Here is a 113,352-nt window from a genome sequence, read left to right on the forward strand (position 1 = left end):
CGGCCTATTGCGCATCCAAGTCCGGCGTGCTCGGCCTTTCCCGCGCCGTGGCGCTCGAGGGCGCCCCCCACGGCGTCACCTGCACCACGGTCAGCCCCACCTGGGTCGAAACCGAAATGCTGCGCGAGTCCGCCGCCACCATCGCCACCCAGAATGGCACCACGCAGGCCGACGAGATCGCGGCCCTGGCCCGCGCCAACCCCCAGAACCGCCTGGTTCAGCCCGACGAGGTCGCCGCCATCATCGCGTTCCTGTGTTCCGACGCCGCACCGGGTCTGACCATGGAAGACATCCAGATCAACGCCGGCGCGCACTGGTAATCAGGCCAGCCGCCGCGCCCGCCACGCCATCACGGCAGGCTCGATCAGCCCCGCCGACAGGATCAGCGGCAGGCCCACCGCCTCGCGCAGGCCGAACCGTTCCCCGGCCCAGATCGCCGCCGTCACCGTGGCCACCGCCACCTCGGTCATGAACAACAGACCCACCAGTCCGGGGTTCAGCCGCGACGGCGCATAGATCGTGGCGAACGAACTGGGCAGGATCAGGATCACCGCCACCGGCACGAACCACCACATCAGGCCCCTGACCTCTGGCCACTCCGGCACGGTCGCGATCTCCTGCACCGTGGCAATCCCCGCCACCAGCAGCGCCACGACCGCCCCCACCAGCAGGAAATTCACCGCATGGGTCAGGATCCGCACCCGCCGTTCCGTCAGGATCAGCGTACAGCCCACGGCCCAGAACATCCCCGAGATCAGCCCGAACCAGTCGCCCGCGTTGCGCGGCAGCGGCAGCCCGGTGTCATCGGCAAAGATCACCACCAGCCCGACCAGACCCACGAAGATCGACAGCCACCGGAACCACGTCATCCGGTCGCCCAGGAAGATCCAGCCCAGCAGAAACCCCCAGATCGGCGTCATGTAGAACAACAGCACCGCGCGCACCACGTCGGTGTAAAGCAGCCCCGCCGCGTAAAGCGCAAAGGCCACACCGGCGAGAATCCCTCCCAGGAGCGGCCGCAGCCCTTGCGCATAGTCCGCGCGCAGCACCCAGACCGCCGGCAGGCTCAGCAGCGCAGGCAACGTCAGGAACACCACCATCGCCCACGGCGCATCCAGCCCCGCCTGTTCGATCATCCGCAGCGGCAGCCAGAAAATGCCCCAGCACAGCCCCGCAAATAGTCCAGTCAGGACAGCCCTGTTGTTGCCCTCGGCCAAGGCGCGCCTCCTCTTCTCGTGTCTCAGTCGCCAGTCAGGCACCTGCAAGGCACAAAGGCAAGGCATCGCTGCCCTGCCTTCGCATTCGTGCCGCCCCCTGCCGCGAATGCCGCGTCAGGCTGCCCGGTCCGGGATATCCACCAACTTTCCGCGCGGTATCTCGCAGGCCTTGTCGTAAAGCGGCGTCTCGGCCAGCGTCGCAGCATACATCTGCCCGTCATTGCCCTCGACCAACAGCTCCGTGCCCGGCCCGGCCTCGGCACTGTCCATCAGCGCATAGCCAATCCCGTGCCCAAGATAGGGCGAGGTCGCCCCTGCCGTCACCCGCCCCGCGACCTTGCCGTTCCACTCGACCCGGCCATTCACCCGAGGCTCACCATCCGGGCAGACGATCCCGTGCAGGCGCTGGCCCTTGTCGGCTTTCTCCAGCGCGGCTTTGCCGATGAAATCATCCTTGTCCATGGCCACGAACCCGCCCAGACCCACGTCATAGGGCGTGGTCGTTTCGTCGAAATCCGAATTGGCGTTCAGGATACCCGCCTCGATCCGCCGGATATTCATCGAATCCAGCCCGAACATCCGCATTCCATAAGGCGCGCCCGCCTTTTCCAGATGCGCCCACAAGGCGGCGGCATCGTGATGCGGCTCGGTATAGAATTCCCAGCCCAGCTCGTTGGTATATCCCGTTCGGGTGATCAGCACCGTTTGCCCGCCGACATCCACCCACGCGCTGCCGAAATAGCCGAACGGCTCGGGGATGCCGTCCTTTGCGGCGTCCTTCAGGATCTCCATCGCCAAAGGCCCCTGGATCTGGCTCACGTTCACCTCCGGGTCGGTGATCTCCACATCCATCCCCTTCGCATGCGCCCGCGCCCAGTTGACGAAATCCCCGTCCGCCTGCGCGTACCAGAACCGGTCCTCGGCCAGCCGAACGAACACCCCGTCCACGATCAGGCCACCGTGGTCGAAACAGGCAATCCCGTACCCGCACCGCCCGACCTTCACCTTGGAAATATTGTTGACGAATAAAAGATTCATCAACTTTTCCGCATCCGGCCCCCTGAACTCGATCGGCCACTCGCCGGTATGCAGGCACGCCGCCTTCGTGCGCAGCAGCCAATAGCCTTCGTCGGTCGGCAGGTCGTCCATGTAGACGCACATGAACCGCCGGTTATAGACGCAGTAATGCGGGCCATGTTTCGCCTCGATCGCGTGATACGCATGGCGGCGCAGGTTGAAATCCCACCCCGCGCCGGGCCGCGTGGTGATCAGGTCGCGGGTCTGTCCGTCGCTCGAAGTCATCATTGCTCCGCCTCCGGGTCCAGCCGCGCGCCCAGCGCTCCGGCCACCAGTTTCTGAAAATGGTGCACCGCGTGCTCGCTCAACTCGGTCAGCCCCTCGTCCACGACGAAACGCCCCTGATTGTACCCGCTCGATTTCAGCCCCTTCTGCACGCTCTCGCACAACCCGATATCCTCCGGCTGCAGCACGTCCTTCTGGTAATTGATCGCATCGCGCAGCTGCTGCGTGACCTCGCCATCCTTCACGAACCAGTCCTGGTACTCGACGCACTTTTCCGGCGCCGTCGGGTTCATCTGCAACACCGACAGGTTCGCCTCGCCCGGATAGGCCCAGATGGTGAAGTTCGGCCACACGAACCAGCCCGCGTACCCGAAATCCACGTCGCCCGCCTCGAACTTGTAGGCGCGCGCGTTCATCGTCCGCGGCTGCCCGGCGCATTGGCTGGAATACAGCCCGCAGGTGATCGTGCGATAGCTGTCCATGTCCACCAGATCGACGAAATCGTGGTGCGCGGGCGCGCAGTGATAGCACTCCAGGAAGTTGTCCATCAGCACTTTCCAGTTCGCCTCGACCTCGTAGGTGTCGCGCTGCGCAAACTGCAAATCGTCGACCGACGGGACATAATGTCGGATCTCGGACTCCAATTCGCCCATTTGTTCGGCGAAAGGTATCGCGTTTTCATCCAGATTGACGAGAACAAGTCCACAGAACACTTCCACCTTAACCGGTTTCAGCGAAAACTCCTCTTTCCGGAACCCCTCGACATTCTCGGTATTCCGCGCCGAGCGCAGGTTGCCGTCAAAGTCGAACGCCCAGGCGTGATAGGGGCAGGTGATGATGTTCTTCTTGCCGGTTCCGCTCACCAGTTCATGCCCCCGATGCGGGCACACGTTGAAAAACGCGTTCAGCTCGCCGGTCCGGCTGCGCGCGACGAACACGTTCTGCTCGTGGATCTTCACGGTCAGAAACTTCCCCGGCTCCGCCACCTGGCTCACGTGCCCGGCATAATACCAGGTCTTGTAGAAAATCGCGTCCTTCTCCGCCGCCCAGATTTCGGCGTCATGGTAGAACCGCGCGGGCAAGGTATAGGAATTCTTGGGGTCGGCCCGGAACGGCTTGTCCCCGGGCATCAGGTTCAACGTCTGCAAGGTCATGGCGCACTCCAATCTGGCTGTTGACAGTGTCACCCATTACCAAGGATCATGACAAACGCTCTTTTCTGATGAATTTGCCCAAGCTACACTTATGTCAAAACCGCACCTCCCCCCGCTCGACCTGATGGAACCGTTCGAGGCCGCCGCCCGCCTCGGCAGCTTCACCCGCGCCGCGGACGAGTTGTCCGTCACCCAATCCGCCATCTCGCAGCGCGTGCGCAAGCTCGAGGCGCTGCTCGACACGCAACTCTTCACGCGCGGCCACCGCGCCATCACGCTCACCCCCGAGGGCCGCGAACTGCTGATCGGCGTGCGCGCCGCGCTTCAGCACATGACGGCGGCCACCCGCGCCTTGCGCCAACGCGACGACCGCCCCCGCGTGCGCCTCGCCGCCGACACCTCCATGGCCCAGCTCTGGCTCACCCCGCGCCTGCCCGCCGCCCTCGCGGACAGCCCGCCACTGATGCTGGACTTGCTGGCCTCCGACACCGAATCCGAGCTTCTGACCGCCGATATCGCCCTCCTGCATGGCGCTGGTGACTGGCCCGGCTTCACCGCCAAGCGGCTCTTCGCCGACGCGGTCTTCCCGGTCTGCACCCCGGATTTCCTTGCCAGAACGCCGCTCCAAACCCCCGAAGACCTGCTGTCTGCCCCCCTCATCGACCTCGACTACACTCACTGGAACTGGATGAACTGGGGCATCTGGCTGACCGAGGCGGGGCTCGACCCCACCCGCGCCACCACGCTCATGCGCACCAACAGCTACATGGCCCAACTCGATGCCGCCCGCGCGGGCCTTGGCGTCGCGCTCGCATGGGAGGGCCAGCTTGCCGAAGACCTGACGACGCGCCGCCTGGTGCGCCCCATCGACCACGCCGTCACCACGCCGTTCGGCTATTACCTCATCCTGCGCGACGGGGCCGAACCCGCAGCACGGCAACTGGCCCAAAGCCTGCTTCACGCCGATACGTGACGCAGCCTGTGCAATTTTCTCCCGCATCCCCGGCCTTTTCATGAGATAAATTCGCAAATCCGACCGCGCGGACCGCACCACCTTGGCAAGCCCCGCGCCGCCTGATTTACTGTGCCGCGACAACCAGACTCACCCAAGCCAAGAGGTTTTCCCATGCGCTACCTCGCGCCAACCACGCTGGATGACGCCATCCAGCTCCTCAGCGGCGATCCCGGCGACTGCCGCGTGCTCGCCGGCGGCACCGACCTGCTCGTCCGCCTGCGCTCCGGCGATGCCGAGCCCGACAGCATCCTCGACATCAAGCGCATCGAAGACCTGCGCCAGATCACCAAGGAAGACGGCGGCTGGCTTATCGGTGCAGCCGTCTCCTCGGCGGAGATGAACGAACACGCCGAGCTCAAGGCCGCCTACCCCGGCGTGTGCGAGGCCGCCGACCTGATCGGCTCCACCCAGATCCAGGGCCGCTGCACGCTGGCTGGCAATCTCTGCAACGCCTCTCCGGCGGCAGATTCAGTGCCAGCCATGGTCGCCGTCCGCGCCGTGGCCCGCGTGGCCGGCCCCAACGGCACCCGCGACGTCGCGGTCGAGGATATCCCCACCGGCCCCGGCAAGACCTCGCTGGAAAAGGGCGAATTCGTCGCCTCCATCTTCCTGCCCGCCAAGCCGGATCGCTCGGGCGACGCCTACCTGCGCTTCATCCCGCGCACCGAAATGGACATAGCCGTGGTGGGCTGCGGCCTGTCGCTCACCCTCGACAATGACGGCACCTGCACCGACGCCCGCGTCGCGCTCGGCGCGGTGGGCCCCAAAGTCATGCTGGTCGACGCCGCCGCCGAGGCCCTCATCGGCACGAAACTCGACGACGCCGCGATGCAGGCCCTCTCCAAGGCCTGCTCGGACGCCGCCACCCCCATCGCCGACAAGCGCGGCACAGTCGAGTTCCGCACGCACGTGGCCGGCGTACTCGCCCGCCGCGCCGCCGCCATCGCCAAGACCCGCGCAGAAGGATAACCGGACATGAGCAACATTCACGTCACCACCAAGATCAACGGCGACCCGACGGAATACCTATGCGCGCCCGATGAAACCCTGCTCGACGTCCTGCGCGACCGTCTCGGCATGACTGGCTCCAAGGAAGGCTGCGGCACCGGCGATTGCGGCGCCTGCTCGGTCACAATTAACGGCCGCCTCGTCTGTTCCTGCCTCGTGCTGGGGGCCGAGGCCGAAGGGGCCGAGATCGAGACCATCGAGGGCATGGCCGACGGCGACCAACTGCACCCGCTGCAACAGAAGTTCATCGAACACGCCGCCCTGCAATGTGGCATCTGCACCCCGGGCATCCTCGTCGCGGCCAAGTCGCTGTTGGAGAAAAACCCCGACCCGACCGAGGAAGAAGCCCGCTACTGGCTCGCCGGCAATCTCTGCCGCTGCACGGGCTATGACAAGATCATCCGCGCCGTGCTCGACACGGCCGCCGACCTCAGAAAGGCATCGTGATGGCACTCGACAGCAAACAGGTTCTGGACACCCAGCAATTCAAGATCGTCGGCACAAGGCCCCTGCGCCCCGACGGCATCGACAAGGTCACCGGCAAGGCCCGCTTCGGCGCCGACATCACCGCGCCGGGAATGCTGATCGGCAAGGTGCTGCGCAGCCCGCACGCCCATGCCCGGATCAAATCCATCGACACGTCGGCGGCCGAGGCGATCGAGGGCGTCCACGCCGTCGTCACCCGCGCCGATTTCGCCGAAATCACCGATGACGACGCCACCGCCGACGTGCTCGACAACTGCATGGCCGGCGAAAAGGCGCTCTATGACGGTCACGCCGTCGCCGCCGTCGCCGCCAGTTCGGGCCACATCGCCAAGAAGGCGCTTAAGGCGATCAAGATCGACTACGAGGTGCTCGACCACGTGACCGACGTCGACCGCGCCATCGCCGATGGCGCCCCCGTCCTGCACGAGGGCCGCGCCGACGAATCCGTGCCCGAGGGATCCTCGCCCAACATCATGGCCCGCTACGAGTTCGGCCATGGCGATATCGACGCCGGGCTGGCCCAGGCCGATCAGGTCATCGAACGCAGCTACCGGACCGAGGCCACGCATCAGGGCTATATCGAACCCCACGCCTGCCTTGCGCAAATGAGCCAGGACGGACAGGCCGACCTCTGGTGCTGCACCCAAGGCCACTACATGGTCCGCAACACCTGCGCCGCGATCCTCGGGCTGGACCAGGGCCAGCTGCGTGTCACCGCCTCGGAAATCGGTGGCGGTTTCGGCGGCAAGACCACCGTTTTCCTCGAACCCGTGGCCCTGATGCTGGCAAAAAAATCCAGCCGCCCGGTCAAGATGGTCATGACCCGCTCCGAGGTGCTGCGCGCCACCGGTCCCACGGCCTCGTCCTCGGTCGATATCCGCATCGGCATGACCAAGGACGGCCGCATCACCGCCGGTTTCGCCGAACTGCGTTACCAGGGCGGCGCCTACCCCGGCTCGCCGGTGGAAATGGGCTCCATGTCCGCCTTCGCGCCCTATGACCTGGAAAACGTGAAAACCGTCGGCTGGGACGTGGTTACGAACCGCCCCAAACAGGCCGCCTACCGCGCCCCCGGCGCGCCCATGGCCGCCTTCGCGGTGGAATCCGCCATCGACGAACTGGCAAAGGGCCTCGGCCTCGACCCCTTGGAAGTGCGCCTGAAAAACGCCGCCCGCGAAGGCACCAAGGCGTCCTACGGCCCCACCTACCCCGCCATCGGGCTCGAGGCTACGTTGCGCACCGCCAAGGACCACCCGCACTGGACAGCCCCCTTGGGCCCCAACCAGGGACGCGGCGTCGCCTGCGGCTTCTGGTTCAACTTCGGCGGTGACACCTGCGTCACGCTCAACATCACGCCCGACGGCACCGTCACGGTGTCCGAGGGCAACCCTGACATCGGCGGCTCCCGCGCCTCCATGTCGATGATGGCGGCCGAGGAACTGGGCATCCCCTACAACAAGGTCCGCACCATCGTGGCCGACACCGGCAGCCTCGGTCAGAACGAGGTCACCGACGGCTCCCGCGTGACCTTCGCCGTGGGCCTCGCAACCATCGAGGCCGCCCGCGCCGCCAAGCGCGAGATGTGCCGCCGCGTGGCAAAGGTCTGGGGCATCGACGAAGACGCGGTGGAATGGCGCGACGGTGCCGTGCACCCCACCGGCCACAATGCGGGCAGCCATGATCCCATGACCCTCGCCGAGATCGCCGCCATCGCCTCAAACACCGGCGGGCCGATTGCGGGCCACCACGAAGCCAACCCCGAAGGCGCCGGCGTCAGCTTCGCCACTCACATGGTGGATACCGAAGTCGACCCCGACACCGGCGCGGTGAAGATCCTGCGCTACACGGTCTTTCAGGACGCGGGCAAGGCCGTGCACCCGGCCTATGTCGAAGGCCAGTTCCAGGGCGGCGCCACCCAGGGCATCGGCTGGGCCCTGAACGAGGAATACATCTATGGCGAGGACGGCACGCTCCAGAATGCGGGCTTCCTCGACTACCGTATCCCCGTGGCCTCGGACCTGCCGATGATCGACACGGTCATCCTGGAAATCCCCAACCCCGGCCACCCCTACGGCGTGCGCGGCGTGGGCGAAACCTCCATCGTTCCGCCCCTCGCGGCCATCGCCAACGCGGTCTCCGAAGCGGCAGGCGTGCGCATGACCGACCTGCCCATGTCGCCCCCCAAAGTGCTCAAGGCGATGCAGGACAAGTAAGCACGCAACCGGCCCCGGTTCCAATCCGGGGCCGGTTCCACGACCGCTCAGGCAGGACCCGTAGGGTGGGTGAAAACCCACGCGGCTCCGTCCGCTCCCGCTCAGCCAAGCCATCCCCCCGTCCCGGGGTTGACCCGGAACCTCCCCGCCCCAAGATATCCGGCATGGTACAAGTCACGATATGGGGCTCGCTCGCCCGCTTCACCGACGACGCCCGCGAGGTCGAGGTCGAGGCCGAGAACCTACGCCAACTGCTCGACGGGCTGGCGCAGAAATATCCCGGCCTGAAACCCCAGCTCGACCGCGGCGTCTCGGTCTCCATCGACGGCAAGGTCTATAACGACAGCTGGTTCCAGCCGATCCAGCCCGACAGCGAGGTCGTCCTGCTGGCCCGCCTCAAAGGCGGTTAATCCGACGACAACGCCTTCAACGGCGCCCGCAGCTTGAACGCAAGACCCTCGGTGTCGTACGCCACCTCGGTTTTGGCCCCCAAAGACGCCTGCGTCAGCTTGGTCAAAACCTGCGTGCCAAAGCCCGGCTTGGCCGTCACTGTCACCTTCGGCCCGCCCCGCTCGACCCAGGACAGCGTGAAGTCCGGGCGCTCCTCTCCCTCGACCGACCATGTCATCTCAACTTTGCCGCTGCCGTCCGACAGGGCGCCGTATTTCGCCGCGTTCGTGGCCAGCTCGTGGGTCACCATGCCCAAGATCTGCGCCGCGTTACTGGAAATCATCAGGTCCGGTCCGTTCAGCACCACCCGCTCCCGCGCCGCTCCCGCAAAGGGCTTGACCTGCTCGGTGAAAATCTGGCGCAGGCCGAACCGGCTACCGGCATCGTGCATCATCGCTTCCTGGTTGCGGCTCAGCGCCGCCAGCCGCGCCAGCAGGCGGTCGGCAACCTCTTCCGGTGGCGAATGCCGCGCCAGCTGCCGGACGATCCCCGACACCACCGTGATCAGGTTCTTCGCCCTGTGGCCCAACTCGCCGATCAGGAATTTCGCGCGCTGCTCGGCCACCTCACGCGCCGTGATGTCGACGATGGCGAACACCCCCTCCACAGGCACGCCTTCGGCGTCATAGGTCACCTGCTTGCGCGCGTTGACCCAGCGCAGCGGGCCATCCGGCAGCAGGATGCGGTGGGTCATGTCCAGCACCTGCAACGGATGCTCGGGCGACAACAGGCAGGTCAGCCCCTCCTCGACCTGCGGCCAGTCCTCGGGATGGATCCGCGCATGCAATTCCGCGCGCGGCAACTCCACGCCCGCATCCAGCCCGAAGAATTCCGCCGCCAGCGCATCGCAGCGCAACGTGTCGGCACGGTAATCGACCTTCCCCAATCCGACACGGGCGACCTTGAGGCCAAGTTCCATGTCTTCGAATGTCAGGGGGATGTTCAGCGGCGTCTTGAAGTCTTTCGTCATGGCATTTGTTTCGGGCGGGTCAACAGGACCGTCAATGTCACAGTTTAAACGGGTCGGGGATTTTCACTCACAGGCAAAACTTCGCCACTCACTGGCACCAGACAAGCCTAGCACATCCGCGCAGCGGTCGCTGCACGAGCGATACCCTGGCGCAAGGCGTAGGGTGGGTGAAAACCCACGCGCCTGACGCCCACATGAAAATACGAACCCGAAGCGAACCGCCCTAGCGACAGACCCGACAGACCGTATCCCACTCCTTCAGCCGCTCCGCCACCGGGGCGGGCACCGGCCGGTCGGTAAAGAACATGTCCACCTCGCCCAGCGACGCGATCCGCGCCGGCGCCATGCGGTGAAACTTGGAATGATCCGCCACAAGGTAGGTCCGCCGCGCCCGCGCGATGATCGACTGGCTGACATGCACCTCCTCAACGTCGAAATCCAGCAAATCGCCCTCGTCGTCCAGCGCGGAACAGCCGATGACGGCGTAATCGAACTTGAACTGCTCGATCACCCGCGTCGTCAGGTTGCCGATCAGCCCCCCGTCCGAGCGGCGCAACACGCCCCCCGCCACCACGATCTCGCATTCCGCGTTTGCCACCAAGATGTTGGCAACATTCATGTTATTGGTGATTACCATCAGGTCGCGGTGGGCCAGAAGCGCCCGTGCCACGGCCTCGGTCGAGGTTCCGATATTCAGAAATACCGACGCGCCGTCCGGGATATGCTGCGCACAGACCTGCGCCATCGCCTGCTTGGCCGCCTCGTTCAGGCCGCGCCGTTCCTCGTAGCCGATATTCGACACGCCCGACGGCATCACCGCGCCGCCATGCACCCGCTCCAGCCGCCCCGCCTCGGCCAGATCCGTCAGGTCGCGCCGGATCGTCTGCACCGTCACGCCGAACCGACAGGCCAGGTCCTCGACGGTGACCTTGCCTTCGGTGCGGGCGATCTCCAGGATCTCGGGATGGCGGAACGTCTGTGACATGCCCCTCGACTGCGCTTTCGGGTTTTTTCGTTTTCGCGGAAATTTCGCCCATGTCAAAGCAAAATACCGGCTCAAGCTCCATTTCGCAGCCGCAGAATACCCGCCGCGGCCGCATGGTAACGCGGTAAATTACTGTAACTTATAGGTTTTTCAAAAAGCGAACAAAAACGAAAGAAGCGTTTGACTCGTACAACCTGAACATGCTCATTTAGCCTTCACGGATTTCGGCCGCATCTGGGGGAGGATGGATGCACCCAACCCACGAAAATATAAGCGATATTTTCGTCATCGGGGGCGGAATCAACGGCTGTGGCATCGCCCGCGACGCCGCCGGTCGCGGCCTGTCCGTGACACTGGCCGAAATGAACGATCTCGCCTCCGCCACCTCCTCGGCCTCGACCAAGCTTTTTCACGGCGGTCTCCGGTATCTCGAGTATTTCGAATTCCGCCTCGTCCGCGAAGCCCTGATCGAGCGTGAAGTCCTCTTGCGCAACATGCCGCATATCAGCTGGCCGATGCGCTTCGTGCTGCCCTACCACCGCGACATGCGCTTCGAGGGCGGCACGCCCACCTCGCGCCTGCTGGAACGGATCATGCCCTGGATGCGCGGCCGCCGTCCGGCGTGGCTGATCCGCCTTGGCCTTTTTCTTTACGACAGCCTCGGGGGCCGCAAGATCCTGCCCGCCGCCCGCTCCCTGTCGCTCGATGGCACGCCCGAAGGCGCGCCGTTGAAGCCGCATTTCAAGAAAGCTTTCGAATATTCCGACTGCTGGGTCGAGGATGCCCGCCTCGTTTCGCTCAACGCCCGCGACGCCGCCCAACGCGGCGCCGAGATCCTCACCCGCACCCGCGTCACCGCCGCGCGCCGCGAGGGCGAGCTGTGGACGATCGAGCTGGAAGACACCGCCACCGGCGCCCTGCTGACCCGCCGCGCCCGCGCATTGGTGAATGCCGGCGGGCCGTGGGTCGGCAACATCATCTCGGACGTCACCCATATCGACAGCCGCGAAGGCGTCCGCCTCGTGCGCGGCAGCCATATCGTCACGCGCAAGCTCTTCGACCACCCCAAGTGCTATTTCTTCCAGGGCCGCGATGGCCGCATCATCTTCGCCATCCCCTACGAGCAGGATTTCACCCTGATCGGCACCACCGACGCCGATCACCCCGATCCCGGCACGCGCCCCGTCTGCACCCCTGCCGAACAGGAATACCTCTGCAATTTCGCCTCGGAGTATTTCGCCACGCCCGTCACCCGCGACGACATCGTCTGGACCTATTCGGGCGTCCGCCCGCTCTATGACGACGGCGCCAAGTCGGCCACCGCCGCCACCCGCGACTACGTGCTGAAGCTCGACACCGATGGCCCGCCGCTGCTGAACATCTTCGGCGGCAAGATCACGACCTACCGCCGCCTCGCCCAGGCTGCGGTGGCCAAGCTCGCCGCCCATTTCCCGACCGCCAAGGGCGACTGGACCGCCGACGCCGCCCTGCCCGGCGGCGATTTCGCGGTCGAACAGCGCAACGAAATGGCCGACCAGCTTCAAGCCGATTACCCCTTCCTGACCCAAGCCTGGGCCTACCGCCTGCTCCGCGCCTACGGCACCGAGGCCCGCACCCTTCTGGGCGACGCGACGGACACCGCCGACCTGGGCCGCAGCTTCGGCGCGACATTGACAGAGCGCGAAGTCTCGTGGCTCATGACCCACGAATTCGCGCGCAGCGCCGAAGATATCGTCTGGCGCCGCAGCAAGCTGGGCCTGCGCATGTCGGACAGTGAAATCAACGACTTGCAGGACTGGATGCAGGCCAACCCCGCAGGCGACAGCATCGTCGCCGCGGCGGCAGAATAAGGACGCGACCGATGACGCTGGTTCTGGACAACGTGTCGAAAAAAGTGGGGGCGGACACGCATATCCACCCCACCGACCTCACGCTGGAAAAAGGCACGATGAACGTCCTTCTGGGCCCCACGCTGGCGGGCAAGACCACACTGATGCGCCTGATGGCGGGCTTGGACGCCCCCACCACGGGCCGCATCCTCTGGGACGGCGCGGATGTCACCGGAATGCGCGTACAGGATCGCGGCGTCGCCATGGTCTACCAGCAGTTCATCAACTACCCGTCCATGTCCGTCTACGACAACATCGCCAGCCCCATGCGCCTGTCGGGCAAGCCCAAGGACGAAATCGACCGCGCCGTGCGCGACACCGCCGAGATGCTGCAACTGACCCCCATGCTCGACCGCAAGCCGCTCGAACTCTCGGGCGGTCAGCAACAGCGCTGCGCCCTCGCCCGCGCCCTCGTCAAGAACGCCGGTCTCGTGCTGCTGGACGAGCCGCTCGCCAACCTCGACTACAAGCTGCGCGAGGAACTGCGCATCGAGATCCCCCGCATCTTCGAGGAGTCCGGCGCGATCTTCGTCTACGCCACCACCGAACCCGAAGAGGCGCTTTTGCTGGGCGGCCACACCGCCACGCTCTGGGAAGGCAGCGTCACGCAATTCGGCCCCACGCCGAAGGTCTATCGCCAGCCCGCCGATGCCACCACCGCGCGTGTCTTTTCCGACCCGCCGATGAACTTCCTGCAAATCTCGAAAACCGGCGGCAAGCTGATGTTCGGCGAAGGGCAATCCCTGCCCGCCACGGGCAAGATGGCCGACCTGCCCGAGGGCCGCTACACCGCCGGCTTCCGCCCCAATCACCTGGAAATCGAACAGCACACCGACGCCGCCATGCGCTTCACCACAAAGCTCAGCGTGACCGAGCTTACCGGCTCGGAAACCTTCATCCACCTCGACCACGGCGGCACCCGCTGGGTCGGCGTCATCCACGGCATCCATGACCTTCAGCCGGGCCGCGACCTGCCGGTCTATCTCGACCCGGCCCATATCTACATCTTCAGCGACGACGGCGATCTGGTCTCACCCGCCGCCTACGCGCTGGCCGCCTGAGGGGCTGACGAACATGGCAAAAATCACGCTCGACAACCTGGCGCACAGCTACCTCGCCAACCCCACCTCCGAGGACGATTTCGCCCTCAAGGAGCTGAACCACGACTGGACCGACAGCGAGGCCTATGCCCTCTTGGGCGCATCCGGCTGCGGCAAGACCACGCTCCTGAACATCATCTCCGGTCTCCTGCAGCCCAGCCGGGGCCGCATCCTCTTCAACGACGTAGACGTCACGCACGAACCAACGACCGAGCGCAACATCGCGCAGGTCTTCCAGTTCCCGGTCGTCTACGACACCATGACCGTGCGCGAAAACCTCGCCTTCCCGCTCAAGAACCGTGGTGCCGACAAGGCCTATGTCGCCCAACGGGTTCAGGAAATCGCCACCATGATCGGGCTCGAGGACACTCTGAACCGCAAGGCGCGCGGGCTCACAGCCGACGCCAAGCAGAAGATCAGCCTGGGCCGCGGCATGGTGCGAGAGGACGTCAACGCGCTCTTGTTCGACGAGCCGCTGACCGTCATCGACCCCCACATGAAGTGGGAGCTGCGCACGCAACTCAAGCAACTGCATCAGCAGTTCGGCCATACCATGATCTATGTCACCCACGACCAGACCGAGGCGCTGACCTTCGCCGACAAGGTCGTGGTCATGCATGACGGACGCGTGGTGCAGATCGGCACGCCGGAGGATCTCTTCAAGACGCCCGAACACACCTTCGTGGGCTACTTCATCGGCTCGCCCGGCATGAACGTCATCCCCGCGAAGGTCGAAGGAAACCAAGCCTATATCAACGGCGCCGAACTGTCGCTGGCCAACACCTACGCCCCCCTCGACGGCCGGGTCGAAATCGGCGTCCGCCCCGAATTCGCCCGCCTCTCCGACAGCGAGGGCCTGCCCGTGAAAATCCGCCGCATCGAGGATGTGGGCCGCCACAAGATCATCCGCGCCGACTGTTTCGGCACACCAATCAACATCATCGCGGATGAGGCCGAGGAAGTCCGCGCCGACGCCACCCGCGTCGCCTTCGACCCCGCCCATGTCAACGTCTACGCCAACGACTGGCGCGTGACGCCCCAAGGGAGGGCCGCCTGATGATCTCGCACACGGCCGTCCCGGACTTGATCCGGGACCTCCCAGCCATCCCGCACAACGCCGTCCCGGGCCTGACCCGGGACCTCCCCGCCGCCCGCTCCACAACCAACGAGGCCGCCTGATGGACAAGACCCCCAATCAAAAGGCCTGGTTTCTCGTCCTGCCGGTGCTGATTCTCGTGGCCTTCTCCGCGGTCATCCCGCTGATGACCGTGGTGAACTACTCCGTGCAGGACACCTTCGGGAACAACGAATTCTTCTGGGCCGGGCTCGAATGGTTCCGCGAACTGCTCGAAGATGACCGCATGTGGGACGCGTTGGGGCGCCAGATGATTTTCTCCTCCATCATCCTGGCCATCGAGGTGCCCCTGGGCATTCTCGTCGCCCTCAACATGCCCAAGAAAGGCGTCTGGGTCTCGGTCTGCCTCGTCCTGATGTCCCTGCCACTCCTGATCCCGTGGAACGTGGTCGGCACCATCTGGCAGATCTTCGGCCGCGTCGACATCGGCCTTCTGGGCCACACGCTGGCCGCCCTGGGCATCGACTACAACTATACACAGGATCCCTTTGCCGCCTGGGTCACCGTCATCGTCATGGATGTCTGGCACTGGACGTCGCTCGTGGCGCTCCTGGCCTATGCCGGCCTGCAATCCATCCCCGACGCCTATTACCAGGCTGCCAAGATCGACCAGGCCTCGCGCTGGAAGGTCTTCCGCTACATCGAGTTGCCCAAGATGGCCGGCGTTCTGATGATCGCCGTGCTCCTGCGCTTCATGGATAGCTTCATGATCTATACCGAGCCTTTCGTCGTCACCGGCGGCGGCCCCGGCAGCACCACGACGTTCCTGTCGATCGACCTGGTGAAGATGGCCCTGGGCCAGTTCGACCTCGGCCCAGCCGCCGCCTTCTCGCTGATGTATTTCCTCGTGATCCTGCTGATTTCGTGGGTGTTCTACACCGTCATGGTCAATCTCGATAAGCGGGGGACATGAGCCGATGACCGACGCCACCACAGACCAGATCCCCGGCAAGCTCGCCCCCAGCGGCAAGAACCGCCGCGCCCGCGCGGGCATCAACACGCGCGCCATCGTAATGGGGCTCTACCTGATCTTCCTGCTGCTGCCGATTTACTGGCTGCTGAACATGAGCCTGAAGACCAATACCGAGATTCTCAACAGCTTCACGCTCTGGCCGCGCAACCTGACTCTGGAAAACTACGCCACCATCCTGACCGACCCGGCGTGGTACTCGGGCTACATCAACTCGCTGATCTACGTGGTGATGAACACCGTCATCTCTCTCGCCGTGGCCCTGCCGGCCGCCTACGCCTTTTCGCGCTACACGTTCCTGGGCGACAAGCATCTGTTCTTCTGGCTGCTGACGAACCGCATGGCGCCCCCGGCGGTGTTCGCCCTGCCCTTCTTTCAGCTCTACAGTTCCGTGGGCCTCTTCGACACCCACATCGCCGTGGCGCTGGCGCATTGCCTCTTCAACGTGCCGCTGGCCGTGTGGATCCTCGAGGGCTTCATGCGAGGAGTCCCGAAGGAAATCGACGAGACCGCCTATATCGACGGCTACTCCTTCCCGCGCTTCTTCGTGAAGATCTTCATGCCGCTGATCGCGTCGGGTATCGGCGTCGCCGCCTTCTTCTGCTTCATGTTCTCTTGGGTGGAACTGCTCCTCAGCCGCACGCTCACCACTGTCGACGCCAAGCCGATCGCCGCCATCATGACCCGCACCCAAGGGGCGGCCGGCATCGACTGGGGCGTACTGGCCGCCGCCGGTGTGCTGACCATCGTGCCCGGCGCGCTCGTCATCTATTTTGTCCGCAACTACATCGCCAAGGGCTTTGCCCTGGGAAGGGTTTGATGAACTTGTTCAGCCAATACCTTGTACTACTCGGCGGTCTTGCTGTCGCCGCCCTCGCACCTGCCGACGCACAGGCCCAAGCCGCCGAACCGTGGGAAGCCGCCTGCATCATGCGGCACCTCGATCCAAACGGCGACGGCTTCCTGTCGATCCGCTCCGGCCCCGGCTCCAACCACCCCGAGATCCTGCGCGTGCGCAACGGCGACTCGATGCCCATCGACACCCGCAAGTGCCAGGGCAAGTGGTGCTTCGCCGAAAGTATCAGCAAAAATGGCCAGCGCCTGAACCAAACGGGCTGGTTCCACACCGGCTGGTGCGAAATGATCCCATGAAACATAGCAAATTGTCATATGCAGCCCTCGCGCTGACGCTCCTGCCGGCCCTTCCGGCATCGGCGCAGGACTATGACCAGGACTGCAACGCCAACGGGTACGTCATCACGGCAGCGCGCGGCACGTTCGCGGGGTCGCCGGTCTACCTCGGCAAGTCCTGCGACGCCTTTCACAAAGGCCATGGCGAAGGCACGTGGTGCTGGCAGAACAACGGCATCAACGTCAAGCTGCCCACAGGCAACTGGCTCCTCGCCAAGGTCGAACTCACCTGCCAGAACGCGGGCCTCGACGGAATGGCGTGCAGTTGCATCGACTTTTCGAACGGAGGCACCTGAACATGGACTGGATGGCATGGACATGGCCCACCGCCGCCTTCTTCGGCGTCATCGCCCTGCTCCTCGTAACCTTCACGATCCTCGCGCTGAAATACCCCGAAACGCCCCGAACCGGCATCCTGCGCATCGAGACGACGCGCGGCGACCGGCTCTTTATCACGCTTCTGGGCAGCGCCTTCATCAATCTCGCGTGGCTGGGCCTTGTCGGTGAAAACCAGCCCTACGCGCTGATCGTCTGCGCGATCTATGCCGCCGCGGTGTTCCGCTGGGTCTAGACGCGCGCCAACCCCCGGCGATCCGCCCCAGCGGGCCGCCACACAAACGAAAGTTCAGAAAGACCAATGGGAGGAACCAAATGACCCTGAACCTGAAATCAACCACCGCGCTGGCGGCGGCCATTGCCCTGACGGGCAGTACCGCATGGGCCGGCATGGAAGAAGCGATGGAGTTCCTCGAGAACGAAATCGCCGGCATGTCCACGCTCTCTCAGGAAGAGCAGGAAGCCGAGATGCAATGGTTCGTCGACGCCGCCGCGCCCTTTGAAGGCATGGAAATCAAGGTCGTCTCCGAAACCATCGCCACCCACGAATACGAAAGCCAGGTGCTGGCACCTGCATTCAGCGCCATCACAGGCATCCAGGTCACCCATGACCTCATCGGCGAAGGCGACGTGGTCGAGAAACTGCAAACCCAGATGCAGTCGGGCGAGAACATCTACGACGCCTATGTCAACGATTCCGACCTGATCGGCACCCACTGGCGCTATCAGCAGGTGCGCAACCTGACCGACTGGATGGACGGCGAAGGGTCGGACGTCACCAACCCCAACCTCGACCTCGACGACTTCATCGGCACGTCCTTCACCACCGGCCCCGACGGTAAGCTCTACCAACTGCCCGACCAGCAATTCGCGAACCTCTACTGGTTCCGCTACGACTGGTTCAACGACGAAAAGAACAAGGCCGACTTCCAGCAGGAGTACGGCTACGAGCTTGGCGTTCCGGTCAACTGGTCCGCGTATGAGGACATCGCCGAATTCTTCACCGGCCGCGACCTCAGCCACCTCGGAGTCGAGGGCGAGGTCTTCGGCAACATGGACTACGGCAAGAAGGACCCGTCCCTCGGCTGGCGCTACACCGACGCATGGATGTCCATGGCCGGGATGGGCGACGTGGGCGAACCCAACGGTCTGCCGGTCGATGAATGGGGCATCCGGGTGAACGAGAATTCCCAGCCCGTCGGCTCCTGCGTCGCGCGCGGCGGGGCCACCAACGCGCCCGCGGCCGTCTATGCCGTGACCAAGGCGATCGAGTGGCTGCAGAAATACTCGCCCCCCGCCGCCGCCGGCATGACCTTCTCCGAGGCCGGGCCCATTCCCGCGCAAGGCAACATCGCCCAGCAGATGTTCTGGTACACCGCCTTCACGGCAGCCACGGTCGAACCCGGCCTGCCCGTGATGAACGAGGACGGCACGCCCAAATGGCGCATGGCCCCCTCGCCCCACGGCGTCTACTGGAAAGAAGGCCAGAAGATCGGCTACCAGGACGCGGGCTCCTGGACGCTGATGCAGTCGACCCCCGTCGACCGCGCCAAGGCGGCCTGGCTCTATGCCCAGTTCGTCACGTCGAAAACCGTGGACGTCAAGAAATCGGATGTGGGCCTGACCTTCATCCGCGAGTCCACCATCGACAGCGACCACTTCACCGAACGCGCGGACAAGCTCGGCGGGTTGATCGAGTTCTACCGCTCGCCCGCACGCACCGCATGGTCGCCCACGGGCACCAACGTGCCGGACTACCCGAAACTGGCCCAGCTCTGGTGGCAGAATATCGGTGACGCCATGTCGGGCGCCAAGACCCCGCAAGAGGCGCTCGATGCCCTCTGCGCGGACCAGGAGCGCGTGCTGGAACGTCTCGAGCGTGCCGGCGTGCAGGGCGATCTCGGCCCCGTCATGAACGAGGAACAGGATCCGCAATACTGGTACGACCAGGAAGGCGCGCCCTATCCCAAGCTCGAAAACGAGGACGAAGAGCCCAAGACCGTCTCCTATGACGAGCTGATCGCCAGCTGGCAGTAACGGCGGCCCCGGGCCGGGGAAATCCCCGGCCTTCACCGTGAAAAAACCGTAGGGCGGGGGTTTCCCCGCCCTCTTTCCATCCCCGTCCCGGGCTTGACCCGGGACCTCTCCCCTTGGACACTCACACAACGCAGTTCAGGCAAGGCCCCCGACATGACCCACATCCTCGCCATCGACCAGGGCACCACCTCCTCCCGCGCCATCCTCTTCAACGAAGGGCTCAGCCCCATCGCCACCGCGCAAGAGGAGTTCGCCCAGCACTTCCCACAATCGGGCTGGGTCGAACATGACGTGGACGATATCTGGGCCACCACCGCCGGCACCTGCCGCGCCGCCATCGAACGCGCGGGGCTGACCCCCTCGGACATCGCCGCCATCGGCATCACCAACCAGCGCGAGACGACCATCGTCTGGGACCGCACCACCGGCAAGCCCGTGCACCGCGCCATCGTCTGGCAGGATCGCCGCACCGCCCAGACCTGCCGCGCCCTGCGTGACGCCGGCCACGAGGACATGATCACCGACCGCACCGGCCTCCTGCTCGACCCCTATTTCTCCGGCACGAAACTGGCCTGGATCCTCGACAACGTCGACGGCGCCCGGGCCAAGGCCGAAAACGGCGAGCTCCTTTTCGGCACCGTCGACTGCTACCTCATCTGGAAGCTCACCGGCGGCAAGACCCACGCCACCGACGCCACCAACGCCGCCCGCACGCTGCTTTACGACATCCGCAAGGGCCGGTGGAGCCAGACCATCTGCGACCTGCTGAACGTGCCCATGTCCATGCTCCCCGAGGTCCGCGACTGCGCCGCAGACTTCGGCACCACCCGCACCGACCTTTTCGGGCGCGAAATCCCGATCCTGGGCGTCGCGGGCGACCAGCAGGCCGCCACCGTCGGCCAAGCATGCTTTGCGCCCGGCATGATGAAATCCACCTACGGCACCGGCTGCTTTGCCCTGCTCAATACCGGCGACGAGCCCGTCCGCTCGCAAAATCGCCTCCTGACCACCATCGCCTACCAGTTCGATGGCAAGCCCACCTACGCGCTCGAAGGCTCGATCTTCATCGCCGGCGCCGTCGTCCAGTGGCTCCGCGACGGCCTCAAGATCATCCGCGAGGCCAGCGAGACCCAAACGCTTTCCGACCGCGCCGACCCTCACCAGAACGTCATCCTCGTCCCCGCCTTCACCGGCCTCGGCGCGCCCTATTGGCAGCCCGACTGCCGCGGCGCGATCTACGGCCTCACCCGCAATTCCGGCCCCGCCGAGTTCGCCCGCGCCGCGCTGGAAAGCGTCGGCTTCCAGACCCGCGACCTGTTGGAGGCGATGACCGCCGACTGGGCCTCCGCCGACGCCCGCCAGGTCCTGCGCGTCGATGGCGGCATGTCCGCCTCCGCCTGGGCGATGCAGTTTCTCGCCGACATCATCGGCGCGCCCGTCGACCGGCCCAAGGTGCTGGAAACCACCGCCCTCGGGGCCGCCTGGCTGGCCGGAATGCAAGCCGGGATCTACCCCGACCAGGCCGGGTTCGCCGAGGGCTGGGCGCTCGACCAGCGGTTCGAGCCCGCGATGGACGCCACCGCACGAGACGAAAAATACGCCGCCTGGAAACGCGCCGTCGAGGCGACGATGTCCGTATGATCACGCCCTTCGGCCTGACGGCCCCCGCCCGCATCCTCTTTGGTCGTGGCGAGTTCGCCAAGGCGGCTGACCTCGCCGCCTCCCTCGGCGCGCACGCCTTCGTCGTGCACGGCGCCACCCCCCGCCACGCGACGGCCCTGCTCGACGCCTCAAATCTCGAAACAACCGCCTTCGCCTGCCCCCGCGAACCCGATCTCGCCCTGCTGGAAACCGCACTCGACACCGCCCGCCACGCTGGGGCGACCCACGTGGTCGCCGTCGGCGGCGGCGCGTCCCTCGACCTCGGTAAGGCCGTCGCAGGGCTTCTCAAGGCCACCACCACGCCTCTGGATCACCTCGAAGTCGTGGGCCGTGGCCAGCCGCTCACCACGCCGCCCGCGCCTTTCATGGCCATCCCCACCACGGCGGGCACCGGCGCCGAGGCCACGAAGAACGCCGTCATCGGCGTGCCCGACCATGCCCGCAAGGTCTCGCTCCGCGACCCGGCCATGCTGGCCGACATCGCCCTCGTCGACCCCGCGCTGACAGACGGCACGCCCAAACCCGTCACCCTCGCCTCGGGCCTCGACGCCATCACCCAAGTCATCGAGCCCTACATCTCCTCGCGCGCCAACCCGCTCACCGACGCGCTCTGCCGCGCCGCCATCCCGCGCGGCCTCCGCGCCCTGCGCAAACTGATGGAAGGCGACACCCAAGACGCCCGCGACGACATGGCCTTCGTCAGCCTCACCGGCGGGCTGGCCCTCGCCAACGCCGGCCTCGGCGCCGTCCATGGCCTCGCCGGCGTCATCGGCGGCCGCGTGCCGACCGCGCCGCACGGCGCCGTCTGCGGCGCGCTACTGCCCGCCACGCTTGCCGCCAACTTCGCCGCCCTGCCAAAGGACAGCCCGCACGCCCGCCGCATCGCCGAAATCCGCGTCAGAGCCTCCGAGGCGCTCGGCACGGCAAACATCTCCGCCTGGTCCCGCCACCACGGCCTGCCGTCCCTCGCGCAGATGGGCATCGCCCCCGCCGACCACGCCGCCATCGCGGCAGAGGCACAATCCTCCAGTTCCATGGCCGCCAACCCGGTCAAGCTCCCGGTCGAGGTCCTGCACCGCATCCTGGCCGCCAGCTAGAGAGTGTCCTGGTCAGTCTGAAACATTCATCGCTTTTTGCGTCTCAAGAGGCCGTGAAAAGCAAGTCACTGTGTCCCGGAAACGCTCTTGCGCGTCCTCAGACGTTCAGATCAACGCGCGATCGCTGCCTGCCCTCCCCCGCCACCGTACGGCTCGCGTGAAATGCGTGCGCCTTCAGGCGCACACCCCCGCTTTCTCTTGGCAAAACATACTCAATCGTCCAACGCCCGCCCCCGCAGGTGCCGCCCGACAAGACGCACCCCGCACCTTTCACTGTTCCAAAAATACTCAAAAAACCGACGCCAGCCACGCGCGCGCCGTTACGCCTCCCAGGTGACCCGCCCGCCACACAGCGTCAACACCGCCCGCGCGGTGCCCAGCGCCGACGGCTCCATGCCTTCCAGATCATGCGACATCACCGCGATATCCGCCATGAACCCCTCGGCCAACCGCCCCTTGCGGTCCTCGGAAAACTCCACCCAGGCATTGCCCGCCGTGTAGCTCTCCAGCGTCTCCAGCAGATCCTGCGACTGGTCCGGCCAGCCCTCGCCCAAATCCATCGGGTCCACCGCCGCCCGCACGTTGGGCATCACGTCCACCGGCATCACCGGCCAGTCGGTGGAAAACACCATCCGCGCCGCGTGCTCGCGCTGCGCCCGCCAGGCATAGGCATAAGGCCACTGGTCGGCCCGCAGCACCTCGCGGATACCATGCGGCGGGAAGAAATGCCCGAACGCCGCGTGCCCCGGCTGGATCGAGGCGACCACGTCCAGCTCTCCCAGCCGCGGCAGGTCATCGGGATGGATGATCTCGATATGCTCCATCCGGTGCCGCGCATCGCGCACGCCATTGGCCTCCCGCGCCTTGGCATAGCCATCCAGCGTCCGCCGCACCGCAAGGTCCCCGATGGCGTGGGTGGAAATCTGGAACCCCTTCGCGTCCGCCGCCACGCAGGCGGCATTGAACTCTTCGGGCGTGAACACCGCGTCGCCGTTGGTGTCGGTGCCGGGATAATTCTCCAGCATCAGCCCCGTGCGGCTTTCCATCACCCCGTCCATGAACATCTTCACCCGGTTGCACCACAGATACTCGCTGGCATACCGCGCCCGCATCTCTTCGGCCTCCTCCAGCCGGTCGATCGGATCGTGGCTTTTCATGTGAAACGGTACCTCGACGCGGCAGATCAGCTCGCCCTCTTTCTCCAGCTCGGCCAGCAGTTCCATCTGGTAGAAATTGCCGTCCATGTTGTGCAGCCCCGTGATACCGTGGCTGGCGCAATGTTTCAGCCCGGCGATCAGCGCCGCCTTGTCCTTCGACCGTTCGTCCGGCCCCGGGGCGGGCACCGGATCGGCCCCGGTGATCAGCCCCGCCATGTCGCGCCCACCATTGCGCGTCAGGCGCAGGACATGCGCATAGGCCGACGGCTCCAACAGCGCGCCCGTCGCGGTGCCATCCTCGGCCATGACGATCTCCGCGCCCGCCTCCACCGGCCCGCCATGCAGGATCCCCGCCAGCTCCAGCGCGGCGGTATTGGCCCAGATCGTGTGGTGATCCGCGGCATACAATGCCAAAGGCCGATCCGGCAGTACCCGGTCCAGATCCTGCCGCGTGGTCTCGCGCCCCGGCCCCATCAGCTCATAGGCCGCCTGCACCGCGAACACGACTTGGTCCTCGGGGCAGTCGTCGGCATAAGCCCGCACCGCCTTTGCCACCGCCTCCTCGCCCTGCACGCCATAAAGGTCCAGGTATCCCATCTCCACCGACCCGGCGAAGAGATGCACATGGCTGTCGATGAACCCCGGCAGCACCGTCGCACCACCCGCATCCACCTGTTTGGTGTCCGGCCCCGCCATGGCCCCGATCTCGGCGCTCGTGCCCACCGCCACGATCCGCCCCGACGCCACCGCCACGGCCTCCGCCCTTCGCCGCTCGGGGTCCATCGTCAGGACCTTGCCGTTCAGAATCACGATATCCGGTGCCATGCCTGCCTCCTCGTCATGTTTCGGGCATGGAAGCCGCAGCCGCCCGCGCCGTCAAGCTGGACAGCACGCCCGCCCTGCGCTTTCTTGAGCAAAGCCGCAATGCCGCCCGCCCATTCAACGAAAGCTGAAGCCGATGGCCATCAAGATCGACATGCTCCGCTGCTTTCTCACCGTGGCCGAGCGCGGCAACCTCGCCGACGCGGCCGAGGCTCTGGGCCGCACCCCCTCCGCCGTCTCCATGATGCTCCGCCAGTTCGAGGATCACATCGGAGCGCCCCTCTTCGAGGCCGGGCGCAAATCCCGCCTCACCCGCCTCGGCGAACTCATCCGCGTCGAGGCGGGCCGCGAACTGACCCATTTCGACAGCACCGTCGCCGCCATCGAAGGGCTGTCGCGGGCCGAGGCCGGCCATGTCCGCCTTGCCGTCACGCCCTCTGTCGCGCAGATGCTCATGCCCGCGATCCTGCACCGCTTCGCCGAAAACCACCCGCTGGTGCGCATCAACATGCGCGACACCGACAGCGCCGCCATCGGCCACGAGCTTGCCGCCGGCCGCGCCGATATCGCGCTCGCGTCGCTCGGCCCCCAGGCCGGGTTCGAACGCGCATTGCTCTTTTCCGACCGCTTCGGCGTGGTCTGCCCCTCGGATCATCCCCTCGCCGCCGATTGGGAGGCCCTCACCTGGGCCGACCTCGTGGATATTCCCTTCATCGCCAACGGCCTATGCCACTATATCAGCGACCCCGATTTCCGTCCCATCCTCGACCGCGCCACGCTCAACGTCTCTGGCACCGCCGCCCTCCTCAGCCTCGTGCGCGCCGGCATGGGCGTCACGCTCCTGCCCGAACTCACCATGCAGGACGCCGACGCCGACATCACCTTCCTGCCCCTCGTCGATGCCTCGATCCGGCGCGAGGTCTGGATGTTCACGCCGACGGAGTCCGGGATGACCCCCGCCGCTGCCGCCCTCGCCCGCACCATCCGGGCACAGGAAATCCCCCTGACCCATTAACCCAAAATTTCAGATTTACTGAAATTTTCTACAGAACTTTGCGTTTGCCTTGAATCGCTGCATTGGCAAGACTTCGCCAATCAATTTCCAGGGATGCGCAATGACCGACCTCAAGCTGAACTACATCGCGGGCCAATGGGCCGAAGGACCGTCCTCCATCGAGAACCGCAACCCCTCGGACCTCTCCGACCTGGTCGGTCACTTCACCCAGGCCAGCGCCGCGCAGCTGGACGAGGCCATCGCCGCCGCCCGCGCCGCACAGGCCGAGTGGGCCAGCTATGGCCTCGAACGCCGCCAGGCCGTGCTCATGGCCATCGGCACCGAACTCATGGCCCGCGCCGAGCAGCTGGGCACGCTACTGTCCCGCGAAGAGGGCAAACCCCTCGCCGAGGGCAAGGGCGAGGTCTACCGCGCCGGGCAATTCTTCACCTACTATGCCCACGAAATCCTCCGCCAGCTTGGCGAAAACGCCGACTCCGTCCGCCCGGGCGTCGAGGTCGACGTGCGCCGCGAGCCTGTCGGCACCGTCGCCGTCATTTCCCCCTGGAACTTCCCCACCGCCACCGCGTCGTGGAAGATCGCGCCGGCGCTCGCCTATGGCAACGCCGTCATCTGGAAACCCGCGAACCTCACACCCGCCTCCGCCGTGGCGCTTACCGAGATCATCGCGAGACAGGACATTCCCCCGGGCCTCTTCCAGCTTGTCATGGGACCCGGTGGCGAGGTCGGCCAGCGCCTGGTCGAAAGCCCCGACATCGACGCCATCTCCTTCACCGGCTCCGTCCCGGTGGGCCGTCACATCGCCGCCTCCGCGGTGGGCAACTTCACCCGCCTGCAAATGGAGATGGGATCGAAGAACGCGCTCGCCGTCATGGATGACGCGGATCTCGATCTCGCCGTCACGCTGGCCTTGGGCGGCGCGTTCGGCGGCACAGGGCAGAAATGCACCGCCTCCTCGCGCCTTGTCGTGCATACCGGCATCCACGACGCCTTCGTCGACAAACTCGTCGCCGGTGCCAAGGCGATGAAGGTCGGCCACGCGCTGGCGGACGGCACGCAGATGGGCCCCGTCGTGTCCGAATCCCAACTCAACGAAAACCTCGCATATGTCGAAAAAGGCCAGTCCGAAGGCGCCGAACTTGCCTGCGGCGGCACCCGCCTGACACTCGACCACGACGGCTATTACATGTCGCCCGGCGTGTTTCTGAACACCAGCAACGACATGACCATCAACCGCGAGGAAATGTTCGCGCCGCTCACCTCCGTCATCAAGGTCGGCAGCTATGACGAGGCGCTCCACGTCGTCAACGACACCAGGTTCGGCCTCACCTCGGGCATCGTCACGCGCTCCCTCGCCCGCGCCAGCCATTTCCGCCGCAACGCCCGCACCGGCGTGGTCACCGTAAACCTGCCCACGGCAGGCACGGATTACCACGTCCCCTTCGGCGGCCGCGGCGACAGCTCTTTCGGGCCCCGCGAGCAAGGCATCCACGCCCGCGACTTCTACACGATCATGAAAACCGCCTACATAGCGGCAGGCTCGCCCGAATGAAGCACGCCGCTGCCCCGTCCGATCACCGTCGCTCGGCCCCGCCGAGCCGCGCCCGCCCCTCCCCACGGGCGGGCGCCCGGCCAACGTGCCGCGTAACATTGATCGCACGCACAATCCGGCCCTCGTGCAAAGCTCCGATGTTGCAGCGCCCCCCCAGGGGCGGCCACGCCCCGGCGTGTGCTCCAATGTCCAAGAGGCTCGCATGACCTACCGCATCGACGGACTGCAATACGCCAATTGGTCCGAAAAGATCTTCCGCCAGATGCGGCAAGGCGGCCTCGACGCCGTGCACGTCACCATCGCCTACCACGAGACCTTCCGCGAAACCGTCCTCAACGTCGAACGCTGGAACCGCTGGTTCGAGCAGTTTCCCGACCTCATCATGAAGGGGCGGTGGGCGGGCGATGTGCGCACCGCGCACGAGACCGGTCGCACCGCCATCTTCTTCGGCTTCCAGAACCCCTCGCCCATCGAGGACGATATCGGCCTTGTCGAGGTGTGGCACGACCTCGGCGCGCGCTTCATGCAATTGACCTACAACAACCAAAGCCTTCTCGCCACGGGCTGTTACGAGGCCGAGGATTCGGGCCTCACCCGCATGGGCCGCGAGGTCATTCGTGAAATGAACCGCGTCGGCCTCGTGGTCGACATGTCCCACTCCGCCGACCGCTCCACGATTGAAGCGGCGGACCACTCGCAGCGCCCCATCGCCATCACCCACGCCAATCTGCACAGCTGGCAACCGGCGCTGCGCAACAAGTGTGACGACGTTGTGCGCGCGGTCACCGAGAACGGCGGCATGATGGGCTTTTCGATCTACCCGCATCACCTCAAGGACAAGTCCGACTGCACCCTGCAAAGCTTCTGCGAGATGATCGCCATGGCCGCCGAGCGTTTCGGCGTTCGGCATTTCGGCATCGGCTCCGACCTCTGCCAGGACCAGCCCGACAGCATCGTCGAATGGATGCGCACCGGCCGCTGGACCAAGAGCATCGACTACGGCGAAGGCTCTGCCCAGAACCCCGGCTTCCCGCCGCAGCCTTCTTGGTTCACCGACAACACCGACTTCCCGAACCTCGTCGACGGCCTCAAACAAGTCGGCTTCAACGACATCGAAATCGCCGGCCTCATGGGCGACAACTGGCTGCGCTTTTTCGACGAAAACTTCACCCCGGACCAAAAAGAACCGGAGTCCTGAGGGCGCAAACCGCCCATTCATGGATATTCCACAGGGAGACAAGAATGTCCGACACCACCCACACCCAAGACGCCCGGGCCGCACACGGCTCCGGTCGCACGCATCACATCAACAAGCCGCTCTTCGCCATCACCGGCGGCTTCATCGCGCTGTTCTGCCTCGTGGCCCTCTATGACCTCGACCTGCTGTCCAGCATGGTCGACGCCAGCTTCGCGGTCTCGGCAAAATATTTCGGCCTCTACTGGCAGCTCCTGCTGCTGGCCACCTTCCTCATCGGCCTCGTCCTGATCGTGCTGCCCGGCAGCAAGGCCTTGATGGGCAACCTCAGCACGCCCGAATTCCCCGTCTTCCAATGGGGCGCCATGATCATGTGCACGCTCCTCGCCGGCGGCGGCGTCTTCTGGGCGGCGGGCGAGCCCATGGCGCATTTCCTGTCGACACCCCCCTATTTCGGCGCCGAAAGCGCCACGGCAGAGGTCGTCGCTCCGGCATTGGCGCAAAGCTTCATGCACTGGGGCTTTCTCGCCTGGGCCATCCTGGGTGCGCTGACCACGGTTATGCTGATGCATTACCACTATGAAAAGGGCCTGCCCATGGCCCCGCGCACCCTGCTCTACCCGCTCTTCGGCGATGCCGCCATCAAGGGCCCCATCGGCCTCATCGCCGACGCATCGTGCATCATCGCCGTGGTGGCGGGCACCGTCGGCCCCATCGGCTTTCTCGGGCTGCAGGTCAGCTACGGCCTCAACGCGCTCTTCGGCCTGCCCGACACCTTCGGCACGCAGGCCGCCGTCATCCTCGGCCTTGTCGCGATCTACACCCTCTCGGCGGCCACGGGTCTGTCGAAAGGCATCCAGATCCTCAGCCGCTTCAACGTGATCCTCGCAGCTCTCCTCCTGCTCTTCATCCTGGTCGCCGGCCCCACCGGCTTCATCTTTCAAAGCTTCTTCAGCGGCATGACCACCTACATCACCGATTTCTTCGGCATGGCGCTCTATCGCGGCGAGGCCGGCGTCTTCGGCGATCCGGGCTGGCTCGGCTGGTGGACCGTGTTCTTCTGGGGCTGGTTCCTGGGCTACGGCCCGCTCATGGCCATGTTCATCGCCCGCATCAGCCGCGGCCGCTCGATCCGCTCGATCGTCATCATGCTGTCGATCATCGCCCCCATCGTGACCTGCTTCTGGTTCACCATCGTCGGCGGCACCGGCATCAGCGCCGAACTCTCGAACCAGGGCGCAATCTCCTCGGCGTTCGAGGGCTTCAACCTGCCCGCCGCCCTGCTGGCGATCACACAGTCGCTGCCTGCGGGCTTCCTCGTCTCGGTGCTCTTCCTGATCCTGACGACGGTCTTCGTGGCCACCACGGGCGACTCGATGACCTACGTGATCTCGGTCGCCATGTCGAACGAGGATATCCCCTCGCTGCCGGTCCGCATCTTCTGGGGCATCTCCATGGGCGTGATGGCCCTGATCCTGATCTACACCGGCTCGGGCGGCATCTCTAAACTGCAAAGCTTCATCGTCGTCACCGCCGTGCCGGTGTCGCTGGTGCTGCTGCCGTCGCTCTGGGACGCGCTGCGCATCACGCTCGCCAAGGGCCGCGAGGCGAACTGACACCAACACACGGGGCGATCCTTGGACGGATCGCCCCTTTGCCCCTATCCTTGGCTAGGAGGAGCCGGAATGGAACAAGTGGCACAGCAAAGCGTCCCGCCCCGTGACCCCAACACGGTCATGACGCTGGCCCGTCTCGGCGCCGCCCACCAGACCCGGCTCTCCTTTATGCGCCAGCTTCTGCGCCGCCTCGTGCGCGACGACTGGACCATCACCCAAACGGTGTTCGACATCGATGCGAATGGCGTCGGCCACGCAGTCTATACCGCCCAAGGCCCCGCGCACGCCTATTCGCTGGTGGCCTTCGCCCATGACCTGCCGGCCGACAAACGCTCGGACCGCGTCATCGCCACCGCCTGGGACGCCACCTTCACGCTGTTCGACGGCATCCCGACCGACGCCGACATCGCCCGCCTGCGCGACAACGTACCAAAGCAGGAAGCGGGCCGAGTCTCGGACCGCGAGCTGTCGCTCTCCCGCGCCAACCGCTCGGTCCGCCTCTGGGATCACGTGGTCGACGCGCTCAGCGCGGGCCACCAACCGGACGAGGAGCAAGTCCGCGCCGTCGGCTACCTGATGCGCACCACGGCGGTCTACGGCTCGGGCAAGTTCGGCGCGGCCGACCGCGAACAGACGCGCCACCGCCCCGAATGCGCCGGGCCGTTTCAGATCGAGATGCTGTCGGTCTACCTCACCCGCTGCTTCGTCATGGACCTTGTCGAACACATGGCCCGCGCCCGCGCGCCTGAGTCCGCCGTGCCGCTAGACCCCACCCTGCGCCGCCGCTTCGGCATCGGCAATTCCACCGGCCTCGGCATGGCGCCCTTCCTGGTGAACCACCCCGCCCTCCTCAACGCCTGGGTCGCCGCGCGGGAAGAGGCGCTGGCCCGCGTCCGCTCGGAACCCACCGCGCCAAAGGCCACCGCGCAGGGGTTCCACCGCTTCGCCGCCCGCGCGCAGATCCATGCCGAGGGCTGGCACTCCGCCCACCCCATGCAGATCCAGAAATGCACCGACCTGCGCTCGGACATGAAAGCGCTCATGGCGCACCTCGACACGGCAGACCTGACGACCGACCAGCCCTGGAACCGCCTCTGGCTCTGGGGCGAGGCGCACCTGTCCCTCGAAGGCCAGGAACAACTCGCCTCGCTGCTGATGGAACCCTACGGCGACCTCGTCGACGACTTCACCCATTGCATGGCCGCCGACGAACAGGCCAGCTTCCCCATCGACGGCACCATGCCGCTTGCCCACCTCAAGTCCATCATCGAAGACATCTACGGCTGGGCGCTGGCCACCGACTGGACCGCCCCCAAGGCGCAGGCCCGCGTCTGGTACACCTCTCAAGCCAAGCTCGAACCGCGCTTGGGCGAACGCGCGCTGGAACCCATCGAACCCTACGAGCAACCCCTCGGCCCCGGCCGCGACGCCGTGCTGGCCCATCGCGCCCTCACAGACGCGCCGCAGACCACCGTCGCTGAATTCCTTCTGGCCCACCCCCAGCATCGCCACATCGCCCGCCGCGCCCAGATCGCCGCCCGCCTGCCCTATGCCGAGATCCGCGACAACACGCTCAGCGCCGACATGCTGCCCGTCGACATGCTGCGCCTCAAGCTCAGCTTCTTCGGCGCCTGCCATTTCGACCCCCGCTCGGACCGCTGGCTCAGGATCAACATGTTCCAGCACGCCCCCTTCCCCCACGAACTGGCGGATGCGGGCGACGACTGGACCCTGCCGCCCCTGCCGACGGGCGCGACATGACGTGGTCCCTGAATGAAATCGAGGCCCTCGCCCGCAAGGCCACCCGCGGCGCCGGCTACCCCTGGGGCCTGGCCGAGGAAGCAGGCCGCGCCGCCCGCTGGACCTGCGCGGCGGGCTGGCCCGGGGCTCTGGCCCTTTCCGATGTTCTGACCCGCAACGACGGCGCCCCCGCCGACACGCTTGGCCCGCAGTCCCTGGGCGAGGCATGGAGCGCCTCGGGCGGCCTCCTGTGCCCCATCGTCACCGGCGCCACCCTCTGTGATCTGGCCGCCGACTGGGCCGCAGGCCGCAGCGTGACGCTCGGCCCCGTCGCCTGGCCGCTCCTGCTGGTTCCCTACATGGTCTGGGCCGCCGACCGCACCGCCGCGCCCCTGTCTCTGGGCTGGCAAGACTGCACCGTGACGCGCGCGGACGGCAAGACGCTGCTCCACGATCCCGGCGCCGCGCTCGACTGCACCGAAACCGACACCGTGCATCTCTCCACCACCGACGCCCGCCCCGGCACCGTGCTCACCCGGCTCTACCGCGCGGCCCCCATGCCGCAGGCGGTCGCCCTCCTCGACACCTTCGCCCAGCGCACCTACGCTCCGGAAACCGAGGCCAGCCGCCTCACCGGCGCCGGTGCCGGTCTTAGCGACAACGACTGACCGCCAGAAAATTCTGCGAATTTTCAAAGGCACTCCGCTTAGCCATCCGCGCCAGAAAATTCGCAGAATTTTCTCAGGCTGCAGCCTCGACACCCAAGTGGAAGGCATGGTCCCAAGCCACGTCCTGCGCATCGGCGCGCGCCCGGTCAGAGAGATTTAGAAAAGCCGGCACGCCCGAACGGTGCGTTCATCCGCAGCCCGCGACCACGGCACCGACGCGATACCGCAAAAAATACCGACGTGATACCGACGTCGATTTTGCGAAACTCAGACCGTTAACCTTTTGCGCCTCAGCCCGCCTCGGCCAGCCGCGCCACATAGCGCGCCAGCGTATCGATCTCCAGGTTCACATGATCGCCCACCGCAACCCGGCCCCATGTAGTGACCTGCTTGGTATGCGGGATGAAGTTGATGCCGAAGACCGCGCCCTCGACCTCGTTCACCGTCAGCGAGGTGCCGTTCAGCGCCACCGATCCCTTGGGCGCGATGAACTTCGCCAGCGCCTCGGGCGCGCGCAGTTTCACCCGCGTGCTGTCGCCCTCGTCCTCGACGCCGACGACCTCTGCCAGGCCGTCCACATGCCCCGAAACGATATGCCCGCCCAGTTCATCTCCGACCCGTAAAGACCTTTCAAGATTAACTTTTCTGCCCTCGCCCCAGCTGTCCAGGTTGGTCTTCGACAGGGTTTCGGCTGACACGTCCACGTCGAACCAATCCGGCCCCTTGTCCACCACCGTCAGACAGACGCCGTCACACGCGATCGAGGCGCCCATATCGACGCCCGCCATGTCATAACCGGTGCCGATCCGCGCCCGCAGATCGCCGCGCTTTTCCAGCCCGCGTATCTCGCCCATATCCGTGATGATCCCGGTGAACATGCCCGTCTCCCTGTGGCCTTGTCCCGACCTACCGGGCCAGCCCGCCCAAGGCAAGAACCGCCCCACCGTTCCAGGCCTTAATTTCGTCTAGATACTGGTCTATTACAGTCCAAAAGATTAAACGCAGTCATGCGTGAAAGAGGCAGAAGGGTATGAGTTCAGCAACCGGCGACAACCGGGTCTTTTTGTTTTTGCAAGGCCCCCACGGCCCGTTCTTTTCCAAGCTGGCGCGCATGTTGCGCCGTGCGGGCGCGGATGTCTGGCGCGTCGGCTTCAACGCGGGCGACGCGGCCTTCTGGCGCGACCGGGCCAGCTATATCCCCTTTACCGGCACCGCCGAGGACTGGCGGCACACCTTCCGCGCCTTGGTGCAGGACAAGCGCGTGACAGACCTCGTGCTTTACGGCGATACCCGTAGCATTCACGCCCAGGCGGTCGAAGAGGCTCGTGCGTTGGGTCTCACCATCCACGTGTTCGAGGAAGGTTACCTGCGCCCCTACTGGGTGACCTATGAACGGGGCGGCTCCAACGGCCATTCGCGCCTGATGGAAATGGGCGTGGACGACATGCGCAAGGCGCTGGAAAACTCCGACATGGACACCGCGTTGCCGCCCGCGTCCTGGGGGGATATGCGCCAGCATATCTTCTACGGCGCGGCCTATCACGGCTGCGTGCTGCTGTTTAACCGCAAGTACCGCAATTTCCGCCCCCACCGCGCCCTGACCGTGCGCCAGGAATTCGCCCTTTATCTCAAGCGGTTGGTCCTGATGCCGTTTCAGGCCATCGACCGGCGCATCGCCACCTGGCGCATCCGGCACGGCGGCTTTCCCTATCACCTGGCGCTGCTGCAACTGGAACACGACGCCTCGTTCCAGAAACATTCGCCCTTCGACACGATGACCGAATTTCTTGAAACCGTGACCGAGAATTTCGCCAAGGGCGCGCCCCGGCACCACCACCTCGTGGTCAAGGCGCACCCGCTCGAGGATGGCCGCACACCCATCCGTGCGGAACTGCGCCGCCTTGCACGCCAGCACGGTATCTTCGACCGCGTGCATTATGTGCGCGGCGGCAAGCTCGCGCGCCTTCTGAACGAGGCGCGCAGCGCCGTCACCGTAAACTCCACCGCGGCACAACAGGTGCTCTGGCGCGGAATTCCGCTCAAGACCTTCGGCGAGGCGGTCTATGCCAAGCCCGAGTTCGTCTCGACCAAGCCCCTGCGCGATTTCTTCGCCGGCGCCGAGCGGCCCGACCGAAAGGCTTACGGCGACTATCGCCGTTACCTGCTTGAAACCAGCCAGGTCGCGGGCGGTTTCTATTCCTCCAACGGCCGCCGCCAGCTGCTGCGCCAGGCGGTCGACATGATGCTCAGCCCCGATGATCCCTATGACGCGCTGGTCACCGGCACCGCGGCTCCACGGCAACAGTTGCAGGCGGTCACATGAAGACCCGACGCTAAGACACTGGATTTTCAAACGGCTTCACGCTACGGTTCGAAAAAAGACCGAGGCAGATAAAACAGGTCGAGGAGACCGGGCAGTGAAAATCCAATCCAATCGATGGGCGAAGTCCGTCGCGATAATGCTTGTCGTAAGCATGGTCGCGTCGTGCAGCTTCCTCCCCCGCTCAGGCCCCAGCAAGCGCCAGATCTATTCCGGTTCCGTGCAACGATCCGGCGACGCCTTCGTGGTGTCGGTCAACGACCGCGTGACCCGCGCCACGGCCGTACAACCCGCTCTCGGCTTCACCGAGGCGTTCAAGAACGCGGGGCTTGTCGGCTCCGACACGATCCGTCCCGGCGACACGCTGGGCCTGACGATCTGGGAAAACGTCGATGACGGTCTCCTGGCCGGCGAAGGCACCAACCAGACCCTGCTGGAAGAGGTGCAGGTCGACGGGGCCGGCTTCATTTTCGTGCCCTACGCGGGCCGCATCCGCGCCGCCGGCAACACGCCCGAGGCGATCCGGCGCATCATCACCTCCAAGCTCGACGAGCAAACCCCCGACCCGCAGGTCGAGGTGCGCCGCCTCGCCGGCGATGGCGCGACCGTGTCGCTTGTGGGCGCCGTGGGCGGCCAGGGCGTCTATCCGATCGAACGTCCCACCCGCACGCTGTCGACCATGCTGGCCGCCGCGGGCGGTGTGACGATCGAGCCCGAAATCGCGCAGGTCACCGTCATCCGGGGCGGAATGCGCTCCAAGGTCTGGTTCCAGGATCTCTTCCGCCACCCCGAATTCGACATCGCCCTACGCGGCGGTGACCGCGTGCTGGTCGAAGAAGACACCCGCGCCTTCACCGCGCTTGGCGCCACCGGCGGGCAGGCGCGCGTGCCGTTCCCGTCGCCCACCATCTCGGCGATCGAGGCCATCGCCCAGGTCGGCGGACTTCAGGCCAACGCGGCTGATCCCACCGGCGTCTTCGTGCTACGCAACGAGCCCGCGGAAATCGCCAACCAGGTGCTGGGCCGCAACGACCTCGTGGGCGCTCAGCGGCTGGTCTACGTGCTGGACCTGACACAGCCCAACGGCATGTTCATGGCCCGCGATTTCGCCATCCGCGACGACGATACGCTCTACGTGACCGAAGCTCCCTTCACCCAATGGAGCAAAGTCATCGGCGCGCTCACCGGCACGCTCAGCGCCGTCGGCTCCATCTCGACTGCAGGCGATACGCTCAGCGGATCCTGATGACGCGCGACACCCATTCGGAACCCGCCGGAGCAGATGCCTCCCGGCGGGTTTTCTATTTCAACGCGGGCTTCCTGCGCCAGCGCCGCATCCGCCGCATTCTTGATCTTGCCGGCCTGCCCCTGCATCTTGGCAAGCCCGGCGCGGACGATCTGATCGCAGTCTGGGGCCGATCACCCTACGCCGCGCGGGGCGAGGCGGTGGCGCAAAAGACCGGCGCAGGCATCGTGCGGGTCGAGGACGCCTTTCTGCGCTCGCTCAATCCCGGGCGCGCTGGCGAGCCGCCGCTGGGGCTGCTCATCGACCATACCGGCGTGCATTTCGACAGCAGCGCGCCCTCGGATCTCGAAACGCTTCTCGCCACCCATCCGCTGGACGACACCGCCCTGATGGACCGCGCCCGCGGCTGCATCGCCCGCTTGGCCGAGGCGCACCTGACCAAATACACCGCCTTCGATCCCGCCGCCCCCTGCCCCGATCCGGGCTACGTGCTGGTGCTCGACCAGACCCGCGGCGACGCCTCGGTCACCCATGGCGGCGCCGACGCCAACACCTTCCGCGAGATGCTCTATTACGCGCAGCAGGAAAACCCCGGCTGCCCGGTCCTGATCAAGACCCATCCCGAGACCGCACAGGGCCACCGCCAGGGCTATTTCGGGCCCGACGACACCTCCGACCGCGTACGCCTGTTCTCCGACCCGGTCAGCCCCTGGACCCTCATGGAAGGCGCTGTCGCGGTCTACGCCGTCACCTCCCAGCTCGGGTTCGAAGCGATCTTCGCCGGGCACAAACCCCATGTCTTCGGCCAGCCCTTTTATGCCGGCTGGGGCCTGACCGAGGACCGCCACCCCGATCCCATCTCGCGCCGGGGCCGCACGCTGTCGCGGGCCCAGCTCTTTGCCGCGGCGATGATCCTTTATCCCAAATGGTACGATCCGCACCGCGACCGGCTGTGCGAACTGGAAGACGCGATCTCGATCCTCGAGGCGCGCACCAACGCATGGCGCGCCGATCACCGGGGCTGGGTCGCCTCGGGGATGCGCCTTTGGAAACGCCGACCGTTGGAGCAGGTCTTCGGCACACAGAAGCGCATGATTTTCAAGGACGATCCCACCCGCGCCGCGCAGGTCGCCACTGCCACCGGACGCACCCATATGTGCTGGGCTGGCAAGGCGCCCGCCGACCTGACCATGGTCCGGGTCGAAGATGGCTTCCTGCGCTCGCGCGGGCTGGGCGCGGAGCTGGTACCGCCCCTGTCGCTTGTCTGCGACGATCTCGGGATCTACTACGACCCGGCCCGCGAAAGCAGGCTGGAACGCTGGATCATCCGGCGCGAAACCCTGCGCCCCGACCAGGACCTGCGCGCCGAACGCCTGATCCGCCGCCTCGTATCGCTGGGCCTCAGCAAATACAATCTCGGTCTTTCGGTCCCCGACCTGCCCGCAGGCCCGCGCGTGCTGGTCCCCGGGCAGGTCGAGGATGACGCCTCGATCCGTACCGGCGCGGGCCGGATCTCGACCAACCTCGCCCTGCTGGAAGCCGCCCGCGCCGCCCACCCCGATGCCGCCCTACTCTACAAGCCGCATCCGGATGTCGAGGCGGGCCTGCGCGACGGCACGATCCAGCACGCCGACATCGACAGGCTCGACGCCATCGCCCTGCCCCGCACCGACCCCGCTGCGCTGCTGTCGCAGGTACAGCGTGTGTTCACCATGACCTCGCTCTTGGGGTTCGAGGCGCTTCTGCGCGGCGTTCCCGTGACCACGACGGGCGCGCCGTTCTATGCCGGCTGGGGCCTGACCACCGACACCGGGGATGTTCCCGCCCGCCGCGCCGCGCGGCCCACCCTGAACGGCCTGGTGCATGCCGCGCTTATCGACTATCCGCGCTACTTCGATCCCGTCACCGGCCAGCCCTGCCCGGTCGAGGTCTTGCTGGACCGTCTCGCCACCGGCGACATCCCCCATCCCGGCCCGGGCAACCGCCTTCTGGCCAAGCTTCAGGGCGTCTTTGCCTCGCGCGCCAGCCTCTGGCGGTGACAATCCGGCCCGAGTGCTTATCTTGGAAGTAACGAACCGGATGGAGGATCACATGGACCGCAACAGCGATTTCACCCAGCGCGCCGTGGTGCACGCCGCCGACGAGGACTGGATCGCCTCGCCCATGCCCGGCGTCGACCGCCGCATCCTCGACCGCATCGGCGACGAAGTGGCCCGCGCCACCTCGATCGTGCGCTACGCCCCCGACAGCGCGTTTTCATCCCACGTCCATACGGGCGGCGAGGAATTCCTGGTGCTCGAGGGCGTCTTCTCGGACGAGCATGGCGACTTCCCCGAAGGCAGTTATATCCGCAATCCGCCGGAATCCTCTCACACGCCGGGCTCCGAACCCGGCTGCACCATCCTCGTCAAGCTCTGGCAGTTCGACCTGGCCGACCGGACCCACGTGCGCATCGACACGAACAAGATGCGCTTCCTGCCCGAGCGCGACTCGGTCGAGATCATGCCGCTCTTTTCCGATGGCCGCGAGGATGTCGCGCTGGAACGCTGGGCGCCGGATGCGACCGTCTCGCTCGAAGCCCCCGACGGCCTGGAACTGCTGGTGATCGACGGCGGCTTCACCGAAGGCAGCGAGACCTTCAAACGCCTCAGCTGGCTGCGCCTGCCGAAAGGCGCGTCATCAACCGCCCAGGTGGGAGCCGACGGCGCCCGTGTCTGGATCAAGCGCGACCACCTGCGCGAAACCCCGGTCGGCCCCAAGACGTAACCCGTCCCGGACCTGATCCGGGACCTCTCGCTCACTCGCCGTAAGGCACCCAGACCGTCTTCACTTCCGTCGCCGCCTCAAGAAAGGCACGGCACCCGCCCGCGCCAAACCAGTCCAGCGCACGCCCGTTGTTCACCCATGTCCGCTTGAGGTTGGCCGCACTCTCCCGCTCGATCACCTCCGACAAGTCGGCCGAGGCAAAGCTCCAGACCGCCTCGACATCCGCGTGCCCGGCCAGGTGCGGCGCCAGCTCCGCGACCGGCCCCACCAGCAGGTTTGCCACGCCCGCCGGGACGTCCGAGGTCTCCAGCACCTGCACCAGCTCCATCGCCGCCAGCGGAAACGGCTCCGACGCCACCAGCACGGCGCGATTGCCCATCGCCATCGCCGCCCCAAGCACCGACACCAGCCCCAGCAGGGGCGCCTCGTCAGGGCAGAACGCGCCGATCACGCCGACCGGTTCGCGCAGCGCCAGCGCCATGCCGCGGATCGGCACCGCAGCAGCCTCGCCCGCAAACTTGTCCGCCCAGGCCGCCCATGTGAACAGACGATCGACACTGGCCTCCACCTCGTCCGCCCCCTTGCGCCCGCCGTTCATGGCGTTCAGCACGCCGGCAAAATCATCCGCTCGCGCCGACAGGTTCTCGGCCATGTAATACAGGATCTGCGCCCGCCCGTGTCCATTGGTCCGACCCCAGGTGGCCGCCCCGCGCGCGGCCTCCACCGCGTTGCGGATATCCTTGCGGTTGGCCACGGGCACCTGCCCCAGCGCCTTGCCGGATTTACCATAGACCACGCGCGAATAGCCGCCGTCGGGCCGCGCCTGCTTGTCCCCGATATAGAGCTTCGGAGTCCGGTCCATTCCTTCGACCACACCGTTTGTGCCTCCCGTGAACCCCGCGATCGGGCGCAGTGCCTTTTGCGCCCCCGCCGGCTTCAGGTAGGCGTCCAGCCCCGCCCAGCCGCCTTCGCGCCCGAACCCGCTTTCGCGCACCCCGCCAAAAGGCGCGGCGGCGTCGAACATGTTGGTCCCGTTCACCCAGACCACGCCCGCCGCCAGCTTCGGCGCCACGTCCAGCGCCAGGTTGAGGCTCTCCGACCAGACCGACGCCGCCAGCCCGTAGCGCGTGTTGTTGGCCAGCGCGATCGCTTCGGCAGGTGTCCGGAACGTGGTCGCCACCAGCACGGGACCGAAAATCTCTTGCTGCATCAGCGCGTCCGACGGCGCCAGCCCGATGATCAGCGTCGGCGGATAAAACGCGCCCGTCTCCGGAATCTCGACCGCCGCGGAAAAGCATTCGCCCGCGACACTGCCCTCGACCAGCCGCCGCACTCGCTCCACCTGCGCAGGGTCGGCCATCGCGCCGATGTCGATGCATTTGTCCAGCGGGTTGCCGATCCGCAGCTTGCCCATCCTCTCGCGCAGCCGCGCCTGGAAATCGTCGGCAATCCCCTCCTGCAGCAGCAGGCGCGAGCCCGCGCAACAGACCTGCCCGCCATTCAGCCAGATCGCGTCGACCAGCCCCTCGATCGCGCTGTCGATATCCGCATCCTCGAACACGATATAGGCGCTCTTGCCGCCCAGCTCCAACGTCAGCGCCTTGCCCTGCCCCGCCGTCTGCTGCCGGATGCGCCGCCCAACCTCGGTCGAGCCGGTAAAGGCCACCTTGTCCACACCCTCATGCGCGACGACCCGCTCGCCCACCTCGCCGTCGCCGGTCACGATGTTGACCACGCCCTTGGGCAGCCCGGCCTGACGGCAAATATCGGCGAAAAGCAGGGCCGTCAGCGACGTCCATTCCGCGGGTTTCAGGACCACCGTGTTGCCTGCCGCCAGCGCCGGCGCCACCTTCCACGCCAGCATCAACAGCGGAAAGTTCCACGGGATCACTTGCCCGCAGACGCCCTGCGCGCGCCGGTCCGGCCGCTCGACCTCCAGCAACTGCGCCAGCCCGGCGTGGTGATAGAAATGCCGGTGCACCAGGGGAATGTCGATGTCGCGGCTCTCCCGGATCGGCTTGCCGTTGTCCAGCGTCTCCAGCACTGCGAAAAGCCGCGCGTTCTTCTGCACCAGCCGCGCCAGCGCGTATAGATACCGCGCCCGGCCCGGCCCGCCCAGGCGCTCCCACTTCGGCTGGGCCTTCCGCGCCGCCGCCACGGCGGCATCCACGTCCTCCGCACTGGCCTGGCTCAGCAGCGCCAGCACCTCGCCCGTGGCCGGGTTCTTCGCCTCGAACCCCTCGCCCGGCGCGGTGAACGCCCCGTTGATGAACTGCCCGAACCGGTCGCCCTGATCCACCAGCCAAGCATAGGCGTCGGCGGCGCTTTCCGGCGCGGGGCCATACTCCATGCTCTCGAAGATCTCCTTTACGGTCATGGCTTCATCGTTCCCGAAATACTCAAATCCATCCGCTTACCCCAGCCCATGCCGCCACCCGGCGGAATACCGGCCTGTCGCATGATGTTCCAACTGCCGCTCGATATCCGCCAGCAGGCTCGACGCGCCAAAGCGGAACAGATCGGGCCGCAGCCACCGATCGCCCAGCTCTTCCTTGATCATCGACAGGTAAACCAGCGCGTCCTTCGCCTTCGAGATGCCGCCTGCGGGTTTGTAGCCCACCCGGTATCCCGTCGCCGCGTGATAGGCCCGGATCGCCCGCAGCATCACCAGCGTCACCGGCAGTGTCGCGTTCACGCTTTCCTTGCCCGTCGAGGTCTTTATGAAATCCGCGCCCGCCATCATGCAGACAAGGCTTGCCCGCGCCACGTTGCGCAGGCTGCCCAATTCGCCCGTAGCCAGGATCGCCTTTACATGCGCCGCGCCGCAGGCTGCGCGAAAGGCCCGCATCTCGTCGTAAAGCGCCTGCCAGTCGCCGGTCAGCACATGTCGGCGCGAGATCACGATGTCGATCTCGTCGGCACCTTGGGCCACGCTCGCCTCGATCTCCGCCAGCCGCAGGTGGAACGGCGACAGCCCTGCCGGGAACCCGGTCGAAACCGCGGCCACCGGAATGCCGCTGCCCTCCAATGCCCGCCGCGCCGGCGCGACCATGTCGTGATAAACGCAGACCGCGCCCACGGTCAGCCCTTCCATCTCCAACGCCTCCAGCAGGTCCGCGCGCACCGGCTGGCGCGCCTTGGCACACAGCCGCGCGACCCGTCCCGCGGTGTCGTCCCCCGACAGCGTCGTCAGGTCGATACAGCTGATGGCTCGGCACAACCACGCCGCCTGGAACTCTTTCTTGACCGTCCGACGCCCCGGCAACGTGCCCGCCCGCCGCTCGACCGCCGAGGTATTCACCGCGACCCCGGCCACCTGGTCGAGGTCCAGCGGCACTCCCGCGTTGCGCGGCTCCAGCGTCTGCGGCAGGTGCGTCTGCGCGGTCTCTGTCCGGATCGTCATGGCCACCGTTCAAGCATGGAAAATCACCCGCGAAGCGTCTCATGCACGCCGCCCTTTGGCAAGCCGCAGCCGGGCGCAGGTGCGCCTGCACGAAAGCTGCACAACCGCGCTGCCGATCCGTGCACATCCTCGCCCTAGCCTGGCCGCATCCCGAGGATAATCCGCAGCAAGAGGAGCCCCAGATGCGACACGCCTTCCCTATCGAGCCCCGCACCCATACTGCCCGGCCCCAGCGCCGCCGCGCCCTGCTTCTGGCACTTGGCCTCGCCATCCTGTCGGGCCTTGCGCTGTCGGGCACCACCCACGCCACGCCGCCGGAACGTCAGGGCTTTTCCAAACCGGACCAATCGCCTAGCTTCATGCCCGAAACGGTACACCTGCGGACGGAAAGATGAGCCATATCCTGATCGTCGACGACGACCCCCAGATCCGCGACGTGCTGCGCATCGCCCTGAAGAAAGCGGGTCACGACGTGGCCGAGGCCGGTGACGGCGCCGAAGGCCTGGCCAAGGCGCGCAGCGGCAAGGCTGACCTGATCGTGCTGGATATCGGCCTGCCCGAGATGGACGGGCTGGAACTGTGCCGCCGCCTGCGCGCCGAGCATGACACGCCCGTGCTGTTCCTGACCGCCCGCGACGAGGAAATCGACCGTGTGCTGGGTTTTGAGCTAGGCGGCGACGACTACGTGACCAAGCCCTTTTCGCCGCGCGAACTTGTGGCCCGCATCCGCGCCATCCTCAAGCGCACCGAGCAAGGCCCGGTCACCGGCGTGCCCCAGCCGCTCAGCCACGGTGCCCTGCGCCTCGACCCCGAGCGACACCTGTGCAGTTTCGGCACGCAAACCATCGCGCTCACCGCCCGCGAAATGTCGCTGCTGGAACACCTGATGACCCGCCCCGACCACGTGGCCACCAAGGCCCAACTGACCGATGCAGTCTACGGGCCCAGCATCCACGTGTCGGACCGCACCCTCGACAGCCATCTGCGCAACCTGCGCGCGAAGCTGGCCGAGGCGGGATGCGACAACGCCATCGAGACCGTGCATGGGGTGGGCATCCGGATGGGCACATGCCAGGCGGCGTAAAGCAGCGCATCCGCCGCAAATGGCGCCCACCGCTGGCGCTGGTGATCGGCGGCACGCTTTCGGCGGTGCTGGTGCTTCCGGTTATCGCCATCGGCTATTTCAAGGTCGCCGGCTTCATCCTCGGCTGGGGCGAGACCACGCTGCTGATCGGCACTCTGGCCGTGGTGACGACCCTGCTGCTGGCGTTCCTGCTCTGGCGGCTGGTCCTGCGGCCGGTTTACGCGCTGACTGCCCACGCCAAGGCGGTGAAGGACGGGCGCGACGACGCGCCTCTGCCCCGGCATTTCGGCACGCCGGAACTGACCGCCTTGGGCCAGGCGGTGCTGGACATGGGCAGCACGCTTCAGGACCGTGAGGCCGGACTGCGCGCCTATACCAACCACGTCACCCACGAACTGAAGTCGCCGCTCACCAGCCTGATCGGCGCCGCCGAACTGCTCGAAGACGACATGGCGACGGAAGATCGTGCCAAGCTGACCGAGACGATCCGCACCTCGGCCCAAAAGATGCAGGTGCTTCTGGATGCGCTCCGCCGGCTTGCCACCGCGCGCGATCCTCTGGGGCGCGGCCCGACGCAGCTGTCCGAGGCGCTGAAGAAGGTGGATGCGGGCTTGGCGCTGAAGGTGCATCAGAACCGCGCCGTACCGCTCGACCCCGATGCCCTGCACGCCATCCTGACCCATCTTGCGCAAAACGCCGCCGCGCATGGCGCCCGGCAGCTGACCATCACGGGCACCGAGGCCGGCTTTACCGTCCAGGATGACGGCCCGGGCATCTCCCAGGGCAACCGCGCCCGGATATTCGAGCCGTTCTTTACCACCCGACGCGCCACGGGCGGCACGGGTATGGGGCTGGCGATCGTGCGCACCATGCTGGGCGCCGCCGGCGGCGACATCGCGCTCCTGCCGTCCGACCGGGGCGCGCTTTTCGACATCACTTTCGATTGACGACGCGCCCTCAGCGCATCCGCGCATAAACGGCCCGCTCGCGCAGAACCAGCACCGCGGCACAGCTTGACAGGCGCGACATGCCGGGCCGGTCTGACAGGTATTTCTGGTTCGGCTCGTCGCGGGCCAGCGCGGCACGGCGCAAGGTCATCACCCGCGCCCGCGGGCTGTTCAGGAACTGCTCCTGCGGGATCACCTTTTCATACGGGCTGTCCAGCCGCGACACTTCGTAGAACCCGCCCGTCAGCGCCAGAAGCGCCACGCCGCAGGCGCCGGGTCGTTTGGGGCATTCCGCCCGGCACAGATCGGCGATAGGGCGGGCCGACAAGTCGCTCAGCACCCAGTCCTCGACCGGCTTGCGCCACCTGTTGCCTGCGCTCATGTCCCCAAAGCCGAAGCCCAGCGCCAGGAACTGCGCCATGCCCAGTGTTTCCGGGTCTTCCGGGCTGACCACTTCCGGGCCGAGTGCCAGCATGTGCCGCAGCGCCGCCATGCCATCGGCCTGAGGCTCGGGCGTGTCGGCAAGGAATGCCAGGTAGGGTCGCATCTCGGGCAGGATCGTCTCGCTTGCGACCAGTTTCTCACGCATCTCGCGCGACCCGTAAAGCGCCGCGATCCGCGTCGGATAATCGGTGGCCTGCCGCTCGCCGGCCTGCCACAGCGCGAAATGCGTTTGCAGTTGCAGGAACGGCTTGCGCGACCGCAGGAACATTTCGGCCAGCCGGTTGCCTTGGCTTGCCTCTACCGCCAGCCAGCTGCGGCCGAACAGGGTCTTGCCGGACATATCGCGAAAGAGTGCCCGGCGCGCATCCGGCTCCAGCCCCATGCGATAGGGCGACGGTCCGCGATCCATGGTCTCGATCCGGGCCAGCAGGATACGGGCATCGCTATGACCTTCGCGCGCCAGTTGCGCCAAGCGAGACAAGCTCTCGGCATCGTCGCCCGACAGCCAAAGCGCCACCGCCTCGTCGAACGCGGCTTGCGCGAACACCGCTCCGGCTGAAAGCCAGAGCGTCACGAACGCCGCGATTATTCCCCTGATCATCCCCGGCCACTCCCTTGCCGGACCGTCCACATTTTATAGGCCCTCGGCTGGGCGCCCTGCAACCCAGACGTGCAAAATATCCTCTCCCAGGGCCGCCTCCTCTACAAGCTCGAACCGGCTTGCCCCATCCAGCCGGTCCAATCCCAGCGCCCCGATCCCCGGCAAGCCCTCGGCCCCCATCGCGAACCCGGCGGTGATCCCGGCCATCCGGTCCACCAGGCCCTCGGACAAGAGCGAGGCCGCCAGCGCCCCACCGCCTTCGCACAACACCCGCGTCAGCCCGCGCCGCCCAAGTTCGTTCAGGACAGACCCCATGTCCAGCTGCCGTCCCGACAGGCCGCAAGGCACCATTTCGGCGCCAAGCCCTTTCCATGCATCGACCAGAGCGGCATCCGCATCGGGGCCGTGGCACATCCATACAGGAACCTCTTTCGCGCTTCTCGCCAGCGCAGACATCAGCGGCACATCCAATCGGCGCGACACCACCACGCGCACAGGCTGGTGCGTGGCACCCATGTCGCGCACCGTCAGCGACGGGTCGTCCGCCCGCGCCGTGCCCGCGCCGACCATGACGGCATCGTGACGCGCACGCGCGGCGTGAACCCAGCGCCGCGCCTGCGGCCCGGTGATCCACTGGCTGTGCCCGCTGGCCGTGGCGATCCGCCCGTCGAACGACGTGGCCAGCTTCAGAGTCACCTCCGGGCGCCCCCGTGTCATCCGGCTCAGGAACCCGCCAAGGTCATATCGTGCCTCCGCCGCGCACTGCCCGATCTCAACCGCGATTCCCGCCTCGCGCAGCGCGGCAAAGCCCCGTCCCGACACCCGCGGATCGGGGTCGCCTATGGCCACCACCACCCGCGCGATCCGGGCCGCGATGATGGCGTCGGTGCAAGGGGGCGTTCGTCCGTGATGCGCGCAAGGCTCCAGGCTGACATAGGCCGTGGCACCTTCCGACGCCGCGCCCGCCTGTTCCAGCGCCACGCGCTCGGCATGGGGGCGCCCGCCAAGGCCCGTCGTGCCGCGGCCCAGGATGCGCCCGTCCTTCACGATCACGCAGCCCACGGCAGGGTTGGGCCAAGTCCGGCCCAGCCCCCGACGCCCGAGGCCTAGTGCCAGCCTGAGGAAGCGGATGTCGTCCGGGTTCACGTCTCTCCGGGCTCTTCCACCACGCCGGGCCGCAACTCGCTTACGAACTTGTCGAAATCGTCCGCCGCCTGGAAATTCTTGTAAACGCTGGCAAAACGGACATAGGCGACCGTGTCGATACGGGCCAGGCTTTCCATCACGATCTCACCCACGGTCTTCGACGGGATATCCGTCTCGCCCAGCGACTCCAGCCGCCGCACGATTCCCGAGATCATCTGCTCCACCCGTTCCGGCTCGACCGGGCGTTTCTGCAAGGCGATCCGGATCGACCGTTCCAGCTTGTCCCGGTCGAAATCCTCGCGCCGGCCATTGGTTTTGACCACCACAAGGTCGCGCAATTGCACGCGTTCATAGGTGGTGAACCGCCCGCCGCATGCCGGGCAAAAGCGCCGCCGCCGGATCGAAACATGATCCTCCGCGGGGCGTGAATCCTTCACTTGAGTGTCGATATTTCCGCAAAACGGGCAGCGCATCGGCCGGTCCCCTTTTCTTCTCTGCCTCTGACGGTCATGGGTCTATTGCCCAGTTATCCACAGCTACTATAGGGCAGCCGCAAAGTTTTGGGTAGAGGGCAAATGCAGCCGCAACATCAAGCGTCATTTTCGGGCCACGATGCTGCGACGAAGCGTCTAAGGAACGCTGGATGTCCAGTTTCGTTGCCTTTCTATCTGATGAATCAAACCTTGAGGGACCATCATGACACGCAAGACTCTCTTTATCACCGGCGCCTCCACCGGCATCGGTGCCGAAACCGCCCGCAAGGCCGTCGCCGGCGGCTGGAACGTCGCGCTCTTCGCCCGCAGCAAGGACAAGCTCGACGCGCTGGCGTCAGAGTTTGGCGACGATCACGCCCTTGCACTGCCCGGCGACGTCACCGACATGGAAGAGCTGAAGAAGGCCATCGACAGTGCCGCGGATCACTACGGAGGCCTCGACGCGGTGTTCGCCAACGCAGGTCGCGGGCTTGACACACCGGGAGTAGAAAACGGCGATCCCGACGAATGGCGCCAGATGCTCGATCTCAACATCAACGGTCTGCTCTACACCATCAAGGCGGCGTTCCCGCATCTGCAAAAATCCAAGGGCCACGCGGTGCTGACAGGTTCGGTCGCAGGCAAGATCCACCTGCCCGGCTCGATCTACGGCGCGTCCAAGTGGTTCGTCCAAGGCTTCGCCGGCAATCTTAGCCAGGAAATGCGCGAATGGGGCGGCCGTTGCACGGTGATCTGCCCTGGCATGGTCGATACGCCGTTCTTCGACGAGGCCAAGCCCGACAAGCTGAAACCCGAGGATATTGCCGACGCGGTGGTCTTTGCCCTGAACCAGCCCGAGCGTGCCGACGTGCGGGAAGTGGTCGTGATGCCCACAGGCTGAGGCTCCTTCAAGAGTCAGACCAGATGCGCCGCCACCTTGCGGGTGTGCGGCGCATCGCGATGCTCGAAGACATAGATGCCTTGCCAGGTGCCCAGCACGAGCCTTCCGTCGGTCACGGGGATCGACAGGCTTACTGGCATCATGGTGGCTTTGATATGCGCTGGCATATCATCCGGTCCTTCATAGGTATGGGTCAAATACGCCATGGATGGATCGCTGGTTGGCGGCACTAATTGCGCGAAATAGTTCCGCAAATCGCTCTGCACTTCCGGGTCGGCATTTTCCTGGATCAGAAGGCTGGCGGATGTGTGACGAATAAATAGTGTCAGAAGCCCGCTTTGTACGCCCTGGTCCGCCACCCAGTCGGTCACGTCCCCGGTAAATTCGTACAGGCCTTGCCCTCGCGTCTTTATCGTGAACGCTGTTTGCATGTCCGCGTTGTACCGGTCTCAGCCGAACTCCGCCAGTGAGTCACTGTCAGGAACAAGGGGCGGGCCCGTTGCGTTTCTCCACTGGACGGAAAAGGAGGAACCAAATGTCTATCGGACGAGTAACCGAAATTTCCGCGACCTCGACAGAAAGCTTCGATGATGCCGTCAAGCAAGGCATCCAGCGCGCGTCCAAGACGCTGCGCAACATCGAAAGCGCGTGGATCAAGGATTCGAACGTCAGCGTGTCGAATGGAAACGTGTCGGAGTTCAGAGTGAACCTGGCCGTGACCTTCCTTCTGGACGACTGACGCCAGAGCGGGCAATGCGGGTCTGCTTCATGGACTTGCCGACGCTTAAGCCGAACCGACGCAAAGGTCCTCTTGGGCATACGGCCAAGGGGGCCTTTTCAATCGCGGCCCATCTGCTGATCGACCATCCGGCAGCGCGGGCCGCTCAGTACCAGAAATCCTGTTGGTCTGCGACGACCATCAACACTGGCTGCGGATCGGGTTCGTCCGCCGCGGAGCTGGCATTGCCCGCTGTCAAGACGGTACCGCGGTGACTTTCCGCAATCGAAACGGGAGGATCCAGATCAATCCAGATCATCTCTTCCAATCCGCCGCCGCTTTCCGCTCCCGGCGCGGCTTTGAAGACAAAAACGTCGGCGCTATGGACCATGCGGTCTGACATCGGACAATCTCTCCTTCAACGGTCGCGGATACAAATCTCAGGTATGAGACGTCCTGCACTCCTGCGAGGTTCAATTTCCGTCAAGGATTTCCGCCTGTCAGAAACCGGGCTTCGACAGCCCGGCCTTACTGATCGAGGAACGACCGAAGCTTGCGCGACCGGCTGGGATGCTTCAGCTTGCGCAGCGCCTTGGCCTCGATCTGGCGAATACGTTCGCGCGTGACCGAGAATTGCTGGCCGACTTCCTCTAGCGTGTGGTCGGTGTTCATCCCGATGCCGAACCGCATCCGCAACACCCGCTCCTCGCGCGGCGTCAGGCTGGACAGGACCCGCGTCGTGGTTTCCTTCAGGTTGTCCTGGATGGCCGAATCCAGCGGCAGGATCACGTTCTTGTCCTCGATGAAATCGCCCAGCTGGCTGTCTTCCTCGTCGCCGATGGGCGTCTCGAGGCTGATCGGCTCCTTGGCGATTTTCATCACCTTGCGGACCTTCTCCAGCGGCATCTGCAGCTTCTCGGCCAGCTCTTCCGGCGTCGGCTCGCGGCCGATCTCGTGCAGCATCTGGCGGCCCGTGCGCACCAGCTTGTTGATCGTCTCGATCATGTGCACCGGGATACGGATGGTGCGCGCCTGGTCGGCGATCGACCGGGTAATGGCCTGCCGGATCCACCAGGTGGCGTAGGTCGAGAACTTGTAACCCCGACGATACTCGAACTTGTCCACGGCCTTCATCAGGCCGATATTGCCTTCCTGGATAAGGTCGAGGAACTGCAGGCCCCGGTTGGTGTATTTCTTGGCGATCGAGATCACCAGCCGCAGGTTTGCCTCGACCATTTCCTTCTTGGCCTGCCGGGCTTCCTTCTCGCCCTTCTGCACCTGGTTCACGATGCGGCGGAACTCGCTGATGTCCAGGCCCACATACTGGCCCACCTGGGCCATGTCGGCACGCAGCTCTTCCACCTTTTCGGGGCTGCGCTCCATGAACATCTTCCAGCCGCGGCCCTCTTTCTGGGCCATGTCTTCCAGCCAGTTGGGGTCCAGTTCGCGGCCGCGATACTCGTCGACGAATTCCTTGCGGTTGATGCGGGCCTGGTCGGCCAGCTTCACCATCGCGCTGTCGATCTGCATGATCCGGCGGTTGATGCCGTAAAGCTGGTCGATCAACGCCTCGATCCGGTTGTTGTGAAGATGCAGCGAGTTGACCAGCTCCACGATCTCGGACCGCAGCTTCTGATAGGTTTCTTCCTGCTTGTCACTGAACGACCCGTCCTCGTTCAGCGTGGCCGAAATGCGGCTGTCCTGCATCTCGCTCAGCTTCTCGTAATCCGACGCGATCCGGTCCAGCGTCTCCAGCACGCGCGGCTTCAGCGTGGCCTCCATCGCCGCAAGGCTCATGTTGGCCTGTTCTTCCTCGTCCTCGTCGTCGTCGCTGGCGATGGGGTTGCCGTCAGCGTCCAGTTCAGGATCGTCCTTGGATTCGGATTTCTCGTTCGGGGCGCTGGCGATATTGGCGGCCTCGACCACGGGCTCATCGGTCTCGCCGTCGCCCATCTGGTTGCCGAATGTGGTCTCAAGGTCGATCACATCGCGCAGCAGGATGTCTTCGCCCAGTAGCTCGTCGCGCCAGATCGTGATCGCCTGGAAGGTCAGCGGGCTTTCGCACAGGCCCGCGATCATCGTATTCCGCCCGGCCTCGATCCGCTTGGCGATGGCGATCTCGCCTTCGCGGCTCAGAAGTTCGACAGACCCCATCTCGCGCAGATACATGCGCACCGGGTCGTCGGTCCGGTCGAGCTTTTCATCCTTGCCCGATCCCAGCGCGACCTCGCCCTTCTTGCCGATCTCGGCAACGGCGGTGGTCTTTTGCTCTTCTTCCTCGGCTTCTTCTTCCTCGATGATGTTGATGCCCATCTCGGACAGCATCGACATCACGTCCTCGATCTGCTCGCTCGACACCTGGTCGGGCGGCAGCACATTGTTCAACTGGTCATAGGTGATGAAGCCGCGTTCCCGCGCCTCGCCGATCATTTTCTTGACGGCCGCCTGGCTCATGTCGAGCGAGATTTCGGCGTCCTGTTCCTCGGTCTTCTGATCGTCGTCGGTGTCTTTGGCGGCCATTCAGCTCTCCTGGTCCCATCCGGGTGAAGGTGATTCGCTAATCCGAATCAACATGGCGACGGGGTGATTCGCAAACCCTTAACCCCTGATTGCTTAAGATTACATTCAAAGCGTTACCCTTCAGACCCTTTGTTGAAGCCGATCTGATCCAGCAACGCATCGAATCGCTCTCTCTCTGCGCGGCTGACCGGGGCACCGTTCCGGCCCCGCTCATATTCCGTCTTGTCTTCCTGCTGGCTGGTCCATGCCCGGTTGCGGGCCTGTGCTGCCTCGTTCAGCCGCCAGGTGACGGCTTCATCGGCAACACCAGCAATGTCCTGCTCGGCCTCCCGGATTTCAGCCGCCAAACCGCGGTCTGCCTCCAGCTTCGCCAGTGTTTCGCCAACGGTCATACGGGCAAGCTCCGCATCCCCCGGGCGCCGCACGGCAGGAACTAAGGCGACATGGGGCAGCGACAACAGTTTTTCAACCACGTCGAGCCCCAGTTTTTCCGACAATTCGGCCTCCAGCGTGCCGGTGCCGCCCGGCTGATGGAACAGCAGCGCATCGCGGATCTGTCCGTGATGCGGCGGCTCGCATTGCAGGCGATCGAGGTCGGCCTCGAACTCCGGCAGGATCTCGGGATTGCGAATGAGGGTCGCCAGCACGACAGCTTCGCGCAGATGCGTTTGCGCGGCCTCGCCCGACGCCACCAGCAAGGACGATTTCGTCGTGGCCCGCACCGGTTCGATCTTCTGCCACTTGCCGCCCCGCGCCGCAAAGCCGCCGCCGCCCTTCGGCTTGGGCCGGAACAACTGCCAGCGCAGGTCCTTGATGGCCTGCCCGTAATGGCTGCGCAGGCTGGGGTCGCGGATCGTCATGATCTTTTCGCGCAGCGCCTTGTCCAGCGCCGCCTTGCGCTCTGGGCTGTCGAAATCGCGCCCTTCGGTCTCACGCTGCCACAACAGGTCAACCATCGGCATGGCCTTGTCCAGCAGCGCCTGAACGGCGCTTGCGCCTTCCGCGCGCAACAAGTCATCGGGGTCCTGCCCTTCGGGCATCAGCACGAAGCGCAGCGACTTGCCCGCCTCCAGCAAGGGCAGCGCCAGGTCGATCACCCGGTAGGCCGCGCGCAGCCCCGCCATGTCGCCATCCAGCGCCATGATGGGCTCGTCCGCGATGCGCCACAGCATCGCCAGCTGGTGCTCTGTCACCGCCGTGCCCAGCGGCGCCACAGACGCGCCGAACCCGGCCTCGGCCAGCGCGATCACGTCCATATAGCCTTCGGCGACGATCAGCGGTTGCCCCTTGCCCGCTGCCTCACGCGCGGGGCCGTGGTGATAAAGCGTGCGCGACTTGTCGAAAAGTTCGGTTTCCGGGCTGTTGAGGTACTTGGCATTATCGGTCGGGTCCATCGCCCGACCGCCAAAAGCGATGCACCGCCCGCGCGGGTCGCGGATCGGGAACATGATGCGGTTGCGGAACGTGTCATAGGGCTTGCCGCCCTTGTTGCTGGGCTTGGCGAGGCCACAGCCAAGGATCAGGTCGTCCTCCACCCCCTTGCCCTTCAGGTGGTCCCACAGGTCCTGCCAGGCGTCGGCTGCGAACCCGATGTCGTACCGCTCCTGCGCCGCCTCATCCAGTCCCCGCCCCGTCAGGTAGTCGCGCGCCGCGGCCCCCGCCCCGGCCTTCAGCATCAGCCGGAAATGGCGCACCGCCATCTCCATCACCTCGACCAGTTGCGTGCGCCGGTCGGCCTTGGCCTGCGCCTGCGGATCGCGCTCGGGCACGGGCATCCCGGCCTCCTGCGCCAGGATCTTTACCGCCTCCATGAACTCCACGTTCTCGGTCTCGCGTATAAACGAGATCGCGTCGCCCTTCGCATGACAGCCGAAGCAATAGTAATAGCCCTTGCGATCATCGACGTGAAAGCTGGCGGTCTTTTCGTGATGGAAGGGGCACGGCGCCCACATGTCGCCCTTGCCTTGGTTGGACTTGCGGTTGTCCCACATAACCTTGCGCCCCACCACCTGCACGATGGAGGTGCGGGTGCGCAGCTCGTCAAGGAATCCGGGTGGCAGGCTCATGTCGTCTAATATGGGTCAACCGGATGCCCGCGCCAAGGCGATTTGCGCGTCTTAGGGTTCGAACCCCAGGCAACCGTCGCGATACCGCTTTGTTACCGCGCGGGCCGCACCCGGCTTTCGCATCTCCTGCGCGTCGATCGTGAACACCCAGTCCACCAGCGGCGGCACCATGGGCGTCAGCCGGGCCTCGACCTTGCCGGCGCCGCCTGTCAGCTCCTGCTTTATGCGCGCGGCGTCCTTGCCGGCCTTTCGCTCGGTGGCCGCCACCTGGACGATCTTCGCGGTCTCGGTGCAGACGGCGGTCTTGTCCACCGCGGCCGTCGCGGCCAAAGGCACCGCGAAGAAAAGCACCCCGGTCATCCACAATCTTTTGTCAAACATCGCCCGTCCTTTCGGCAAACCGCGGTAACCACCCAACTCTGTCAACGCCCGCCCCGCGCCGCAACCCCTTGCAGGGCAATGCCAAGCTCGTGCACCAGCGTGTGCGCGAACGCGCGAAACACCATCACCAGATACGTCGCCTTGCCCGTGCGGGTTAGCGACGCCGCCATGTGCCCCAGTTCGGTGCGCGCGGTATGCCGTATCTCGAACACGCCCGGCCGCAGGTCCACCGGCGTGAGCCGCGCCAGCGCCTCGGCGGCCCTGTCGCCCTCGATCTCGACCACCGCCCAGCCATCGGACTGGTCCGCCACCGCCGCATGGTCTTCCAGCCCACCCTCGGGCGCCATACCGATCAGCATCGCCTGCGCGCGCCCGAACCACAGGATCCCACGCCCGGTCGTTCCCGTCATCCGGCCCGGCTCGGGCCAGCGCAGCCCCTGCGCCGCCTCCAGCGCATCCGAAAGCGCAGCGTCGCGTTCGCGATAGGGCATCACCAGCGTCAATGCACCCAAATCCACTTCCCGCACGCGCACGCCCGACGCTTCCATCGGCAACAGGCTCTCCAGCGGCATCCTTGGCTTCAGATCAGCCACGCATCCGCCCTCCCTCGGGATCGAAGCCACCGGGCGCCACCACCTCGCATAGCGTTGCCGAGCCTTTCAGATGCTCCACCATCCGGACATGCTCGCCGATCCGCGCCCGGCCCCGCTCCAGGAACCCCAGACCGATCACATGCCCCAGCATCGGCGAAAACGCCACCGAGGTGATGTAGCCCTCGTCATTCTCGCTCACCACCTCCGCGCCGGGCGCGAACAGATGCGCCCCGGCGATCAGTTCCTTCACCGTGCCCACCGGCTTCAGCGCCACAAACTGCGCCCGGTCCTCGTCCATCAACCCCGGCCGCGCGGCCATCGCCTTGCCGATGAAATCCTTCCTGTCGCTCATCATGCCCTGCATCCCAATGTCAAAGGCCGTGGTGCGCCCGTGGATCTCGGCATGGGTGATGAACCCTTTTTCGATCCGCATGACATTGAGCGCCTCCATGCCATAAGGCCCGCCCTCCATCGCCTCGGCCTTGGCGACCAGCTGGTCGAACAGCGCCGCGCCGTGCCGCGCCGGCACCGCGATCTCGTAGGCCAGCTCGCCCGAGAACGAGATGCGGAACAGCCGCGCGGTAACTCCCTTAGTTCGAACGTCCCCGCAGGCCATGAAGGGCCAGTCGCCATTGGCCAAGTCCTGTTTCAACACATCCTCAAGCAGCGCACGGGACATAGGCCCGGCCACCGCGAACTGTGCCCATTGCTCGGTCACCGAGGCAAAGCGCACATCAAGATCGGGCCGCAGCACCTGGTGCGCGAATTCCATATGCCGCATCACCTGCCCCGCCGCCGCCGTGGTGGTGGTGACCAGGAAATGCCGCTCGCCCAGCCGCGCGCAGGTGCCGTCATCCATGACGTGCCCGTCCTCGCGCAGCATCAGGCCATAGCGCACGCGCCCCACCTTCAGCGCGGACATCATGTTGGTGTACAAAAAGTCCAGGAATGCCGCCGCGTCCGGTCCCTGTACGTCGATCTTGCCCAGGGTCGAGACATCGCAGATGCCCACATGGTCCCGCACCATCCGCACCTCTCGGTCGCACGATTGCCGCCAGTGCGTCTCGCCCGCCTTAGGGAAATAGCTGGGCCGGTACCACAGCCCCGCCTCGATCATCGGCGCACCCCGCCCAATACTGGCGTCATGCGAGGTGGTGAACCGCTCGGGTGAGAACCCCTTGCCCTGCGCCCCCGCCCCCATGGCGGCAATCGGCACCGGCACGTAAGGCGGGCGAAAGGTGGTCGTCCCGGTCTCTGCGATCCCGCGCCCGGTGGCATCGGCCAGCACCGCCAGCGCGGCGACGTTCGAGTTCTTGCCCTGATCCGGCGCCATGCCCTGGGTGGTGTAGCGCTTCATGTGCTCGACCGAGGTGAAATTCTCCTGTGCGGCCAGCGTCACGTCCTTCACCGTCACGTCATTCTGGAAATCCAGCCATGCCCGGCCCTTGCCCGGCACATGCCACAGCGGTTTGATCTGGTATACACCGTCTTCCGCCTTCGGCACGGGCACCTCGGCCCCGTTCAGCCCGAGGTCGTCGACCACCGCCTTGCCCGCCGCGGCACCGCTTTCAAGGCATTCGCGGGTGGAAAACATTCCCATCGCCGCCCCAGCATAGCGCATTCCCGGCACCGCGCCCTCGCGCGGCACGAAGGCAGCCAGCCCTTCGTCCCACACCGGGCGCGCACCCATATGACAGCTTAAATGCACGCTGGGGTTCCAGCCGCCCGACATGGCCAGAACGTCGGCCTGCACCGTCTCGATCCGGTCTCTGTGCAGAAAACTCACACTCTCCAGCGCCTTGCGCCCGCCGCTGTCGCAAACCTGTCCGCCCGCGTAGAACGGCACATCGAGGTCACAGGCCGCATCCGCCCGCGCGTCGATCAGCGCCGATACATGTACCCCCGCCGCCAGCAAGTCCCGCACGGTCTGGTGCCCTGCATCGCTGTTGGCAAAAACCGCCACCCGGTTGCCGGGGCACACCCGCCAGCGGTTGATATAGGCCCTAAGCGCGCCGGCCATGATCACGCCCGGCCTGTCGTTGTTGGAAAATGCCACGGGCCGCTCGATTGCGCCCGCCGCAAGCACCGCGCGTTTCGCGACGATCCGCCAGAAACAGCCTTTCAGCGCGCGACCCGGCTCCAGCCGCTCCAGCGCACCGAATGTGCCCTGGTCATAGGCTCCCACCACGGCGGTGCGCGTCATCACCCGCACGTTTTCCATCGTCCTCAGCCGCGCCTGCATCGCCTCGGCCCAAGCGGAACCCGCCTGCCCGTCCACCTCTTCGACTTCGGCATTCAGCCGCCCGCCCAAGCGCGTGTCTTCCTCGGCCAGGATCACGTCCGCCCCGGCCTCTGCCGCCGTCCAGGCCGCCATCAGCCCCGCTGGACCCGCGCCGATCACCAATACGTCGCAATGCGCAAAGGCCCGTTCCCACCGCTCGGTGCTCGCCTCGCGCGACAGCGCCCCCAGGCCCGCAGCCTGGCGAATGACCGGCTCGTACAGCTTTTCCCAGAACGCCTTGGGCCACATGAACGTCTTGTAATAAAACCCCGCCCCCAGAAACGGCGAGAGGAGGTCGTTCACCGCCATCAGGTCGAATTCCACCGAGGGCCAGGCATTCTGCCCGTAGGCCGCCAGCCCTTCCTGCAACTCTACCGTCGTCGCCCGCGCGTTCGGCTCCTGCCCCGGGCCTCGCCCCAGCGTGACCAGCGCGTTGGGCTCCTCGCTTCCGGCGGTGAAAATGCCCCTGGGCCGGTGATACTTGAACGACCGCGCCACCACCTTGACGCCGGCGCCGATCAGGGCCGAGGCCAGCGTGTCACCCTCGAACCCAAGGTGCTTCCGCCCGTCGAAGGTAAAGGCCAGTCGCCGCGTTCGGTCGATCAGCCCATCGCCATCCAGCCTCATCGCGCCGCCTCTTCCGCCAGCACGGCGCCCAAGACCGCATGGCTGGCCGTGTCCCGCGTCACCACGATCCAAGCACCGCAACCGCTTTCGTGAAACCAAAGGTCGCGCGTCTCGCCACAGGGGTTATCGCGGTTGTGCACGTAATAGTCCCAAGCCTCTGCGCCCGCGCCCTCTTGGGGCCGCTCCAGCGCCACCGCGTGACCGGCATAATAGAATTCCCGGCGGTCGCGCTCGCCGCAAATCGGACAGGGCAGCCTCACAGCCTGCCTCCCGGCGTGGTGCCGAACGTCCCTGTCGCCTCAATGCAGGTTATGCTGCGCACCGGTCCCCTCCTCATCCATCAGCCCGCGCCCGGTGCGGAACCGGTCCAGCCGCAGCCGTTCCGCTGCCGTGTGCGGGCGGTCCGTCGCCACCAGATGCGCCATGCAATGCCCCGAGCCGGGCACCGCCTTGAACCCGCCATAGCACCAACCGCAATTCAGGTAGAGCCCCTCGACCGGCGAGCGGTCGATGATCGGGCTGCCATCGGGGCTCATGTCCATGATCCCGCCCCAGCTGCGCAGCACCTTCGCCTGCCCGATCATCGGCATCAGGGTCATGCCCGCCTCCATCACGTGCTCGACCAGCGGCAGGTTCCCCCGCGCGGCATAGCTGGCATACATGTCCAGATCCCCGCCGAAGACCAGCCCGCCCTTGTCGGACTGGCTGATGTAGAAATGCCCCATGCCGAAGCTGACCACATGGTCGATGCAGGGCTTCAGCCCCTCGGTCACGAAGGCCTGTAATACGTGGCTTTCAATGGGCAACCGCATCCCGGCCATCGCCGCCACCTGGCTTGAGCGGCCCGCTACGATGATGGCGACCTTTTTGGCCCGGATCGCCCCGCGCGAGGTCTGCACGCCCTTGACCACGCCGCCCTCGATGTCGATTCCCGTCACTTCGCAATTCTGGATCAGGTCCACGCCCCGCTCGCTGGCCCCTCGCGCATAGCCCCATGCCACGGCATCGTGCCGGGCCGTCCCGGCGCGCCGCTGCAACAGGCCGCCATAGATGGGAAACCGTCCTTGATCGTAATCCAGATACGGCAGGACCTTCTTCAACTGCCCTATGCTCAGCAGCTCCGCATCGTCGCCCTGGTTGCGCATCGCGTTGCCCCGGCGGATCGCCGCGTCCCGCTGCCCGTCGGAGTGAAACAGAACGATCTGTCCGCGCTGCGAATGCATCACGTTGTAATTGAGTTCCTGCTCCAGACCCTCCCACAGCTTCAGCGAATGGCTGTAGAATTCCGAGTTGCCCGGCAGAAAATAATTCGCCCGCACGATGGTGGTGTTGCGCCCCACGTTGCCGCCGCCAAGATACCCCTTTTCCAGCACCGCAACATTCGTGATCCCGTGCTCGCGCGCCAGGTAATAGGCGGTCGACAGCCCATGCCCGCCGCCGCCGATGATCACAACGTCATAGGCCGCTTTCGGACTGGCATCGCGCCAATGCGCCTGCCAGCCGCGATTGCCGGTCAGACCTTCTCTGAGAACGCGCAGGCCCGAAAACCGCATTCTGAAATTTCTCCATCGAACTGGTATGGAGTGAAGCAACTTCCGCCGAAGAGTGCAACGGGCACCGCGCTCCCTAGCGCAGATGCGCCGGCACCGCCGCCTGCCGCTGTTCCAGTGGGATCACCGTCACCGGCGCGATCGGTGCGCCGTCGCCGTCCAGAAGCGGGTTCGTTTTCGCGCGCCCACCGATCCACGCGCCGACCATGCGGCGCAGAACCTGAAGGCCGGCGCCGGCAAAACCGCGATCCGCCTTGGGCGCCCCCGGCTCCGGTCTTGCATATTTTGTGAAAGCTCGGCATCGCGATGGTCCCAGTCCGGCCGCCCCGCCCTCCAACTCGGCCTGCCGCAGAACCACGCCCACGAAAGGCAGGTGCACCCGCGACATCGTGTTGAAAATGGGCGTGTCGCAGCACCGCGCGTGCCAACGGTAAAGCCCCTTAGGCGACAGGCGCAGGATTTCGAGATGCTCGGCCCCGGAGTCCATCGCAATCCGATCCGGCGTGGTCTGCCAGATCTCGCTGCCGCCGCCGGGCGACAGCAGATCGTCTTCATGACCGAAAAGCCCCGCCGCCGTCTGGCAGTCCTTGCAATAACACGTCACGCGCATGCCCGCCGCCGGGGCGGGCACTGCAAGTTTCACTTCGACCGCGCCGCAGCGGCAGGTTTTCTTCACCGTCGCGGTCATCTTCCCGCGCCTTAAAGACCCGCCGCGCGGTAGCTCGTCGCGACCTTGCCGATCGAGACCAGATAGGCCGCCGTGCGCAAATCGGTCACGTCCCCGCGGTCGTGCCAGGTTTCGCGCATCGCCTGGTAGGCCGCGCGCATTGTGTCGTCTAGGCCCGAGCGGACCAGCTCCAGCTCGCCCGCGCCGCGCAGGTACTTCTGCTTGAAGTCCGGCGTCATCGACCAAGCGCCTTCAAGGTGATCATCCAGCCGGCTCAGCTCCTTCACGATCAGCTCGTGCCGCGCCTCTTCCTGCCGCCGGCCCATCCGGCCAAAGCGGATGTGGCTGAGGTTCTTGACCCACTCGAAATAGGACACCGTCACGCCGCCCGCGTTGGCGTACATGTCGGGGATGATCACCGTGCCCTTGTTGCGCAGGATCTCGTCGGCGCCCGCCGTCACGGGACCGTTGGCCGCCTCGATGATCAACGGCGCCTTGATCCGGTCGGCATTGCCAAGATTGATCACACCCTCCATCGCGGCGGGGATCAGGATGTCGCACTCCTCTTCCAGGTATTTCGCTCCGTCCTTGATATAGTTGCCGGACGGATAGCCGTCGACGCCGCCATGCTTGGCGATCCAGTTGCGCAGATCTTCCACGTCCAGACCGTTCTCGTCGAAAAGGCCGCCGTCGCGCTCGATCACCGCGATCACCTTGCAACCGTCCTCCTCGGACAGAAACTTGGCGGCGTGATAGCCCACGTTGCCCAGGCCCTGCACGATCACGCGCTTGCCGTCCAGCGTACCGCTCAGCCCGGCCGCCTTGATGTCCTCGGGATGGCGGAAAAACTCCTGCAACGCGTATTGCACGCCGCGGCCCGTGGCCTCGGTCCGGCCCTGGATGCCACCCGCATGAACGGGTTTGCCAGTCACGCAGGCCCGCGCATTGATATCGGTGGTGTTCATCCGGCGGTACTGATCGGCGATCCATGCCATCTCGCGCTCGCCCGTGCCCATATCCGGAGCGGGCACATTCTGCGCCGGGTGGATCAGGTCGCGCTTGGCCAGCTCATAGGCAAAGCGCCGCGTGATCAGTTCCAGCTCGTGCTCGTCCCATTCCAGCGGGTCAAGGCACAAACCGCCTTTCGAGCCGCCAAACGGCGCCTCTACCAGCGCGCACTTATAGGTCATCAATGCCGCCAGCGCCTCGACCTCGTCCTGGTTCACCGCCATGGAGTACCGTATGCCACCCTTCACGGGTTCCATATGCTCGGAATGCACGCTGCGATAGCCGGTGAAGGTGTGGATCTGACCGCGCAGCCGCACGCCGAACCGCACCGTGTAGGTCGCGTTACAGACCCGGATTTTCTCTTCCAGGCCCGGCGGCAGGTCCATCAGCGCGACCGCGCGGTTGAACATAAGATCCACGCTTTCGCGGAACGTCGGCTCCTTGATCGGTGCATTCATGGTCGGGTCTCCCTCTTCTGGCGCATGTGGCACGACTCCCCATAGCCGCCATGCATGTCACAATGGTTAAGGGAAGTGTCCCGATTGTCCACCATAGATACCCGCCCGGGTTCGGACACCGCCGCATCACACCGAACCACACCCGATCACCGCTTTGTCAACTTTTCCGTAACAGTCGGGAAAATCTGAAGGATTTATCCCTTGTCCGGCGTCAATAGGGCCAATTTCATCCCGGTTTCGCCTTATTTTGACCACAGACCTTTCTGATAACAGCAGGGATTTAATCCGTTCCTGGGGCGGGAACCGTCCAACGAGGTGTCATAAAATGAACGTGTCGAAATTTAAAGTCCGGTCGCTGCAAGGCACATGTCTGCCAACATACGCCATGGCGCGCCGCCGCGTTTCGAATTTTCGCCGCGACGAGGATGGTTCGATGATCATCCTCACGCTTTTCATCTTCATGTTCATGCTGGTGATGGCCGGCCTCGGCATCGACACGATGCGCCACGAGATGCACCGCGCGCACCTTCAGGCGACGCTCGACTCCGCCGTTCTGGCCGGGGCCGGCGCCTCGTCAGAAGATGAAGCCAAGCATGTCGTCGAAGATTATTTCGCCAAATCTGGGATGGCACAATACCTCAAAATGATCAACGAAGACGACATCACAATGACACTCAACACGTCTAAAGTGACGGCGTCCGCCGATTTCGACATGGACACATACCTGATGAAGCTTTCAGGAGTGGAGCAGCTCTCGGCCACGGTCCAGTCTACGGCCGAGATGCGGATACCCAAGCTCGAAGTAGTTCTCGTCCTGGACGTATCCGGATCGATGGATGACAACGGGAAGATCGGCAATCTCAAGACTGCAGCCAAGTCATTTGTGACTAAAATCCTTGGCAACTCCGTGGAAGGCAGCACCGTTATCTCTATTGTGCCGTTCAGCACTTCAGTCACGCCCACGGACGGGATCTTTGATGTACTGGCTGTCGGCGAAGACCATTCCTGGTCCAACTGCCTTTACCTCGAAGAAAACGACTACTCACACCCTTCTCTAGCAACGGGTTCTTCTTCCAACAGTTCGGGTCAGAACCTCAAGCAGGCAGTGTACACATCGATGTATGGCGGATTTGACGATTTAGACTCGGAATGGAGGTCCTGCTATACGGACGAGTACTTCCAGATTATGCCCTATTCTTTCAGCGTCGCGGATTTGCACGCCAAGATCGACGGGCTTGAAGCTGCAGGCAACACGTCGACCGATCAGGGGATCAAATACGGCTCCGCACTGTTGCACCCTGACTGGCGCGAAGTGTCTGCGGCGCTCATCGCTAACGGGGAAATCGATGCGTCTCTGACGAACGTCCCCGCCGACTACGACCAGCCTGAAACGCTTAAGGTCATGATCGTCATGGGCGACGGACAGAACACCACGACGTATTTCTTTGACAAGTCGAACCCCGAATTCCGAGGCGCCCATTCTGATCTCCACGAGGTCAAGTACGAGAACATGACATTCGAGTATGCCTTCCAGAACCGCAACAAGGATCGTCACTATGATCACCCTTGGTACGAGCAGATGTGCTCCAAAGGTGGATGGGAATGTATCTACTCAGGTGACGGCATCGAAAGGTCGGCATACTTCCTTGAAGATCCCGATCCGACCAACCGACACGGGGATTACGAGAGAGAGGCTTTCTATAACGTTGAGTCAGGTACCTGGCACACGGCCGCGGAATTCAATGGTTTCAAAGATAGCATCCCTGGCTTCATCTCCAGCAACGACCTTTCCTGGGAAGTAGCATGGGGCCTGATGTCGCCTTATTATTATGGGCAAATAACGGGGAACTGGGAGCCTTGGAATGACTACCGCTATTCCGAAAGCATCACCGGCGAAACCAAAAACCGGCGGATGAACGAAGTCTGCGGTGCCGCGAAAAGGGCAGGCTCCATCATCTACACGATTGGCTTTGAAATCTCGGAGGGTGGCGTTGCCGAAACTGCTCTTAAAGGCTGCGCTTCGTCCGACGCGCATTACTACCGTGTCGAGGGACTCGACATCACCGATGCGTTCGGTTCCATCGCCGGCAACATGCAAGCCCTGAGGTTGACGCAATGATCCGCAGACTTAAAACAGCGCTTTTGCGTCTGGGCTATGAAGAAAGCGGCTCGGCATCGGTCGAATTCGTCATCATTTTTCCGATCTATCTGTCGTTCATCCTGATGTCGATCGAGCTGGGTTTCGTGACGATGCGCCACACGCTGCTGGAACGCGGCCTGGATATCGCGGTGCGCGAGGTACGCCTCGGGACAGGTACCGCCCCCCAGCATGACGCCATCAAGGATATTGTCTGCGACAACGCAGTCATGGTTCTGAACTGCAAGGACAAGCTGCGGCTGGAAATGCGCCCTGCCGACATCTTCGCTCTGCAATCGCTGGATACGACGGCCGACTGCACGGACAAGGCCGAACCGGCCAAGCCCGTGCGCACCTTCACCCCCGGTGTGGCAAACCAGCTGATGCTGATGCGCGCCTGCTATAAGTACGAGCCTTTCTTCCCCGACGAATTCCTGGGCTCGGCGCTTGAAAAGGATGGCAGCGGCGAGGCGTCGATCATCTCCATGACCGCTTTCGTACAGGAACCGAACTGATGCTTATGGCCCGTCTCAAAGTTTCCCTGCGCAGCTTCTTCGAAGAAACGCGTGGCTCGCTTATGGTCGAATCCGTTGTATCGCTGCCACTGCTCTTTTGGGCCATGGCCGCCACGTTCGACTTCTTCGAGATCCACCGCTACAAGAGCGTCCGCGAAAAGGGCACGTTCACCATCGCGGACATGATCTCGCGCGAAACCCGCGCCGGGGGCCTGACATCCATCTATCTAGACAACGCCAAGATCCTGTTCGACGAGATCACCAATGACAACGGCGTGAACCAGATCCGCGTCTCGGTAGTGTCCTACGACAAAGACGACGACGAATACGGCATCGTCTGGTCTCAGGTGCGCGGCACCGGCCCGATGGGCGAGCTTACGACCGCGCAGGTCAAGGATTCGCACGCCACCCTGCCGGACGTGGCGGACGGTGAAGAGATCATCCTGGTCGAATCCACCTCGTCCTACGAACCGCTTTTCAACGTCGGCCTGAACGACGTGACCATCGGCACGCGGGTGTTCAGCGCGATCCGCTTCGCGCCCCAGATCTGCTACGAAGGCGTCTGCGGCCTGCAAAACTGACCGGTCCGCGCCTCAGGCGCGGTCGGCAATCAGGGCGGCGATCATCTCGGCCATCATCTTTGATTGATGCCCGGGCGTAACCCCGCCCAGCCCGATCCGGCGGCCGATCCGCCACCACAGCCCCGGACGCCACCGCGCCGGGGCTTTGGTTTTCGCCTTGATCAGGAACCCGTTCGACGGTTTGAAGGCGAAAAGGCCGCGGTCCATCGTCTCGATATCCGAAATCGCCACGATCACCTCGCCGTCGCCGCTACGCACCGCGGCCCGGGTCAGCTCGATCTTCTGCGCCGTCGCCCGGCGCATCGCGTCCCCCATCCAGACCGCCACCGCGCCCAAGAGGACCAGGAACAGCTGCCAGGCCAGCGCATCGAAGCTGCGCGTCAGCCCGATCCAGATCAGCAGCGCGCCCAACAGCACCAGACAGCCGACGCCCAGCACGCGCCGCCCCGTCGATGCCTGCATGACCGCCAGTACCTCGTCGTGGTCGCTCATCGCCGCCCGTCTCCCTGTATTGGCCGCTTGTGGGCCTGATAGCCGGATTGCGGCCCGCGCGCGAGAGCGAAAAGCCATCGTCCGACCGCGCGCTATCCCCCGACCAGCCGGCGTACCATGTCCCAATACAGCGTCTCGACCTCGTCCAGCTTCAGCCGCCCCGCATCGCGGTACCATGTGTTGACCCCGGTCAGCAGCGCGATGACCGCCATCGCCGTGATCCGCGGCTCGGCCAGGGTAAAGACCCCCGCGTCCTGCCCGGCGCGCAGGATCTCCTCCAGCCGGGTCTCGTAGATCCGGCGCAGCTCGGTGACGGCGGCAAAGTTTTCGCCCGTCAGGTTGCGCAGCTCCATGTAGGACACGAAAACCGCATCCGCCCGCCGCGTGTTGAATCGGATGTGGAACCGCGTGAACGCCTCCAGCCGGGCGCGGGCGTCGGTGCCGCCGGGGTCCTCTTGCTGCCAGGCGTCCAGCAGCGCATCCATGTGCTCGCGCATCAGGTCGAACAGCAGCGATTGCTTGTCGGGCGTGTAATTGTAAAGCGCCCCGGCCTGCACGCCCACCTCGGTCGCGATCTGCCGCATCGACACCGCGGCGAACCCGTGCCGCGCGAACAGCCGCATCGCGGCCTCGCGCACCCGCGGGCCTGTAATCTCGGAATGCGAACCTTGCGTGCGTGCCATGCCATATGGATAACTGAACGGGCGTTCAGATAAAAGCCCCGCTTGCCTGTGGAACGCGATCAGTGGCATGACAGACGCACCATGACGACGCCGCGCCGCTTCATAGGCCCTTGGGCCCTCACGCTGACCCTCGCGCTGTCGGCCTGCACCCAGTTTCCTGAACTGGACGACGCCACGTCGCGCGACACGCGCCGCGCGCCCTATCCCAACCTGCTGCCGGTCGAAGACCTGCGCGCCCGCGTCGCCGCGCCACGCACCACCGAGCAGACCACCCGCACGCTCGAAGCCCGCGTCGCCGGCCTGCGCGCCCGCGCAGCCCGCCTGCGCGGCTCTGTCATCGACGGCACGTCGCGGGCGCGGCTCGACCGCAAGATCACCATCGACGTCCCGCAATAACGTCCGCCCGCCCGCGCGCCCGAAATCCTTCAAGGAAAACGTCCCCGTACCGCACAAAACCCGCGTTGCAAGGCCTGACGCAACCGGCTAAACCCCGGCCAAACCGCCTCGACAAAGTCTCAAGGAAACGCCCATGACCACCCCCCTACGCCTCGGGATCGCCGGGCTCGGCACCGTCGGCACCGGCGTCGTCAAGATCGTCCGCCAAAAGGCCAAACTGCTGGCCGCCCGAACTGGCCGGCCGATCGAGATCTCTGCCGTTTCGGCCCGTACCCGCGACAAGGACCGCGGCGTGTCGGTCTCGGGCTACGACTGGGAAGATGATCCCGTGGCGCTGGCCACCCGCGACGATGTCGATGTCTTCGTCGAACTCATGGGCGGCTCCGACGGCCCAGCCAAGGCCGCGACCGAAGCCGCGCTCGACGCCGGCAAGGACGTGGTCACCGCCAACAAGGCGATGTTGGCGATGCACGGCCAGGCCCTGGCCGAACAGGCCGAGGCCGCGGGCCGCGTCCTGCGGTTCGAGGCAGCCGTCGCGGGCGGCATTCCCGTCATCAAGGCCCTGACCGAGGGGCTGGCAGGCAACGAGATCACCCGCGTGATGGGCGTGATGAACGGCACCTGCAACTACATTCTGACCCGTATGCAAGCCTCGGGCCTGCCCTATGACGACGTCTTTGAGGAAGCCAACCAATTGGGCTATCTCGAGGCCGACCCCGAACTCGACGTCGGCGGAATCGACGCGGGTCACAAGCTCGCGATTCTCGCCGCGATCGCCTTCGGCACGCAGGTCGACTTCAACGCCGTCAGCCTCGAAGGTATCCAGAAGATCACCATCGAGGACATCAAGCAGGCCGCCGACATGGGCTACCGCATCAAGCTCTTGGGTGTCGCCCGGATGACGGGTCGCGGTCTGGAACAGCGCATGTCGCCTTGCCTTGTGCCCAAGAACTCGCCGCTGGGCCAGCTCGAGGGCGGCACCAACATGGTCGTCCTCGAAGGCGACGCGGTGGAACAGATCGTCCTGCGCGGCCCCGGCGCGGGCGAAGGTCCGACCGCCAGCGCGGTGATGGGCGACGTGATGGACATCGCCCGCGGCATCCGCATCCCCACCTTCGGCCTGCCCGCAGCACAATTGTCCAGCCCGGCCACCGCCTGCGAGGCCGCGCCCGTGCCTTACTACCTGCGCATGGCTCTGCACGACAAACCTGGTGCCTTGGCCAAGGTGGCGACGATCCTCGGCAATGCCGGCGTGTCGATCGACCGGATGCGCCAATACCGCCACGAGGCTGACACCGCGCCGGTGCTGATCGTCACCCATAAGACCGCGCCCTCGGCTCTCGCCGCCGCGCTCGAGGCGTTGTCACAGGTGGATGTCGTCGCCTCGGCCCCGGTTGCGCTGCGCATCGAAAGCGTCTGATCCGGTGACCGAAGGAAGAACCGGCTTGGCAGGTGCCAGCACCGGCGCATCCTTTCCCGAACCCTGACCGGACGGGCGGCATATCCCGGCGTGCGGACAGGCGCGCCGGAAATCTATGCTTCATGTTTGGGTCCGAACGCTTTAGAGAACCCTCGACCCACTTCAACCAAGGCCGCCCCGCAATGTCCAAATCCACCCCATTCAACGACGCCCTTCTCTCGCTCGCCCTGGCCCGCGTTTCGGAACAGGCCGCGTTGGCCTGCCGTCCGCTGATCGGACGCGGCGACGAAAAAGCCGCCGACCAAGCCGCCGTGAACGCCATGCGTCAGGAATTGGGCGCGATGGACATCGCCGGCACCGTCGTGATCGGTGAAGGCGAGCGGGACGAGGCCCCGATGCTCTATATCGGCGAGGAAGTCGGCACGGGGAATGGCCCCGAAGTCGACATCGCGCTCGACCCGCTCGAAGGCACCACCATCACTGCCAAGGCCATGCCCAACGCGCTCACCGTCATCTCGATGGCCCCGCGCGGCACCATGCTGCACGCCCCCGACGTCTACATGGACAAACTGGCCATTGGCCCCGGCTATCCCGAGGGCGTCGTCTCGCTCGATATGTCCCCGACGGACCGCGTCGAGGCGCTGGCCAATGCCAAGGGCGTCGCCCCCTCGGATATCACCGTCTGCGTGCTCGAACGCCCCCGTCACGAGGCGACCATCGCAGAATTGCGTTCCACGGGCGCGTCGATCTACCTGATCGGCGACGGCGACGTGGCCGGTGTCATGCACTGCGCCGATCCCGAGGCGACAGGCATCGACATGTACATGGGTTCGGGCGGTGCGCCCGAAGGTGTGCTGGCGGCAGGCGCCCTGAAATGCCTTGGCGGCCAGATCTGGGGCCGGCTGCTTTTCCGCAACGATGACGAACGGGGCCGAGCCGAAAAGGCCGGCATCACCGACTTCGACCGTGTCTACACCCGTGACGAAATGGTATCGTCCGACGTGATCTTCGCCGCCACCGGCGTGACCCAAGGCTCTCTGGTCGCCGGGCTCAGGCCGCGCGGCGACAGTATTGAAACCCAAACGCTTCTGCTGCGTTCCTCTACCGGAGAGCGCCGTATCATGACCTGCCGCCACCCGATGTGAAACCGATGTTACCTGCCCTTGTCCTGATCGACTTCCAAACCGGCTTCGAGGCCGATTTCTGGGGCGCGCGCAACAATCCTGACGCCGAGGATCGTGCGGCACAGCTCCTGTCGGCGTGGCGCGACCGTGGCGGCCCCATCTGCCACGTTCTGCATCGCAGCAAGGTCGTCGGCAGCCCCATCCATCCCGACTCCGGTGGATGCGAATTCAAACCGCAGATGATGCCGCTGACCGGCGAGCCGGTGTTCGAGAAATCCACCAATTCCGCATTCGTCGACCCCGCGCTTCACGCGCACCTGGAATATCTCGGCGCAACCGAACTGGTGATGTGCGGGCTGACCACGCCGCATTGCGTGTCCACCAACGTTCGCTGGGCCGACAATATCGGCTATGACGTGACACTGGCGCACGACGCCTGCGCCGCCTTTTCGTTTTCCGCCGACACAGGCTGGAACCCCGATCTGTCGCCGATGGATCCCGAACCGATCCACGCAACCGCCGTCTCGCACCTGCATGGCGAGTTCTGCCGCGCCCGCTCCGTCGCCGCGATCCTGCGCGACCTTTCATGAGCTACCTCGGTGTCGCGCGCTCGCTGACCGGGCGCCGCTGGATTGGCCCCACCCCCGAAACCGACCGCCTGGCCGAGGCGATGGCCCAGGACACCACCCTGCCCCGCGCCCTCTGCCAGACGCTGGCGCGTCTCGGCGTGGCCTCCGCTGACGCCACCGCATATCTCGATCCCAAGCTGCGCGACCTCATGCCCGATCCGCGCAGCCTGAAGGACATGGAAGCCGCCGCCACCCGGTTCCTTCAGGCAGTCGAGCGGCGCGAAAAGATCGCGGTCTTCGCCGACTACGACGTCGACGGCGGCGCGTCGGCGGCCCTGCTGATCGACTGCCTGCGCCAGATGGGCGTGGCGGCCACGCTCTACGTGCCCGACCGCATCGACGAAGGCTACGGCCCCAACGCCGCCGCGATGGCCGAGCTGGCCGCCGCGCATGACCTCATTCTCTGCGTCGATTGCGGCACGCTCAGCCACGAGGCCCTTGCCGCCGCCACCGCCGCCGATGTCGTAGTGCTCGACCACCACCTCGGCGGCGAAACGCTGCCGCCGGCCCTCGCGGTCGTGAACCCCAACCGGCAGGACGAAAGCGGCGACCTTGCGCATCTCTGCGCAGCCGCCGTCGTGTTCCTGATGCTGGTCGAGGCCGGACGGCAACTGCGCGAAGCCGGCAGGCAGGGCCCCGACCTCATGTCGATGCTCGACCTCGTGGCACTTGCCACCGTCGCCGACGTCGCCCCCCTGCGCGACGTCAATCGCGCCTTCGTGCGCACCGGCCTGGCTGTCATGGGGCAGCGCCGCCGCCCCGGCTTGGTGGCCCTGGGCGACGTGGCGCGGCTCGACACGGCACCCACCGCTTACCACCTCGGTTTCGTCCTCGGGCCGCGCGTCAATGCCGGCGGCCGGGTGGGCCGCGCCGATCTCGGCGCGCGCCTGCTGGCCTGCAACGACCCCGCCGAGGCGATGTCACTGGCCGAAAAGCTCGATGAACTGAACACCGAACGCCGCGACGTCGAATCCGCCGTGCGCGCCGCCGCGCTGGACCAAGCCGAAGCGCGGGGCCTCGACGCGCCGCTCGTCTGGGCCGCTGGAGAAGGCTGGCATCCCGGCGTCGTCGGAATCGTGGCCTCGCGCCTCAAGGAAGCCACCAATCGCCCGGCCATCGTCATCGGCATGAGCGGCGACGAAGGCAAGGGCTCGGGCCGCTCGGTCTCCGGCGTCGATCTCGGCCACGCCATTCAGCGGCTCGCTGCCGAGGGCCTGTTGCTCAAGGGCGGGGGGCACAAGATGGCCGCCGGCCTGACCGTGGCCCGCGACAAGCTCGAGGCCGCGATGGCGCGCCTCTCCGACCTCCTCGCCCGTCAGGGCGCGGGCAGCTCCGGCCCTGCCGACCTCGCGCTCGACGGCCTTCTGATGCCCGGTGCCGCAACCCCCGAACTGGTGGAGCAGATCGAACAGGCCGGACCGTTCGGCGCCGGCGCCCCCGGCCCCCGCTATGCCTTTTGCGACATGGGCATCACCTTCGCCAAGCGAGTCGGTGACAGCCATCTGAAGTTCCGCTTCGGCGACGGCATCGGCCCCAGCGTTGATGCCATCGCTTTCGGCGCCTACGACAGCGAGATGGGCCAAGCGCTGGAACAGCACGGCGGCGCGCGCTTTCACCTGGCCGGACGCCTTGACATCAACACCTGGGGCGGGCGCCAGACGGTGCAACTGCGCTTGGAAGACGCCGCGCTTGCCGTATGATCCACGCCTGCCGGGCGGCCTCTGCGATGCCCGCAAAATTATGCAAGAATCCTCTTGCGCCGGTCGCGGCTTTTTCATAGTTACACGCTCACGCCACGGCATGGCCCGTTCGTCTATCGGTTAGGACGCCAGGTTTTCAACCTGGAAAGAGGGGTTCGATTCCCCTACGGGCTGCCACCCACACCCACCATACTGACCCTCTACCAGTTTGCGTGATAATATCACGTAAAATTAGGGACTTGCGACCTGTTCAGGAATGTAGAGACGGAATTGGCCAGACGATCTGTCGGTAAAATGCCCGAGTGTCTCAGCCGCGCATTTTTGTCTTACCAGTTTGGTGTGGACTCAGAGTCTTGCGATCAACGACCGCTGTTCATTCCAGTCCGTTGGAAGCTCATGTGTCGCGACCCAGGTTGAAGTCAGACCTGTTGCCTGTCTGCCGGCGAGAGCATCGCGCACGATGTCAGGGGCAAGGAATGCGAAGTTCAGCGTCTGTTGAACACGCTTCTTCGTGGTGCTTTCGGCATCGGCAATCTCATCCAGCGTCTGGCCTGACTTGATCCATTCCAGCCACTGAGTTGCGCGTGCGATGTTTGCGATTAGTGACGCGTCTCGCTCAGTTGCAGTGTCGCCCGACACAAACCGAGCCTCCATGCCGCGCCGTCGCATCGTGAACGTTGTGTCGAATGTCAGTGCCGAAGCATCGATTGAGACATTGGGTAGATCAAGTCGGGTCACAATCGGCTCGGGCTTCAAGATTATTGACATATTTCCTTCACCAATCACGGCCCGTTCGATGGTCTCCAGCATCCACCCCTGGTCAGCCAAGTGCCTCTGAAGTTGTCGATCCGCTTCGACGTTCCTGGATTGCGCGATCCATACATTCGCGTTGTCTCGGAGATGGCGCTGTACTGCCTGCTTCACAAAAGCCTCCAGTTTATCTGCTGGCAATCGCCATCCCCTACTCCGACTGTCGTCCTTCCTGCCGGTCACCAGATCGCGCGAGACATAGTATCGATAGCGCTCGCCGTTCTTCCTCGTGTGCGATGGCGCGAGACGCATTCCGTGCTCATCGAACAACTTTCCCGTCAGGGGTGAAGGTTTGGTTTTCCGGTTGGGCGTGTTCGCGATGACAGGCGCCTTCTGGGCAAGCTGCACCTGGACTCGCTCCCATCTCTCCGTGTCAATGATAGCCTCGTGCTGCCCCTCGTAGACCCGGCCTTTGTGGGGAATGCGTCCGGCGTAGATCGGATTTGTCAGAATGTGATGTACGTGACCTCGGGACAACACGTTCCCGCCTCGCCACTGGCCCGCTTTGCCTTGCCTTTTGCGCGAACGAACACCAGCTTCCGCAGCCTTTCTGGTGACCACGTTCAAGGCGCCGTGCGTTTCGTAGAGATCGAACAGCACCTTGATCAGTTCGGCTTCCTCTGTATTGACCTTCAGAATGCGCCCGTCGGCATCGTATCCCAGCGGTATGTTCCCTCCCATCCAGAGACCTTTTTGTTTGGAGGCCGCGATCTTGTCGCGGATGCGCTCTGCCGTCACCTCGCGCTCGAACTGGGCAAAACTCAGCAGCACATTGAGCGTTAGCCGGCCCATGCTGGTGCCTGTATTGAAGCTTTGCGTGACGGACACAAAAGATGCTTCCCCCCTGTCGAGGCTATCTACCAGTTTGGAAAAGTCCGCCAGAGATCGCGTGAGCCGGTCGATCTTGTAGACGACGATCTGATCGACGTGCTTGTCATCGACATCGCGCATGAGTTGTTGCAGCGCGGGTCGATCCAGGTGACCACCCGAAATGCCGCCATCATCATAACGCCTGTCGAGCAGTTCCCAGCCTTCATGGCGCTGACTGGCGATGTACGCCTCGCACGCCTCGCGCTGCGCATCCAGGGAGTTGAACTCCTGCTCGAGCCCCTCCTCGCTGGACTTACGTGTGTAGATGGCACAGCGTGTCCGACGCATGTCAGGACTGCCTCGGGCATGTCAGTCCAAAGAAGCGGGGGCCACTCCAATGTGCGCCGGTGATATGCCGTGCCACCGCGCTGAGCGAGGTAAAATTCCTGTTGTCGAGGACATATCCATCAGCCGTGGATTGAACGCGATAGACCCTGCCATTCCACTCCCGCACCAGCGTAGAGCCGTCGTTCAAGACCGGTGCGGCGGGCGTCGCCCCATTACCTGCCAAGGCTGATTTCAGAGCTCGACGTGTCGCTGCTGCACTGCCACCCAACCGGCGGCACTGGAGGTCGTGCGCCAATACTCTCTGCATGAATGGTACCGACAGGTATTTTGGCGGCGACGAGTTGAAGGCCTTGGTCCAGGCCGCGATGCAATCGGCTCGGCTGAAGCGCGCGATCTGACCGAGCGTTTCGGCCAGATCGTTGGGTTTCGAAGGCGCGCTCATGCGTTCGCCGGCCGCTCGGTAATTCGATAGACCGTTCCGCCCTCACCGGCACTGCGTTCGATGCATTCTCCCGCCTTTCGAAGACCGGAGATCGCCGCACGGGCTGTATGGGGCTGCCAACCGAACTTTTCCTGAAGCTCGGCGCATGTTGCACCACTCTTGCGTCGTAGGAGTTTCCGAAGTTGTTCAGATCGGGATACCCGACGGCTTTTCATAGAGGTTTTTGCTTTGCTGGTTTGCGTCTCAGTTTTTGGTTTGTCTGACATGTTCCTCTCCACTCATTTGGCCGGGATATTCGGCGTGTTGTACTGAGTGGAGCCCGGCGCTTCCGGGCGATTTCGACGGCAAGGTCAGTACTGCTTCGTATGCTGGAGAAGTCGAGTGGAATGTCTGAGGAGGGCGGAAAGCGGTCTTTCGCTGCGAGGTCCGGCAAAGTCCGGAAAGCGAAACAGAAGCGGTTATCATTGCCAAACAAGAAGGCCGTCTATGCCTTTCACTCCAATCCAAAGCAAGGCTAGTAGTAACGGCTGGTGGACTAAGTAGACCAACAGGGAATTGCGGCCCAGAAAAACCAACATTGCCGAAGCTGCGCGGGGGGCCGGCGATAAGTGGTTTGCATCCCTCGAGAGACTTTCGATATTGAAGAATCTGGCCGTAATCACTCCCAGCAAAAACACACCAAACCAAGGAAAGAACGGTTCGTAATCCATCGAAGGTGGGCGGGTCTGTGATAGGCCTGTCCAGAGTAACCAAATCCTGTCGAAGATTGCGCTCTCGTAAATCGACGGCAGAAGAAAACAAAAACCGGCCACCATTAAGCCCAGGAAGATCGGACACCTCAGAAAGAGGAGACCGACAAGACTCGACAGGGTAATGCTATGGAGTATGCCGAAGTAGATGAACCTTTGGGGCGCGAAGAGGTACGTCGCGATGCTGATCGTGAAGGATGCGAGAACAAGGATACCGAGCCTTTTCGCGAAGCTGCGCCACCTGACCCGGTCGCCGTGAGCCAGCCATAAGCTGATGCCCGCGATGAAGATGAATGTACCCGCGGTCAGGCTCGCGAAGACCTGCCAGAAAATTGATCTCATGGTGTCAGATGGCAAGACCATGAACATCGTCAGATCATAGAAAAGGTGAAAGATCACCATCGCAACCAGCGCAAGACCACGCGCGAGGTCAATTGCGTGAATGCGCTCGGTCATGCGGTGACCCTGCTCTGCCCAACGTCCGTCCGAAGACCCGCAACTGTTACCCGATCGACCTCAGCAGACCCGCTTCATCCGGTGACCGATGGTCAGGCGGCCGGTCTGCCGCCAGACTTCAGCCGCGCTGCGATCTCTTCGATCTGGGCTTGGACCAGCGGCTTGTTGGCGAATTCGTCAATGGCGCGGAACTGCCTGGCCCGTTCCACGTCCCGTGGATCAACCGACGAGGTCAGCATTACGATGATCATCCGGCAGAAATCCTTGCCGAACCGCGCCACCGCCTCTTCCAGGAACGTAAAGCCGTTCATGCGCGGCATGTTGACGTCCAGAAACAGTACGTCGATCTCAGGCCGGTCGGGCCGCGCCAGAAACTCCAGAGCGTCTTCGGCCATCGGAAAGGCCAGCAGTTTTTTAACCAGCCCGCTGCGGCGCATCAACCGCTCGCAGGCCACGTGAAAGAACGTATCGTCGTCGATCAGCATGACGGTTTCAATGGCCGCATCCGATTTGGCACCCAGGTCAGTCATCGTCCGCAGCTCCCAGTCTGATGGTAAATATCGACCCGCCGCCCGCGTTCTCATCGACCTCGATCGTGCCGTTCAAATTCTGAACGATCCGCCGGCACATCGTCAGGCCCAGCCCGCTGCCGGGTATCTCATCATGCCGGTGCAGCCGGCTGAACAGATCGAAGACATGGCGGCGGTGTTCCTGCGATATCCCGATGCCGTTATCCGCCACCGTGATGCTCACACTTCCTTCCGCATCAGGCAGACCGGCGCCGATCACGATCTCCGGGCGGCGGTCGGGACGCCGGAATTTGATCGCATTCGACAAAAGGTTCTGAAACAGGATACGCAGCATGACCGCGTCGCCCTGCACGACTGGCAAAGCGCCGGTCAGCACCCGCGCTCCCGCGCTCGTGATCTCTGCCCTGATATCGGCGATCACCTCTTCGACAGTCCGTTCCAGCGCACATGGTGCAAGTGGTTTTTCAGATCCAATCAACTGCGTGTAGCGCAACAGATCCTCGATCAGCACCGACATGCGCGACAGGGTTTCGCGGCTCATGCCGACAAGCTCCGACCGCTCAGCGTCCAACGCACCGCTGCCGCAGTCATCCAACTCGGACAACAGCATCGACACTGTCTGCACCGGCGATTTCAGGTCGTGCGACACCGCGTAGGCAAACGATTTCAGTTCCTCGTTGGCCGCGTTCAGATCGTCATTGGCCTTTTGCAAAACCCGGCAATGCTGCCGTTCGCGCCGCGCCTCTGCATTGGCGTTTTCCAGTTCGGCGTTCAACTCGCGAAACGGTTTGCCAAGCGGATCCACACTTTCCGAGACCAGAACGAACCCGTTCGTTTCCCGGCCACTATCCCGGATCGCACCCACGCGAAATCGGATGCGGCGCGGCAATCCCGGGGTCGCGGCACGCAGCGGCAACAGCATACCGTCGCCCGAGGCCGCGATGATCATTTCGCGCAACGCCTTCTCGCGCGAAATCTCGAAAACATCGGGCAAGGCCCATTCTGCCGGTACTGGCCTGTTCACGAAAAGCCGCTGCAACAGCCTTTCCACTCCGGCGTTTACCGCCTGAACACGGGCCGCACGGTCGACCAGCATCACGTGTTTCGGCAACGCGCGAAAGGCGCTGACTTCCGCGGGCAGTTGTCGTGCCGCCTCAGCCAAAGAACTCTCGGCCCGCCTCACCTTCGGTCAGATGAATGACCACACGACAGCCCGGATCACCACGGGCTATGGTCGCCGTCTTCTCGACCCGTGCATAGCCCAGGTTGCTGGCCGCGATTCGACCGAACACGCTGGTCGTCATCATGCACAGCGATTCGCGACCATCGACCTGCCCCGCGAAGGGGCAAGCGGAATTGGTCAGCACGATGCGGTCGGGGCAGATCGCTTCTATCCTGAACCCGCCCTCGATCCGGCTCTTTAGATCAACCAGGGCCTGCGCCACCTGTTTTGCATCCAGCGCCTCGGTGCCGAAAATCGTCCGGTACTCTTCATTCATCGTCTCGCCGATCTGCGATCCGACCCGCGCGATAAAGCCTTCGGCCGCTTCCAGGCCGACGCGGGATTCCAACACGTTCGCCAGTTCGCTCACCAGTTCTCGCAGAAACTGGTCCCGGTTGCGTGTGATCACCTCATCCGCACCTGCGATCGGCGACATCTCCATAGCGAACTCCTGCATAGCGCTGGCCCTCGCCTGTCAGCTTAGCGCCAATGGATTAACGAAACCCGAAGACCGATCGCTCTTATTGGGAAGCTATCACGAATTTCATCAATCCTTTTTTGTTATTTATATCAGATATATAAATTATTAAATGTCATATTTTGATAATAAATTTCCATATATTGAACACTTTGCTCTGGACTCCCGGCTGTCTGGCCACGACGGTCTGTTTCCGAAACCGGCAACAAACCGGCTTCGCAAGGGAGGACACATGACCGATACCGGCCTGGAAACCGGCACTCTATCCACTGAGGAGAGTGCCAGGACAGCCGAGACATCGCTGGCCAAGGCGATCCGTCTGCTGCCGATCGTGGCCGCCCGCAACGCCAGCGGCGTCACCCTTTCGACCGTGGCGCGCAAGGCCAACCTCAATACCGCGACCGCCCGCAGGCTGTTGCAGGGCCTGGTCGAGGGCGGCCTGCTCAGCTTCGATCCCTATTCCAAGATCTACACCCTTGGCATCGGCCTGTTCGATCTAGCCGGCGCCCCGGGCTCGCCACGCCAGTTCGATCCCCTGCGCATGGAATTGCGGCCCGCCATTGCCGAAATCGCCGCCGCAACCGGCGAGACCACCTTTCTCTCCGTGCCGTTCGGCGACGAGGCGCTCTGCATCGATGCGGCGGGCGAAACCCACGCGCTTTGCGCCAACACGCTTCAGGTCGGCGCGCGGCGACCGCTCGGCGTGGGCGCGGGCAGTGCCGCCCTTCTCGCTGCTCTGCCCGAAGACCAGTGCGACCGCCAGATCGCCGCCAGCGCCGACATCTACAGCCGCTATGGCGAGCTCAACGCCGCCGACGTGCGCCGCATGGTGCGGCACTGGCGCGAGCATCGCTGGCTGATCAACGCCTCCATCATCATCCCCGATGTCGGCGCCATCGCCGTCGCCGTCTTCGACCAATCGGGTCAGCTGCGCGCGGCCATCTCTGTCGCGGCGCTCAAATCCCGCCTCGCGCCCAAGCGGCGCAAGGACATCGTATCGGTCATGACCCGCGCCATCGCACGGTCGGGTTTCACGACGTAAGGCAAAGACAACCCATGTATCCCATTCACTTCTTCCACCGCGCCGCGCGCCTCTGGCCCGATCACATTGCCGTCGAACATGGCGACGAGGCGCTCAGCTATGCCCAGCTGCACGCCCGCGTTCAGGCGCTGGCCGCCGGCCTGCAAGAGCTTGACCCAGACTTCGGCAGCCGCGTCGGCATCTGCTGTTACAACACCATCGACCACCTGGTGTGCTGGCTGGCCGTTCTGGCCGCGGGCAAGGTCTGGGTTCCGCTGCAACCGATGAACGCCAGCGCCGAGCTTGTGCGCGCAGTCGGCTTCACCCGCGCCAGCATCGTCATCGTCCAGGCAGAAACCGCCGAAAAGCTGACCGGCGCCGAGACCACCTTTTTGTTCTCCGATCCCGCCGGTGGCCCGGGCAGCACCGGCGACCTTGTCCAGAAACACATGGGCCAGGCGCCCGCGCTTGCCGACATGCCGCTCGACGCCACACAGGCGATCAAATTCACCGGCGGTACCACCGGCCTGCCCAAGGGCGTCATGCAGCCCTACCGCGCGTGGAACACCAACATTGCGACCCAGATCGCCGCATGGTCGTTGGGCGAGGGCCAGCGCTACCTCGCCGCCGCGCCCATCACCCACGGCACTTCGACCTACATCCTGCCAACGCTCGCCACTGGCGGCACGCTGGTCCTGCTCGACCGGCCCCGCCCCGAGCAGACCCTGGATTTCCTGCAAAACGCCCGGATCACCACCACCTTCGTGCCGCCCACGGTGCTCTACATGCTGATGGAGCTCGACGGCGTGCGCGATGCCGATTACGCGCATCTCAAGAACCTGATCTACGGGGCCGGGCCCATGCGCCCCGACGCCATCGGCCGCGCACAGGACATCTTCGGCGCCTGCCTGGCCTCCACCTACGGCCAGACCGAGGCACCCCAGATCGCCACGATGATCTCGGCCGAGGAACTCAAGGACCCGGCCAAGCGCGCCTCGGTCGGGCGCGAGACCATGCTCAGCCAGGTCGAGATCATGAACGAGGCGGGCAAGATCCTGCGCCCCGGCGAAACCGGCGAGATCGTCATACGCGGCGACCTTCTGATGACCGGCTACTGGGACCAGCCCGAGATCACGGCCAAGACGCTGGTCGATGGCTGGCTGCACACCGGCGACCTGGGCCAGAAGGACGAGGAAGGCTACCTGTTCATCCGGGGCCGCGCCAAGGAGATGATCATCACCGGCGGCTTCAACGTCTACCCGGCGGATGTCGAGACGGTGATGGGCGAACACCCCGAAATCATCGACTGCGCCGTATACGGCGTGCCCGACGACAAGTGGGGCGAGGCGGTTCATGCCGCCGTGCAGGTCCGCGATGCCAACGCCGTCACCGGCGACGAGATCATCGCCTTCATCCGCGAGCGCCTCGGCCCCGTCCAGACGCCCAAGTCCATCGCATTCCGCGACAGCCTGCCGCGCAACGCTATCGGGAAGCTTCAGAAAAACCAGCTCGCCGAAGAGCACGCAGCCGCGTTCGAGAAAGGATAATCCATGTCCAAGCCCGCCCCCACCACCTCGCTGTGCCGCTATACCGACACCGAGATCTTCTATCGCAACCACAACCTGGTGGACGAGCTTCTGACCGATGACAGCGATTTCGTCGCGGTGATGATGCAGCACATCCTGAACCGCCCGGTATCGCCCAGCCAGAAGCGGGTGATGAACGCAATCCTGATCGTGATGATGGAACACGGGCTGACGCCCAGCGCCATCACCACCCGGTCGATCTACATGTCGGCCCCCGAAAACCTTCAGGGCGCCGTTGCGGCCGGTCTTCTGGCCGTCGGCAGCCAATTCGTCGGCACGATTGAGAACAACGCACGCCTGCTGTCGGAACTGGTCGACCTCGACGCCGACGCGCAGGCCGCCCGCGCCGCCGAGATCGTGCGCGAACACCGGGCCCGCAAGGCCCACCTGCCCGGCTTCGGCCATCACCTGCACCGCCCCGACGACCCCCGCGCGCTCAAGCTGTTGGAGATCGGCGAGAAAGAATCCGACAACCCCCGCTACCTGCGCGCGCTGAAAACCCTGTCGGCCGCCGTCGACGCGGAGTTCGACCGCCACATCACAATCAACGCCACCGGCGCCACCGCCGCGCTTCTGGGCGACATGGACATTCCCGTGACCCTGATGCGCGGATTCGCCGTGATCTCGCGTGCCGCAGGGCTCGTGGCGCATATCGCCGAGGAACAGCAAAAGCCCTCCGGCCGTTTCATCTGGGAGACGATCGACAAGGCCATCCCGTTCGAGGACGACGCATGAGCGATTTCGCCATCGTCACCGGCGGCGCCCGCGGCATCGGCGCGGCGATTGCCGAGCGGCTCAAAGCCGACGGCCTCAGCGTCGCCGTGGTGGATCGCATCACGCCCGAGCATGACCACGCCGAGGAGGTGCTGGAACTGGACCTGTCGGACGTCGAGGCCACCCGCGCCGCGCTGGAGAAATTCTGCGACGGCCGCCGCGTGACCCGGCTCGTGAACAACGCCGGCATCGTCGAGCCCGCCGACGTGGAAGGGACCGACCCCTATTCCATCGACAAGGTCGCCGCGGTCAACCTGCGCGCCCCGCTTGTCTGCCTGCAAGCCGCCCTGCCGTCGATGAAGGACGCGCAGCTGGGCCGCGTCGTCAACATCTCCAGCCGCGTGGCCCTGGGCAAGGAGCTGCGCACCGCCTATTCGGCCACCAAGGCCGGCCTGCACGGCATGACCAAGACCTGGGCGCTGGAACTGGGCCGGCACGGCATCACCGTCAACGCGCTCGGTCCCGGCCCCATCGCCACCGAGCTGTTCAACAAGGTGAACCCGCCCGGCGACCCGCGCACCGAGAAAATCATCGCGACGGTGCCCATGAAACGCACCGGAACCCCCGAGGACGTGGCCGACGCCGTGTCGTTCTTCTGTTCGGAAAGGGCGGGGTTCGTGACCGGACAGGTCCTTTACGTCTGCGGAGGCATGACGATCGGATCCGTCTGAAGACCATCCGGACACAAGGAAAGACAAGACTTTTCATCAAAGGAGGAGACCAAGATGAAACTCAACCGCAGAACCCTGATCGGCGCCGTCAGCGCCACCGCCATGCTGGCCTTCGGCGGCACGGCCATGGCGCAGGACTATCCCACCAAGCGCATCACCATCATCGTCCCCTACAGCGCCGGCGGCGCCACCGACATCCTGGCCCGTCAGGTGGCCGACGGCCTGTCCCAGGTGCTGGACGAAACCGTGACGGTCGAAAACCGCCCCGGTGCCGGCGCTACGCTGGGCACGACCCAGGCGGCCAATGCCCGTCCCGACGGCTACACGCTCTTCATGGGGCAGGTTTCGTCGCACGGCATCGCGCCCGCGGTCTACAAGAACCTGCAATACGATCCGGTCGAGGATTTCGCACCGGTCAAGCTGATCATGTCGATCCCCAACGTCATGGTGGTCAACAAGGACAGCCCCTACCAGACCGCGCAGGAATTCCTCGAGGCCGCCAAATCCGAGAACATGACCTTCGGGTCCTCGGGCGTGGGCAGCTCGATCCACCTCTCGGGCGAAATGTTCAAGGCCCGCACCGGCGCCGACATGACCCACGTGCCTTTCCGCGGCAGCGGCGAGGCCGTGCCGGCGCTCCTGTCCGGCGACGTCGACGTGATGTTCGACAACCTGCCCTCGGCCATGCCGCATATCCAGTCGGGCGCTCTGCGCGCGCTGGCGGTCACCACGCCGGAACGCTCCGAACAACTGGGCGACGTGCCCACGCTCGACGAGCTGGACATCGCGGAGCTTGACGACTTCGCTGCGCGCTCGTGGTTCGGCATCCTCGCCCCGGCCGGCACCGACGACGCCGTCGTCGCGACCCTGTCAGAGGCGCTGGACGAGGTCATCACCAGCGACAGCTTCAAGAAGTTCGCCGACACCCGCGGCGCCAGCATCGAGGGCGGCAGCCCCGAAGACTTCGCCAAGTATATCGAGAGCGAGCTTTCCAGCTGGAAAACCGTCGTGGACGAGGCCGGCGTCACGGTCGAATAATCCGGTCTGCATGAATACAGGTGGCGGCCCCTTCAAGGGGCCGCCCCGCCAAATCGGGCGGCACGGGAGGAGGGCCAGCCATGAGCGACACCAGATCAGACACCGACGCCCGCCGGGGACGCCGCCGCGAAATCATCTTCGCGGCTCTCACGCTTCTGGCCTCTGCGGTTTTCGCCTTCGTCGTGATCCCCGCCGGGGTGACGACACCCGCCTCGGTCAAGCACCTGCCGCTCTCGCCGGCCTTCCTGCCCTACGTACTGACCGCCGGCGTGGGCCTTTTCGCCCTGATCCACCTGCTCGAGGCCATCTTCGCCGCGCACATCCCCGGCGAGGATGAAGCCTCGCTCGGAACGCACCCGCGCTGGAAGAGCCGCGTGCTCATGCTCGTCGGTCTGCTTTTGATCTACCTGCTGCTGCCCGACCGGTTGGGGATGCCCCTGACGGCCATGCTGGTCACCATCGCCCTCATGGCCATCGGCGGCGAACGCCGCCCGCTCATCCTTCTTGGCGTCGGCATCGGTGTGCCGGTGCTGGTCTATCTCTTTTTCGCCCATGTCGCGCAGGTGCCCCTGCCGATGGGCCTCTTCGAAGACTGGATGTGATCCATGCTTGAGAATATCGCAACCGGCTTCGAGATGTTCTTCACGCTCGGCAACCTTCTGGCGATCACCGCCGGGGTCTGCCTGGGCGTCACCGTGGGCGCGATCCCCGGTCTCACGGCCACGATGGCCGTGGCCCTCGCCCTGCCCTTCACCTTCAACCTCGATCCCGTCACCGGCATCCTGCTTCTGGTCGGCGTCTACAAAGGCGGCGTCTTCGGTGGCTCGATCACCGCGATCCTCATTCGCGCCCCCGGCACGCCGGCAGCGGCCTGTACCCTGCTTGACGGCTATCCGCTGGCGCAGAAGGGACAGGCGGGCAAGGCGCTCAACATGGCGCTCTACGCGTCCTGCATCGCCGACTTCCTGTCCAACCTGTCGCTGATCTTCTTCGCCAGCCTCATAGCGGGCCTCGCGCTCGCCTTCGGCCCGCCGGAATATTTCTGGCTGATCTGCTTTTCGCTGACCGTCGTGATCTCGATCTCCGGCTCGTCCCTGACCAAGGGGCTGATCTCGGGCCTTTTGGGCCTGCTGACTTCCACCATCGGACTCGATCTGGTTTACGGTACCCAGCGGTTCACATTCGACAACTTCAACCTCATGGGCGGTGTAAGCTACATCCCGCTGCTGATCGGCCTCTTCGCCCTGCCCGAGGTCATCGACTTTTACGTGCGCAAGGTCGCGCCCTTCACGGTCAAGACCGCCGACAAGAGCCGCGTGAGTCTGGCCGAGCTGAAATCCAGCCTTGTCACCATCATCCGTGGCAGCTTCATCGGCGTCATCATCGGCACCATCCCCGGTGCCGGGGCCACGGCGGCGGCCTTCCTGTCCTACGGCGAGGCGCGCCGCACCTCGAAGTCGCCCGAAACCTTCGGCAAGGGCAATATCGAGGGCGTCGCCGCCTCCGAGGCCGGCAACAACGGCGTCGCCGGTGCCACGCTCATCCCGCTCCTTGCGCTCGGCATCCCGGGCGACGTGGTAACGGCGGTTATTCTGGGCGCCTTCATGCTCCAGGGCCTCACCCCCGGCCCGCTGATGTTCCAGGACAACATCACCATCATCTATGCCATCTTCATCGGCATCATGCTCAGCTCCGTCGTCCTTCTGGGGTCGGGCAAGCTGGCGATCCGCTACTTCGCCCGCATCGCCGACATTCCGCGCCACATCTTACTCCCGATCGTGCTGATGTTCTGCGTCTTCGGCAGCTACGCCGTGCAAAGCCAGATGTTCGACGTGGGCGTAATGCTGGCCTTCGGCGTGCTGGGCTACATCATGATGAAGATCGACATGGCCGCGGCCCCCTTCCTCATGGGCTTCATTCTCGGACCGCTCTTCGAGGACAACCTGCGCCGCTCCTTCCTCATTTCCGAGGATATCACCATCTTCTTCCGCAGCCCGATCTGCTGGATCTTCATCGTCATCACCATCCTGTCGGCCTTCGTCGGCATCCGCCGCGAGCTGCGCGCCACCCGCGCCAAGCGCGACGCCCTGCGCTCGGGGTCGGCATGACCGGCGTGTCGGGGGCGGGCCTTCAGGGCCGCGTCGCGCTGGTGATCGGCGCCGGCTCCATCGCGTCGGGTATCGGCATCGGGCGGGCCATCGCCATCTGCCTCGCGCGCGAAGGCGCCCACGTGATCGCCGCCGACAACGACCTCGCATCGGCCCGCGAAACCGTGACCCACGTCACCGACGCAGGCGGCAGCGCCGAGGCCGCGACGGTCGACGTCCTCGACGACACCAGCGTCACCGCCCTGATCGCGGGGATCGAGGCCAGGTACGGCCGCCTCGACATCCTGCACTGCAACGTGGGCCTGGGCAAAAGCGGACCGTCCGAAAACACCACGGCCGCCGACTGGCGCCGCATCAGCGACGCCAACCTCACCTCGCTGCACGTCGCCGCGCAGGCGGCCATCCCGATGATGCGTGCCAGCGGCGGAGGCGTCATCACCGTCACCTCCTCGATCGCGTCGATCCGGCACGTGGGCTATCCCCACCTCGCCTATTCCGCCACCAAGGCCGGCGCCAACCAGTTCGCCCGCGCTTTGGCGGTGGAAGTTGCACCCGACAACATCCGCGTCAATTCCATCATCGCGGGTCTCATCGACACCCCTCGCATCGGGGTCACGCTGGCCAATAGCTACGGCGACCGGACCGAGGCGCAGATGCGCGCCGCCCGCGCCGCGCAATGCCCGCTGGGCCGCATGGGCAGCGCCTGGGACATCGCCGAGGCGGCGGTGTTCCTGGCCTCCGACAAGGCGGGCTACATCACCGGAACCGAACTTGTGGTCGACGGCGGCCTGTCGGCCAGCATCCGTCAGGCCGTCGATGGCTAAGGCGCCCGTGATAGCCGGTCGCGTCCGGGACATCCTCAACCCGGCTCTGGCGCTCTACCTGCTGGTCGCCGGCGCTGCCGCGATCGTCGTTCCGGTGCCGGACATTCCCACCGTATTCGTCCTGCTGGCGCTCGCCCTGCTCAACCACCGCGGCCTCAACCGCCCCGCGTGGATCATCGGAGGCCTCGTGCTGGGGCTCTGTCTCTGGGGCTGGGCCGGCGGCTGGATCGACGCCACGGGTGGCCTCGGACGGATGACCTTTCTCGCCGCCTTCCTCGTGGCACTTGGCCTGCTCAGCCGCGCCGCCTCGCGCGCGCCCGACATCCGCAAGGCCGCCGCTGTGGTCGCGAACCGCCCGCGCGGCGCACGCTATCTCTTCGTTACGCTCGGCACGCACATCTTCGCCATCTTTCTCAATTTCGGCGCCGCCAGCCTGATGGCCACGCTGCTCGCCCAGACCCGCGAGACACTCGAAAAACAGAACGCGGTAGAGGATCTGACCCTCTCGATGCTGCGCGGCTTCGGCGCCATGCCAATGTGGTCGCCGCTTGCGCTCTCGACGATCATCACCCTGTCGATCCTGCCCGAGGTCGACTACTTCCAGATCCTGCCCTATGGCCTCGTCGCTGCCGCGCTCTATCTCGGCGCGGGCTATCTGGCCTCACGCGGCACCCGCACGGCCCCGGCCCCCGACGCCGATCAGCCCACCATCTCACGCGCCATGCCGCCCATGCCGGATCAGATCATCCTCTTGCGCGTCGTCGCCCGCGTCGCCCTGCTGGTGGCGGTGGCCTTCGTGCTGCACGTGGCCGCCGACCTCTCGATGCCGGCCTCGGTGCTGCTGGCGGTCCTTGGCTTCTCGCTCGCCTGGTGGGCCATCCAGGTCGCAGCGCAACTCGCCCCCGGTCTGCACCGCGAACTGTCGGCAACCGCGGCAAGCGGCGTCAACGAGATCGTCATCGTCTCCTGCGCGGGCTTTCTGGGCGCGGTCATCGCCTGGTTCGTTGCCACCTTCGACGGCGCCCTGCCTGCACCCCCCGATGCGCTGGTGCCCGCACTCATCGCACTGGTGCCGTCGGGCATGGTCCTGGGCGGCCATATGGCGCTCAACCCCATCGTTTCGGCCAGCATCCTTCTGGGTGTCCTGCACCCGCTGGTGCCCGAACCCGCCCTGGTGTGGCTGGCGCTGGCCGCGATCATCGGCTGGGGCCTCACCGCGGCCTCCACGCCCTTCACCGCCAATGTGCTGATCACCTCCCGCATCATGCAGCTCGAACCGGCCCCGCTCCTGCGCGGCGGCAACCTGAAACTCACCGTGCTGTCGCTGGCGGCGCTTGGCCTCTTCCTCGCCACCTGCACAGTTGTATCACTACAAGGTTAACCCATTATGCCCCAGACCATGCAAGCCGTCTTCGCCACACGCCCCGGCGGTCCCGAGGTACTACAAGCCCGTGACATCCCCGTGCCCCGGCCCGGCCCGGGCGAAGTGCTTATCCGCGTCGCTGCCGCCGGCGTCAATCGTCCCGACCTGCGCCAGCGCCAGGGCGGCTATCCCCCGCCCCCCGGCGTGACCGAGGTGCTGGGGCTTGAGGTCGCGGGCGAGGTCGTGTCCTGCGGCGACGACGTCCTGTCCTTCGCCGTGGGAGACAAGGTCGTGGCTCTGGTCGCGGGCGGCGGTTACGCGGAATACTGCGTCGCCCCCGCCCCACAGGTCCTGCCCTGGCCCTCCGGCCTCTCGGCGGTCGAGGCCGCCTCCCTGCCCGAAACCTATTTCACCGTCTGGACCAACCTTTTCCGCATCGGGCGTCTGGCCGAGGGTGAAACCGTCCTGATCCACGGCGGCGCCAGCGGCATCGGCACCACCGCCATTCAAATCGCCCGCGCGATGGGCGCCACCGTCTACGCTACCGCCGGCATCGACGAGAAATGCCACGCCTGCCGGGATCTCGGTGCCACCGAGGCAATCAACTACAAATCCACCCGGTTCGAGGACGAAATCGCCCGCCTCACCGACGGCCGCGGCGTTGACGTCATCCTCGACATGATCTGCGCCGACTATCTCGACCGCAACCTCGCCTCGCTCGCCGTCGCGGGGCGGCTGGTCATCATCGCCTTTCTTGGCGGCGGCAAGACGGAAATCGACATCGAGGGCATGATCCGCAAGCGCCAGACCCTCTGCGGCAGCACCCTGCGCCCGCAAACGCCGCAGGAAAAGGGCCTCATCGCCGCCGACCTGCTGGCGCAGGTCTGGCCTCTGCTGGAAAAAGGCGCGATCAAGCCGGTGATCAATTCCGTCCATCCCCTCGCCCGCGCCGCCGACGCTCATGCAGAGCTCGAGGCCGGCGGTCACGTCGGCAAGATCGTTTTGTCGGTGACCGAATAGCTATTGCGCGCGCGGCGGCCCGCTCGTCGCGCGCACCATGATCTCGGGCGGGATCAGCGCCGCCACGTCCACCGCCTCTTCCGACGTGGTCAGCTGCACGATGGCCTCCGCCGCCCGCGCCCCGATTGTGCGCGCCGGGATGCGCACCGTGCTCAGCGACGGCTCGAACTCCTTCGAGCCCTTGAAGTCTCCGATCCCCGTCACCGTCACCTGCCCCGGCACGTCGATCCCGGCGCGGTTCAGTGCGTGCAGCGCGCCCCAGGCCAGCACGTCGTTGCCGCAGATGATCGCCGTCGGCAGGTCGCCCTCGGCAATCAGCGCCTCCACCGCACTTTTCGCCGTCGCCACGCTGTAGGGCGCCACCAATTGCCACGCCTCGGGAATACTGCACCCCACCTCGGCCAGCGCATCCTTCACCCCGGCAAAGCGCAGGGACGCCCGGTCATTGCCCTCTGTCGGCGGGAACATCGCCGCCACGCGCCGGTGCCCCAACCCCGCCACATGCCGCGCGATCAACGCCCCGGCGGCGTAATTGTCCGACCCCACGCAGGGAAACGGCGCGTCGAGCGAAAAGCTCCACAGCAGCAGCGTCGGCATTTCCTGTTGCGCCAGCAAATCCAGCGTGTCCTGCGTATGCGCAATACCGATCAGCGCCACCCCGTCCACCCGATGCTCCAGCATCTTGCGCGTCAAGCTGTATTCACGGTCCAGGTTGAACCCGTGCGAGGCCAGCAGGATCGTGAACCCCAACTCCTCCACCGCTTCAGAAAAACTCTGGATCAATTCAGCGAAAATCGCCTGGTCCACTGTCGGCACGATCAGCCCGATCGTGCCGCTGCGAATGCCGTGGATCGTCTGCGCCGCACGGTTGCGGATATAGCCCAGCCGCCGCACCGCGGCATCGATCTTTTTCCGAGTCGTGGCCTTCACGAGGTCCGGATGATTGAAGCTGCGCGACACCGTCGACGGCGACACGCGGGCCGCTTTTGCCACGGCAATGATATCGGCCTTTCTCCTCGCTTTATCAGCCACTTGACCAGCCTATTCCCGCCAATAATGAAAACATTTGCAATATTGTTTTCATCCCATACCCTTTCAGGTCAATCACGACAAGCCATTGGGAGGATACGGCTTGGAGTTCCTGTTCTACTTCGGCGACGTGTTCACGCCGTTCAACTTCATGCTGCTTCTGATCGGCACAATCGGCGGGCTGATCCTGGGCGCCACGCCGGGCCTGTCGCCGACAATGGCCGTGGCCCTGCTCATTCCCTTCACGTTCAAGCTGGATGCCACGCAAGGCCTGATCCTTCTGGGCGCGGCCTATACCTCGACGGTGGCGGGCGGCGCGGTCAGCGCCATCCTCCTCAAGATCCCCGGCGCGCCCGCCAACATCGCCACCACGCTCGACGGGCACACGATGGCCAAGAACGGCCAGGGCGCGCGGGCGCTGCAACTGTCGTTCATCTCCTCGGCCATCGGCGGCGTGTTCGGCGTGCTTCTGCTGATCTTCCTCACGCCCGTGCTCGCCGAATGGGCGCTGGCCTTCGGGCCGTCGCATTTGTTCTGGCTGGCGATCCTCGGCGTCACCGTCATCGGATCGCTCGATTCCAGCTCGGTGGTGAAGGGTCTGCTATCCGGCTGCATCGGGCTCTGGCTCGCCACCATAGGCTTCGACGACGTCATGGGCGCCCAGCGTTTCATCTTCCACTCCAGCGTGTCCGGCGGCATCAACATCATCCCCGCCCTCATCGGCCTTTTCGCGATCCCGCAGGTCATCACCATGTTCGCCAAGGGCCGGCATCAGCACGACGCCGAGGTGCTCAAAGTCGAGAAAAGCCCCATCATGGACTCGATCCGCGAGGTTTTCCGGCGGTCGCGCGCCCTCAGCATCGGCACGCTCACCGGTTCCTTCATCGGCCTCATTCCCGGCGTCGGCGGCCAGATCGCCGGGCTCGTCGCCTATGACCAGGCCCGCAAGACCAGCCGCGAGCAAAAGAAATTCGGCACCGGCCACAGCGAAGGCGTGATCGCCGCCGAAAGTGCCAACAACGCCATGGTCGGCCCCTCGCTGGTGCCGCTGCTGACGCTCTCGATCCCCGGCTCGCCAACCGCGGCAGTGCTTCTGGGCGGCCTGCTGATCCACGGCATCTTTCCGGGCAGCGACCTCTTCGAGAACTACCCCGATGTCGCCTGGACCTTCATCAACTCCATGCTGATCGGCCAGATCCTCATGTGCGTCTTCGGCCTCTACGTGGCCGGGCTGGCGGCCCGCGTGGCGCAGGTCCCCAACGCGGTCATGGCCGCCGTGGTGCTGGCCCTCGCCGTCTTCGGCAGCTACTCAGTGCAGACCTCGATGGGCGATGTCTACATCATGGCCGCCCTGGGCACCGGCATGTATTTCCTCGAACGCTTCGGCTTTTCCGCAGCACCGCTGGTCCTGGGCCTGATCCTCGGCCCCATCGCCGAGGCGAACTTCGTGCAGGGCGCCATGATCGCCAACGCCACCTCCAGCATGGGCGCCTACTTCTTCACCGGCGCGCTCAACCTCACGCTGATCGGCATCGTCGTGGCCTCCATCGCCTACTCGGTCTGGATGGAACTGCGCCAGCGCCGCTATCTCAGCAAGGAAGACACCCTCGAACAACAGGAGCGGACCACGTGACCGACCGCCCCCGCACCCAGCACATCCTCGCCAGCGGCCTTGTCGCCCTTGTCGGCATCTGGGTCGCCTGGCTCAGCTTCACCGGCGAACCCGCGCGCGCCTTTCTGTTTCCGCGCATCATCTCGGTGGCCTTCGTGGCGCTGGCGCTCTGGACCTTCGGCAAGGCGCTCTTGGGCAAGACCCGCGTCGGACCCGGCCTCAGCCGCATCGCGACGCTGAACATCCTGCCCGGCATCGTGGTCCTGCTGATCTACGTATTCTGGGCCGCGCCCACCCTGGGCTTCTACACCGCGTCCACCATCGCCTTTTTCATCCTGCTGTCCCTCTACGATCCCGCCCCTCACGGCGCGGCGCGTACATGGGTCAAACGGGTGCTGATCACGGCCGGTTTCCTGGCCGTGATGTACGGTCTCTTTGCATTGCTCCTGGGTGTCTTCACCCCGCGAGAGATCCTTTTCTGAAAACCAAGAAGCGAAAGACAACTTTCCAAGGGAGGACCCAAAAATGAAGAAACTGATCGCAGCCGCATCCATTGCGCTCATGGGCCTGGCGGGCACCGCTACGGCACAGGACAACTACCCCGAGCGCCCCGTCATGATGATGGTCAGCTACGGCGCCGGCGGCGCCACCGACTTTCAGGCCCGCATCGTCACCATGACGGCCGGCAACGAAGACGCTCTGGGGATGCCCATCGCCATCGTCAACAAGCCCGGCGCGGGCGGCCGCGTCGGCTGGAACTGGCTCGCGACGCAGGTTGAGCCCGACGGCTACACCCTGGGGGCCTACAACGTGCCCCACTTCATCGCCCAGTCCATCGAGGGCGGCGTCGACTACAGTACCGACAGCTTCGAGCCCATCGCCAACTGGGGCGCCGACCCTGCGGTCTTCGTCGTCGGTGCCGACAGCCAGTTCAACTCGATGGAAGACGTGGTGAACTATGCCAAGGAAAACCCCGGCGGCCTCACCTTCTCCGGCGCCGGGCTCTATGTCGGCCACCACATCGCAGCCCTTCAGCTTGAAAAGGCCGCAGGCGTCAAACTGGCCTACATCCCCAACAACGCGGGGGGTGCCGGCGCCATGAAGGCCGTCATCGCCGGCGACGTGCTGGGCGGGGTCAACAACCTGTCCGACGCCTTCCGCGCCGAAAAGGCCGGCAACGTCAAGATCCTCGGCGTGTTCGACAACGAGCGCAGCGACTTCCTGCCCGACGTGCCGACGATGAAGGAACAGGGCTACGACATCGACAACGCCTCGGTCAATTTCCGCGGCGTGATGGTGCCCAAGGGCACGCCCCAGCCGATCATCGACAAGCTGGCCGAGATCGTCCCCGCCATGTTCGAGAACGACCGCGTCAAGGGCAAGATGGAAGCTGGCGGTTCGCCCATGCACGTCATGACCCGCGACGAGGTGATCGAGATGTGGGCCGCCCGCGAGGAAACCCTCAAGGAACTGCTCTCCGGTCTCTGAGCCCTATACCACCGGGGCGCGCACCATCCATTGCGCGCCCTTTACCAGAAAGGTTTCGCACCATGAACGCCCCTGACCCCATCGCAGACCTGGACGCCATCATCGCCCGCGCCCGCGCCGCCCAAGCCCGGTACGAGGCCGAGGGCAGCCAACAGCGCTACGACCGCGCCGCACAGGCCGTCGCATGGGCGATCATGGAACCGGGGCGCAACCGGGAACTGGCCGAACTGGCCGTCCGGACCACGGGTTTGGGCAACGTGCCCGACAAGATCACCAAGAACCACCGCAAGACGCTCGGACTCATGCGCGACATAAAGGGCGTCACCACCTATGGCGTCATCCGCGGCGACCCCGCCACCGGCATCACCGAAATCGCCCGCCCCAAAGGTGTCGTCGCCGCGATCGTGCCATCGACAAACCCCGCCGCCACGCCCGCCAACAACATCATCAACGCGCTGAAATGCGGCGACGCTATCGTCGTGGCCCCTTCGCCCAAGGGCGTGCCCAGCTGCGAGAAACTGATCGAATTCATCCACGCCGAATTCGCAAAGATCGGCGAAGACCCCGACCTTGTCGGCATGGTTCCCGCGCCCGGCTCCAAGGACAAGACGCAACGCCTGATGGAAACCTGCGACATGGTCGTCGCCACCGGCAGCCAGAACAACGTCCACCGTGCCCAGACCTCCGGCACCCCCGCCGTCGCCGTCGGCGCGGGCAACGTCACCGTCATCGTGGATGAAACCGCCGATCTCGACGCCGCCGCCGAAAAGATCCGCGCGTCCAAAACCTTCGACAACGCCACCTCCTGCTCGTCCGAAAACTCGGTCGTTGTCGTCGAGGCCGTGCGCGACGCCTTCATCGCCGCCATGGCCCGCGCAGGCGGTGCCGTGGTCGAGGACGAGGCCGCCATTGTCGCCGCCCTCTGGCCCGACGGGCATCTGAACCGTGCCGTCATCGCCCAGGACGCCGACAAGATGATCGACGCGCTGGGGCTGTCGGGCAAGGTCCCCGAGGGCACCGAGTATATCGCCGTGCCCACCACCCGCATCGGCCCGGAAAACCCGCTCTCGGGCGAGAAACTCAGCCGCGTGCTCGCGCTCTACACCGCCGCCGATTTCGACGACGCTCTCCGCATCACCCGCGACATCCAGCTGTTTCAGGGCGCGGGCCATTCCGTCGGCCTGCACAGCACGGACGACGCGCGCCCGATGACGTTGGCCCGCGCCATCCCCACCAGCCGCATCATCGTCAACCAGGCGCATACCTTCGCCACCGGCGGCGCCTTCACCAACGGGATGCCCTTCTCTCTGTCCATGGGCTGCGGCAGCTGGGGCGGCAATTCCATCGACGAAAACGTCCATTGGAAGCATTTCCTGCAATCCACAAAGATCGTGCGCGAAATCCCCGCCAACGAGCCGACGCTTGAGGATATCTTCGCCGACTACTGGAGGGCCACCGGCCAATGAAACTCAGCCGCGACAGACCGCCCCAGGGCACCGTCCGCGACTGGCTCGCCGCCCGCGCAGACCGGGGCGGCACCGCCTTCGTCTTTCCCGAGGATGGCAGCCGTCTCGACTGGCCCGCGCTTCAGGACGCGGCCCTGTCGTTCGCCCGCGCCCTCACCGCTCGCGGCGCGGCCCGGGGCGAAAGCGTGGCCATCGTCGCCCCCAACAGCCGCGACGGCCTCGTCGCTCTTTACGGCGCGCTTGCGGGGGGCTTTCGCGCCACCATGATCAACCTCGCCGCGGGCCGCGACGCCATCGCCTACGCGCTGGAGCATTCCGAGGCCCGCCTGGCTTTCGTCCACGACGCCTGCACCGAGCAGTTCGCGCCCGCCAACACCACCGGCATCATTCCGGTCCCCCTGTCCGAACAGGCCGAGGCCGACCTGCACCCCGTCACCCCCGACGACCACGCGCTTCTCATGTACACCTCCGGCACCACCGGCCGCCCGAAGGGCGTGCTGCACACCCATGCCAGCCTGTTGGCCGGGGGCTGGACCACCACCATCGCGCATGACCTCTCCGAGGCCGACCGGGGCTTCTGCATACTGCCGATCTACCACATCAACGGCCTTTGCGTGACCGTGATGGGCAGCCTCGTCTCGGGCGGCTCCCTCGCCGTCACGTCGAAATTCTCCGCCTCCCGCTTCTGGGATCAGGCGGCGAAGGCCGAGGTCACCTGGTTCTCCGCCGTCCCCACCATCATCTCGCACCTGCTGCACGGCACCGACGAACCCGGCCCCGAGGTCCGCAATCGCCTGCGCTTCGGCCGCTCCGCCTCCTCGGCGCTGGCGGTCGAGACCCAGTCAGCCTTCGAGACCCGCTTTTCCGTGCCCATCATCGAAACCATGGGCCTGACCGAGACCGCCGCCCAGATCCTGTCGAACCCCCTGCCGCCCGCCACCCGCAAGATCGGCTCGTCCGGCCTGGCCTATGGCTGCGAGGTCCAGATCCAGGACAGCACCGGCGCCGCCCTGCCGCCCGACAACGAGGGCGAGATCACCGTGCGTGGCCCCAACGTGATGCAGGGCTATCTCAAGAATGCCGACGCCACCCGCGATACGTTCCGCGACGGCTGGCTGCGCACCGGCGACCTCGCCCGCATGGACGCCCAGGGCTATGTCTTCGTCACCGGCCGACTGAAAGAGCTGATCATCAAGGGCGGCGAGAACATCGCCCCCCGCGAGGTCGACGAGGCGCTCTACACCCATCCCGACGTGATCGAGGCCGCCGCCTTCGCCCGACCCTGCACCACCTACGGCGAAACCGTCGAGGCGGCGGTGCGCGTCCGCGACGGCTCCGCTCTCAAAGGCGCGGACCTGATCGAGATCTGCCGCAACCGGCTCGGCGCATTCAAGTCCCCCGACGAAATCCACTTTCTCGACGAATTGCCCAAGGGCCCCTCGGGCAAGATCCAGCGCCTGAAACTCGCCGATATTCTCGAACCCGCCGCCCGCTGACACCGCGCCCCGGCGCACACCCGTCCCGGGCTCGCCCCGGGACCGCTTAAATCAAACCAAAAGGCCCCGGCTCAGGGCCGGGGCGGGCGTGCAAACGGCACCGCGCCGCATCCCTCGCGCCGGCCCTGCTTCAAGATGACCGGGCAGCTTCGGCATTCCGCGCGCCTGAACAGCCTCTCACTTTCCCAACGTGCCAATTACGCTCCATCTCGCAACCGGCTCACCGCTGCCACAGACGTTGCGCGGCACGCCCCAGACCGCAGGCCATGCCGCCCGGCCTTTGCTGTCCCGACATCTTCCGCCAGTGGCCGACTTCACCTGCGACCACTCCATACGCGAGGTCTCCGGCGTGGTCAAAACGAACCCGTCCCGGGCTTGACCCGGGACCTCATGCATCAATCCGAACGGCAGCGGTCACGCGGTCTCACACCCCCACGTACCGCTCCGATACGTCCGGCGTCAGCTCCGCCATCGCGCCGCTCCAGACCGTCTCGCCGCGCTCCAGCAGCACCGCACGGTCCGCTACCTGCGCCAGTTCCCGCACCGACTTGTCGATCACCAGCAGCGCCATCTCGGTCGCATCCCGTAACTGCCCCAGCGCCGCCCAGATCTCGGCCCGCACCAGCGGCGCCAGCCCTTCGGTGGCCTCGTCCAGGATCATCAGCCTGGGGTTCGTCATCAGCGCCCGGCCGATGGCCAGCATCTGCTGCTCACCGCCCGACAGCGACGCCGCCACCTGCCCCGACCGTTCTTCCAGCCGGGGGAACAACTCCGCCACCTTTGCCCGGTCCCACGGGCCGGGCCGGGCCGCCGCCAGCAGGTTCTCCACCACCGTCAGATCCCGGAAACACCGCCGCCCCTCGGGCACCAGCCCGATCCCCAGCCGCGCCGCGCGGTGGCTGGGCAACCGGTGCAGGTCTTGGCCGTCGAACCGCAGCACGCCCCGGCTCGGCAACATCCGGCAGATCGCCCGCACCGTCGTTGTCTTGCCCATCCCGTTGCGCCCCATCAGCGCCACAGCCTCGCCCGCGCCCACCTCAAGGGTCACACCGAACAGCGCCTGGCTCACGCCATAGCGCGCCTCCAGCCCCTCGACCCGCAACAGGCTCATGCCTCTTCCCCCAGGTAGGCGTCGCGCACCGCCCGGTCCGCCCGTATCTCCGCCACCGTGCCCGTCGCGATGATCCGCCCATAGACCAGCACGCTGATCCGGTCCGCCAGGGCAAAGACCGCGTCCATGTCATGCTCGACCAGCAGGATCGGCGCCGTCCCGCGCAGTTCGCTCAGGAACCCCGTCATCCGTTTCGAGCCTTCCGCGCCCAGCCCCGCCATCGGCTCGTCCATCACAAAGGCGCGCGGGCTTAGGCTCAGCGCCACCGCCACCTCCAACTGCCGCCGCTGCCCGTGCGACAGGTCGGCACAGCGCATCGCCGCCACATCACACAGTCCCACCTGCGCCAGCGCCGCCTCGGCCCGGTCGCGCAGCTCCGCATCGCGCAGCGCCGCACCGAAAAACCGCCAGGGCCGGCCCACAGCCCCCAGCGCGCCCAGCACCACGTTCTGCAACACCGTGTCTTCCATCGCCAGTTGCGACACCTGGAACGTCCGGCCCAGCCCGGCCCGCGCCCGCGCCGCCGCTGCCATCCGCGTCACGTCCGCACCGCCCAGCCTGACCTGTCCCGCATCCGGGTGCAACAGCCCGCAAATCTGCTGGATCAGCGTCGACTTGCCCGCGCCATTGGGCCCGATGATGGCGTGAATCTCTCCCGCCTTCAGGTCCAGCGACACGTCCTCGCTCGCGGTCAGCGCCCCGAACCGCTTCGTGATCCCCCGCGTCTCCAACACCGGCTCAGTCATGCGCCACGCTCCGTCCCGCCAGCATCCCCACGATGCCGCCCCGCGCGAACAGAACGATCAACAGCAGGATAACCCCCAGCCAGATCAGCCAGAACTCCGTCAGCCCGCCCAGCCAATGTTCCAGCACCACGAACACCGCCGCGCCGACCACCGGGCCGAACAGCCGCCCGACCCCGCCCAGGATGACAAGGATGATGATCTCGCCCGAGAACTGCCAACTGAACATCGTCGGGCTGACGAAGCGGTTGAGGTCGGCAAAAAGCGCCCCCGCCAGCCCCGTGATCGCGCCCGAAATCACGAAGGCCACCAGCTTCAGCCGCACCGGGTTCAGCCCCACCGTCTCCACCCGCACCGGCACCTGCCGTGCCGCGTTCAGCGCCAGCCCGAAAGGCGACCGCATCAGCCGCGCGGTCAGCCACAGGACCGCACACAGGATCGCGAAACAAAGCCCGAAGAACTGGATCGGCACCAGCGTGTTCAGCCCCGGAAACCCGTTGCGCACATAGATCGACAGGCCATCTTCGCCGCCATAGGCGCTCCACGAGATCGCGAAGTAGAAAAACATCTGCCCAAAGGCCAGCGTGATCATGATGAAATAGACGCCACTTGTCCGCAGGCTCAGCACGCCAATGACGAGTGCCGCCAGCGCCGAGGCCACCACGGCCACCAGCCAGACCACCGGCATCGACTTGGTGCCTTCGATCAGCAGGGGCCATTCCATGACCGACGTATAGGTCTGCGCGTGATGCGCCAGGATCCCCATCGCGTAGCCGCCGATGCCAAAAAACACCGCGTGCCCCAGGCTCACCAGCCCGCCCAACCCCAGCGCGATGTTCAAGCCAACAGCGGCCAGCGCCAGGATCACCACGCGCGTGGCCAGCGTGATCGTGAACGGCTCATCCGCCCACAGCGCCCACAGCGGCACCACCAGCAACCCGGCCAGAACCGCCAGGTTGATCCAGCCCTCGCGGCTCATGCCCCCGATCATGCCCGCGCCCCGAACAGGCCGGTGGGCCGCCAGACCAGCACCGCGCTCATCAGGATGTAGATCGCCATCGACGCCAACGATGCCCCCACCTGCGTGCCCGCCGCCGGCTCCATGAACAGCTTGAAAAGCTCGGGCAGGAAGATGCCTCCCAGCGTATCCGTCAGCCCCACCAGGATCGCGCCCACGAAGGCCCCCCTGATCGAGCCTATGCCGCCAATCACGATCACCACGAACGCCAAAATCAGCACCGGCTCGCCCATGCCCACCTGCACCGACTGGATCGCGCCCACCAGCGCCCCTGCCAGCCCCGCCAGCGCCGCACCCAGCGCGAAGACCAGCGTGTAAAGCTTCGAGATGTCCACGCCCAACGCCGCGATCATCTCCCGGTCGTTCTCGCCCGCGCGAATGCGGATGCCCACCCGTGTCCGCTCGATCAACAGCCACAGGCCCACCGCCACCGCCAGCCCCACGCCGATCAACGCCAGCCGGTACAGCGGATACTGGATGCCGCCCGGCAACGTCACCGGCCCCGACAACGCGTCGGGGATATCAAGATACAGCGGGAAGGACCCGAAAAGGTACCGCGTGCCCTCCGAGAAAATCAGGATCAGCGCGAAGGTCGCCAGCACCTGGTCCAGGTGGTCGGTCGCGTATAATCGCCGGATCACCACCACCTCCACGATCGCACCCACCGCCGCCGCCACCGCCAGTGCGGCACCCAGCGCCAGCACGAAATTCCCCGTCGCCGCCGCCACCGCCGCGGCGGCGAAGGCGCCCACCATGTAAAGCGAGCCATGGGCGAGGTTGATCAGCCCCATCACCCCGAAGATCAGAGTCAGGCCCGCCGCCATCAGAAACAGCATGACGCCGAACTGAAGCCCGTTCAGAACCTGCTCGATGATCAGAATGCCCGACATCCGCGCCGCTTTCCCCTGCCGCTATGCGCTCCCCGATGGCGCGGGGTTAAACCACGCCCGGGCCCGAAGGCCAAGCCCTGCCGGCATCCCTCTCTCGCCGCGCAGGCCCGCCCGGCGCGGCCATGCCTCGGGCAGCGGCTGCCAGCCCGGCCTCCGGCGCACGCCCTAGTCGCCAGCCCGAGGTGCCGCACTTCTCGAAGACCCAGTCTTTCTTCCTGAAATCATACAGTTACCGCTTAACCTCATTTTAAACCGGTCGCTCTAGCCTGCGGCAGACAAGGCATATGCAGTGTGAAGGGCCCCGCATGACAGAAACCGCCAATTCCGTCGACGACACATCGATTGACCTCCCCGAAAGATTGGATTTCGCAGCCTGCGAAACGCTGGCGGCCAGCTTCGAAACCCGGCGCGGAACGGCCCTACGCCTGCGGGCGGGCAATGTCGGCTTCCTCGGCGCCCTTGCGGCCGAGATTCTGGTGCGCGCCCGGATGGAATGGCAGGCCGACGGCACCGCCTTCGACTTGGTCGACCCTTCGCCCGATTTTCTCCGGGGGCTGACCCTGCTCGGCATCCCCCGACACGCCCTGATTCAAGAGGACACCGCATGACACGCATTCTGGCCGTCGACGATTCAAGAACCATGCGCAGCATGTTGCAACAGGCCCTCACCGGCGCCGGGTTCGAGGTCGAGCTTGCAGAGGACGGGGTCGACGGGCTCGAACGCCTCGAAACGGCGGATCCCGACCTGATCATCACCGACATCAACATGCCGCGTCTCGACGGGTTCGGCTTCATCGACGGGGTGCGCAAGGGCGATCGGGTCTCGACCGTGCCGATCCTGGTGCTGACCACCGAGAGCGGCGACGCGCTTCGGCAGCGGGCGCGCGATGCCGGGGCGACCGGCTGGATCGTCAAGCCCTTCGACGAAGAAAAGCTCGTCCAGATCATCCAGCGCCTCGTGGTCTGAGGAAGGAATGCCGACATGAACGATCTCAACCAGATGTTCTTCCAGGAATGCGACGACCTGCTCGAACAACTCTCCTCCGGACTGAACGAGCTGGAAGCCGGCGCCGGTGACGACGAGACCGTCAACAGCATGTTCCGTGCCGTCCACTCGATGAAGGGCGGCGCCGGAGCGTTCGGCCTCGATCAGATGGTCTCCTTCGCCCACGCGTTCGAAAACGTGCTGGACGATATCCGCAGCCAACGGCTCACGGTGGGCGACAATGTCGTCAACCTGCTGCTGACGGCAAGCGATCACCTCGCCGACCTGGTCGAGTCCGCCAGCCAGGGCGCCGAGTTGCCGCCCGATCAGGGCGCCTCGATCCTCAGCGATCTCAAACATGTCAGCAATGCCGCCAACGGTACGTCCGACAATGCCGAAGAGCCTGCCGAAGAAATCGATGAGGCCGATTTCCAACCGACCTTCCTGGCGCTCGACGGCGACCTGCCCTCGCTCGACGAGATGGGCGCGCCCGAGGATGACGGCCCCGAGGAGGGCGGCACGGTCGAGATCCGGTTCAAGGCCTCACCACAGCTTTTCGCAAACGGTCACGACCCGGCGATCCTCTTCCGCAGTCTCGAAAGCCTCGGCAAGCTCGAGGTCGAGGCCGATCTCACCGAGCTCACCCCCCTGCGCGACGGCGCCTGGTCCGATCCCGCGCTCCGCTGGATCCTGACCTTCAGCCCCGACGACTCTGTCGACGAGGCCGCAATCCGCGAAGTCTTCGAATTCGTCGAAGGCCTGTGCGAGCTTGAAATTTCCATGGCGTCCGCCGGCCCCGGCGGCCTGCCGCCCTTGCCCGCGCCGTCCGATATCCAGTTGCTTCCCAACGCCTTGGCCGAGGACACGGTCACGGCAACGCCGGCGGCGCCGCGCTCCGGCGGCGCCCCGGCGCCCAACCAAACCGACGCCGCGGCGCCGGCCGCGGTGCGGTCCTCCAGTTCCCGTACCAGCACGATCCGCGTCGACCTCGATCGCGTCGACCGGCTGATAAACCTCGTGGGCGAGCTTGTCATCGCCGAGGCGATGCTGCGCCAGTCGATGGACGAGATGCCCAGTTCCGCCAACAGCGGCGTGGACGAGGCCATGAGCCAGCTCAAGACGCTCTCGGGGGCGATCCAGGAAAGCGTCATGGCGATCCGCGCCCAACCCGTGCGCAGCCTTTTTCAGCGCATGTCCCGGATTGTCCGCGAGACCGCGCGCGAGGCCGGCAAATCCGCCCGCCTGGTCACCGTGGGTGACGCGACCGAGGTGGACAAGACCGTCACGGAACGCCTCGTCGAACCCCTCACCCACATGATCCGCAACGCCATCGACCACGGGTTGGAGACGCCCGAGGCGCGCCGCGCCGCCGGCAAAAACGAACGCGGCACGGTCACCCTCGAGGCCAGCCACCGCTCGGGCCGCGTTGTCATCGTCATCAAGGATGACGGGGCGGGTATCAACCGCGAGAAGGTCCGCCAGATCGCCATCGAGAAAGGTCTCATCCGCCCCGAGGACGATCTCGGCGATGCCGATATCGACAACCTGCTCTTCCGCCCCGGCTTTTCCACCGCCGGCGAGATCTCCAATCTCTCGGGTCGCGGTGTCGGGATGGACGTCGTCCGCAACGAGATCCAGTCCCTGGGCGGCCGCGTCAGCCTGCAATCGGTGCCCGGTCGTGGCACCTCTGTCACGGTGTCCCTGCCGCTGACACTTGCGGTGCTCGAGGGCATGGTAGTCAAGATCGCCGACCAGTCGCTGATCGTCCCCACCCTGCCCCTGCGCGAGATGCTGCAGCCCGGACAGGCCAAGGTGCACACGCTTTGCGATGGCGACAGCGTATTGGCGCTCAACGGCGAGATGGTCCCGATCAAGGATCTCGGCACCGCCCTTGGCTTCCGCTCCACGCCTGTCAGTCTTGGCAACCAGTCCCTGCTATTGATCGAAGGCGACTCCGGCCAACGCTACGCCCTTGCCGTCGACGGCATCGCCGAACAACGCGAAGTCGTGATCAAGGGCCTGGAACAGAATTATCAGAAAATCCCCGGCATCGCCGCGGCGACGATTCTCGGTGACGGAAAAATCGCGCTCATCGTCGACACCGACCAGATGATTGCCCCTCCCGGCCAGGGGGGATGGGTCGACCGTGCCTGGCCAGACGCCACAGGAGACGTCCATCATGCATGACACCCAGACCGAATCCAGAACCGCCAACCGGGTCGAGATCGTTTGCTTTACCGTCGAGGACCAGGATTTCAGCATCGAAATCTCGCACGTGCTCGAAATCCGCGGCTGGACAAGCACCACCACCCTGCCCCACGCGCCCGATTTCGTCGTCGGCATGATGAACCTGCGCGGCACCGTGCTGCCGGTTGTCGACCTGTCTCTCCGGCTGGGCTTCGGCAAGACCGAACCGGGCAAGCGTCACGTCATCATCATCGCCCAGATCGACCACAAGATCATCGGGTTCCTGGTCGATGCCGTGTCCGACATCATCACCGTCGACGAGGCCGAGATGCAGGCGACCCCGGACGTGTCCTCGTCCCGAACCCAGGCGTTCATCCGCGGAGTCCATTCACTCGATGACAAGCTCGTCCGGGCGATCGATGTCCGCGAGGTCCTGCCACGAGAGGCCCCGTTGAGCGCATGAAAGACCATCCTCAGGCCGGGGCACCACCCCTGATCAGTCCCGACGACTTTGCCATCGTCGCCGACCTGCTCAAGCGCATGACCGGCATCCATATCGGCAGCAACAAGCGTGCGATGGTGTCCGGGCGCCTGGCCAAACGGCTCAAGGCACTGAAGATCGGCTCGGTTGACGCCTACTGCACCTGGCTGCAACAGCCCGGCAACACCGCCGAGCAGGACGCGTTCATTTCCGCGCTGACCACGAACATGACCCGGTTTAACCGCGAGGATCACCATTTCACCCATCTCGCCGACCATATCCTGCCCGGGCTTGCCGCCGCCGCCCGCGCAGGCCGGCGCGTGCGGCTGTGGTCGGCCGCCTGCTCCACCGGGGAAGAGGCGTATGACCTGGCGTTTCGAATGCTCGATGCCTGCCCCGAAGCCGCCCAACTTGATCTGCGGATACTGGCCACCGACATCGACAAATCGGCCCTGAGCGTCGCGCACGCCGGTCTCTACCCCGCCACAGCCGTCAGCGACCTGCCCGACGGGTTCGCCGAGCGCCACCTGGACCAAGGAACCGGTATCAATGGCATGGCGCGCGTGGCGCAACGCGCGCGTGACCTGATCACCTTTCGCTGCCTGAACCTCAATGGCGAATGGCCGTTCAAGGGAAGGTTCGATGTCATCATGTGCCGGAACGTCACGATTTACTTCGACGAAGACACACAGGCGCGGCTCTGGCAACGCCTCGCAGACCGGATCGAGCCGGGTGGCGCGCTTTATGTCAGCCATTCCGAACTCCTGCCCGAAGCCATCGCCATGCGCTTCACCCAGCACGAGCGTGGCGCCTTCTGCCTGCCGCCCGACACCCCGTCCCGCCCACCGCATCGCTGCGCGGACCTGAACATTTTGAACACGGCTGGCGCCCAGCGCCCCGACAGCAACGGAGGCCCCGGATGAGCCTGAGAGAGAAACTGCATATCCTCGTCGTCGACGACATGTCCACCAGCCGCGGCCTGCTGACCCAGGCGCTCGACGAACTGGGGATCAAGAACTACCGCACCGAGGCTGATGGCCATACCGCCTGGAGCAGCCTTGCCGCCAAGCCCGTGCACCTTGTGATCTCGGATTTCAACATGCCGCGAATGGACGGGCTGCAACTGCTCGAGGCGATCCGCTCGCACCGCGCCATTGCCCGCACCGGATTCATTCTGGTGACCGGTCGGGCCGACAAGGAAATCATCGAGCGCGGCACCCGCCTGGGCATGAACAACTACCTCAAAAAGCCGTTCCAGACCGCGCAACTGAAGGCGTGCATCGAAAAGGTCGTCGGCCGCCTCTGATCCCCCGCACCCGTCAATCAGCAGGAGCATTCCGTGCCGCCTCGTCCCATTTCACGCCTACTCCACATTCTCGCCGAGGAGACCGACGACCTCGCAGGCATCGCGCAGCGTCTGGATACCCTGATTCCCGAACTGGTCACCCATTTGCCCGAAAGCGCGACGGCCGACCTGCGTGACCTTCAGCGGGTCGATGCGCTCTGGCAGCATCTGCGCGACATCTCGCGCGTCCTGAAAACCGTGTCGACCTCGGTCGAGGCCGACGCCCGGCTCGATGTCACCCCGCTGCTCGCCCAGGTTCGCCTCGACTACTTCCGGCACCGGTTGCTGGACGATCCCGTGAAGCCCGATCTGGGGCGCGGCGACGGCCAGCCGATCTTGTTCTGAAACCACCGCGGCGCGCGAAGCGGCCGCATCCTCAAGGACCCTTCTCGATGCAACAAACGGCAACTGCCCCTGCAACCGACCATCCCGCGCGCACCGGAACCGAGGTCGACTTTCCGCCCGAGCAACTCTTGGCCTCCGCGACCGACACCCGCGGCGTCATCCACTATGCCAACCAGGAGTTCTGCGAAACCGCACGCATGTCCAAGGAATATCTCAGCGGTGCCCCGCACAAGGTCGTGCGCCATCCCGACATGCCCCGCGGCCTCTTTCACCTGATGTGGGAGCGGCTCCACGCCAAGCTTCCGGTCTGTACCTACGTCAAGAATTCCACCGCCGACGGCGGCTTCTACTGGGTGTTCGCGACGGTAACGCCGACGCGCGACGGCTATCTCTCGGTTCGGATCAAGCCGCGCTCGGAATTCTTCGCGCTGACCCGCGACATCTACAGTGCCATGCTGACTGAGGAGGCCCGCGGCCTGCCACCGGACAAAAGCGCGGAGTGGATGCTCGCACGCCTCGCCGAACTTGGATACCTCGATTTCGACGCCTTTAGCTACGCCGCACTCGATGCCGAGTTCGGGATCCGCGAAGATGTCGACACCGGCAGCGACTCCGATGTCGGCAAGATCGCCCGCCTGACCGAGTTGATGGACAAGTGCGATACCCTCGTTCAGGAGATCATCGGCATATTTCAAAAGGTCCGAGGGGAGCCGATCAATCTGCGCATCCTCTCGGGCCGGCTGGAAGGGGCCGGTGTCGCGATCGGCACCATTTCCAAGAACTACGAAACGATGTCGGCGGACATGTACCAGATGATCGAGCGGCTGCGCTGCGACGAGACCGGCTTGCTGGTGCGTATGCGCACCGCGCTCGGACGGGCGCAAAGCGCGTCGCAGATCGCCACCCTGATGGACCTGACCGTACGGCAATCCGCGGCCAAGCACGATGCCGCCGAACGCAACCTTGGAGGACGCGAGATCCTGCACGTCCAGTCCGAGTCGCTCTCCGAAATCAGCCGAAGCACGGTGTCCGAGGTCGCTAACATGGGCAAGCTCGTCCCCGATATCTGCCGCCAGCTGCGCCGCCGGATCAACGGTCTCGATCTCGTCAAGCTTCTCTGCCGGGTCGAAAGTGGCCGGATGAGCGACGTCGATAGCGGCCTTGTCGGCATCATTCGCCGCCTGGAGGAAGCGCACCACCAGACCGACCGGCATCTGGCAGCCCTCTCAGCCACCGCATTTCAGATCGACGCCACCTCGAAATCGCTCTGAGCCTGCGCAGTTCAGAGGATCTTAAATCTTATCGCCGATGATGCGGCGTACCTTGATTGACTGTATCCAACCACCGGAGGCATCCATGAAACACACGCTCACCACACTTGCCGCGACGGTATTCGCCGTCACCGGCGCTCAGGCCGCCAGCGAATATGACGGCGCATTGACCGATTTGGCCAACGGCACGATCGCCGCCTGGACCACCGATCCCTTAGTCTTGGACGCCATACGGTCTCAGAACGCCTCGACCGCTGGACTGACCGAGCATGAGATCATCGCGCTCGACGCCACCTGGCGGCAACAGACCGTCGCGGGCGGTGACCTGATCGACTCGGTGCTGTCGAACGAGCTTTCGAGCCACCTCAAGGACATCCACATGCAGGGCGCAGGGCGTTATACCGAGATCTTCGTCACCGACATCCGCGGCCTCAACGTCGGCCAAAGCAGCGTCACGTCCGACTACTGGCAAGGCGACGAGGACAAGTGGCAGGTGCCGCACGAGACCTCCGGCATCCATATCGGCGACGTCGAGTTCGACGAATCCGCCCAAACCTACCAAAGCCAGGTCAGCGTTCCGATCATGGATGACGGCAGCTTCGTCGGCGTGATTACCGTCGGCGTCAACATCGAGATGCTTGCCTCCGCAAACTGACCCTTTCACCTAACGGGAGCCCGTGATGACCACGACCACAGCACACCCGGACGCCGGTTTCGGCCGAGTCACCGCCACCCTTTCGGCGCTCAGCATTCGCTCGAAGCTCGCCGTCGCCGTCGCCTTGGGCTTCCTTCTTACCTTCGGGGTCTGCTTTGCCTTGCTCAGCAAGAACCTAAGTGCCATGACCCTCGAGAAACAGGCGGCGGACCAGGCGTTTCTGGCCGAGATGCTGTCGAAGCAAATGCGCGGGCCGATGCAATTCAAGGACGGCGCGCGCCTGGCGGAAATCTACTCGTCGGCCACCGAAACAGATGTCTCGCTCATCGCGATAGACATTCGGCACGCGTCCGGCGAACAACTGGCCACCCACAACGCGCGCGACATCCCGCCAAAGCTTCTGTCGCAGACGCTGAATCAGGTTATGGAAACCAAAACCCCGGCGCAGGCCCAGAGCGGAGAACTCAACATCATCGCCATCCCGGTCATGGCCAAGGACGGCGTGACACTCCTGGGGGCCGCCGGGTTTGCCTGGGACAACGGCCTTTTCCTGGCCGCTCAGAACGCGCATATCCTGCGTGTTCTGGGCATAAGCGCCCTTGTGGCCATCGGCGGGCTCATCGCGATCGTTCTTGCCATCTCGTATCTCGTGACCGGGCCGATCAAGGCGCTCAGCGGTGCCATGCAATCCGTGTCCAACCACGATTACACCACCAAGATTCCCGGCGCACATCGCGCTGACGAGATCGGCAGAATGGCGCAAGACCTGCAAGGATTCCGCGACACCCTCCAGCGGGATGAAACCGAGGCCCGCAAGCGGCAGGAGCATACGGCGCTGCGGCAAAGATTGCTGCAGAAGTTGGGCGAACGCATGTCGCGGCTCTCTTCCGGTCGGACAGATTGCAAGATCGACACCGCCGAGTTCAAGGGCCTCGATGCGGACCACCTCGAAATCTGCAACAACTTCAACGACGTCGTCTCGAACCTGCGCAACATGCTGTCCACCATCGTCTCCACCGCCGACAGCGTGCGCACCAGTTCGCAGGAAATCTCCGAGGTGGCAGAGGATCAGTCGAAACGCTCCGAGGCCCAGGCCGCGACCCTCGAGGAATCCGCCGCCGCCATCGAAGAGCTGAACACCAGCGTGCAGATGACCGCCACCCTGGCGTTGGACGCCAACGAGCGGATTGCCGACAACAAGAAGCGGGCCGCGGCCGGCGGCGCGGTTGTCGACCGCACGGTCAAGGCCATGCGCGACATCGAGGATTCCTCGCAGCAGATCACCGCGATCATCGGCGTGATCGACGACATCGCGTTCCAGACCAACCTACTGGCCCTGAATGCAGGCGTCGAGGCCGCGCGTGCCGGCGACTCAGGTCGCGGCTTTGCCGTGGTCGCCTCCGAAGTGCGCGCCCTGGCCCAGCGGGCCTCGGATTCCGCGAACGAGATCAAGGAACTGATCACGCGCTCCAGCGAGCATGTCACCGAGGGCAGCGAGCTTGCCAACCAGGCGGGTACGGCGCTCAGCGATATCATTGACGGCGTCAACCATGTCTCGGACCTGGTGTCGCGCATCGCCACAGGCTCCAGCGAACAGGCGACCAATCTGGCCGAAATCAAGGACAGCGTGACCGAACTCGACAAGGTGACCCAACAGAACGCGGCCGTGATCGAGGAATCCTCGGCCGCCAGCCGCAGCCTGAGCCATGAGGCACAGCGCATGTCCGAGATCCTGCGCCAGTTCAATCTCGACGAGCTGCGTGACGCGGGTTCCGACACCGCACGCCCACTGACGGCGGCACCGCTCAGAACCGGCTGGGAAGACGAGATCGCCCGGGCTGAAACGCGAGACGCCGCAGCGGACAAGCCGGACAGCGCGGTCAGCACAATCGCGCCCGCCTCCGGTTCCGTGGCGGTAAACGGCCAGGAAGATTGGCATGACTTCTGATCGATCTTCCGCCGTCACGCGGGGCCAGGAGGCAGGATGACGCATCTCGGCAACCGCCACGCGCCGCGGCCGGACGCGGCCGGTCCGACCGGCCAACCACCAGGTTCCGTCGACGGGGCCGTCTTCATTCCGCTGTTCCAGGGTGAGACGCGGATCTCGGACCGGCGCGATGAAATCATGACGACGATCCTCGGCTCTTGTATCGCCACATGCATGTGGGACGCCGTGGCCGGCGTGGGTGGCATGAACCATTTTCTGCTGCCGGGCGGCACCAGCGACCGTGGCGACAACATGCGCTATGGCGTGAATGCCATGGAACTTCTGATCAACGGACTTCTGAAAAAGGGGGCCGACCGCAGGCGGCTTGAGGTCAAGCTTTTCGGCGGTGCCAAGATGTTCGAAGGCGGCGCCGAGATCGGGGCCAAGAATGCCAGTTTCGCCCAATGGTATGTCGAGAACGAAGGCTTCACCGTTACGGGCAGCTGTTTGGGCGGCACCCGCGGTCGCAAGATTCGGTTCTGGCCTGCGTCCGGCCGGGTCCAGCAATGCTTCATGAACACCATGACGGATCCGGCTGTGCCCGTCACCACGCGCCCCCCGCGTGACGACAACGCGGCGCAAGGTGATATTCAGCTGTTCTGATTTGCCGCGCTTCGGCCTGGCAATTTGTCTGCGGACGCGATCCAGGGTACCAGCCCACCGCCGGCCTTGACCGCGCCGATCGCCACCGCGCGCACACGGAAGCGATCGCACTAAAGCTTGGAAACACCATACATATCGTCAAAGAGGATCGCATCCGCATCGGTACGTGGTCTCTCGAAGAGGTCACCGAGGTCTCGCAACGGTCCTGAGCGTGCGCGTGCAATAGGGCTGACCAAGTAACCAAAAGTCGCCAGCCACGACGCGACCCGACCGACCGGAACGTGCTGAAACACAGCGAACACCGCGCTTGTCACCGGCAAACGCGCAGGTGTGGCAAGCTTATCCGGGGACTCGCCCGCGCGCTTTTGCCCCCATGGCCCGGTTTATCGGCCGGTCACGACGCCCGTGGCAACGGGGCCGCATCCTGTGCCGCCATCCCCATCCTGGCATGCGGCACAGGCCCGGCCGTGGCCGTCCTGAACATGGACATCTGCACCGACAATTCCCGCGCGTCCGACGCCAACACCTTGCTGACCGCCGTTGATTGCTCGACCATCGCCGCGTTCTGCTGGGTCACGGTATCGAGCTGCCCAACCGCGCTGTTGATTTCCGACAACGACACGGCCTGTTCCGACGCGCCATCGGTGATCTTGTTGATATGCGCATAGATACCGGCCACGCCGGACACGATCTTCTTCAGCTCCACGCCCGCCTGGTGCACCAGGTCCACCCCGGACGAGACGTGCTGCGAGCTGTCAGTGATCAACGTCTTGATCTCGTCCGCCGCCTCGGCCGAGCGCTGCGCCAACAGGCGGATCTCGGAGGCCACAACCGCAAAGCCGCGTCCCGCGTCACCCGCCCTGGCCGCCTCGACCCCGGCATTCAGCGCCAGCAGGTTGGTCTGAAAGGCGATATCGTCGATCACGCCGATGATCTGTGAGATCTGGTTCGAAGACTTCTCGATGTTGGCCATCGCGTTCACCGCATTCTCGACGACCTTGCCACTGTGCTCGGCGGTCACGCGGGCGGAACTGGCCGACCTTTCGACCTCCTTGGCGCCTTCTGCCGCGGATTCCGCGGTGGCTGTCAGGTCCTTGATCGCTGCCGCCGTCTCTTCCAGGGTCGCGGCCTGGTTTTCGGTCCGGTTCGACATCTCGATCGATGCTTCGCCGACCTCGCTGGCGGTACGCTCGACGGTCCCCGCCACCTCTTTGGCCGAGATGATCGCCGAAGACAGCCGTGATGTGGCCGCATTGAACGCATCGCCCAACCGGTCGATATCCGCCACGCCACACGGCGCGACCTGGTGTTCCAGATTGCCTTCGCTCAGGGCGTTGAGCGCCTCCGCGATGCGTTCGATCCCGCGACGCCGCGCCGTGACGTCGGTGGCGACCTTGATCACCTTCCCGACAGTTCCATCGGAGTTTATGACGGGGGCATAGGTCGCGCTGATCCAGACGATCTCGCCCGTTTTGGCGACGCGCGGAAACTGGTCGGTGAAGAATTCGCCCTCGGCCAGCGCCGTCCAGAAGGCACGGTACTCTTCGCTTTGCGCATAGTTCGGCGTCACGAACATGGCGTGGTGCTGCCCGGCGATCTCGTCAAGAGAATAGCCCAACACGTTCAGGAAATTCTCGTTCGCCCTCAGGATCGTACCGTCAGGTGTGAACTCGATCACCGCCTGGGTGCGGTCGATCACCGATACCAGCCCTTGCGCGAACTCAACATCGCCGCGCGCTTTTGTATCTTGCTTCCCCTTCCCGAACATCGGCACTCCTTCAAAGACAGCGTTCCGCGCACCCTAGCCGCCAGGGATTAACAAACTGCTGCCTTTGATCCGGCCCAATGGCGCAAGTCTTATGCAGCCTGTTCGAAGCACCTCGTCTTCGATCTCGCCGGCGCGCGCCGGCCGGGCCGGTAACAGTGCCGCTAAGAGGCCCGGCACAGGCGCCGCACCTCATCGCGCGCCGCGAGTCGATCAGAAAGCGAGGTTAGCCGTCAGGCTGACCGAGCGGCCCGGTTCCGTCAACGCGATCACATTACCCAGCCCGACTCCGTCCGACGAGCGACTGGTGTAGGTCGCGTCAAAAATGTTGCGCACGTCCAGCCGCATCTGCAACCGGTCAAAGCTGCTCGGCGTGTAGGTCGCGTAAAGGTTGGCGACCTCATAGCCCGACAGGGGCACCGGCGTGTCGCGGTTCTTGAATGCGATTTCCGCCGTGCCGCCGAAGGTCCACTCGTCGGTGACATCGACAGCGCCCTCCAGGGCGATTGCCTTGCCAACGGGCCGGCCCAGGTAATACGCGGTCGAGCCGATCGTCGTGCTGTTCAGCTCGACATCGGCATCGGTATAGTTGGCCCGGACAAACCCGTTGGCCCACGTGTACCCGACCGACGCTTCCCACCCCTTCGAGGACAGGTCGGCAATCGCGCCCCGGTCGCCTCCTGTGGGCAGCACGGCGTTGATGTCGTTCACGTAGGTTTCGAAATACGCACCGCTCAGCTGCCACGCTCCCCGCTCATACCGCAGGCCGATCCGGCCCGCATCCGACCGCGACGTGGTGAACCCGGCATAGGTCCACGGCGCGCCGAAATTGATCAGCGCCGCCTCGCCCAGCTCGTACCCGCCCCAGCTGTGGGCATAGCCTGCGTTCAGGGTCAGCGCATCGGTGATCTTGTAGTCGACCGACCCATTGGCGCTGAAGCCGTCATCCTTGAAGGTCTGGCCGTTGGCGGCCTCGAACTCCTGCCAGTCGTAACGCGCGCCATAGGACACCGACACGCGCTCGCCGACATCCTGCCGCGCCTGCGCGAAAATCCCGATGTTCCAGTGATCCTCGCTTCCGGAACTGCCGAACGGGCCCGGACCACGGCCAAAGCCCGACGCGGACTCGTCGAAGAAATCGACACCCACCGACAGGTCCCCGCCGGCGATGGCAAAGCGGTTCTTGAACGTCCCGCTGAAGCTTTCGTTTGTGCCGAAGACACCCGACGCGTCGATCTCCTGTTCGTTATAGCTCAGCTGGAAGAACGGATCGAACCAGTCCGTGGCACTGTCCTTGGTATAGGTCAGCGTATAGGAGGTGCGCTTCGACAACGCCGGCACCAGCACGCTGGGTCGTCCGACGACGCCTGCAAAGTCGGGCCGGATGAAAATGATGCCGCCGGGCCCCGCCTGCCCGGCCCGCAGGCCTGTGTCCTCGGTCTGGGACGCCGCGAATTCCAGGCGGTGCCCCGTGGGCGAGGTATAGGCGAACTTGCCCAGGTAGCTGGTCAGATCCGCCTCCGAGCCGGGAACGGTCACGCCGCTGCCATCTTCGTAGCTGCCACTGTCCGACCGCGTGCCGCTGAGCAGGTATTCGAACCCGCCGCTGCGCCCAAACAGCGTCAGCCCGGCGCGCACCTGGTCCTCGTTCGTGCCAAACGTCAGCGTCGTCATGCCGCCGAAATTGTCGCCATCTTCCAGCAGGTCGGTGGCGTCCTTGGTCTCGTAGGCCAGCGACCCGGCCAGCGCGTTCGGTCCCGCATCCGCCGGCGCCAGCCCCTTGCTGACCTCGACCGATTTCAGCAGCGCAGGGTCGATCAGCACGTTTCCGGTATGGTGAAACGCCGACTTGTTCTGCCGCGCGCCATCGATGGTGACCGACAGCAGGCTTTCCTCGACGCCGTTGACGAAGACCTTGTTGGCAATCGCCGCCCCGCCGCTGGTGGTGACCGACGTTTCCCCGTCGAACACATCGCGGATGGATTGCGGATTGCGCTGTTCGATCTCTTCCTCCGAGATCTCGTCATTGCCCAGAAGCGCCTGCGCTTCCGGCGAGCCGATGCGGATCGTCCCGAGGAAAGTGGCGCCTTCGGCGTCCTGCGCCAGGGCGGCAGGCACGGGCAGAAAAGCGGTCGTGATCAGCAAAATGCCGAGGCGAGAGAGGTTCATGACTGTGTCCCATTTCAATCGTGTCGAAGCTGGGTACGTGCGGTCATGCTTCCCTGGCAGTGATGCGGCGACGTGTAAGGCTCTGCGCGCGAAGTGCAACACGATCCCGTGCAAGGCACTGGCCGGTCTGGCATTTTTGCATCAATATCGACGTGCCGAAGGCTCAGACCCTCACGAAGGTCCGCCCGCCGATCCTGTGGACAGCTGCGTCGGTTCCGAAAATGTGCTGCATCAGCCTGCCGTCCACCAGGGTGGCCGCATCCCCCTGCGGGCCAATTTTCCCGCCTTTCATGGTGACGATATGATCGGCATAGGCACAGGCATAGTTGATGTCGTGCAGCACGATCACCACCGTGCGCCCGTGCTCTCGCGCCAGCCTCTGCAACAGCGCCATCAGAGACCGCGACGCCGCGATATCCAGGTTGTTCAGCGGCTCGTCCAGCAGCATGTAATCCGTGTCCTGCGCGAATATCATCGCCAAGAGCGCTCGCTGCCGCTGCCCGCCCGACACCGTGTCCAACGTCCGCTGCGCCAGCGGGTCCAGGTCGAACAGGGTCAGCGCCTCGGCTACCTTTTCATGGTCGTGCTTGCCCCTTCGCCCCAGGTGATGCGGATAGCGCCCGAAGGCCACCAGTTCCGCGATTGTCAGCCGCGGCGCGATCTCGGAACTTTGCGGCAGGATCGCCAGCCGCCGCGCCAGCGTGTTCGACGCGCAGACGCCCACCTCCAGCTCGTCCACCATGATCCGCCCCGTGCGATGCCGCGCCAGCCGCGCGATCAGCGACAGCAGCGTGCTCTTGCCCGCTCCGTTCGGCCCGATCAGCGCGGTCACCTTGCCCTTCGGAATCTTCAACTCGATATCGTGCAGCACTGTGCTGCCGCCCAGATCGTGGCTCACGCCCGTCACGGAAATCATCGCTTCGATCCTTTCATAACCAGCACCAGGAACAGCACGCCGCCCGCAAGGTCGATCACCACGGTCAGCGGCGTTACCAGCCCGAACACGCGCTCCAGCAGGGCTTGTCCCCCGACCAGAGTCGTGCCCGAAATCAGCGCGGCCGAGACCAGCAGCACCGCGTGCCGTCCGGTCGGCGTCACCGCGTGGGCGATGCTGACCACCAGCAGCCCCAGGAACGCCGTCGGCCCGACCAGCGCGGTCGCCACCGACACCAGAACGCCGATCAGGACCAACACCTGCAACGTGCCGCGCCGCACGTTCTCGCCCAGGTTTATCGCCGCCTCGCGCCCCAGCGACAGCACGTCCAGCCGGTGCCGTATGGCCCATGCGCCGATCAGCGCCGCGCCGATGGTCACCGTCGCGATGGCTAAAAGGCCGGTCTCGATCTGGTGGAACCGGGCATAAGACGACACCTGCACCACGCTGAACTCGTTCGGGTCCAGCATCCGCACCAACAGTGTGCGCAGCGACCGGAACAGCACGGTCAGCACCAGCCCGGTCAAGATCATCCGCATCAGGTCGGGCCGCTCCTGCAACAACAACGTCCCGAACAACAGCAGCGACGCTCCGGTCATCAGCACCAGCGACACCACGAACTGCACCCACGAGGTTACGACAAGGTAATCGGTCATCCCGAAAACGAAGACGCCCATCGCCACGATCAGCACGAAAAGCTCGTCGAACCCCATGATCGACGGCGTCAGGATGCGGTTCTGCGTGATCGTCTGAAACAGAACCGTCGAGGTCGAAAGTGCCACCGCCACTAGGCACAGGGCCGCCAGCTTCGCGCCGCGAAACTCCAGCACGAAGCCCCAGTTGCCGCGCGCGCCGATGGTCATGTAGGCCACCGCCGACGCCACGAACAGCACCGCAAGAACAATCAGCCGCCTACGGTGCATGGCGCGCCGGACGGTAAAGCAGCCAGATGAACACAACCGCGCCCACCACACCCAGCACCGTGGCCGAGGGCATCTCGAACGGATAGCGCAGCACACGGGCCACGATATCCGCCACCAGCACCAGCCCCGCGCCCATCATCGCGATCACCGGCAACGTGCGGCGCAGGTTGTCGCCCATCATGCGCGACACGATGTTGGGCACGATCAGCCCGACAAAGGGGATGATCCCCACGCTCACCACGGTCAGCGCGCTGACCAGCGACACGGCCAGAAGCCCGAACAGCATCACCTGCCGGTAATTGAGCCCAAGGTTAATGCTGGCCGCGTGTCCCAGCCCCAGGATCGAGAACTGGTCGGCGGCCACGAAACACAACACCGCCGCGATGGCCGCCAGCCAGAGCGTCTCGTACCGGCCCTGCAACACGCCCGAGAATTCTCCGGTCACCCAGACGCCGATCATCTGCAACAGGTCGTTTTGATAGGCCACGAAGGTCACGCCGGCCCCGATCACCCCGCCATAGACCAGCCCCACGAGGGCCACCATGTAGGGCTGCGTCGGCGGCAGCCGCCGGGCGATGAGCAGGAAACCGGCGGTCGAGGCGAACGCCGTCGCCGACGCCATCGCGATCTTGGCAAACAGCGATGCCGTCGGCGCGAATAGCGTGACCAGCAGGATGCCCAGCGCCGCGCCTTCACCGCTGCCCACCGTCATCGGCTCGACGAAACGGTTGCGCATCAGC

General features: G+C 65.2%; 108 protein-coding genes and 1 tRNA gene (1 of these 109 only partly in view). 67 read left to right on the plus strand and 42 right to left on the minus strand.

Annotated features, from left to right (window positions below; all coding sequences use genetic code 11):
• Window positions 1-320 (plus strand): SDR family NAD(P)-dependent oxidoreductase (locus XM53_RS14875; RefSeq protein WP_144435557.1); only part of this gene is annotated, 320 nt, incomplete at its 5' end.
• Here XM53_RS14875 and XM53_RS14880 read toward each other — a convergent pair.
• The 3 genes from XM53_RS14880 to XM53_RS14890 all read right to left on the minus strand — a co-directional run bounded on the left by XM53_RS14880 (window position 321) and on the right by XM53_RS14890 (window position 3,673).
• Window positions 321-1,217, minus strand: a complete 897-nt coding sequence (locus XM53_RS14880; protein WP_057794693.1) for a DMT family transporter — start codon at window positions 1,215-1,217, stop codon at window positions 321-323.
• 114 nt (window positions 1,218-1,331) lie between these two features.
• On the minus strand, window positions 1,332-2,522 hold the full coding sequence (locus tag XM53_RS14885; protein ID WP_057794695.1) for an aminomethyltransferase family protein: 1,191 nt from the start codon (window positions 2,520-2,522) through the stop codon (window positions 1,332-1,334).
• On the minus strand, window positions 2,519-3,673 hold the full coding sequence (locus XM53_RS14890) for an aromatic ring-hydroxylating oxygenase subunit alpha (protein WP_057794697.1): 1,155 nt from the start codon (window positions 3,671-3,673) through the stop codon (window positions 2,519-2,521). The genes XM53_RS14885 and XM53_RS14890 overlap by 4 nt, the downstream gene beginning before the upstream one ends.
• Window positions 3,674-3,764: 91 nt before the next feature.
• On the opposite strand from XM53_RS14890, the gene XM53_RS14895 reads away from it, so the two are divergent.
• The 5 genes from XM53_RS14895 to XM53_RS14915 all read left to right on the plus strand — a co-directional run bounded on the left by XM53_RS14895 (window position 3,765) and on the right by XM53_RS14915 (window position 8,805).
• Entirely contained in the window at window positions 3,765-4,646 is an 882-nt protein-coding gene (locus tag XM53_RS14895; protein ID WP_057794699.1) for a LysR substrate-binding domain-containing protein, read from the plus strand.
• 153 nt (window positions 4,647-4,799) lie between these two features.
• Window positions 4,800-5,657: an FAD binding domain-containing protein gene (locus XM53_RS14900; protein ID WP_057794701.1), complete on the plus strand. Its 858-nt coding sequence runs from the start codon at window positions 4,800-4,802 to the stop codon at window positions 5,655-5,657.
• 6 nt (window positions 5,658-5,663) lie between these two features.
• Complete coding sequence (locus XM53_RS14905) at window positions 5,664-6,143, plus strand: (2Fe-2S)-binding protein (protein ID WP_057794703.1); 480 nt, start codon at window positions 5,664-5,666, stop codon at window positions 6,141-6,143.
• Window positions 6,143-8,395, plus strand: a complete 2,253-nt coding sequence (locus XM53_RS14910; RefSeq protein ID WP_057794705.1) for a xanthine dehydrogenase family protein molybdopterin-binding subunit — start codon at window positions 6,143-6,145, stop codon at window positions 8,393-8,395. The genes XM53_RS14905 and XM53_RS14910 overlap by 1 nt, the downstream gene beginning before the upstream one ends.
• 164 nt (window positions 8,396-8,559) lie before the next feature.
• Complete coding sequence (locus XM53_RS14915; protein ID WP_057794707.1) at window positions 8,560-8,805, plus strand: MoaD/ThiS family protein; 246 nt, start codon at window positions 8,560-8,562, stop codon at window positions 8,803-8,805.
• On the opposite strand, the gene XM53_RS14920 is transcribed toward XM53_RS14915, so the two are convergent.
• Entirely contained in the window at window positions 8,802-9,815 is a 1,014-nt protein-coding gene (locus XM53_RS14920; RefSeq protein ID WP_057794709.1) for an HWE histidine kinase domain-containing protein, read from the minus strand. The two genes, XM53_RS14915 and XM53_RS14920, sit on opposite strands and share 4 nt — an antisense overlap.
• A 223-nt stretch (window positions 9,816-10,038) precedes the next feature.
• Complete coding sequence (locus XM53_RS14925) at window positions 10,039-10,800, minus strand: DeoR/GlpR family DNA-binding transcription regulator (RefSeq protein ID WP_057794711.1); 762 nt, start codon at window positions 10,798-10,800, stop codon at window positions 10,039-10,041.
• A gap of 248 nt (window positions 10,801-11,048) precedes the next feature.
• Between XM53_RS14925 and glpD the strand changes: the two genes are divergently transcribed.
• The 11 genes from glpD (at window position 11,049) to XM53_RS14980 (ending at window position 22,217) form a co-directional block, all read left to right on the plus strand.
• A complete protein-coding gene (gene glpD / locus XM53_RS14930; protein WP_057794713.1) occupies window positions 11,049-12,650 on the plus strand; it encodes a glycerol-3-phosphate dehydrogenase in 1,602 nt (533 codons plus the stop codon).
• 11 nt (window positions 12,651-12,661) lie between these two features.
• The gene (locus XM53_RS14935) at window positions 12,662-13,750 is read left to right on the plus strand and encodes an ABC transporter ATP-binding protein (RefSeq protein ID WP_057794715.1); all 1,089 of its coding nucleotides are present in this window, start codon (window positions 12,662-12,664) and stop codon (window positions 13,748-13,750) included.
• Window positions 13,751-13,763: 13 nt separating this feature from the next.
• Complete coding sequence (locus tag XM53_RS14940) at window positions 13,764-14,846, plus strand: ABC transporter ATP-binding protein (RefSeq protein ID WP_057794717.1); 1,083 nt, start codon at window positions 13,764-13,766, stop codon at window positions 14,844-14,846.
• 121 nt (window positions 14,847-14,967) lie between these two features.
• A complete protein-coding gene (locus tag XM53_RS14945) occupies window positions 14,968-15,837 on the plus strand; it encodes a carbohydrate ABC transporter permease (protein ID WP_057794719.1) in 870 nt (289 codons plus the stop codon).
• Window positions 15,838-15,841: 4 nt separating this feature from the next.
• On the plus strand, window positions 15,842-16,714 hold the full coding sequence (locus XM53_RS14950) for a carbohydrate ABC transporter permease (RefSeq protein ID WP_236544521.1): 873 nt from the start codon (window positions 15,842-15,844) through the stop codon (window positions 16,712-16,714).
• Window positions 16,714-17,046, plus strand: a complete 333-nt coding sequence (locus tag XM53_RS14955) for an SH3 domain-containing protein (protein WP_057794721.1) — start codon at window positions 16,714-16,716, stop codon at window positions 17,044-17,046. The genes XM53_RS14950 and XM53_RS14955 overlap by 1 nt, the downstream gene beginning before the upstream one ends.
• The gene (locus tag XM53_RS14960; protein ID WP_057794723.1) at window positions 17,043-17,381 is read left to right on the plus strand and encodes a hypothetical protein; all 339 of its coding nucleotides are present in this window, start codon (window positions 17,043-17,045) and stop codon (window positions 17,379-17,381) included. The genes XM53_RS14955 and XM53_RS14960 overlap by 4 nt, the downstream gene beginning before the upstream one ends.
• Window positions 17,382-17,383: 2 nt before the next feature.
• Window positions 17,384-17,656: a DUF2160 domain-containing protein gene (locus tag XM53_RS14965; RefSeq protein WP_057794725.1), complete on the plus strand. Its 273-nt coding sequence runs from the start codon at window positions 17,384-17,386 to the stop codon at window positions 17,654-17,656.
• 80 nt (window positions 17,657-17,736) lie between these two features.
• Window positions 17,737-19,458, plus strand: coding sequence for an ABC transporter substrate-binding protein (locus XM53_RS14970; protein WP_057794727.1), 1,722 nt, complete (start codon window positions 17,737-17,739; stop codon window positions 19,456-19,458).
• Between the two features lie 153 nt (window positions 19,459-19,611).
• Window positions 19,612-21,099: a glycerol kinase GlpK gene (gene glpK, locus XM53_RS14975; RefSeq protein WP_057794729.1), complete on the plus strand. Its 1,488-nt coding sequence runs from the start codon at window positions 19,612-19,614 to the stop codon at window positions 21,097-21,099.
• Window positions 21,099-22,217, plus strand: coding sequence for an iron-containing alcohol dehydrogenase (locus tag XM53_RS14980; protein ID WP_082631050.1), 1,119 nt, complete (start codon window positions 21,099-21,101; stop codon window positions 22,215-22,217). The genes glpK and XM53_RS14980 overlap by 1 nt, the downstream gene beginning before the upstream one ends.
• A 320-nt stretch (window positions 22,218-22,537) precedes the next feature.
• On the opposite strand, the gene XM53_RS14985 is transcribed toward XM53_RS14980, so the two are convergent.
• On the minus strand, window positions 22,538-24,199 hold the full coding sequence (locus XM53_RS14985) for an amidohydrolase (protein ID WP_057794733.1): 1,662 nt from the start codon (window positions 24,197-24,199) through the stop codon (window positions 22,538-22,540).
• Between the two features lie 133 nt (window positions 24,200-24,332).
• Here XM53_RS14985 and XM53_RS14990 point away from each other — a divergent pair, with 133 nt between their 5' ends.
• The 6 genes from XM53_RS14990 (at window position 24,333) to XM53_RS15015 (ending at window position 31,982) form a co-directional block, all read left to right on the plus strand.
• Window positions 24,333-25,211 (plus strand): LysR family transcriptional regulator, encoded by an 879-nt coding sequence (locus XM53_RS14990; protein WP_057794735.1) that lies wholly within the window; start codon window positions 24,333-24,335, stop codon window positions 25,209-25,211.
• Between the two features lie 100 nt (window positions 25,212-25,311).
• A complete protein-coding gene (locus XM53_RS14995; RefSeq protein WP_057794737.1) occupies window positions 25,312-26,763 on the plus strand; it encodes an aldehyde dehydrogenase family protein in 1,452 nt (483 codons plus the stop codon).
• A gap of 202 nt (window positions 26,764-26,965) precedes the next feature.
• Window positions 26,966-27,961: a membrane dipeptidase gene (locus XM53_RS15000; protein WP_057794739.1), complete on the plus strand. Its 996-nt coding sequence runs from the start codon at window positions 26,966-26,968 to the stop codon at window positions 27,959-27,961.
• Window positions 27,962-28,005: 44 nt separating this feature from the next.
• The gene (locus XM53_RS15005; RefSeq protein ID WP_057794741.1) at window positions 28,006-29,574 is read left to right on the plus strand and encodes a BCCT family transporter; all 1,569 of its coding nucleotides are present in this window, start codon (window positions 28,006-28,008) and stop codon (window positions 29,572-29,574) included.
• Window positions 29,575-29,643: 69 nt separating this feature from the next.
• Window positions 29,644-31,335 carry a hypothetical protein gene (locus tag XM53_RS15010; protein WP_057794742.1) on the plus strand — a complete coding sequence of 564 codons (1,692 nt, stop codon included), beginning with the start codon at window positions 29,644-29,646 and terminating at the stop codon, window positions 31,333-31,335.
• Window positions 31,332-31,982 (plus strand): DUF3726 domain-containing protein, encoded by a 651-nt coding sequence (locus XM53_RS15015; RefSeq protein WP_057794744.1) that lies wholly within the window; start codon window positions 31,332-31,334, stop codon window positions 31,980-31,982. The genes XM53_RS15010 and XM53_RS15015 overlap by 4 nt, the downstream gene beginning before the upstream one ends.
• A gap of 290 nt (window positions 31,983-32,272) precedes the next feature.
• On the opposite strand, the gene XM53_RS15020 is transcribed toward XM53_RS15015, so the two are convergent.
• Entirely contained in the window at window positions 32,273-32,860 is a 588-nt protein-coding gene (locus XM53_RS15020; protein ID WP_057794746.1) for a riboflavin synthase, read from the minus strand.
• Between the two features lie 152 nt (window positions 32,861-33,012).
• Between XM53_RS15020 and XM53_RS15025 the strand changes: the two genes are divergently transcribed.
• The 4 genes from XM53_RS15025 to XM53_RS15040 all read left to right on the plus strand — a co-directional run bounded on the left by XM53_RS15025 (window position 33,013) and on the right by XM53_RS15040 (window position 38,314).
• On the plus strand, window positions 33,013-34,305 hold the full coding sequence (locus XM53_RS15025; protein WP_057794748.1) for a capsule biosynthesis protein: 1,293 nt from the start codon (window positions 33,013-33,015) through the stop codon (window positions 34,303-34,305).
• Window positions 34,306-34,441: 136 nt separating this feature from the next.
• Window positions 34,442-35,548 (plus strand): polysaccharide biosynthesis/export family protein, encoded by a 1,107-nt coding sequence (locus XM53_RS15030; protein ID WP_057794948.1) that lies wholly within the window; start codon window positions 34,442-34,444, stop codon window positions 35,546-35,548.
• Window positions 35,548-37,587 (plus strand): capsular polysaccharide biosynthesis protein, encoded by a 2,040-nt coding sequence (locus XM53_RS15035; protein WP_057794750.1) that lies wholly within the window; start codon window positions 35,548-35,550, stop codon window positions 37,585-37,587. The genes XM53_RS15030 and XM53_RS15035 overlap by 1 nt, the downstream gene beginning before the upstream one ends.
• 52 nt (window positions 37,588-37,639) lie before the next feature.
• Window positions 37,640-38,314 (plus strand): cupin domain-containing protein, encoded by a 675-nt coding sequence (locus XM53_RS15040; protein ID WP_057794752.1) that lies wholly within the window; start codon window positions 37,640-37,642, stop codon window positions 38,312-38,314.
• A gap of 31 nt (window positions 38,315-38,345) precedes the next feature.
• Here the strand turns inward: XM53_RS15040 and XM53_RS15045 are convergent, their stop codons facing one another.
• Window positions 38,346-40,691, minus strand: a complete 2,346-nt coding sequence (locus XM53_RS15045) for an aldehyde dehydrogenase family protein (protein WP_057794754.1) — start codon at window positions 40,689-40,691, stop codon at window positions 38,346-38,348.
• Between the two features lie 36 nt (window positions 40,692-40,727).
• Window positions 40,728-41,717: a deoxyribose-phosphate aldolase gene (gene deoC / locus XM53_RS15050; protein ID WP_057794756.1), complete on the minus strand. Its 990-nt coding sequence runs from the start codon at window positions 41,715-41,717 to the stop codon at window positions 40,728-40,730.
• A gap of 182 nt (window positions 41,718-41,899) precedes the next feature.
• Here deoC and XM53_RS23080 point away from each other — a divergent pair, with 182 nt between their 5' ends.
• From XM53_RS23080 to XM53_RS15065, 3 genes are read left to right on the plus strand one after another with little or no spacing between them, the layout of a single operon-like run.
• Window positions 41,900-42,112 carry a hypothetical protein gene (locus XM53_RS23080; RefSeq protein ID WP_144435558.1) on the plus strand — a complete coding sequence of 71 codons (213 nt, stop codon included), beginning with the start codon at window positions 41,900-41,902 and terminating at the stop codon, window positions 42,110-42,112.
• Window positions 42,109-42,801 (plus strand): response regulator transcription factor, encoded by a 693-nt coding sequence (locus tag XM53_RS15060; RefSeq protein WP_057794760.1) that lies wholly within the window; start codon window positions 42,109-42,111, stop codon window positions 42,799-42,801. Before XM53_RS23080 ends, XM53_RS15060 begins: the two co-directional genes overlap by 4 nt.
• The gene (locus XM53_RS15065; RefSeq protein ID WP_057794762.1) at window positions 42,786-43,748 is read left to right on the plus strand and encodes a sensor histidine kinase; all 963 of its coding nucleotides are present in this window, start codon (window positions 42,786-42,788) and stop codon (window positions 43,746-43,748) included. The genes XM53_RS15060 and XM53_RS15065 overlap by 16 nt, the downstream gene beginning before the upstream one ends.
• A 10-nt stretch (window positions 43,749-43,758) precedes the next feature.
• Here XM53_RS15065 and XM53_RS15070 read toward each other — a convergent pair whose 3' ends face one another.
• The 3 genes from XM53_RS15070 to nrdR are packed head-to-tail and all read right to left on the minus strand — an operon-like array spanning window position 43,759 to window position 46,412.
• A complete protein-coding gene (locus XM53_RS15070; protein WP_057794764.1) occupies window positions 43,759-44,793 on the minus strand; it encodes a hypothetical protein in 1,035 nt (344 codons plus the stop codon).
• Between the two features lie 33 nt (window positions 44,794-44,826).
• A complete protein-coding gene (gene ribD, locus XM53_RS15075) occupies window positions 44,827-45,939 on the minus strand; it encodes a bifunctional diaminohydroxyphosphoribosylaminopyrimidine deaminase/5-amino-6-(5-phosphoribosylamino)uracil reductase RibD (protein ID WP_057794766.1) in 1,113 nt (370 codons plus the stop codon).
• Complete coding sequence (nrdR, locus tag XM53_RS15080) at window positions 45,936-46,412, minus strand: transcriptional regulator NrdR (protein ID WP_057794767.1); 477 nt, start codon at window positions 46,410-46,412, stop codon at window positions 45,936-45,938. Before nrdR ends, ribD begins: the two co-directional genes overlap by 4 nt.
• Window positions 46,413-46,635: 223 nt before the next feature.
• Between nrdR and XM53_RS15085 the strand changes: the two genes are divergently transcribed.
• Window positions 46,636-47,313: an SDR family oxidoreductase gene (locus XM53_RS15085; RefSeq protein ID WP_057794769.1), complete on the plus strand. Its 678-nt coding sequence runs from the start codon at window positions 46,636-46,638 to the stop codon at window positions 47,311-47,313.
• A gap of 14 nt (window positions 47,314-47,327) precedes the next feature.
• Here the strand turns inward: XM53_RS15085 and XM53_RS15090 are convergent, their stop codons facing one another.
• Complete coding sequence (locus XM53_RS15090) at window positions 47,328-47,744, minus strand: secondary thiamine-phosphate synthase enzyme YjbQ (RefSeq protein ID WP_057794771.1); 417 nt, start codon at window positions 47,742-47,744, stop codon at window positions 47,328-47,330.
• 104 nt (window positions 47,745-47,848) lie between these two features.
• Here XM53_RS15090 and XM53_RS15095 point away from each other — a divergent pair, with 104 nt between their 5' ends.
• Window positions 47,849-48,052, plus strand: a complete 204-nt coding sequence (locus XM53_RS15095; protein WP_057794773.1) for a dodecin family protein — start codon at window positions 47,849-47,851, stop codon at window positions 48,050-48,052.
• Window positions 48,053-48,197: 145 nt separating this feature from the next.
• Here XM53_RS15095 and XM53_RS15100 read toward each other — a convergent pair whose 3' ends face one another.
• The 10 genes from XM53_RS15100 to XM53_RS15145 form a co-directional block, all read right to left on the minus strand.
• On the minus strand, window positions 48,198-48,434 hold the full coding sequence (locus XM53_RS15100; RefSeq protein WP_057794775.1) for a hypothetical protein: 237 nt from the start codon (window positions 48,432-48,434) through the stop codon (window positions 48,198-48,200).
• A 125-nt stretch (window positions 48,435-48,559) separates the two neighbouring features.
• Window positions 48,560-50,551: an RNA polymerase sigma factor RpoD gene (rpoD, locus tag XM53_RS15105; protein ID WP_057794777.1), complete on the minus strand. Its 1,992-nt coding sequence runs from the start codon at window positions 50,549-50,551 to the stop codon at window positions 48,560-48,562.
• Window positions 50,552-50,664: 113 nt separating this feature from the next.
• Entirely contained in the window at window positions 50,665-52,617 is a 1,953-nt protein-coding gene (gene dnaG / locus XM53_RS15110; protein WP_057794779.1) for a DNA primase, read from the minus strand.
• Window positions 52,618-52,668: 51 nt separating this feature from the next.
• Complete coding sequence (locus tag XM53_RS15115) at window positions 52,669-52,998, minus strand: hypothetical protein (RefSeq protein ID WP_057794782.1); 330 nt, start codon at window positions 52,996-52,998, stop codon at window positions 52,669-52,671.
• Window positions 52,999-53,039: 41 nt separating this feature from the next.
• Window positions 53,040-53,591 carry a sarcosine oxidase subunit gamma gene (locus XM53_RS15120; protein WP_057794784.1) on the minus strand — a complete coding sequence of 184 codons (552 nt, stop codon included), beginning with the start codon at window positions 53,589-53,591 and terminating at the stop codon, window positions 53,040-53,042.
• Window positions 53,584-56,499 carry a sarcosine oxidase subunit alpha family protein gene (locus XM53_RS15125; protein ID WP_057794786.1) on the minus strand — a complete coding sequence of 972 codons (2,916 nt, stop codon included), beginning with the start codon at window positions 56,497-56,499 and terminating at the stop codon, window positions 53,584-53,586. Before XM53_RS15125 ends, XM53_RS15120 begins: the two co-directional genes overlap by 8 nt.
• Window positions 56,496-56,759, minus strand: coding sequence for a sarcosine oxidase subunit delta (locus XM53_RS15130; protein ID WP_057794788.1), 264 nt, complete (start codon window positions 56,757-56,759; stop codon window positions 56,496-56,498). Before XM53_RS15130 ends, XM53_RS15125 begins: the two co-directional genes overlap by 4 nt.
• A 39-nt stretch (window positions 56,760-56,798) precedes the next feature.
• The gene (locus XM53_RS15135) at window positions 56,799-58,052 is read right to left on the minus strand and encodes a sarcosine oxidase subunit beta family protein (protein WP_057794790.1); all 1,254 of its coding nucleotides are present in this window, start codon (window positions 58,050-58,052) and stop codon (window positions 56,799-56,801) included.
• Window positions 58,053-58,125: 73 nt separating this feature from the next.
• On the minus strand, window positions 58,126-58,737 hold the full coding sequence (locus XM53_RS15140; protein WP_057794792.1) for a DUF6151 family protein: 612 nt from the start codon (window positions 58,735-58,737) through the stop codon (window positions 58,126-58,128).
• Between the two features lie 11 nt (window positions 58,738-58,748).
• Window positions 58,749-60,182: a Glu/Leu/Phe/Val family dehydrogenase gene (locus XM53_RS15145; RefSeq protein ID WP_057794794.1), complete on the minus strand. Its 1,434-nt coding sequence runs from the start codon at window positions 60,180-60,182 to the stop codon at window positions 58,749-58,751.
• A gap of 325 nt (window positions 60,183-60,507) precedes the next feature.
• On the opposite strand from XM53_RS15145, the gene XM53_RS15150 reads away from it, so the two are divergent.
• From XM53_RS15150 to XM53_RS15160, 3 genes are read left to right on the plus strand one after another with little or no spacing between them, the layout of a single operon-like run.
• Window positions 60,508-62,301, plus strand: coding sequence for a Tad domain-containing protein (locus tag XM53_RS15150; protein WP_236544522.1), 1,794 nt, complete (start codon window positions 60,508-60,510; stop codon window positions 62,299-62,301).
• The gene (locus XM53_RS15155) at window positions 62,298-62,834 is read left to right on the plus strand and encodes a TadE/TadG family type IV pilus assembly protein (protein WP_057794798.1); all 537 of its coding nucleotides are present in this window, start codon (window positions 62,298-62,300) and stop codon (window positions 62,832-62,834) included. Before XM53_RS15150 ends, XM53_RS15155 begins: the two co-directional genes overlap by 4 nt.
• On the plus strand, window positions 62,834-63,415 hold the full coding sequence (locus XM53_RS15160) for a TadE/TadG family type IV pilus assembly protein (RefSeq protein ID WP_057794800.1): 582 nt from the start codon (window positions 62,834-62,836) through the stop codon (window positions 63,413-63,415). Before XM53_RS15155 ends, XM53_RS15160 begins: the two co-directional genes overlap by 1 nt.
• A gap of 12 nt (window positions 63,416-63,427) precedes the next feature.
• Here the strand turns inward: XM53_RS15160 and XM53_RS15165 are convergent, their stop codons facing one another.
• Window positions 63,428-63,907, minus strand: coding sequence for a hypothetical protein (locus XM53_RS15165; protein ID WP_057794802.1), 480 nt, complete (start codon window positions 63,905-63,907; stop codon window positions 63,428-63,430).
• Between the two features lie 92 nt (window positions 63,908-63,999).
• Window positions 64,000-64,590: a TetR/AcrR family transcriptional regulator gene (locus tag XM53_RS15170; protein ID WP_057794804.1), complete on the minus strand. Its 591-nt coding sequence runs from the start codon at window positions 64,588-64,590 to the stop codon at window positions 64,000-64,002.
• Window positions 64,591-64,632: 42 nt separating this feature from the next.
• Between XM53_RS15170 and XM53_RS15175 the strand changes: the two genes are divergently transcribed.
• The 6 genes from XM53_RS15175 to XM53_RS15200 all read left to right on the plus strand — a co-directional run bounded on the left by XM53_RS15175 (window position 64,633) and on the right by XM53_RS15200 (window position 70,036).
• Window positions 64,633-64,986, plus strand: a complete 354-nt coding sequence (locus XM53_RS15175; protein WP_408006077.1) for a hypothetical protein — start codon at window positions 64,633-64,635, stop codon at window positions 64,984-64,986.
• Between the two features lie 133 nt (window positions 64,987-65,119).
• Window positions 65,120-66,406: a homoserine dehydrogenase gene (locus tag XM53_RS15180; protein ID WP_057794808.1), complete on the plus strand. Its 1,287-nt coding sequence runs from the start codon at window positions 65,120-65,122 to the stop codon at window positions 66,404-66,406.
• 182 nt (window positions 66,407-66,588) lie between these two features.
• Window positions 66,589-67,551: a class II fructose-bisphosphatase gene (gene glpX, locus XM53_RS15185; protein ID WP_057794810.1), complete on the plus strand. Its 963-nt coding sequence runs from the start codon at window positions 66,589-66,591 to the stop codon at window positions 67,549-67,551.
• 5 nt (window positions 67,552-67,556) lie between these two features.
• Window positions 67,557-68,120 (plus strand): isochorismatase family protein, encoded by a 564-nt coding sequence (locus XM53_RS15190; RefSeq protein WP_057794950.1) that lies wholly within the window; start codon window positions 67,557-67,559, stop codon window positions 68,118-68,120.
• Window positions 68,117-69,859 carry a single-stranded-DNA-specific exonuclease RecJ gene (gene recJ, locus XM53_RS15195; RefSeq protein ID WP_057794812.1) on the plus strand — a complete coding sequence of 581 codons (1,743 nt, stop codon included), beginning with the start codon at window positions 68,117-68,119 and terminating at the stop codon, window positions 69,857-69,859. The genes XM53_RS15190 and recJ overlap by 4 nt, the downstream gene beginning before the upstream one ends.
• Before the next feature lie 102 nt (window positions 69,860-69,961).
• Window positions 69,962-70,036 (plus strand) — tRNA-Glu (locus XM53_RS15200).
• Window positions 70,037-70,204: 168 nt separating this feature from the next.
• Here XM53_RS15200 and XM53_RS15205 read toward each other — a convergent pair.
• From XM53_RS15205 to XM53_RS15225, 7 genes are all read right to left on the minus strand, one after another.
• On the minus strand, window positions 70,205-71,827 hold the full coding sequence (locus tag XM53_RS15205) for a recombinase family protein (RefSeq protein ID WP_057794814.1): 1,623 nt from the start codon (window positions 71,825-71,827) through the stop codon (window positions 70,205-70,207).
• Window position 71,828: 1 nt separating this feature from the next.
• Window positions 71,829-72,269, minus strand: coding sequence for a DUF2924 domain-containing protein (locus XM53_RS22560; protein WP_082631043.1), 441 nt, complete (start codon window positions 72,267-72,269; stop codon window positions 71,829-71,831).
• Window positions 72,266-72,535: a DUF3489 domain-containing protein gene (locus XM53_RS22565; protein WP_082631044.1), complete on the minus strand. Its 270-nt coding sequence runs from the start codon at window positions 72,533-72,535 to the stop codon at window positions 72,266-72,268. Before XM53_RS22565 ends, XM53_RS22560 begins: the two co-directional genes overlap by 4 nt.
• A gap of 195 nt (window positions 72,536-72,730) precedes the next feature.
• On the minus strand, window positions 72,731-73,474 hold the full coding sequence (locus XM53_RS15210; protein ID WP_057794816.1) for a heparan-alpha-glucosaminide N-acetyltransferase: 744 nt from the start codon (window positions 73,472-73,474) through the stop codon (window positions 72,731-72,733).
• A gap of 92 nt (window positions 73,475-73,566) precedes the next feature.
• Window positions 73,567-74,004: a response regulator gene (locus XM53_RS15215; RefSeq protein ID WP_236544523.1), complete on the minus strand. Its 438-nt coding sequence runs from the start codon at window positions 74,002-74,004 to the stop codon at window positions 73,567-73,569.
• Entirely contained in the window at window positions 73,997-75,166 is a 1,170-nt protein-coding gene (locus XM53_RS15220) for a sensor histidine kinase (RefSeq protein WP_160321398.1), read from the minus strand. The genes XM53_RS15215 and XM53_RS15220 overlap by 8 nt, the downstream gene beginning before the upstream one ends.
• Window positions 75,159-75,668, minus strand: a complete 510-nt coding sequence (locus tag XM53_RS15225; protein ID WP_201455429.1) for a methanogen output domain 1-containing protein — start codon at window positions 75,666-75,668, stop codon at window positions 75,159-75,161. The genes XM53_RS15220 and XM53_RS15225 overlap by 8 nt, the downstream gene beginning before the upstream one ends.
• Before the next feature lie 268 nt (window positions 75,669-75,936).
• On the opposite strand from XM53_RS15225, the gene XM53_RS15230 reads away from it, so the two are divergent.
• The 10 genes from XM53_RS15230 to XM53_RS15275 all read left to right on the plus strand — a co-directional run bounded on the left by XM53_RS15230 (window position 75,937) and on the right by XM53_RS15275 (window position 86,109).
• Window positions 75,937-76,746 (plus strand): IclR family transcriptional regulator, encoded by an 810-nt coding sequence (locus tag XM53_RS15230; protein WP_057794821.1) that lies wholly within the window; start codon window positions 75,937-75,939, stop codon window positions 76,744-76,746.
• A 14-nt stretch (window positions 76,747-76,760) separates the two neighbouring features.
• Entirely contained in the window at window positions 76,761-78,272 is a 1,512-nt protein-coding gene (locus tag XM53_RS15235; RefSeq protein WP_057794823.1) for a class I adenylate-forming enzyme family protein, read from the plus strand.
• A 3-nt stretch (window positions 78,273-78,275) separates the two neighbouring features.
• Window positions 78,276-79,046 carry a citryl-CoA lyase gene (locus XM53_RS15240; protein WP_057794825.1) on the plus strand — a complete coding sequence of 257 codons (771 nt, stop codon included), beginning with the start codon at window positions 78,276-78,278 and terminating at the stop codon, window positions 79,044-79,046.
• Window positions 79,043-79,756 carry an SDR family NAD(P)-dependent oxidoreductase gene (locus XM53_RS15245; RefSeq protein WP_057794827.1) on the plus strand — a complete coding sequence of 238 codons (714 nt, stop codon included), beginning with the start codon at window positions 79,043-79,045 and terminating at the stop codon, window positions 79,754-79,756. Before XM53_RS15240 ends, XM53_RS15245 begins: the two co-directional genes overlap by 4 nt.
• Window positions 79,757-79,810: 54 nt before the next feature.
• Window positions 79,811-80,794: a Bug family tripartite tricarboxylate transporter substrate binding protein gene (locus XM53_RS15250; protein ID WP_057794829.1), complete on the plus strand. Its 984-nt coding sequence runs from the start codon at window positions 79,811-79,813 to the stop codon at window positions 80,792-80,794.
• 80 nt (window positions 80,795-80,874) lie between these two features.
• The gene (locus tag XM53_RS15255; RefSeq protein WP_057794831.1) at window positions 80,875-81,396 is read left to right on the plus strand and encodes a tripartite tricarboxylate transporter TctB family protein; all 522 of its coding nucleotides are present in this window, start codon (window positions 80,875-80,877) and stop codon (window positions 81,394-81,396) included.
• Window positions 81,397-81,399: 3 nt separating this feature from the next.
• The gene (locus XM53_RS15260) at window positions 81,400-82,902 is read left to right on the plus strand and encodes a tripartite tricarboxylate transporter permease (protein WP_057794833.1); all 1,503 of its coding nucleotides are present in this window, start codon (window positions 81,400-81,402) and stop codon (window positions 82,900-82,902) included.
• The gene (locus XM53_RS15265) at window positions 82,899-83,726 is read left to right on the plus strand and encodes an SDR family NAD(P)-dependent oxidoreductase (protein WP_057794835.1); all 828 of its coding nucleotides are present in this window, start codon (window positions 82,899-82,901) and stop codon (window positions 83,724-83,726) included. Before XM53_RS15260 ends, XM53_RS15265 begins: the two co-directional genes overlap by 4 nt.
• Window positions 83,719-85,107 (plus strand): hypothetical protein, encoded by a 1,389-nt coding sequence (locus XM53_RS15270; RefSeq protein WP_057794837.1) that lies wholly within the window; start codon window positions 83,719-83,721, stop codon window positions 85,105-85,107. Before XM53_RS15265 ends, XM53_RS15270 begins: the two co-directional genes overlap by 8 nt.
• A 6-nt stretch (window positions 85,108-85,113) precedes the next feature.
• Window positions 85,114-86,109: an NAD(P)H-quinone oxidoreductase gene (locus XM53_RS15275; protein ID WP_201455428.1), complete on the plus strand. Its 996-nt coding sequence runs from the start codon at window positions 85,114-85,116 to the stop codon at window positions 86,107-86,109.
• Here the strand turns inward: XM53_RS15275 and XM53_RS15280 are convergent, their stop codons facing one another.
• Window positions 86,110-87,141: a LacI family DNA-binding transcriptional regulator gene (locus tag XM53_RS15280; protein ID WP_057794839.1), complete on the minus strand. Its 1,032-nt coding sequence runs from the start codon at window positions 87,139-87,141 to the stop codon at window positions 86,110-86,112.
• Window positions 87,142-87,241: 100 nt separating this feature from the next.
• On the opposite strand from XM53_RS15280, the gene XM53_RS15285 reads away from it, so the two are divergent.
• The 5 genes from XM53_RS15285 to XM53_RS15305 all read left to right on the plus strand — a co-directional run bounded on the left by XM53_RS15285 (window position 87,242) and on the right by XM53_RS15305 (window position 93,200).
• The gene (locus XM53_RS15285; RefSeq protein ID WP_057794841.1) at window positions 87,242-88,771 is read left to right on the plus strand and encodes a tripartite tricarboxylate transporter permease; all 1,530 of its coding nucleotides are present in this window, start codon (window positions 87,242-87,244) and stop codon (window positions 88,769-88,771) included.
• A complete protein-coding gene (locus tag XM53_RS15290) occupies window positions 88,768-89,232 on the plus strand; it encodes a tripartite tricarboxylate transporter TctB family protein (protein ID WP_057794843.1) in 465 nt (154 codons plus the stop codon). The genes XM53_RS15285 and XM53_RS15290 overlap by 4 nt, the downstream gene beginning before the upstream one ends.
• Window positions 89,233-89,275: 43 nt before the next feature.
• Window positions 89,276-90,238 carry a Bug family tripartite tricarboxylate transporter substrate binding protein gene (locus XM53_RS15295; RefSeq protein ID WP_057794845.1) on the plus strand — a complete coding sequence of 321 codons (963 nt, stop codon included), beginning with the start codon at window positions 89,276-89,278 and terminating at the stop codon, window positions 90,236-90,238.
• Window positions 90,239-90,300: 62 nt separating this feature from the next.
• Window positions 90,301-91,704, plus strand: coding sequence for an acylating sulfoacetaldehyde dehydrogenase (gene sauS, locus XM53_RS15300; protein WP_057794846.1), 1,404 nt, complete (start codon window positions 90,301-90,303; stop codon window positions 91,702-91,704).
• The gene (locus tag XM53_RS15305) at window positions 91,701-93,200 is read left to right on the plus strand and encodes an AMP-binding protein (RefSeq protein ID WP_057794848.1); all 1,500 of its coding nucleotides are present in this window, start codon (window positions 91,701-91,703) and stop codon (window positions 93,198-93,200) included. The genes sauS and XM53_RS15305 overlap by 4 nt, the downstream gene beginning before the upstream one ends.
• Window positions 93,201-93,624: 424 nt before the next feature.
• Here XM53_RS15305 and XM53_RS15310 read toward each other — a convergent pair whose 3' ends face one another.
• From XM53_RS15310 to XM53_RS15325, 4 genes are read right to left on the minus strand one after another with little or no spacing between them, the layout of a single operon-like run.
• On the minus strand, window positions 93,625-94,311 hold the full coding sequence (locus tag XM53_RS15310; protein WP_057794849.1) for an ABC transporter ATP-binding protein: 687 nt from the start codon (window positions 94,309-94,311) through the stop codon (window positions 93,625-93,627).
• On the minus strand, window positions 94,308-95,057 hold the full coding sequence (locus XM53_RS15315; protein WP_057794851.1) for an ABC transporter ATP-binding protein: 750 nt from the start codon (window positions 95,055-95,057) through the stop codon (window positions 94,308-94,310). Before XM53_RS15315 ends, XM53_RS15310 begins: the two co-directional genes overlap by 4 nt.
• Complete coding sequence (locus tag XM53_RS15320) at window positions 95,050-96,033, minus strand: branched-chain amino acid ABC transporter permease (RefSeq protein ID WP_057794853.1); 984 nt, start codon at window positions 96,031-96,033, stop codon at window positions 95,050-95,052. The genes XM53_RS15315 and XM53_RS15320 overlap by 8 nt, the downstream gene beginning before the upstream one ends.
• 8 nt (window positions 96,034-96,041) lie before the next feature.
• Window positions 96,042-96,962: a branched-chain amino acid ABC transporter permease gene (locus XM53_RS15325; protein WP_057794855.1), complete on the minus strand. Its 921-nt coding sequence runs from the start codon at window positions 96,960-96,962 to the stop codon at window positions 96,042-96,044.
• Window positions 96,963-97,267: 305 nt separating this feature from the next.
• Between XM53_RS15325 and XM53_RS15330 the strand changes: the two genes are divergently transcribed.
• From XM53_RS15330 to XM53_RS15380, 11 genes are all read left to right on the plus strand, one after another.
• Window positions 97,268-97,570, plus strand: coding sequence for an STAS domain-containing protein (locus XM53_RS15330; protein ID WP_057794857.1), 303 nt, complete (start codon window positions 97,268-97,270; stop codon window positions 97,568-97,570).
• On the plus strand, window positions 97,567-97,929 hold the full coding sequence (locus tag XM53_RS15335) for a response regulator (RefSeq protein ID WP_057794859.1): 363 nt from the start codon (window positions 97,567-97,569) through the stop codon (window positions 97,927-97,929). Before XM53_RS15330 ends, XM53_RS15335 begins: the two co-directional genes overlap by 4 nt.
• A gap of 15 nt (window positions 97,930-97,944) precedes the next feature.
• Window positions 97,945-100,134 (plus strand): chemotaxis protein CheA, encoded by a 2,190-nt coding sequence (locus tag XM53_RS15340; RefSeq protein ID WP_057794861.1) that lies wholly within the window; start codon window positions 97,945-97,947, stop codon window positions 100,132-100,134.
• Complete coding sequence (locus XM53_RS15345) at window positions 100,127-100,597, plus strand: chemotaxis protein CheW (protein ID WP_057794862.1); 471 nt, start codon at window positions 100,127-100,129, stop codon at window positions 100,595-100,597. The genes XM53_RS15340 and XM53_RS15345 overlap by 8 nt, the downstream gene beginning before the upstream one ends.
• Window positions 100,594-101,538, plus strand: coding sequence for a CheR family methyltransferase (locus XM53_RS15350; RefSeq protein WP_057794864.1), 945 nt, complete (start codon window positions 100,594-100,596; stop codon window positions 101,536-101,538). The genes XM53_RS15345 and XM53_RS15350 overlap by 4 nt, the downstream gene beginning before the upstream one ends.
• Window positions 101,535-101,921: a response regulator gene (locus XM53_RS15355; protein ID WP_057794866.1), complete on the plus strand. Its 387-nt coding sequence runs from the start codon at window positions 101,535-101,537 to the stop codon at window positions 101,919-101,921. The genes XM53_RS15350 and XM53_RS15355 overlap by 4 nt, the downstream gene beginning before the upstream one ends.
• A gap of 33 nt (window positions 101,922-101,954) precedes the next feature.
• On the plus strand, window positions 101,955-102,305 hold the full coding sequence (locus XM53_RS15360) for a hypothetical protein (RefSeq protein ID WP_057794869.1): 351 nt from the start codon (window positions 101,955-101,957) through the stop codon (window positions 102,303-102,305).
• Window positions 102,306-102,352: 47 nt separating this feature from the next.
• Entirely contained in the window at window positions 102,353-103,576 is a 1,224-nt protein-coding gene (locus XM53_RS15365; RefSeq protein WP_057794871.1) for a PAS domain-containing protein, read from the plus strand.
• 85 nt (window positions 103,577-103,661) lie between these two features.
• The gene (locus XM53_RS15370) at window positions 103,662-104,231 is read left to right on the plus strand and encodes a PDC sensor domain-containing protein (protein ID WP_057794873.1); all 570 of its coding nucleotides are present in this window, start codon (window positions 103,662-103,664) and stop codon (window positions 104,229-104,231) included.
• Between the two features lie 25 nt (window positions 104,232-104,256).
• Window positions 104,257-106,179 (plus strand): methyl-accepting chemotaxis protein, encoded by a 1,923-nt coding sequence (locus XM53_RS15375; RefSeq protein WP_057794875.1) that lies wholly within the window; start codon window positions 104,257-104,259, stop codon window positions 106,177-106,179.
• 36 nt (window positions 106,180-106,215) lie between these two features.
• Complete coding sequence (locus XM53_RS15380; protein WP_057794876.1) at window positions 106,216-106,821, plus strand: chemotaxis protein CheD; 606 nt, start codon at window positions 106,216-106,218, stop codon at window positions 106,819-106,821.
• A gap of 394 nt (window positions 106,822-107,215) precedes the next feature.
• Here the strand turns inward: XM53_RS15380 and XM53_RS15385 are convergent, their stop codons facing one another.
• From XM53_RS15385 to XM53_RS15405, 5 genes are all read right to left on the minus strand, one after another.
• Window positions 107,216-108,589 (minus strand): methyl-accepting chemotaxis protein, encoded by a 1,374-nt coding sequence (locus XM53_RS15385; protein ID WP_057794878.1) that lies wholly within the window; start codon window positions 108,587-108,589, stop codon window positions 107,216-107,218.
• 210 nt (window positions 108,590-108,799) lie between these two features.
• Window positions 108,800-110,755, minus strand: coding sequence for a TonB-dependent receptor domain-containing protein (locus XM53_RS15390; protein ID WP_057794880.1), 1,956 nt, complete (start codon window positions 110,753-110,755; stop codon window positions 108,800-108,802).
• Between the two features lie 163 nt (window positions 110,756-110,918).
• The gene (locus XM53_RS15395) at window positions 110,919-111,671 is read right to left on the minus strand and encodes an iron ABC transporter ATP-binding protein (protein ID WP_057794882.1); all 753 of its coding nucleotides are present in this window, start codon (window positions 111,669-111,671) and stop codon (window positions 110,919-110,921) included.
• Window positions 111,668-112,612 (minus strand): iron chelate uptake ABC transporter family permease subunit, encoded by a 945-nt coding sequence (locus XM53_RS15400; protein WP_057794884.1) that lies wholly within the window; start codon window positions 112,610-112,612, stop codon window positions 111,668-111,670. The genes XM53_RS15395 and XM53_RS15400 overlap by 4 nt, the downstream gene beginning before the upstream one ends.
• Window positions 112,602-113,352: the 3' portion of an ABC transporter permease gene (locus XM53_RS15405; protein WP_057794886.1), read on the minus strand. 203 nt of this gene lie beyond the right edge of the window; the window shows 751 of its 954 coding nt (coding positions 204-954); the start codon falls outside the window, past its right edge — the gene reads right to left on this strand; its stop codon occupies window positions 112,602-112,604. The genes XM53_RS15400 and XM53_RS15405 overlap by 11 nt, the downstream gene beginning before the upstream one ends.

Origin of the sequence: Roseovarius atlanticus (assembly GCF_001441615.1) — a bacterium.
In the GTDB taxonomy this organism is placed as follows: Bacteria; Pseudomonadota; Alphaproteobacteria; order Rhodobacterales; family Rhodobacteraceae; genus Roseovarius; species Roseovarius atlanticus.

Bases quoted from the DNA above. Each gene is read 5' to 3' on its own strand.
- XM53_RS15305 (WP_057794848.1), top strand. From the start codon at position 91,701: ATGAAACTCAGCCGCGACAGACCGCCCCAGGGCACCGTCCGCGACTGG.
- XM53_RS14900 (WP_057794701.1), top strand. From the start codon at position 4,800: ATGCGCTACCTCGCGCCAACCACGCTGGATGACGCCATCCAGCTCCTC.
- XM53_RS15005 (WP_057794741.1), top strand. From the start codon at position 28,006: ATGTCCGACACCACCCACACCCAAGACGCCCGGGCCGCACACGGCTCC.
- XM53_RS15395 (WP_057794882.1), bottom strand. From the start codon at position 111,671: ATGATTTCCGTGACGGGCGTGAGCCACGATCTGGGCGGCAGCACAGTG.
- XM53_RS15150 (WP_236544522.1), top strand. From the start codon at position 60,508: ATGAACGTGTCGAAATTTAAAGTCCGGTCGCTGCAAGGCACATGTCTG.
- XM53_RS15025 (WP_057794748.1), top strand. From the start codon at position 33,013: ATGAGTTCAGCAACCGGCGACAACCGGGTCTTTTTGTTTTTGCAAGGC.
- XM53_RS15330 (WP_057794857.1), top strand. From the start codon at position 97,268: ATGACAGAAACCGCCAATTCCGTCGACGACACATCGATTGACCTCCCC.
- XM53_RS14885 (WP_057794695.1), bottom strand. From the start codon at position 2,522: ATGATGACTTCGAGCGACGGACAGACCCGCGACCTGATCACCACGCGG.
- XM53_RS15380 (WP_057794876.1), top strand. From the start codon at position 106,216: ATGACGCATCTCGGCAACCGCCACGCGCCGCGGCCGGACGCGGCCGGT.
- XM53_RS15155 (WP_057794798.1), top strand. From the start codon at position 62,298: ATGATCCGCAGACTTAAAACAGCGCTTTTGCGTCTGGGCTATGAAGAA.
- XM53_RS15385 (WP_057794878.1), bottom strand. From the start codon at position 108,589: ATGTTCGGGAAGGGGAAGCAAGATACAAAAGCGCGCGGCGATGTTGAG.
- XM53_RS14960 (WP_057794723.1), top strand. From the start codon at position 17,043: ATGAAACATAGCAAATTGTCATATGCAGCCCTCGCGCTGACGCTCCTG.
- XM53_RS15040 (WP_057794752.1), top strand. From the start codon at position 37,640: ATGGACCGCAACAGCGATTTCACCCAGCGCGCCGTGGTGCACGCCGCC.
- XM53_RS15275 (WP_201455428.1), top strand. From the start codon at position 85,114: ATGCCCCAGACCATGCAAGCCGTCTTCGCCACACGCCCCGGCGGTCCC.
- XM53_RS15365 (WP_057794871.1), top strand. From the start codon at position 102,353: ATGCAACAAACGGCAACTGCCCCTGCAACCGACCATCCCGCGCGCACC.
- XM53_RS15400 (WP_057794884.1), bottom strand. From the start codon at position 112,612: ATGCACCGTAGGCGGCTGATTGTTCTTGCGGTGCTGTTCGTGGCGTCG.
- XM53_RS14910 (WP_057794705.1), top strand. From the start codon at position 6,143: ATGGCACTCGACAGCAAACAGGTTCTGGACACCCAGCAATTCAAGATC.
- XM53_RS14925 (WP_057794711.1), bottom strand. From the start codon at position 10,800: ATGTCACAGACGTTCCGCCATCCCGAGATCCTGGAGATCGCCCGCACC.
- XM53_RS14915 (WP_057794707.1), top strand. From the start codon at position 8,560: ATGGTACAAGTCACGATATGGGGCTCGCTCGCCCGCTTCACCGACGAC.
- XM53_RS15125 (WP_057794786.1), bottom strand. From the start codon at position 56,499: ATGAGGCTGGATGGCGATGGGCTGATCGACCGAACGCGGCGACTGGCC.
- XM53_RS14940 (WP_057794717.1), top strand. From the start codon at position 13,764: ATGGCAAAAATCACGCTCGACAACCTGGCGCACAGCTACCTCGCCAAC.
- XM53_RS15020 (WP_057794746.1), bottom strand. From the start codon at position 32,860: ATGTTCACCGGGATCATCACGGATATGGGCGAGATACGCGGGCTGGAA.
- XM53_RS15250 (WP_057794829.1), top strand. From the start codon at position 79,811: ATGAAACTCAACCGCAGAACCCTGATCGGCGCCGTCAGCGCCACCGCC.
- XM53_RS15370 (WP_057794873.1), top strand. From the start codon at position 103,662: ATGAAACACACGCTCACCACACTTGCCGCGACGGTATTCGCCGTCACC.
- XM53_RS15015 (WP_057794744.1), top strand. From the start codon at position 31,332: ATGACGTGGTCCCTGAATGAAATCGAGGCCCTCGCCCGCAAGGCCACC.
- XM53_RS15035 (WP_057794750.1), top strand. From the start codon at position 35,548: ATGACGCGCGACACCCATTCGGAACCCGCCGGAGCAGATGCCTCCCGG.
- XM53_RS15255 (WP_057794831.1), top strand. From the start codon at position 80,875: ATGAGCGACACCAGATCAGACACCGACGCCCGCCGGGGACGCCGCCGC.
- XM53_RS15170 (WP_057794804.1), bottom strand. From the start codon at position 64,590: ATGGCACGCACGCAAGGTTCGCATTCCGAGATTACAGGCCCGCGGGTG.
- XM53_RS15335 (WP_057794859.1), top strand. From the start codon at position 97,567: ATGACACGCATTCTGGCCGTCGACGATTCAAGAACCATGCGCAGCATG.
- XM53_RS15045 (WP_057794754.1), bottom strand. From the start codon at position 40,691: ATGACCGTAAAGGAGATCTTCGAGAGCATGGAGTATGGCCCCGCGCCG.
- glpD (WP_057794713.1), top strand. From the start codon at position 11,049: ATGCACCCAACCCACGAAAATATAAGCGATATTTTCGTCATCGGGGGC.
- XM53_RS15205 (WP_057794814.1), bottom strand. From the start codon at position 71,827: ATGCGTCGGACACGCTGTGCCATCTACACACGTAAGTCCAGCGAGGAG.
- glpK (WP_057794729.1), top strand. From the start codon at position 19,612: ATGACCCACATCCTCGCCATCGACCAGGGCACCACCTCCTCCCGCGCC.
- XM53_RS15325 (WP_057794855.1), bottom strand. From the start codon at position 96,962: ATGTCGGGCATTCTGATCATCGAGCAGGTTCTGAACGGGCTTCAGTTC.
- XM53_RS15000 (WP_057794739.1), top strand. From the start codon at position 26,966: ATGACCTACCGCATCGACGGACTGCAATACGCCAATTGGTCCGAAAAG.
- XM53_RS15260 (WP_057794833.1), top strand. From the start codon at position 81,400: ATGCTTGAGAATATCGCAACCGGCTTCGAGATGTTCTTCACGCTCGGC.
- XM53_RS15295 (WP_057794845.1), top strand. From the start codon at position 89,276: ATGAAGAAACTGATCGCAGCCGCATCCATTGCGCTCATGGGCCTGGCG.
- XM53_RS15140 (WP_057794792.1), bottom strand. From the start codon at position 58,737: ATGACCGCGACGGTGAAGAAAACCTGCCGCTGCGGCGCGGTCGAAGTG.
- XM53_RS15070 (WP_057794764.1), bottom strand. From the start codon at position 44,793: ATGATCAGGGGAATAATCGCGGCGTTCGTGACGCTCTGGCTTTCAGCC.
- XM53_RS14950 (WP_236544521.1), top strand. From the start codon at position 15,842: ATGACCGACGCCACCACAGACCAGATCCCCGGCAAGCTCGCCCCCAGC.
- XM53_RS22560 (WP_082631043.1), bottom strand. From the start codon at position 72,269: ATGAGCGCGCCTTCGAAACCCAACGATCTGGCCGAAACGCTCGGTCAG.
- XM53_RS15355 (WP_057794866.1), top strand. From the start codon at position 101,535: ATGAGCCTGAGAGAGAAACTGCATATCCTCGTCGTCGACGACATGTCC.
- XM53_RS15240 (WP_057794825.1), top strand. From the start codon at position 78,276: ATGTCCAAGCCCGCCCCCACCACCTCGCTGTGCCGCTATACCGACACC.
- XM53_RS15090 (WP_057794771.1), bottom strand. From the start codon at position 47,744: ATGCAAACAGCGTTCACGATAAAGACGCGAGGGCAAGGCCTGTACGAA.
- XM53_RS15115 (WP_057794782.1), bottom strand. From the start codon at position 52,998: ATGTTTGACAAAAGATTGTGGATGACCGGGGTGCTTTTCTTCGCGGTG.
- XM53_RS15190 (WP_057794950.1), top strand. From the start codon at position 67,557: ATGTTACCTGCCCTTGTCCTGATCGACTTCCAAACCGGCTTCGAGGCC.
- XM53_RS14905 (WP_057794703.1), top strand. From the start codon at position 5,664: ATGAGCAACATTCACGTCACCACCAAGATCAACGGCGACCCGACGGAA.
- XM53_RS15100 (WP_057794775.1), bottom strand. From the start codon at position 48,434: ATGTCAGACCGCATGGTCCATAGCGCCGACGTTTTTGTCTTCAAAGCC.
- XM53_RS14965 (WP_057794725.1), top strand. From the start codon at position 17,384: ATGGACTGGATGGCATGGACATGGCCCACCGCCGCCTTCTTCGGCGTC.
- rpoD (WP_057794777.1), bottom strand. From the start codon at position 50,551: ATGGCCGCCAAAGACACCGACGACGATCAGAAGACCGAGGAACAGGAC.
- XM53_RS14890 (WP_057794697.1), bottom strand. From the start codon at position 3,673: ATGACCTTGCAGACGTTGAACCTGATGCCCGGGGACAAGCCGTTCCGG.
- XM53_RS15210 (WP_057794816.1), bottom strand. From the start codon at position 73,474: ATGACCGAGCGCATTCACGCAATTGACCTCGCGCGTGGTCTTGCGCTG.
- XM53_RS15345 (WP_057794862.1), top strand. From the start codon at position 100,127: ATGCATGACACCCAGACCGAATCCAGAACCGCCAACCGGGTCGAGATC.
- deoC (WP_057794756.1), bottom strand. From the start codon at position 41,717: ATGACGATCCGGACAGAGACCGCGCAGACGCACCTGCCGCAGACGCTG.
- XM53_RS15375 (WP_057794875.1), top strand. From the start codon at position 104,257: ATGACCACGACCACAGCACACCCGGACGCCGGTTTCGGCCGAGTCACC.
- XM53_RS14985 (WP_057794733.1), bottom strand. From the start codon at position 24,199: ATGGCACCGGATATCGTGATTCTGAACGGCAAGGTCCTGACGATGGAC.
- XM53_RS14955 (WP_057794721.1), top strand. From the start codon at position 16,714: ATGAACTTGTTCAGCCAATACCTTGTACTACTCGGCGGTCTTGCTGTC.
- sauS (WP_057794846.1), top strand. From the start codon at position 90,301: ATGAACGCCCCTGACCCCATCGCAGACCTGGACGCCATCATCGCCCGC.
- XM53_RS15160 (WP_057794800.1), top strand. From the start codon at position 62,834: ATGCTTATGGCCCGTCTCAAAGTTTCCCTGCGCAGCTTCTTCGAAGAA.
- XM53_RS15310 (WP_057794849.1), bottom strand. From the start codon at position 94,311: ATGAGCCTGTTGCGGGTCGAGGGGCTGGAGGCGCGCTATGGCGTGAGC.
- XM53_RS15180 (WP_057794808.1), top strand. From the start codon at position 65,120: ATGACCACCCCCCTACGCCTCGGGATCGCCGGGCTCGGCACCGTCGGC.
- XM53_RS15215 (WP_236544523.1), bottom strand. From the start codon at position 74,004: ATGACTGACCTGGGTGCCAAATCGGATGCGGCCATTGAAACCGTCATG.
- XM53_RS15030 (WP_057794948.1), top strand. From the start codon at position 34,442: ATGCTTGTCGTAAGCATGGTCGCGTCGTGCAGCTTCCTCCCCCGCTCA.
- XM53_RS15245 (WP_057794827.1), top strand. From the start codon at position 79,043: ATGAGCGATTTCGCCATCGTCACCGGCGGCGCCCGCGGCATCGGCGCG.
- XM53_RS15340 (WP_057794861.1), top strand. From the start codon at position 97,945: ATGAACGATCTCAACCAGATGTTCTTCCAGGAATGCGACGACCTGCTC.
- XM53_RS15145 (WP_057794794.1), bottom strand. From the start codon at position 60,182: ATGAATGCACCGATCAAGGAGCCGACGTTCCGCGAAAGCGTGGATCTT.
- XM53_RS15065 (WP_057794762.1), top strand. From the start codon at position 42,786: ATGCCAGGCGGCGTAAAGCAGCGCATCCGCCGCAAATGGCGCCCACCG.
- XM53_RS15095 (WP_057794773.1), top strand. From the start codon at position 47,849: ATGTCTATCGGACGAGTAACCGAAATTTCCGCGACCTCGACAGAAAGC.
- recJ (WP_057794812.1), top strand. From the start codon at position 68,117: ATGAGCTACCTCGGTGTCGCGCGCTCGCTGACCGGGCGCCGCTGGATT.
- XM53_RS15135 (WP_057794790.1), bottom strand. From the start codon at position 58,052: ATGCGGTTTTCGGGCCTGCGCGTTCTCAGAGAAGGTCTGACCGGCAAT.
- XM53_RS14895 (WP_057794699.1), top strand. From the start codon at position 3,765: ATGTCAAAACCGCACCTCCCCCCGCTCGACCTGATGGAACCGTTCGAG.
- XM53_RS14920 (WP_057794709.1), bottom strand. From the start codon at position 9,815: ATGACGAAAGACTTCAAGACGCCGCTGAACATCCCCCTGACATTCGAA.
- XM53_RS15060 (WP_057794760.1), top strand. From the start codon at position 42,109: ATGAGCCATATCCTGATCGTCGACGACGACCCCCAGATCCGCGACGTG.
- XM53_RS15270 (WP_057794837.1), top strand. From the start codon at position 83,719: ATGGCTAAGGCGCCCGTGATAGCCGGTCGCGTCCGGGACATCCTCAAC.
- XM53_RS14990 (WP_057794735.1), top strand. From the start codon at position 24,333: ATGGCCATCAAGATCGACATGCTCCGCTGCTTTCTCACCGTGGCCGAG.
- XM53_RS15165 (WP_057794802.1), bottom strand. From the start codon at position 63,907: ATGAGCGACCACGACGAGGTACTGGCGGTCATGCAGGCATCGACGGGG.
- XM53_RS15085 (WP_057794769.1), top strand. From the start codon at position 46,636: ATGACACGCAAGACTCTCTTTATCACCGGCGCCTCCACCGGCATCGGT.
- XM53_RS15320 (WP_057794853.1), bottom strand. From the start codon at position 96,033: ATGAGCCGCGAGGGCTGGATCAACCTGGCGGTTCTGGCCGGGTTGCTG.
- XM53_RS14970 (WP_057794727.1), top strand. From the start codon at position 17,737: ATGACCCTGAACCTGAAATCAACCACCGCGCTGGCGGCGGCCATTGCC.
- XM53_RS15265 (WP_057794835.1), top strand. From the start codon at position 82,899: ATGACCGGCGTGTCGGGGGCGGGCCTTCAGGGCCGCGTCGCGCTGGTG.
- XM53_RS14935 (WP_057794715.1), top strand. From the start codon at position 12,662: ATGACGCTGGTTCTGGACAACGTGTCGAAAAAAGTGGGGGCGGACACG.
- dnaG (WP_057794779.1), bottom strand. From the start codon at position 52,617: ATGAGCCTGCCACCCGGATTCCTTGACGAGCTGCGCACCCGCACCTCC.
- XM53_RS15235 (WP_057794823.1), top strand. From the start codon at position 76,761: ATGTATCCCATTCACTTCTTCCACCGCGCCGCGCGCCTCTGGCCCGAT.
- glpX (WP_057794810.1), top strand. From the start codon at position 66,589: ATGTCCAAATCCACCCCATTCAACGACGCCCTTCTCTCGCTCGCCCTG.
- XM53_RS14945 (WP_057794719.1), top strand. From the start codon at position 14,968: ATGGACAAGACCCCCAATCAAAAGGCCTGGTTTCTCGTCCTGCCGGTG.
- XM53_RS23080 (WP_144435558.1), top strand. From the start codon at position 41,900: ATGCGACACGCCTTCCCTATCGAGCCCCGCACCCATACTGCCCGGCCC.
- nrdR (WP_057794767.1), bottom strand. From the start codon at position 46,412: ATGCGCTGCCCGTTTTGCGGAAATATCGACACTCAAGTGAAGGATTCA.
- XM53_RS15230 (WP_057794821.1), top strand. From the start codon at position 75,937: ATGACCGATACCGGCCTGGAAACCGGCACTCTATCCACTGAGGAGAGT.
- XM53_RS22565 (WP_082631044.1), bottom strand. From the start codon at position 72,535: ATGTCAGACAAACCAAAAACTGAGACGCAAACCAGCAAAGCAAAAACC.
- XM53_RS14995 (WP_057794737.1), top strand. From the start codon at position 25,312: ATGACCGACCTCAAGCTGAACTACATCGCGGGCCAATGGGCCGAAGGA.
- XM53_RS15225 (WP_201455429.1), bottom strand. From the start codon at position 75,668: ATGGAGATGTCGCCGATCGCAGGTGCGGATGAGGTGATCACACGCAAC.
- XM53_RS15315 (WP_057794851.1), bottom strand. From the start codon at position 95,057: ATGACTGAGCCGGTGTTGGAGACGCGGGGGATCACGAAGCGGTTCGGG.
- XM53_RS15390 (WP_057794880.1), bottom strand. From the start codon at position 110,755: ATGAACCTCTCTCGCCTCGGCATTTTGCTGATCACGACCGCTTTTCTG.
- XM53_RS15010 (WP_057794742.1), top strand. From the start codon at position 29,644: ATGGAACAAGTGGCACAGCAAAGCGTCCCGCCCCGTGACCCCAACACG.
- XM53_RS15350 (WP_057794864.1), top strand. From the start codon at position 100,594: ATGAAAGACCATCCTCAGGCCGGGGCACCACCCCTGATCAGTCCCGAC.